Here is a 112,627-nt window from a genome sequence, read left to right as displayed (position 1 = left end):
ATCAGTCGGCGCGTTTTGAAGCGGCCCTGGTCGGGTTCGAGCAGCGTTATCCGGACCTGGAACTGGAATGCCTGATTGCCGAGTGCGATGACCTGATCGAACTGGTGCAGCGCGGTCGCGCTCATCTGGCTTTCGCCGAGAAGCAGGGCAGTTACCCGGCGGATCTGGTCGCCGCGACCGTGGCCGAGCGTACCGATATCGCTTTGTTCGTCAGCCGCGAGCATCCGCTGACGCGCCTGGAACAGGTCGACCAGGCGAGCCTGGAACAGCATCGCGAACTGCGCCTGGCAACCATCGTCAATCCGTACGACAGTCGTGCGAAGGGCCGGGTGTGGTCGGCGCCGAGTTACCTGATGTTGATGGAGATGGCGGAAATGGGCTTCGGCTGGGCGCCGTTGCCGCGCTGGCTGGTGGCGCGCTTCGGTAATGGCTCTCTGGTGGAACTGACGGTGCGCGGCTGGCCTCGGCCGGTGTATGTCGATGCGTTGTGGTCGCGGATCCATCCGCCGGGGCCGGCCGGGAGCTGGCTCTTGAGCAAGATGCTGGAATAGCAGCCCCTCAGCCCTCTCTCTCGGAAATGGCTAGGGCAAGGGCATTTCCAGCGTCTTGAGCCGCCCTTCGATAAACCGCCGCTCCGGCTCCTGCCGCGTCAATGCCAGCGCGCGCCGATACGCCGCCCGCGCCTCCGCCACCCGCCCCAACTGCCGACAGAACTCCGCCCGCGCCGAATGCGCCAGGTGGTAGTCCTGCAACTCGCCGCGCTGCAGAATCCCCTCGATCAGCGTCAACCCGGCCAACGCCCCATCACGCTTGGCCACGGCCACCGCCCGGTTCAACTCGATCACCGGCGACGGCACCGCGCGCAGCAGCACGTCATACAGGCCGACGATCTGCTGCCAATCCGTTTCTGCCGCCGTCGGCGCTTCGGCATGCACGGCGGCAATCGCCGCTTGCAGGCAATACGGGCCGAAGCGTCCTGTGGTCAGCGCTTTTTCCACCAGATCGCAGCCTTCGGCAATCAGCTCGGCACTCCACAATCCGCGATCCTGATCATCCAGCAGAATCAGCTCACCATCGGGCGTCGAGCGCGCCGACCGCCGCGATTCATGCAGCAGCATCAGCGCCAGCAACCCCATGACTTCCGGATCCGGCAACAACTCGAGCAACAACCGCCCGAGACGAATCGCCTCGCGGGTCAGGTCTTCGCGGGTCAGCTGAGCGCCGCCGGACGCCGAATAACCCTCGTTGAACACCAGGTAAATCACCCGCAGCACGCTGTCGAGGCGCTCGGGCAATTCATCCAGGCTGGGCACCTGATAAGGGATTTTCGCGTCACGGATCTTTGCTTTGGCGCGCACGATGCGCTGGGCAATCGCCGCCGGTGCCGCGAGAAACGCGCGGGCGATCTCTTCGGTGGTCAGGTCGCAGACTTCGCGCAGGGTCAGCGGCACCTGCGCATCCGCCGCTAGCGCCGGGTGACAGCAGGTGAAGATCAGCCGCAAGCGATCGTCTTCCACGTCCTCGGTGCTCCACTCGGTCTGCTCCAGCTCCTGCAGTTGTGCCAGCAACAGCGGCTGCGAAGCCTTGAACCGCGCACGCCGGCGCAGCACGTCGATGGCCTTGAAACGCCCGGTGGACACCAGCCAGGTGCGCGGATTGTCCGGCACGCCATCGCGCTTCCAGCGCTCGACCGCGACGAAGAACGCCTCGTGCATGGCTTCTTCGGCGAGGTCGAAATCGCCGAGCAGGCGGATCAGGGTCGCCAGGATCCGTCGCGAGTCGTCGCGATAGACCTGCGCAACCCGCGCCTGCAGCGCTGCGTCGATCATCGCTCAGACATTCAGCTGGCGCACGGGCCGCACTTCGACGCTGCCGACCCGGGCCGCCGGAATGTAGCCGGCGACCTGGATCGCTTCATTGAGATCGCGCGCGTCGATCAGGTAGAACCCGGCCAGTTGCTCCTTGGTTTCGGCGAACGGGCCGTCGGTGATCGACAGCTTGCCATTGCGCATGCGCACCGTGGTGGCGGTCTGCACCGACTCCAGCGCCTCGGCGGCGACCATTCGGCCGCTGCCCTGGATCGACTCGGCGTAGGCCCAGCACTCGGCGTCTTCCGGGCTGTCGGGCGATGAATGCAGCAAGCGCTCGTCGCTGTAGACCAGGCATAAATACTTCATGGCGTTCTCCTGAATCGGACGGATCAACTATGGCTGAAGATCAGGGTTGCACATCGAACAAGGTCGCGCCGCTCATCGGGTCGAACGGTGCCGACCAGTGCTCGTGAGCGATCTTCCACGTGCCGCCGACCTGGCGGTAACCGGCGCTGCCGCGCATCCAGCAGCTCTGGGTCTCGCCCTGGTCATTGGTGCCGCCGCAGTTGACCAGCCAATGGCCGAAGGCGAGCGGGCCCGCCACTTCGATGGCGACTTCATGGAACTCGAAAATGTGCGGACCTGGGCACATTTCCATGCAGGCCAGCCAATGCGCGCGGTACGCCTCTTTGCCCTTGAATTGCAGGGCCTTGATCGCATCGAAGGCGACAATGTCGTCGGTGTACAGGGCCATGACCTGGTCGACGTTCTTGGTCATCACCGCTTCGCGGTAAGTGTTGATCAGGGCTTGAATTTCCGTCTGGGCGCTCATGCTGTTCTCCGTGGTTTTTGTGATGAAGACACCCTTAGTCGTTCGGCCCTCGGACAGATCGACAGACGAAACAAAAAATTTCCGCAGATCACAAAATCGCTAGAATCCGAGGCTCATCTTTGTAGGAAAAAGGAAATTCCAGTGTCAGCCCAACTCGTGCCGTACGACAGCCTGAACGCCTTGCAGCGTCAGCAGGTCGAGGCGATTGAAATCCATCCGGAGCAGATCAGGTTTTCCGGCGATATCCATGGCGCGCTGCACACGCTGCTGTCCAGGCCCGGCCCCGGCGTGAAGGGTTTTGCGCTGCTCGCCGATCAAGTGCCGGTGGCGTTCCTGCTGCTCAAGCGCCCGCCGGTGTTGCCAGCCTGGGCCGATGAACACAGCGCCACCCTGCACGCCTTGCAGGTCGATCACCGCGCGCAAGGCAAGGGTTACGGCAAGGCCTGCCTGCAAGCGTTGCCCGCTGTGGCGCGTGAGGCGTGGCCAGAGATCAAGGGGCTGGAGCTGTCGGTGGACGCTGATAACGACGCGGCGATCGCGCTGTACGCCCAATACGGTTTCGTCGACAGCGGCGAAGCGTACAAGGGTCGGATTGGCTACGAACGGCGCATGGGCCTGTTTTTCTAAATCATCAAAGGGAAGCACGATGATCGATTCAATCGAAGCACTGGAAGCCATTTACGGTCTGCCGCACGAACGCGCAGTGCGCAAGCAGATCGCTTTTCTCAACGAGGATTATCAGGCGATGGTGCGCGCCTCGCCGCTGGTGGTCGTCAGCTCGGTGGGCGCCGACGGCCTCGACGGTTCGCCGCGCGGCGATACGCCGGGGTTCGTACGGATTATCGACGAGCGCACCCTGGCCTTGCCCGATCGCCCGGGCAATAACCGCATCGATACCCTGCGCAACGTGCTGCACGATCCACGGGTGTCGCTGCTGTTCATCATTCCGGGCATCGGCGAGACGTTGCGGGTCAATGGCACCGCGACCATCAGTGCCGAACCGGCCTTGCTGGAGAGCTTCGCGGTGAATGGCAAACCGGCGAAAAGCGTGTTGCTGGTGAAGGTCGAGGCAGCGTTCTTCCACTGCTCGAAAGCGTTTGTACGTTCCGATGCGTGGAACCCCGAGACCCACCTGCCGCGCTCGGCGCTGCCCTCTGCGGGCGCGTTTCACAAACGCCTGAACGATGGGCAGTTCGATGCCGAGGCCTACGACCGCGAAGCACCGAAGCGGGTAATCGACACCCTCTACTGAACGGGGAATTGCAACACCGCTAGAGCCTGTGGGAGCTGGCTTCCAGCGATGGCGTCGGCACATCAAACCTTGATGTCGACTGACCCACCGCTATCGCTGGCAAGCCAGCTTCCACAGGTTACAAAGTGAGGATCATTTCGTGCCAGGCCATCCCGCCATGGTCCGACTCCGACGGCTTGATGTAGGCAAAGCCAAACCCGGCATACAGCGGGATGTGCTGTTCCTTGCACATCAAATGAATCGTCGCCTTGCTCAGGCCGCGCATGCGCTCGATGAACTCGCCCAGCAAGCGCTTGGCCAGGCCCTGGCCCTGATAATCCGGGTGCACCACCACCGACATGATCACCACGTTGGGCCCCTGTGGATCGTGGCCGATCAGTTCCTTGAACGCCTCGTCGGACATCTGCACGGCAAACGCCGCACCCGAGTTGATGAACCCGGCGACCACACCGTCCACCTCGGCGACGATGAAACCCTCTGGCCAGGTGGCGATGCGCGTGGCGATCTTCTCGCGAGTGGCGGCCTCGTCGCCTTCGTAGGCAACGGTTTCGATGGCGTAGCAGCGGTCCAGGTCGGCGGGGGTGACGTTGCGGATGACGGTGTTCATGGCAGCTCGAAAATCAGCGGAGAAAAGTGCGCAAAGCATAAAGGAATAAGGTGTTCATATCGATCCGCACGGGCGGCGTAAAGCCTGCGTATACGCGCTTTTCTTCGCCTTCGCGGGCGGCTATTTCTCAGGGGTGTCTCTGACCACCCTTGAGGAAAACCGCTTATGAGCAGCGTTGAGATCGGCCTGTTGATGGTGTTGGGCATCAGTACGTTCGGCTTTGTCACCCTGGGCATCGACCTGTTGCGGGCGCGACGGGTTGGCAAGGGCAAGCGCGGTTGAAAGCCTGGGGCGGATGTTTGATCCGCCCCAGGTGTGTCGGCTCAGGATTTGCTGTCGACCGGGACGCAGATTTCCAGCTTGCCGGTGTGCAGCTTCGGGTTGAAATCGGCGCTGTAGCGCTCCAGCTCCGGGGCATTGAGTTCCACGTAGTGGGAGGTCGGCAGCCAGGTCTTGTAGATGTACTGCAGGGTCTGCGGCAACTGCGCCAGCGGCCCTTTATGCTCGAACACCGCGTACTGGCGCGGCAGCACCTCGACCCACTGGTACACATCCTGTGGCAGCTCGTCGAGTTTGCTGATCTCTACGCCGGCGATGTAATCGAAGCCACCCTGGCCGTCGAAATTGCAGCAGACCCCGTAGGTCACTTCGCCTTTTTGCCCGGGGATTCGCCCCAGATGCGGGAGGAATTTTTCCCATAACGCGGGAATGTCCTTGGCGGTGTCCTGGGTAAAGCGACCGCGAAAACCTGCAATCAGCAGGAAGTGTCCATGTTCGAAGCGAGGTTCAGCCACTTCGACGCGTTTTTGCTCATCCATGACTCGACTCCTGGCACAAAAAAAGGGGGTTCGGCTGGGAGTATAGAAGCCAAACCCCATTTGCACTGTTACAGCGCGTGCAGCTGATCGGCGGCGCCGGAACCGACGAACTCGTTATAACCGGATACGATCACGTATACCGCGAAATAGCAGAAGATCGCCGCCGATGCCAGGTAGGAGTAACGCAACAGCTTGTCACCCAGCAGCTTGCCGCCGTGACTCGCGGCGAAGCACAGGCCGGCCGACCACAGCAGCCCGGCGCAGAGGAAACCGCTGAGGAACAGCGCCGAACCGAGCGGGCCGGTGCCACCGGAACGGGCGATCAACGTGCCGCCAACCGCGGCGAACCAGAGCATCGCACTCGGCGAGGACATGGCGAGGAAGATCCCGCGAAAGAACGCCTTGCGATGCGAGTTCTGCCCCACCTGCGCCGTCGCCGCCAACTGCGCCTCGTGGTGAATCGCCGAATAGATCATCTTCGCCGCAAAGTAGATCAGCAGTGCCGAACCACCGATCCACAGCACCCAGCGCACGGTTTCGTACTGCAACAGCACGGTCATCCCGGCCAGCGCCAGCACCGCGTAGATCAGGTCGCCGACGCAGGTGCCGAGGCCCAGCGCAAAACCCTGAAAGTAGCCGCGCTGCATCGCCAGCGTGATCATTGCGATGTTGGCCACGCCGATGTCCAGGCACAGCGAGAGGCTCAGCAAGAAGCCGCTGGTGAATTCCATCTACCGATTTCCTTGGGAAAAATTTGTTTGTACGCAGGCTGGACAGTCTGCCATCACAGCCCTTATCTTCCGCCACAGGTCACCGCAGTGACCAGCGTCGCTCGGACGGTTCCGGGCGCTTACGTTATCCGAGGCAACAATGGCTGAACAAGGTTCGCCGCGCCGCTTTGCGCGCATTGATCGACTCCCCCCCTACGTTTTCAACATCACCGCCGAGCTGAAGATGGCCGCGCGGCGTCGTGGTGAAGACATCATCGACCTGAGCATGGGCAACCCCGACGGGGCCACGCCGCCGCACATCGTCGACAAACTCGTACAGGTTGCCCAACGCGAAGACACCCACGGTTACTCCACGTCCAAGGGCATTCCACGCCTGCGCCGGGCGATTTCCAACTGGTACAAGCAACGCTACGCGGTCGATATCGACCCGGAAAGCGAAGCCATTGTCACCATCGGTTCCAAGGAGGGCCTGGCGCACCTGATGCTGGCGACCCTGGACCAGGGCGACACGGTTCTGGTGCCGAACCCGAGCTACCCGATTCACATCTACGGTGCGGTAATTGCCGGCGCCCAGGTGCGTTCGGTGCCGCTGGTACCGGGCGTGGACTTCTTCGCCGAACTGGAACGGGCCATCCGCGGTTCGATCCCGAAGCCGAAGATGATGATCCTCGGCTTTCCCTCCAACCCGACCGCGCAGTGCGTCGAGTTGGACTTCTTCGAACGGGTGATCGCCCTCGCCAAGCAGTACGACGTACTGGTGGTACATGACCTGGCCTACGCCGACATCGTCTACGACGGCTGGAAAGCCCCGTCGATCATGCAGGTGCCGGGCGCCAAGGACATCGCGGTGGAGTTCTTCACCCTGTCCAAGAGCTACAACATGGCCGGTTGGCGCATCGGGTTCATGGTCGGCAACCCGGAGCTGGTCAGCGCCCTGGCGCGGATCAAGAGCTACCACGACTACGGCACCTTCACCCCGCTGCAGGTGGCCGCGATTGCTGCGCTGGAAGGCGATCAGCAGTGCGTGCGCGACATCGCCGAGCAGTATCGGCAGCGCCGCAACGTGCTGGTCAAGGGCCTGCACGAACTGGGCTGGATGGTCGAGAATCCGAAAGCCTCGATGTACGTCTGGGCGAAGATTCCCGAGGCCTACGCGCACCTCGGCTCGCTGGAGTTCGCCAAGAAACTGCTGGCCGAGGCCAAGGTCTGCGTCTCGCCGGGGGTGGGTTTTGGTGAGTATGGCGATGATCACGTGCGCTTCGCGCTGATCGAAAACCAGGACCGCATTCGTCAAGCGGTGCGCGGCATTCGCGGGATGTTCCGCACCGATGGCCTGGCCCCGAAAACCACTGCCTGACACCTATCCTCCTGTGGGAGCGGGCTTGCTCGCGAAGGCGTCGTTTCAGTCAACATTTTCAGCGACTGACACACCGCTTTCGCGAGCAAGCCCGCTCCCACAGGGGTAATGCATGCATCCTGATATCGTCGGGCACAAAAAAACCGCATCGCTGCGGTTTTTTTGTGCCTTGCGTTCGCGCTTAAACGAACAGCGACAGCAGCAGGATAAAGCCCAGGCCCACCACCGACAGGATGGTTTCCATCGCGGTCCAGGTCTTGAAGGTTTCCGCCACGGTCATGTTGAAGTACTGCTTGACCAGCCAGAAACCGGCGTCATTGACGTGGGACAGGATCAGCGACCCGGCACCGGTCGCCAGCACCAGCAGCTCACGGTTCACGCCCGGAATCATCCCCACCACCGGCACCACGATGCCCGCGCCGGTGATGGTTGCCACGGTGGCCGAACCGGTGGCGATACGGATCACCGCCGCCACCAGCCACGCCAGCAGGATCGGCGAAATCTGCGCACTGACCGCCATGTGACCGATCACGTCGCCCACGCCGCTGGTCACCAGCATCTGCTTGAAGCCACCACCGGCACCGATGATCAGGATGATCGCGGCGGTCGGGGCCAGGCTTGCATCGAGCCACTTGAGCATCTGCTGGGAGCCGATGCCCTGCTTGTGACCGAAGGTGTACAGCGACAGCAGCAATGCCAGCAGCAGCGCCGAGATCGGGTGACCGATCATGTCCATCCAGGTGCGGAAGAAATGCCCGTCCGGCAGTGCCACGTCAGCGAAGGTTTTCAGCAGCATCAGGAACACCGGCAACAGCACGGTGACCAGGGTGATGCTGAAACTCGGCAGGTTCTGCGAGTCGGTTTCACGGGCCAGTTGATCGACCAGTTCCTGATTCGGCGTGCCGGGAATGTGCTTGGCGATGAACGTACCGAAGATCGGACCGGCGATGATCGCGGTCGGCAACGCAACGATCAGACCGTAGAGGATGGTCTTGCCGATGTCGGCACCGAACACCCCGATGGCCAGCAGCGGGCCCGGGTGCGGCGGCACCAGGCCGTGCACCGCGGACAGGCCGGCTAGCAGCGGGATACCGATCTTGATGATCGACACGCCGGTGCGCCGGGCGACGATGAACACCAGCGGAATCAGCAGCACGAAGCCGATTTCGAAGAACAGCGGGATACCCACCAGGAACGCGGCGAACATCATCGCCCACTGCACCTTGTCCTTGCCGAAGGCGCGGATCAGGGTCTGGGCGATCTGATCGGCACCGCCGGATTCGGCCATCATTTTGCCGAGCATGGTGCCCAGCGCGAGGATGATGCCGACAAAACCGAGCACGCCACCGAAGCCGTCCTGGAACGCCTTGATGATGGTGCCGATCGGCATGCCCGAGGTCAGGCCCAGGAACGCCGCGGCGATGGTCAGGGAAATGAACGGGTGAATCTTGAACTTGGTGATCAGGACGATGAGTCCGATCACCGTGACCACTGCATCTAGCAGCAGGTAGGCGTCGTGGGACATGCCAAACATTGGGGGTGTCTCCTGGTTTGTTGTTGTTATTAAAGCGGGTTAATCAGAAGTCGTAAGGACAGCGCTATCTGCATGTGCACACTCATACCGCCTGCTTCAGGCCGTGCGCCAGCCACCAGACGTGGGCCTGGGCGGCGAGTTCTTCGACGCTGTGGATCGAGGCATTGAGGGCCAGCGTCAACGGCTCGCCCTTGGGCGATTCGAGGGTGGCGAACTGACTTTCGATCAGCGTGGCCGGCATGAAATGCCCCGGGCGGTGCGACACACGCTCGGCGGCCACTTCAGGGGTCAGTTCGAGGAATACGAAGCCCAGGCCCGGCAAGGCGCTGCGCAGCACTTCGCGATAACTGTGCTTGAGGGCCGAGCAGGTCAGCACCGGACGCTCGCCGAGCGCATCGACGCGACGCAGCTCGACGCACAGGCTGTCGAGCCAGCCGGCACGGTCGTCGTCATTCAGGGGGATCCCCGCGCTCATCTTTTCGATGTTGGCGGCCGGATGAAAAGTATCGCCTTCAATGGCAGTGGCGCCGCTCAATTGGCACAGGGCCTCGCTGACGCACGTCTTGCCGCAACCGGCAACGCCCATGATGACCAGGGCGGTGATGGAGTGATTCATGTAACACCTCAGCGCGCAGACAGCGCTACCTTTGCTAGCTATGACTCTAGTGCACAGGCAGAAGTTGCCGACGCCTTCTTGTCGTTTTTTTGGGTTGCAGCAGGTTTGTCCCCAACGCCAAAAAGCGAGGATCAGGCAGGACCTCGCTCACGCATTTGCAGCTGCATCAGGACAGCGCTACCTTAGTGCCTTGATTTTTGTTTGGCAAGCCGCCCGATGACCACCCCTAAAAACGATAAAAATACCCGCACCACCGGCCGTCCCACCCTCAATGAAGTTGCCCGCCTGGCCGGGGTCAGCCCGATTACCGCCTCCCGCGCGTTGCGCGGGGTCAGCACCGTCGCCACCGAACTGGTGGAAAAAGTGCAGAAAGCCGCCACCGAACTCAATTACGTGGTCAACCCCGCCGCCCGCGCCCTGGCCTCGGCGCAGAGCCATTCGGTGGTGGTGCTGGTGCCATCGCTGTCCAACCTGCTGTTCATCGACACCCTGGAAGCCATTCACCGCGTGCTGACGCCCAAGGGCTTCGAAGTGCTGATCGGCAACTTCCACTACTCGCGCGATGAAGAAGAAAACCTGCTGCGCAACTACATGGCCTATCAGCCACGCGGGTTTCTGCTGACCGGTTTCGACCGCACCGAAAGTTCGCGGCGGATGATCGAGGCCAGCAACATTCCCTGCGTGTACATGATGGAGCTGGACAGCGCGGCCGGCGTCAATTGCGTGGGTTTCTCCCAGCTCAATGCCGGCGAGACGGCCGCCGAGCACCTGCTGTCGCGCGGACGCCAGCGCCTGGCCTACATCGGCGCGCAGCTCGACCAGCGCACCCTGCTGCGCGGCGAAGGTTTCCGCAAGGCCCTGCAGAAGGCCGGTCGCTACGACCCGGACCTGGAAGTGCTGACCCCGCGCGCCTCGTCGGTGGGCCTGGGCGGCGAGCTGTTCCTGCAACTGCTGGCGGCGCATCCGGACGTCGATGCAATCTTCTTCGGCAACGACGACCTGGCCCAGGGCGCGTTGCTCGAGGCCTTGCGCCACGGCATCAGGATTCCCGAGCAAGTGGCGATCCTGGGTTTCAACGACCTGCCGATGTCCGAGCACATGGTGCCGCGCCTGAGCAGCATCAATACCCCGCGCGAGGCGATTGGTCGGCGTGCGGCGGAGCAGATGCTGACGTTGATGGCGGGCAACACGGTGGCACGACCGGTGGAAGACATGGGCTTCGAACTGAAGATTCGCGAAAGTACCTGACCTCTGAGCTCGCTCCCACAAAGGGATCTGCGCAATGTTCAGCGACCGAGTAGGTCGACAAGAGCCAGCGCGCCCTTCTGCAGCGGCTGGCTCTTGAGCCACACCGCGTGCACTGGCAGCACCAGGCCATTCTCGATGTTGCGGAAATTCAGCCGCTTCAGGCGCCCCGAATCCAGCCGCGACTGCACCACCGACAACGGAAAATTGCCCCAGCCCAATCCCGCCTCGACCATCTCCAGCGCCGTTTCCAGGCTGTCGGTGCGCCAGTGGGATTCGGCCACCAGCGGCCGGGTTTCGCTGATCGGCAAGTCGCGGCTGGCGACGAAAATCTGCCGCACGTGCACCAGGTCTTCGAGAAACAGATCCTGGCCCTGCAACAGCGGACTGTCCGCCGCCAGCGTGGCGATCATCCGTTCGCTGCCGACGAACTGAAAGCGTTCCAGCACGTTCATGCTCAGCCCGGCGAACGCCAGGCACAGGCTGACCCGGCCGTTGTGCAGCATCGCCAGCACATCGTCCTGCGGCGCGGTGAGCACTTCGATGTCGAGCAACGGATGGCGCTCGGCAATCGCCCGGATCGCCGCCATCAAGCGGCGCCGGTCGATGTCCGCCACCACGCCGATCGACAACTTGCTCTCCAGCCCCAGCGACAGCTCCACCGCATGCACCCGCAACTGCTTGAGCTGATCGGCAATCAGCCGCGCATGCGGCACCAGTGTCAGGGCCATAGCCGTCGGTTGCGGTTCGCGGTGGCTGCGGTCAAACAGCGCGTAGCCGAGTTCCGCCTCAAGGTTGCCGATACCCATGCTCACTGCCGACGGGACTTTGCCCAACGCCCGGGCGGCGGCGGAAAACGAACCGCGTTCGATCACGGCGAGGAACAGTTCGATGTTGTCGCTGTTGAAATTCACGTGCGAGACCTATCAATAAACCTGAAAGCTTCTGACTTTTTCTGTCATCGCTATTGAAGCTATCTTTCGCCGCCTCTGCCAGCCCCGCTGGCCCTCTCCTGTCAAAAAAGAGGCAATTGTCATGCAAGGCGTCAAACGCAAACTGGTCTATGTGTCGCTCTACGAAGTGATCGGCATGACCTTCTCCGCCCTCGGACTGGCGCTGCTGTCCGGCACCTCGCCGGGCAGCACCGGGCCGCTGGCGGTGATCATCACCACCATCGCGGTAACCTGGAATTTCATCTACACCTCGCTGTTCGAGCATTGGGAAAGTCGGCAGACGTCGCGCACCCGTACGGTCAAACGACGCATCGCCCACGCGGTCGGCTTTCAGTTGACGCTGATCGTTTTCCTGATCCCGCTGATCGCCTGGTGGATGAACATCAGCCTGGTGCAGGCCTTCCTGCTGGACCTGGCGCTGATCGTGTTCATTCCTTGCTACACGTTCGCGTTCAACTGGCTGTTCGACCGCGTGTTCGGTCTGCCGGCCTCGGCGCTGCCGGATCCGACGCCTGCGGCATGAATCGCTAATTGGTAAGCAGATATTGCAAAAAATCAGCAGTTTTCTGCGCAAAGCCGCCGATATTCACAATCATCGGTTTCCGATAGCAGGCTAAGCTTTTCCATCAATAAAAAATGGATCGGCCCATGACTGCACACGCCCCCGCCGCCGCGCAACGCGACGGCATCGACCCGCTCCGCGCCGCACAGATTTCCGCCCGCATCGATCGCCTGCCCGCGGTCGCGACGATCTGGCGGCTGGTGGCGCTGCTGTCGATCGGTGGTTTCTTCGAACTGTACGACTTGTTCCAGACCGCCTACATCAGCCCCGGGCTGATCCGCGACGGTCTCTTTGCCACCGGCAACCAGGGTGTGTTCGGTTTTTCCGATCAGGCCGCGTTTGCCTCGGCGACCTTCCTCGGTCTGTTTCTCGGCGCCAGCCTGCTCAGTCCACTGGCGGATCGCTTCGGCCGCCGTGCCATTTTCACCTTCGCGCTGGTCTGGTACACGGTGGCCACGGTGCTGATGGGCATCCAGGATTCAGCGCTGGGGATCATCTGCATGCGTTTTCTGGTCGGCATCGGCCTGGGTATCGAACTGGTGACCATCGACGCCTACCTCTCGGAACTGGTGCCCAAACGCATGCGCAGTTCGGCGTTCGCTTTCGCGTTTTTCGTGCAGTTCCTGTCGGTGCCGGCGGTGGCGTTGATGTCGTGGTGGCTGGTGCCGCAGGCGCCATTCGGGGTGTCCGGCTGGCGTTGGGTGGTGCTCGCCAGCGCGGTGTTCGCGCTGTTCATCTGGTGGCTGCGCAAACGGCTGCCGGAGTCGCCGCGCTGGCTGGCCCAGCATGGCCGTTTCGACGAGGCGAACCGGATTCTCGATGGCATCGAGGCACGCTGCGAGAAAGATCACCGTCAACCACTGGACGCGCCAGAAGCCGTTGCGGTGGATGTCGAAGGCAAGGGCCGCTTCGCTGACATCTGGCAGCCGCCCTACCGCCGGCGGGCGCTGATGCTGATCGTGTTCCATGTGTTCCAGGCCATCGGTTTCTTCGGCTTCGGCAACTGGCTGCCGGCGCTGCTGTCGGGCCAGGGGGTCAGCGTCACCCACAGCCTGATGTATGCCTTCATCATCACCCTCGCCTACCCGCTCGGGCCGCTACTGTTCGTCAAATTCGCCAACCGCTTCGAGAACAAATGGCAGATCGTCGGCTCGGCCCTCGGCGCCATGACCTTCGGTACGCTGTTCGCCCTGCAGACCAGCGCTTTCGGCCTGATTTTCTGCGGCGTGATGATCACCTTCTGCAACGCCTGGCTGAGCTTCAGTTATCACTCCTACCAGAGTGAATTGTTCCCGACTAACATCCGCGCCCGGGCGGTGGGGTTCTGCTACTCGTTCAGTCGCTTGTCGACGGTGTTCAGCAGCCTGTTGATCGGGCTGTTCCTCGACCACTTCGGCACGCCGGGCGTGCTCGCGTTCATTGTCAGCAGCATGCTGATCGTGATGCTGACCATCGGCTACTTCGGCCCGCGCACGCGCAACCTGGCGCTGGAAAACATCGCCCATCGCTGACAGCCGGCGGTGATCCGCTGCCGCCACGCGGCAATGGATCACCGCTGTGCCCTGGCGGCGTTGGCTCAAGCCCTTGAAAAACCGCGCATTTGCCAACGGGCACGGTAATTGCTCCGGTACCGCAGTCTGCCTTTACCTACAGGTCAATTCATCATGCTGGTCAGTGCCAAACAACAGCAGATCATCCATCTGCCCAAGCACCTCAATGACGACGCCACCACCACGGCAGCAGCCGGCCTGCAAGGCGGACTGCATGGCGCGATGCTGCAAACCCTGCAGAACCAGGCGCAGGCGCAAACCGCGGACGCCAGCGCCAAGGTGCAGGAATCGGCGACCCAACTGGCCACCCAGCAGGTCAGCGAAGCCACGCGGATCAGCGACAACGTCGACGAAGCGTTCGCCAAGACCCGGGTCAACCTGCAGGCCACCGACACCACGTCGACCAAGAGCAGCGGCACCTCGGCCACCGACGAGTTCAAGGACTACATGAGCAAGTCGCCGCAGCAGCGTCTGCGCGACAGCATCCTCAAGGAGATGGGCATCACCGAGGACGACATCCAGGCCATGCCGCCGGAGAAACAACTGGCCATCGGCAAAGAGATCGCCCAGCGCCTGCAGGACAAGATGCAGCTGGCGCAATCGGAGAAAGACAACGTCAATGACGTCAAGGACAGCGACAAGCTGGCGGACAAGTTTCTCGCCGCGCTGTGAGCTGAAGCTTGCATAAAAACCCAGCGTGGGAGCGAGCCTGCTCGCGAAAGCGCTGGGTCAGTCGGGCGCTACGTTGACCGACCGGCCACTTCGCGAGCAGGCTCGCTCCCACCCCAGGTTGAGTTGTGGCTAGTTCAGTTGCAGCGTCGCATTGAACTGGCTGATCGCATCCACCACATGCCGCGAGCCCTGCTGAATCTCCAGGATCACCTCCCCCGCCTCGTTCGCCAGCTCCACGCCGAGCCCGGTTCGGCTCAGGCTCGACTGCATGCTCGACACCGCGCTCAGCGACAGATCGTGGTTCTTGCGCACCACTTCGACGATCTCCAGGGTCGCCTGGCTGGTCCGCGCCGCCAGGCTGCGCACCTCATCCGCCACCACCGCAAAACCGCGTCCGTGTTCGCCGGCACGCGCCGCCTCGATCGCGGCATTGAGCGCCAGCAGGTTGGTCTGGTCGGCAATCCCGCGGATGGTCTGGACGATGGTGCCGATGATGTCCGACTGCTTGCTCACGGCGTCGATGCTCAGCGCCGCTTCGTTGAGGTCGCGGGAAATGTCCTGAATGATCTGCACCGTCTGCTGCACCACCTGTGAGCCTTTCTGCGCACAGGCGTCGTTTTGTACCGACGTGCTGTGGGCCGATTCCGCAGCGTTCTGCAGAGTATTCATCTGGTGGGTAATGTCGCTGGCGAACTTCACCACTTTGTACAGCCGCCCCTTGGCGTCGAACAGCGGGTTGTAAGAGGCTTCCAGGTAAACGGTCTGCCCGGACTTGTTTTTGCGCTCGAAGCGGTGCGAGTGGTATTCGCCGCGATTGAGCGAGGCCCAGAACGCCTTGTATTGCGCCGACTCGGATTCGGCGCGGTGGCAGAACAGGCTGTGGTGATGGCCGACGATTTCGTTGAGCGAGTACTGCATGGTCTTGAGGAAGTTTTCATTGGCGGTGATCACATTGCCTTCGGGGGTGAACTCGATCACCGCCATCGACCGGCCGATGGCCGCCAACAGGTTTTCTTCTTCGTGCTCTTTATTGATTCGGTCGGTGATATCCGACGCTACTTTGATCACGCTGCGAACCTGCTTGTCCGGGCCATACACCGGCATGTAACTGGCTTCGAGCCAGATCTCCCGGCCGCTCTTGTGCAGGCGCAGAAACGTGCCGCTGATCGGTTCGCCACGGGCCAGGTCGCGCCACAATCTGGCGTATTCCTCGCTGCGGTAGAACGCTTCCTCGCAAAAGATCCGGTGATGTTTGCCACGCACTTCTTCAGCGCTGTAACCCATGGTCTTGCAGAAGTTGTCATTGGCGTCGAGGACGATGCCCTCGGGAGTGAATTCGATCATCGCCATCGAGCGGCTGATCGCCGCCAACCTGGCATTGGCCTGCGTCAAGGCACAACTGAAGCGTTCGATTTCCTGCAGGTCGGCCTTGTGATGTAGGTTGAACATGTGTGTATCACCTTCCGCGCGGTCTTTTGATTTGATGAAAGTTCAGGTCTTTCAGAATCCACCACTACGTTCCATGGAACAGGCACACGCCTTCCTCCACGGGAGGAAGTTGTCAGGTGATAAATGATGGTTAATCGGAGAGTCCATGTCGCGACGCTCTAATCAAGACATCCTTCTCTTGATAGCCCGCGGGCGGGCCAGCCCTAACATGCAGAAGAACTTCCATTTAAATGACGCTCCTTGTTGGTTCAGTGTCCGGTGCCTTTGTTTGCGCACTCTGGCAGCTGTGATCGGCAACTAACCGAGACGTACTTGAGATGGCGGTCGACATAGTTAGTTAGCTGTGAGCATAGCCAGCGCAAAGCCTTGCGCAAGGCCACTAGTCGGCCAGTAATGAGGGTTTTTCGGACGAGAAACGGTTCAGCCCAGGATCGGGGCCAGACATCGGCAGGCGCTGCTTCGGCGGCAATGTGTGCGGTTGACCATCAACCTCATTCCTATCGCCGCCTATGGCAGCGCCTGAGCGGTATCAGAGACTGCTGCTGACTTTGCTCGCCACGTCGCCCGGCAACCAGGCTTTCCACACCTGCGGCTGATCGCGCAGGAACGCTTCGGCCACCTGGCGCGGTGGCTGACGTTTTTCGCTCATCCCGGCCAGGGTCTGGTTCAGCAGGTCGATCGGCAGGTCGACCTGCTCAAAGAACGTCACCAGCTCCGGATACTGCGCCTTGAACGCTGCCGACACGCCGATCGCCAGGCTCGCCGGCATCGAGCGCGTGCCTTTCGGGTGCGGGTTGCTGGCATCGGCCAGGGTCTTCCAGGCTTCGGCATCGAACGGCGGCTCTTCCAGCTTCACCAGTTTGAAACGGCCGAGCAGCGGCGTCGGCGACCAGTAGTAGAACAGCACCGGTTTGCCACGCTTGATCGACGACGCCACCTCGGCATCCAGCGCCGCGCCGGAACCGGTACGGAAGTTGACGAAGCTGTCATTCAGCGCATACGCCTTGAGCTTCTGGCTGTTGACGATTTCCGAGGTCCAACCGGTCGGGCTGTTGAGGAAGCGCCCACGGCTGGGGTCTTCGGGGTCGCGGAACACGTCTTTGTAGCGCGCCAGGTCGGCGACGGATTTCAGCTCCGGCGCCAGTGGCTTGAGGCCGCGCTCGGGGTCGCCCTTGATCACGTACTCCGGCACCCACCAGCCTTCGGTGGCGCCCTTGACCGTGTCCCCGAGGCCGAACACTTTGCCTTCGGCAGCCGCCTTGACCCAGGCCGGACTGCGCCCGGCCCACTCTTCGCCGATCACCTGGATATCATTTCTGGCCAGCGCCGCTTCCAGGCTGACCGTGCTGCCCGGCAGCGTGTCGGTCGGGTAGCCGTAGCCTTTCTCGACAATCAGGCGCAGCACTTCGGTGATGAAGCTGCCGCTTTCCCAGGTGATGTCAGCGAAGTGGATCGGCGCGGTTTTCTCCGCCGCCACGGCGTGACCGGTGAACAGCGTCAGGGCCAGCAGCGAACTGCCGAGCAGGGTTTTGATCGATCTCATGCAGACCTCTTGTCGTGTAGGAATTGGTTGGCGCTGTGGCGGTCGCACAACGCTTGGGAACGGCTCATGTAAACGCTCACCGAACGCTGGGAAATGCCCAGTTCGGCGGCGATCTGCGGGTAGGTCAGGCCGTCGATCCGCGCCAGCAGAAAGGTCGAGCGCACTTTGCCCGGCAGGCGCTGCAGGCTGTGATCCAGGCGCTTGAGGGTCTGGGCCAGGTGCGTCAGTTCTTCGGGGGAAGCGCCGTGATCGCCGTCATGCGCCAGTTGCTGGCGATGCCTGCGCTCCATCGCGGCACGCCGCCAGGCTTGATACAGCAGGCGCTGGGCAATAAGGGTGAGCAAGGCGCGGGGTTCGCGAATCGCGGTCAGCGCCGGTGCCTGAAGCAGTTGCACGAAGGTTTCGGCGGCGATGTCTTCGGCACTGGCCGTCTCGCCGGTAAGGCGGCGCAGGCGTGTGCACAACCAGCGGTAATGCGCGCGGAACAAGGCGTCCACGCAGTGACGATGACATGGGTCGGCGCCGGACATAGGGCCTCCTGAGTGAGGGTCGCTGAATGTCCGGTCGTCCGGTGGCGCGATCCTAGCAAGGCGCCTTATGCATTAATAATATTTAAATTTCATTTTTATATTCGTTTTAGAACTATAAGACATTTGCTGTATCGGGCAGCGTTCGCAGCAGCGGTTATTCAACGCAAGCGGGCATAGCCCGAGTCCTCAGCCTCCTGCTGATAGTCGAGCAGAATCCGATAGTCGCTTTCGCTCGCCGGCAGCACCTGCGGCAATCCGAGGACTCGTGCCACCTGCGGCAATTGCTGCAAGCTTTGATTCATCACCGCGCGCAACTGCGCGACCTGCTCATCGCTGGCATTGGCCTGCGTGATGAAGGGCAGCGTCGGACTCAACGCACTGCGCGTCACCACCCGCAGCGCGCTGACTTCCGCAGGCGCGTAGTGGGCGAGATAGGCGTAGGTCACGCTGTCGATGGCCGCCAGATCGGCGCGTTCCTCGCGCAGCCAGCGCAGGCTCTCGCGATGGCCGCCGCTGAGCGCCACCGAGGCGAAGAACCGGCCGTCCTGATGCAGCGGCGCCAGGCGCTGACGCAGCAGGTTCATACCGCTGTTGGAATCTTCGCTGTTGATGACCGCGCGACTGCCGCGAAAATCCGCGAGGTTTTTGCGCGGATCAGCAGCCCGCGCGAGGATCAGGCTGCAATGCTGGCCGGCGCTGGCGTCGGGCAATTCGTAGCGCGGTCGACCGACGATTCGCACCTGACCACGCAACGCGGTCATCAATGGATAGCCGCAGGTCTGGGTCAGCAGCAGCGCGGGCGAACGCCAGAGTTCAGGCAGCGCCAGACCTTCGCCAGCGAGGCGGCTGTGCCCCAGGAGTTGCAGGATCTGCCCGAGCCAGCGCTCATTGGCTGCGCGGATCGGCTCAGGGGCGATGTACATCAGCAGTTCGGCATACAGTTGGCTCATGCGCGTCCGTCCGGCAGCAGTGATCAATGAAAGGGATGTTGCGGGCTGTCGATGGGCTTGAAGCCATGCTGCCGCCACAACTGCCCATAGCCCTGCACGACGAAGCCACCGCTGCGCGCCTGCCATTGCTCGCGGCGGGCGAAGTACGCCTTGGGCAAGTCGTACCAGGCCAGCGCCGGCAAATCGTGATGGACCAGATGAAAGTTCAGGTTGAGAAACAACCAGCGCCACGGCCAGCCGGCTTCATTGAGCACGGTGCGCTGCTCTGGTCGCGCGTGCGGCCGATGTTCATAGTAGGAGCGGATCATCGCAATCGACAGCGCCGGCACGCTGATCAGCAGCAGGTAATGCCACACCGGCAACACGCTGTAGCGGGCAATGAACAACAACATCAGCAACGTCAGCAGGCCGTGAGTCAGCCACATCAGCCAGGCCTGGCGCTCACCGTTTTGCAGACGCTGCAGCTGTTCACCGGCCAGCGCCAGCAAGGCCAGCGGCGCACCGAACAGAAAGCGCCCGCACACGGTTTTGTTCAGCCAGTGCAGGCTGCGCTCGAACAGCGAACTGCCCTGCCAGCGCGCGGCGCTCAGGTAACGGCTTTCCGGGTCGACGCCGGGCACGGTCAAGTCTTCGTCGCGATGGTGCTGCAGATGGCTGTCGCGGTACAGGGTGTAGGGATACCACACCGCGAATGGCGCGTAGCCGAGGACCTTGTTGAAGCCAATCCAGCGCGTCGGATGGCCGTGCAGCAATTCGTGCTGCACCGACAGCCACAGCACCAGCAGCACAACCAGCAACAGCGTGCTCCAGGCGCGACCGAGCCAGCCGCTGCCCAGGACAATGGCGAACCAGCCGGCGTACACCGCGATCAGCAGCAGCCAGGTCGGCCACTCGGTGCGGGCGGTGAAGCGCTGGCGCAGGGTTTCGATCTGTTGACGATGATGTTCGTCGAAATAATGGGACATGGCGTGGCTCGGAACAGGGATCTGCCTGCTCTGTGCAACGCCGGGGGGAAATCTTGCAGATTATTTTCTGCCGATGACACAGGAGCCCGAGAACCGGGCTCCTGCAGCGAGGTGCTCAATGACCGAAGATGTCGACTTTCTTGGCTTTTTTCTCGTGGCGTTTCTCGATGGCGGTCTTGAGCGGCTTTTTCTTCGCGGCTTTCTTTGAATCCATACCTTTGGACATGATGCGTACTCCACTCACACGGGATGTGTCTCAGGTATACACCTATCGCGCCGCGTGCGTTGTTTTATAATCGCGGGCTTTTGCACCGGCAGTCCGATTCCATGAACGACCTGCGTTACGCCCAACTGGACGCCCTGTCCTGGCCCCTGATGAACAAGTTCTACCGCCGCCATCAATCGTCGATGAAAGCCGTGCGTGATGCGCAGCTGTGGGTGGCGCGCCGCGAAGAGATCGTCGCCGCACTGTGCCTGCGACCGGTGGCGGGCGGACATTGGTTGACCGGGTTGTTGGTCGACCCGGCGTGCCGCGAACAGGGCATCGCCGCGCAACTGATCGCCGCCGCCGTGCAGGATCTGCAGGAACCGGTGTGGCTGTTCTGCCATCCGGATCTGCGCGGCTTCTACGAGCGCCGCGGCTTCAGTTTCGACCCCGCCCTGCCCTATGCCATGGCCGAGCGCCTGAGCCGCTACGCGCGCAGCAAACCGATGATTGCCATGGGCCTGATGCCGGCCCCGCGGGCTTAATCGTCGGCGTTGGGATCGAGATCGGGAAACATCACCTCGGTAAAGCCGAACTTGCTGAAGTCGGTGATCCGCGACGGATACAGCCGGCCGATCAGGTGATCGCATTCATGCTGCACCACCCGCGCGTGGAAGCCCGAGGCCACCCGTACGATCGGCTCGCCCTTGGGATCGAAACCCTCGTAGCGGATCTGCTGATAACGCTCCACCGCGCCGCGCAGGCCGGGCACCGACAGACAGCCTTCGAAGCCTTCTTCCAGCAACGGACTGAGCGGCGTGATCAACGGGTTGATCAGAATCGTCTGCGGCACCGCCTCGGCGTCCGGGTAGCGTTCGCTGTGCTCGAAGCCGAAAATCACCAGTTGCAGGTCGACGCCGATCTGCGGCGCGGCCAGGCCGACACCGCCGACGCTTTCCATGGTCTGGAACATGTCGTCGATCAGTTGCCACAGTTCGGCGCTGTCGAACATCTCGACCGGCACCGGCGGTGCAATGCGCAGCAGGCGCTCGTCACCCATTTTGAGAATTTCACGGATCATGATCAGGCTTCGTCAGTGTTCGGCTTGAGCGAGTGATCGCGGCCAAGTCCGGAAACATGTTGTTTGGGCTGTTCAGCGGTCTCGCCGGGGACTTTCTCGCCCGGATCCTTGCCCTCGCTGGACATGTGTTCGATCACCGCGTTCATTTCCGCGCCGAGCAACAGCACGGCGGAAGAAATGTAGAAATACAGCAGCAGCACGATGATCGCCCCGATGCTGCCATACATGGCGTTGTAGTTGGCGAATGTCTTGACGTAAAAGGCGAAACCCAGCGAGGCGATGATCCATACCACGACCGCCAGCACCGAGCCCGGGGTGATGAAGCGGAACTCCTGCTTGACGTCCGGCATGACGTAGTAGATCAACGCCACGGCGACCATCATCAGGATCACGATCACCGGCCAGCGGGCGATCGTCCACACCGTGACGATGACTTCCTCGAGGCCCACCTGCGCGGCAATCCAGCCCATCACCTGCGGCCCGAGCACCATCAGTGCGGCGGCCACCAGCAACATGCCGGCGATGCCGACGGTGTAGATGACAGAGAGCGGGAAACGCTTCCACACCGGGCGCCCTTCGACCACGTCGTAGGCGGCGTTCATTGCGCTCATCATCAGGCGCACGCCGGCCGACGCGGTGTACAGGGCGATGACGATACCGACCGAGAGCAGGCCACCCTTGGATTGCTGCAACTGATCGATCACCGGGTTGACCTGCTCCAGCGCCTGGGGCGGCAACACCAGCTCCGATTGCAGGCGCAGCCAGGAGAAGAAGTCCGGCAGATGCAGGAAGCCGATCAGGGCAATCAGGAACAGAATGAACGGGAACAGCGAGAACAGCATCTGGTAGGCCAGTGCCGAGGCATAAGTCGACATTTCGTCGTCGACGAATTCGGTGATCGTACGCACCATCACTCGGTGCAGGGGCAGACCTTTCATGTCCGGAAAAATCATTCGCGTCTCCTTTCGCCGCAGAACAGGTTGAAGTCGTGGCGACTCAGGGGCCGTTTGTCTCTGCTCAAAGTAGCCTAGTTGTCGGCGACTTTGAAACACTGGAATGCGTGACTGCAGGTAAACGACATACAAAAACGGCCATCCTTGGATGGCCGCTTCTGTGTTTCGTTCAAGGCTGGATCAAGCCTTGTCGACGCCTTTCTTGATCGCGTCCTTGGCTTTGCCCACGGCTTGCTGGGCCTCGCCTTTTTTCTCCTGCAGCTTGCCCTCGGCTTGCAGCTTGGTGTTGTCGGTAGCCTTGCCGACGCCTTGCTTGACGTTGCCGACTGCTTCGTTGGCCATGCCTTTTACTTTATCGCCTGTGCTACTCATGGTGTTTCTCCTTGGTGCATTAACGGGGAAAAGTCAGTACGTAATGATTGACTGGCCGGGTTTGCGCCAAGTTTCATTTATTTTCAGGGCGATTTCGTCGCTACCGACACGTTGGGCTTTATGTTTGCCGGCCAACCCCCGAGAATGCCCGGTATATGGGCGCGCAGCGCTGAAGATCAGATCCCGCAGGAACGTTATGAAACTCGATAAAAAGCAGGCCATTGCCCGTAGAAACCAGGAACTGGGCGGTGCCGTGCTCGGCGTCAACAACTGCCACTTCGCCGAACTGAACCGCAACCGCAATATCTGGTGGTTCGACCTGCCGGTGTCGCGCCTGGCGGTCGGTCAGTACGAGTGGATTCACCTGTTGATGCACACCCCGGCCACCGATGAGCTGCTGCACCTGAAGGTGCCGACCGTGTTCCTGCGCGAAAAACTCGAAGGCCTGGTGATCCGCAACGAAGGCAAGCGCAAGGCCGCCCTGAGCCTGGAGCTGAGCGCGGACAAGGATTCGTACCTGCAGGACATGCGTCCGGCGGGCACCAACGTCAACTTTGCGCCGTTCCGTCAGTAAGACTTCTACGCTGATCGTTCCCCCGCTACGTGTGGGAATTCCGCCCCGGACGCTCCGCGTCCCGGGATGCGTCAGCACGCAGAGTGTGGGAACGATCATGTTCCACGCCAACAAAAAGCCCCGCATCTGCGGGGCTTTCTGGTTTTACGCGGCGTTCTTCGCCTTGATCTTCTTCAGCTCTTCGTCACGCAGCTCGCGGCGCAGGATCTTGCCGACGTTGGTGGTCGGCAGCGCATCGCGGAACTCCACCGAGCGCGGCACCTTGTAGCCGGTGACGTTGGCGCGCATGTGCTCCATCACCTGCTCCTTGGTCAAGGTCACGCCCGGTTTGGCGACGATGAAAATCTTGATCGCCTCGCCCGACTTCTCGTCCGGCACGCCGATGGCCGCACACTGCAGCACGCCCGGCAGGGTCGCCAGCACGTCTTCCAGCTCATTGGGATACACGTTGAAACCGGAGACCAGGATCATGTCTTTCTTGCGATCGACGATGCGCATGTAGCCGTCCGGCTGGATCAGCGCGATATCACCGGTTTTCAGCCAGCCTTCGCTGTCGAGCATTTCGTCGGTGGCTTCCTGGCGCTGCCAGTAGCCCTTCATCACCTGCGGGCCCTTGACGCACAGTTCGCCGATTTCACCCAGCGGCTGCTCGACGCCGGCATCGTCAATGACTTTGCACAAGGTCGACGGCACCGGAATGCCGATGGTGCCAACCTGGATGTTCTGAATCGGGTTGACCGTGGCCACCGGACTGGTTTCGGTCATGCCGTAACCTTCGCAGATGGCGCAGCCGGTCACCGCTTTCCAGCGCTCGGCCGCCGCCAGCTGCAGGGCCATGCCACCGGACAGGGTGACTTTCAGCGCCGAGAAATCCAGCTTGCGGAACCCTTCGTTGTTGCACAGGGCGACGAACAGGGTGTTGAGACCGACGAAGCCGCTGAACTTCCACTTCGACAGTTCCTTGACCATCGCCGGCAGGTCGCGCGGGTTGCTGATGAGGATGTTGTGGTTGCCGATCAGCATCATCGCCATGCAATGAAAGGTGAAGGCATAGATGTGGTACAGCGGCAGCGGCGTGATCAGAATCTCGCAACCTTCATTGAGGTTGGAGCCCATCAGCGCCTTGCATTGCAGCATGTTGGCGACGAGGTTGCGGTGCGTGAGCATCGCCCCCTTGGCCACGCCGGTGGTGCCGCCGGTGTATTGCAGCACCGCGACATCGCCGCTGTGCGGGTTGGCTTCGGCCACAGGCTGGCCCTGGCCCTTGCTCAGCACGTCGTTGAACTTGACGGCCTTGGGCAGGTGATAGGCCGGCACCATCTTCTTCACGTACTTGATGACGCTGTTGATCAGCAGGCGCTTGAGCGGCGGCAACAGGTCGGCGACCTCGGTGACGATGACATGCTTGACGCCGGTTTTCGGCACCACCGCTTCAGCCAGGTGCGCCATGTTCGCCAGGCAGACCAGGGCCTTGGCACCGGAGTCGTTGAATTGGTGTTCCATTTCCCGCGCGGTGTACAGCGGGTTGGTGTTGACCACGATCAGCCCGGCGCGAATGGCACCGAAGACGGCGACCGGGTACTGCAACACGTTGGGCAGTTGCACGGCGATTCGATCACCGGGCTGCAAATCGGTATGCTGTTGCAGATAAGCGGCAAAGGCACCGGACAGTTCGTACAGTTCACCGTAGGTGATGGTCTTGCCCAGGTTGCTGAACGCCGGTTTGTCGGCGAAGCGTTGGCAGGATTGCTTCAACACTGCCTGAATATTCGGGTACTCGTCTGGATTGATGTCGGCAGCAATACCAGCGGGGTACTTATCCTTCCAAAAGTCTTCGATCATGGAAGCCCACTCCTCAGCAACGCGAATTCAGCACCGCATTTGATGCGATTATTATTGGTGTTTGTTTATTGGTGAGTCTGGCTTTTTACAAGGCCGAGAAGTCACAAAGCGCGCCGAGAGTAGCAGCTTTGCCAAGGGTCGACTAGAGCCAAAAGCGGCCCCTACAGTCACTTCCATGACTCAAGAACTGCTGGCAGTCATTTTAGAGCAAAAATCCTATAATCCTCGAAAGTCCCGATTTTCCGGGCCTTCAACGCAAAAGATCGCCGCCTTCGCCAGCGCTTGCAGGCTAATAAGCTCTGCAGGCGATGGCGAAGGCGGCGATCTTTTCGCTTTTGCCTGTTCAGGCGATATCGCGCAATTCCCGCCGCAGAATCTTGCCGACAGGCGTCATCGGCAATGACTCACGCAGAACGATGTGCTTCGGCACTTTGTAGGCGGTGAAATTCTCTTTGCAGTAGGCCTTGAGCTCTTCCAGGCTGACCCCGGTCTCGCGCGCCACCACAAACAGTTTCACCGCCTCGCCGGAACGCTCGTCCGGCACGCCGATCACCGCGCAGTTGGCGACTTTCGGGTGAGCCATCACCACGTCTTCGATCTCGTTGGGGTACACGTTGAACCCGGAGACGATGATCATGTCTTTCTTGCGGTCGACGATGCGCACGAAGCCGTCCGGATCGATCACCGCGATGTCGCCGGACTTGAACCAGCCGTCGGCATCCAGCACCTCGGCGGTGGCCTCGGGTTTGTGCCAGTAACCCTTCATGATCTGCGGGCCCTTGATGCACAGCTCGCCGCGCTCGCCCGGCGGCTGCTCGACGCCGTCATCGTTGATGACTTTCAGTTGCGTGCCCGGCACCGGCAGGCCGACCGTGCCGATCCGCGACAGCTCGCCATAAGGGTTGGTGCAGGCCACCGGCGAGGTTTCGGTCAGGCCGTAGCCCTCGGTGATGCGGCAACCGGTGAGTTGCTCCCAGCGCTCGGCCGTCGCCTTGACCAGGGCGGTGCCACCGGAGTTGGTGAGCTTCAGGGTGGAGAAATCCAGGGTCTTGAAGTCCGGGTGGTCCATCAGCGCGACGAACAGCGTGTTGAGCCCCAGCAGCGCCGAGAAGCGCCAGTTTTTCAGTTCCTTGATGAAGCCGCCGATGTCCCGCGGGTTGGTAATCAGCACGTTGTGATTGCCGGACACCATCATGCACATGCAATTCGCGGTGAAGGCATAGATGTGGTACAGCGGCAGTGGCGCGATCATCACCTCCTGGCCCTCGCGCAACAACGGCTGGCCATCGCTGCCGAACTGGCCGAGACAGGCGCGCACCTGCTGCATGTTCGCCACCAGGTTGCCGTGGGTGAGCATCGCGCCCTTGGCCAGGCCGGTGGTGCCGCCGGTGTATTGCAGCACCGCGATATCGTCGAGGCCGGCTTTCAGCGGCTTGATGCCCAGGCCCCGGCCCAGGCGCAACGCGCTTTTGAAGGAGATCGCCTGGGGCAGCGAATAGGCCGGCACCATTTTCTTCACTTTGCTGACCAGGGTATTGACCAGCCAGCCCTTGGCGGTAGGCATCAGGTCGCCCATCTTCGCTTCGATCAGGTACTGCAGGTCGGTATCGGCCAGCACTTCCTGGACTTTCTGCCCGAACAGGTTCAGGTACACCAGCGCCCGGGCCCCGGAATCCTTGAACTGGTGGCGCATTTCCCGCGCGGTATACAACGGGTTGGTGTTGACCACGATCAGTCCGGCGCGCAGCGCGCCGAACACGGCAATCGGGTAATGCAGGACGTTGGGCATCTGCACCGCAATGCGATCCCCCGGCACCAGATCGGTGTGGGCTTGCAGATAACCGGCGAAAGCGGCGCTGTAACGCTCCAGCTCAGCGTAGGTCAGGGTCACGCCCATGTTGCTGAACGCCGGGCGGTCAGCGAATTTCTTGCAGGAACGCTCGAACACCTCGATCACCGACTTGAACTCGTTCACGTCGATGTCCAGGGGTACGCCCGCCGGGCGTTTGTCATTCCAGAAATCAGGTTGCATTGTTCTTGTCCTCTTTACCTGAGCCGATCCGGGGCCGCTTTTCGGTCATTTGTGTCTGATCCTTCAGAGGGCCGAATGCGAAAAGCGGAGCTTCACGGACACTAGCAGCTATGGTCAATCAGGCAAATATGGCCGGCATCGTCATTGATCGTGTGAATCTTCCTGCCGTGGCGTGGGCTGATCGGACACGCTATAAGATGCAACGTCCATGAGCCCATGCAGCAAAAGGAAGCGCCATGATCCACGACACCTTCTGGCTGGACGCGAGTGACCGCAGCCGCCTGTTCGTCAACCAGTGGTTGCCCGGCACGCCGATGAAAGCGGTGATTCTGCTGGCGCACGGCATGGCCGAGCACAGCGGCCGCTACGCGCGACTGGCACAGACCCTGTGCGAGCAAGGCTATGGCGTGTATGCCCCGGACTTGCGTGGGCATGGCCGCACCGCGGAAAACGGCACCCTCGGGCATTTCGCCGATGACGATGGCTGGTGCAAGGTGGTCGGTGATCTGGCCAGCCTCAACCAGCGCATCGGCCAGCGTCATCCGAACGTGCCGATCGTGCTGCTCGGGCACAGCATGGGCAGCTACCTGGCCCAGGCCTATCTGCTGCATCACAGCGCCAGCCTGCACGGCGCGATCCTCAGCGGTTCGAACTTCCAGCCGATCGCCCTGTATCGCGCGGCACGCCAGATCGCCCGCCTGGAAAAACTGCGCCAGGGCGGCAAGGGTCGCAGCGCCCTGATCGAATGGCTGTCGTTCGGCTCGTTCAACAACACATTCAAACCGGTGCGCACGCCATTCGACTGGCTTAGCCGCGATCCGGCGGAAGTCGACAAGTACGTCGCCGATCCGCTGTGCGGCTTTCGCTGCACCAATCAACTGTGGATCGACCTGCTCGGCGGCTTGCAGCAAATCAGCAAAGCGTCCAATCTCGCCCAGATCGATCCGGGCCTGCCGTTGCTGGTGATCGGCGGCGAATGTGATCCGGTGAGTGAGAGCAAGCGTCTGACTGATCTGGCCAACGCCTTGCGCGCCGGCGGCAGCCAGAACCTGCAACTGAAGATCTACCCGCAGGCGCGGCACGAATTGTTCAACGAGAGCAACCGCGACGAAGTGAGCGCCGATGTGCTGGCCTGGATCGACCAGGCCCTGAGCCACCGCCGGCCTCACCGCAGCGAATAACTTTTCATGGATCGATGTGATCCAGCACAGGAATCGAAACCGATGACCCAGGTTACCAACATCCCTTACGAAGCCCTCGAAGTGGGCCAGACCGCCAGCTACAGCAAGACCGTCGAAGAGCGCGACATCCAACTGTTCGCGGCAATGTCCGGCGACCACAACCCGGTGCACCTGGACGCCGAGTTCGCCGCCGCCAGCATGTTCAAGGAGCGCATCGCCCACGGCATGTTCAGTGGCGCGCTGATCAGCGCGGCGGTTGCCTGCGAGTTGCCTGGACCGGGCACCATCTACATCGGTCAGCAGATGAGCTTCCAGAAACCGGTGAAGATCGGCGACACCCTGACAGTGCGCCTGGAAATCCTCGAGAAACTGCCGAAATTCCGCGTGCGCATTGCCACCCGCGTGTTCAACCAGCGTGATGAGCTGGTGGTGGACGGCGAGGCGGAAATCCTCGCGCCACGCAAGCAGCAGACCGTCACCCTGCCGACTTTGCCGGCGATCAGCATCGGCTGATTGAAACGCTCGCCGCCTTCGGCAGTTCCCGCCGGGAAACATATTCCAAGGCAGGCGCTGGCCAAGGCTGCGGGCTTTTGGCTTTTCCTTCGCCCATAAAAAAACGCCAGACTCGCTGGCGTTTTTTGTAACCGGCGAACGCTTACGAACGCGCGCGCGCCTGGTTACGCAGGGCTTTGACCTGGTCGTGGTTGCGTTGTACGCCGTGGTACTGACGCTCAACCAGGTCACGAATGCCGACCAGATTGTGCTTGTTGATTTTCTCGAGGGCTTCGCGATACGCCTTCAGGGCGTGGTCTTCACCGCGCTCGGCTTCGTTGAGCACAGCTTCTTCGTCCTTGCCGGTGAACATGGCTTTGACGTCGACCCAGCGACGGTGCAGGTCACCGCTGACGCTGGTCGAGGTTTCCGGATCACCACCCAGCTTACGCACTTCAGCCTGCAGTTCAGCGGCGGCAGTTGCGCAATCGGCAGAACGGGTCACGAACAGAGTCTTGAGTTCCGGATGCTTGATGTCTTCAGCGCAAGTCTTGAACCCTTCCTGGCCGTCCTTGCAGGTTTCGATCAGGTCGTTGAGTACAGAGATGGCTTCTTTATTAACGTCGGTCATTTTTCAATTCCTTGCGGTCGGTTGAAGATGCAAGGGTTATTGCAGTGTGCGTGCCAGCTTTCAAAAGAAAATTAAATTCTTATTTTTCAATAACTTAAATATCTTTGAACTATCTGTATCACGGTTATTTGCATGATCTGTCATTTGGCCTGCATGCAGAATGCCTGTATTTTCCAGAATGATTTCACACCAGACGAACCCGCAATGAATCCCGAAAAGCTCGAACTGCTGATCACCCGCGAGATGCCCTTCGGCAAATACAAAGGGCGGATCATCGCCGACCTCCCTGGGCCCTACCTGAACTGGTTCGCCCGCGAAGGTTTTCCCCACGGTGAACTCGGTGGCCTGCTGGCACTGATGCACGAAATCGATCACAACGGCCTGTCGGATCTGCTGGAACCGCTGCGCGCCAAACACGGCAAACCCGCCCCACGCCACTGACGGCCACCCTGATTCGAGTCGACCATGCCCGACAACACCCGCCGCGCCCGTGACGAAGCCTTCTGGCAAACCTTCGCCGACCGTTACGACCTGCAACCTGGCCCCGTCAACCTGGAAAACGGCTATTTCGGGCGCATGTCGCGCACTGTGGTCGAGGAGTACCAGCGCAATATCGAGCTGATCAACAACAGCAACTCGGTGTACGTGCGCCAGCGTTTCGAACAGGACGACTGCCCCGAGATCCGCGCGCAACTGGCCGAACTGATCGGCGTGCGCGCGCAAAGTGTCGCCTTCACCCACAACGCCACCGCCGGCCTGCAAGCACTGATCCGCAACTACAACCGCCTGCAGCCCGGCGACCAGGTGCTGATCAGTGACCTGGAATACGACACCGTCAAAGGCGCCATGCGCTGGCTGGCCCGGGCCCGCGGAGTCGAAGTGATCGAGATCGAACACCTCCACCCGGCGAGTTTCGACAGCCTGCTGGCGAGCTACCGCGAGGTGTTCGTACGCCATCCCCGGCTCAAGCTGATGGCCCTGACCCACGTCACCCATCGCAGCGGCCTGGTGATGCCGGTGCAGGCGATTGCCGCGCTGGCCAAGGAACATGACGTCGACATCATCCTCGACGGTGCGCATGCGCTGGGCCAGCTCGAATTCGACCTGGAGGCGCTGGGCATCACCTTCGCCGCCTACAACCTGCACAAATGGATCGGCTCGCCGCTGACCTTGGGCTTCCTCTACATCGCCCCGCAGCGCCTGGCCGACATCGACCCGGACATGGGCGAGATGCATTTCGCCCACAACGACATCCGCTCGCGCACGCCGTACAGCACGCCGAACATTCCGGCGCTGATGACCCTGCCACTGGTGTTCGAGGAACACCGCGCACTGGGTGGTGCGGCGGCCAAGGGCGCGCGGCTGAATTACCTGCGCAACCTGTGGGTCAGCGCAGTGCGCAATCTGCCGGGCATCGAGGTGCTGACCCCGGACGACCCGCGCCTGTATTGCGGCATTACCGCCATGCGCTTCAGCCGCCATGCCGACCAGCAGGCACTGGTCGAGCGCCTGCTCGGCGAATACAACCTGTTCACCGTGGTGCGCAGTGGCATGGCCAGCGGGCCTTGCATCCGCATCACGCCGGGGCTGACCACCACGGCGCAGGAGATGCAGCGGCTGGTCGATGCCTTGCACGCGCTGCGCTGAGCCGCCTACACGGTGTACTTGTCGAAATCCTCGGGGCGGATCTGCGACGACACCGCAAAGGTGTCGATGCCGATCGTCAGCTGGCCGAAAAAACCGTCCTCGGCAGATTCCCGGCCGACCGGCCACACGCTCAGGGTAGACGCCTCGCCGCCCATGGTCGCGTAGTAGCAGTCGGCAGCGTTGTCCAGCGGCGTCGCGGTGCGCCCGCGATAGGCCCTGGTATTGAGTACCGCGCGCGAAATGGCCTCGGGAAAGTACAGCTGGCCAACCCAGGCCACGTTGCGCTCTTCGAGGTACTCGTCGCCGGCGACGATCCGCACCGCGACATGAATGTGCAAGGCGCGCCCGGCATAGAACCCCGGATAAATGCTGGTGAAGCGCACCCGGCCCTGGTGGTCGCTGAACTGCGCGCCGCGCAGATAGGTGTCGTCGTCGGTACGCGGGATCGAGCCGATGGCGCCGGCATCCACCGGCTGGTCCGGATTGATCCGGCTCCAGCCGGAGTAGACGCCGCGCGCGTTGCAATGCCAGATATCCACCAGCGCCCCGCTGACCGGCTCACCGGTCATGGCATCGACGATGGTCAGGCGCAGCAGCAACGGCAGGCCCTCGGCGCCTTCGCTGATATTGCGCCGCAGCAGTTTCGGATTGCGGAAATACGGCCCGGCGAATTGCTCGGGGGCCAGTTGATAGACCGGCGCAGGGGCAGACGGGTAATCCATGTCGGGTTCTCTCTTCCATAAGAAAACCGCAGGTTAGCGCCGCCCGCAGCGACCGGTGCGGTAACTATGTATCGCCAGATAACCGCCGCGATTCCGTCCCGGCGCCGGTGCTGCCTACGCCCTGTTGCCCGTGCCGTCTATCAACGCGCGATGGTCGCCGCGGGGCACCCGCGCGCGCCTGTGCCGCGGCACTTTTTCCAGGCAAAAAAAAACGGTGCACCGACCAAGCGCACCGTAAAGCCGTAGAACACACAACGAAGTGTCAGGTAACAATCATTTGCCCAGGATCAGTCGAGCAGCGCCAACGCCTCGGCGGTGCATTCCTGGATACGCGCCCAGTCGCCGTTCTTGATCCACTCCGGATCGAGCATCCAGCTACCGCCGACGCACATGACGTTTTTCAGCGCCATGTAGCTCTTGATGTTGGCCGGGCCGACGCCGCCGGTCGGGCAGAATTTCACTTCACCGAACGGGCCGCCAAGGGCCTTGATCGCCGCCACACCGCCGCTGACTTCCGCCGGGAACAGCTTGAAGCGGCGATAGCCCAGGCCATAGCCTTCCATGATCCCGGAAGCATTGCTGATCCCCGGCAACAGTGGGATCGGGCTGTCGACGCTGGCTTCGAGCAGGTCACGGGTGATGCCTGGGGTGACGATGAACTGCGAGCCGGCCGCTTCGGCAGCGGCAAGCATGTTGCGGTCGAGCACGGTGCCGGCACCGGTCACCAGTTCCGGGCGCTGTTCGCGCAGGATCTGGATCGCCTTGAGGCCGAACTGCGAGCGCAGGGTCACTTCCAGCGCGGTCAGGCCACCGGCGGCCAGGGCGTCGGCCAATGGCAGCACGTCCTGTTCGCGGGCGATGGTGATCACCGGCAGGATCCGCGCCTTGGCGCAGAGGCTGTCGATCAGGGCAACTTTGTCCGCCATGGAAACGGTCGGGGATGGGGTTGTCATAGCGGCTGTTCCTTGGCTCATGGGCACCAGTAAATCTCTAACGTGGGTTGCAGAAACGCGCGCACCGGCATGCGGGCGACGTCGTCGACGGCCAATGCGGCGTTCAGGGTGGTCAGTTTCGACTGACCGGAAATCGACAGAATCTTGTGCCGCGCCGAAGCCAGCAGGGCACGGCTCATGGTCAGCCGCTGCCGTGGCACACTCGGTGCCAGCATCGGCCAGCAACGGCGCGTACCGTCGGCCTGCAGCGCTTGACTCAGGTTCGGGCTGTCGGGGAACAGCGATGCGGTGTGACCGTCATCGCCCATGCCCAGCACCAGCACGTCGATCGGTGGCAGTTCGGCAAGCAACCGGTCGGCGTGTTCGGCCGCCTGCTCGACGTTCGCCGCGGCGCTGTACAGGCTGAGGAACTGCGCCTTCGCCGCCGGGCCTTTGAGCAGGTACTGCTTGAGCAGACCGGCATTGCTGTCCGCGTGCTCGACCGGCACCCAGCGCTCATCGGCCAGGGTCACGACGACCTTCGACCAGTCCAGTTCCTGCTTGGCCAGGTGCTGGAAAAACGCCACCGGGCTGCGCCCGCCGGACACCACCAGCACCGCGTTGCCGCGTGCGGCGATGGCTTCGCTCAGTTGCTTGGCCACGTTCAGCGCCAGGCCTTCGGCAAGCAACACCGGGCTCTTGAATTCGTGGGCATTCACGCCCGCGGGCAGTTGCACATCAGATATCGCCATACCACGACCTCCCGTCCCGCGTGATCAAGGCAATGGAGCTCATCGGCCCCCACGACCCGGCCGCATACGGCTTGGGCGCGTCACCGGACTTCTTCCACCCGGCGATTAGCTGGTCACACCATTTCCACGCGGCTTCGATTTCATCTTTACGGACAAACAGGTTCTGATTGCCGTTCATCACTTCCAGCAACAGACGCTCGTACGCATCGGGGATGCGTGCGCTGCGCCAGGTGTCGGAAAAATTCAGTTGCAACGGACCGCTGCGCAGTTGCATGCCCTTGTCCAGGCCCTGCTCCTTGGTCATCACGCGCAAGGAAATGCCTTCGTCCGGTTGCAGGCGGATGATCAGTTTGTTGCTGATCTGCAGGCGTTGTTCCGGCGCAAAGATGTAGTGCGACGGCTCCTTGAAGTGAATGACGATCTGCGACAGCTTCTGCGGCATGCGCTTGCCGGTGCGCAGGTAGAACGGCACGCCGGCCCAGCGCCAGTTGCGGATGTCGGCACGCAGGGCAACGAAGGTTTCGGTGTCGCTCTGGGTGTTGGAATTCGGTTCTTCGAGGTAGCCCGGTACGGACTTGCCTTCGCTGTGCCCGGCGATGTACTGCCCACGCACCACTTGCGTGGTCAGGCCTTCCGGGCTGATCGGCGCCAGGGCCTTGAGCACTTTTACCTTTTCGTCACGGATGCTGTCGGCGGACAGGTCGGCCGGCGGGTCCATGGCAATCAGGCAGAGCAACTGCAGCAAATGGTTCTGGATCATGTCGCGCAGTTGGCCGGCCTTGTCAAAATAGCCCCAGCGGCCTTCGATGCCGACCTTCTCGGCCACGGTGATTTCCACGTGGGAGATGTAGTTCTGGTTCCACTGGGTTTCGAACAGGCTGTTGGCGAAACGCAGGGCGATCAGGTTCTGCACCGTCTCTTTGCCCAGGTAGTGGTCGATGCGGTAGGTGCGGTTCTCCGGGAAGAACTGCGCCACGGCGTCGTTGACCTTGCGCGAGGATTCCAGATCGGAGCCGATCGGTTTCTCGAGAACGACACGGGTGTTTTCCGCCAGGCCGACGTTCGCCAGGTTCTCGCAGATGGCCCCGTACACCGCCGCCGGAGTGGCGAAGTAGGCAATCATGCGTTGGCTGGTGCCGGCGACTTCGGCCAGCGCCACGTAATCTTCGGCCTTGAGGAAGTCGACGTGCAGGTAGCTCAGGCGCGCCAGGAAGCGCTCGGCCACGGCCTCATCCAGCTCCTTGCCCACGTAGCGGCGCAGCTCGGCGGCAATGAATGCCAGGTGCTGCTGCTCGGTGCCGGCTTCACGGGCCAGCGCGATGACACGCGTGTCCTCATGCAGCAGGCCGGCGCCATCGAGGTGATAAAGGGCAGGAAACAGCTTGCGCAGGGCCAGATCGCCCAACGCGCCGAACAAGGCAAAGGTGCACGGTTCAACCGTAATCGAAGGCATGATGTTTGTTCTTTTATCAAGTTAAGCTACAAATACCTTTTTTCAAGGCATCACTCAAGGGAAAATGTAGTAATAACCACAACATTTTCGCAAAATAAAGATTCCGAGTGGTGGTCGGTCGGAGCCATCAGTAGGATAGGCCACCGTCACGGGCCACATCAAAGGCCCAATTTGCATAGCCGCGCGCTTATCGGCGCCGGTGAATCTAGGAAATCCATATGGACCGCGTGCGAAATTTACTGGAACAGATCCAGAGTCGCCTTGAAGAGCTGAACAAGGCCGAACGCAAAGTCGCCGAAGTGATCCTGCTCAACCCGCAGCAGGCCACCCGCTTCAGCATCGCCGCCCTCGCCCAGGCGGCAAAGGTCAGTGAACCGACGGTCAACCGTTTCTGCCGTTCGTTCGGCGTCAGCGGCTATCCCGAACTCAAGCTGCAACTGGCGCAGAGCCTGGCCAGCGGCGCGGCGTACGTCAGTCGTGCGGTGGAAGCCGACGACAATCCCGAGGCGTACACGCAGAAGATTTTCGGCAGCGCCATCGCCTCGCTGGACAGCGCCTGCCAGGCGCTCGACCCGAACCTGATCAGCCGCGCTGTCGACCTGTTGATCCAGGCCCGGCAGATCCACTTCTTCGGCCTCGGCGCCTCGGCCCCGGTGGCGCTGGATGCGCAGCACAAGTTCTTCCGCTTCAACCTCGCCGTGACTGCGCACGCCGATGTGCTGATGCAGCGGATGATTGCTTCGGTGGCGCACACCGGCGAACTGTTCGTGATCATTTCCTACACCGGGCGTACCCGCGAACTGGTGGAAGTGGCGCGCATCGCCCGCGAAAACGGCGCTTCGGTGCTCGGCCTGACCGCCGAAAACTCGCCACTGGCCAAGGCCAGCACGCTGAGCCTGAATATTCCGTTGCCGGAAGACACCGACATCTACATGCCGATGACCTCGCGGATCATTCAACTGACGGTGCTGGACGTGCTGGCGACCGGCATGACCCTGCGCCGTGGCGTCGACTTCCAGCCGCATCTGCGCAAGATCAAAGAGAGCCTGAATGCCAGCCGGTATCCGGTTGGAGATGAGTTCAACTAAGGCCTGATAGATTTTTATTGGATGAGCCGGCCTCATCGCTGGCAAGCCAGCTCCCACAGTGTCCGCGCCGAACATTTAACTCGCGAACACCCATAAAACCTGTGGGAGCTGGCTTGCCAGCGATAGGGCCAGCAGCCACAACACACAACTAAGCCCCCGCCCACGCCTGCAGACTCAAATGCGCCTTCTCCCCCGGCGCCAGATGCAGGCTGCCGGTGCCGCCCGCCGCCGCTTCGACACAGACAAATTCGTTCACTTCATCCCAACTCACCCCGAGCAACGGCCGCGACCCCGGATGCCAGACCACCGTGTCGGCACTCTCGCCGGTGTCGATGCTCAGCTCGCGCTGCCAGGCGTGATCCTTGATCTGCAATTCGCCGTCGTGCTGGAACACGCGCTGGCAGCCGCCATCGACCCGCAACTCGCCTTCCTGCTGGCAGGCTTCCCGGTTCAACTGGTCGTAACCCTGCGCGCCTTCGAGCCCAGACAGCGCTGTCTCACTGATGTCGCCAATACGCCAGTAAGCGTGCAAAGCCTGGCTCAACTGGCACGGCATGTCGTCCTGGTGTTCGGTGCTCAGGCGCAACTCCATGCGTTCGCCCAGGTGGGCGTGCAGGTCCGCTTGCCAGTCACACAGCTGCAATTGCCAGTGCAGGCGCACGCCATCGTCGGCCGTGCTGCTGTCGAGCAGTTTCCAGTCGAGCAGACGCGCCCAGCCATGGGAGGGCCAGGCGTTTTCGCTCGGATGCCGGCCGTACCACGGCCAACACACCGGCACGCCACCACGGATCGCTCCGACGTGGGGCCACTTCGCCGCACACCACAACCACGGCTTCTGCCCACGCGGCTGGAAATGCAGCAATTGCGCGCCCTGCCGACTGAACACCGCCTGGCACAGCGGATGATCGATCACCAGCACATCGCGCATCTGATAGCGCTCCCAGGCGAACACCGGTCGCTCGCGCAGGGATTTGAAAAAGCGTTGCAGCGGATGCTCATGCATGGGCCACGGTTCCGAATTCAGCTGTCACGGGGTTGCCGCCCCTCAAAAAAAAGCGGACAGCCTAGGAGCGTTCTCGATTGTTTTTCCCACCGCGGCGGGTAAAACAACTGAGAACGCCCCCTCGCTGTCCGCAAATATGCGCACATAGAGAGGAGCTTATCGCAGACGCGTTAGAACGTAGACTGAATTTTCAGGCCAGCGACCAAAGCGTTGTCCACTTGATCCACGCCACCCGGGTGGGTGATGTATTGCAGGTTGGGACGTACGGTCAACCAGTTGGTGACGTGGAAGCCGTAGTTGATCTCGTAGTTGTATTCGGTTTCACGCACCGGCGAGAACACCGGATTGTCGTAGTCCGAAACCCCGTTGGAAGCGTTCAGCAGTTCGGCGTTTTTCTTCACGTCGTCGTTGACGTGAATACGCGCCGCACCGATGCCGACGTCATCTTTAGGACGCGCGTCGAACGGGCCCTTGTAGACAAACATCACCGACTGGTAGTTGTCGATGAAGTTGGTGTCCTTGTCGTGGAACGTGGCGTTGGCCGCAATGTTCAGACCGCGCGAGGCATCGCCGTTGTGGCTGGTGAGTTGCTGTTGCGCGACGAACCAGTAACCGTGTTTGCTGCTGTGGGTCTTGTACGCGTCGCCAGTGGTCGCCGCGTCGAAACCGTTGACGTCTTCACGTACGTCGTCGGCATCAGCCGTGCTCTTGTAGTAACCGACGCGGTATTCGCCCGGCAGGCTGTTGACCTTCGGCGACCAGACCAGCTCGACTGGCAAAACAGTACCTTTGGTGCCGCTGCCGCTGAGCTTGAAGCCGTTGCCGTGTTCCAGCTGCGACGGGTTCTGGTTGTACGCACCGATCTGCGCGTAGAGCTCGTCGTTGATGTTGTACTTCACACGGATCGCGGCCTGGCTGACCGGCCAGTTGTACCAGATGTTGGTCGCCCAGTTACCCACTTGCGAGCCACAGAACGCCAGGTTCTGGAAATCGCACGGGAAGGTGTTGAAGTCTTCGCCTTCACCGAAGTAACCGGCCTTGACGTCGAGCTTGTTGTCGAAGAACTGGTGCTGAATCCACAACTGGGTCAGACGCACCATGTGGCCACGACCGTAGACTTCCTGCGAGGAACTCAGGGTGCCGGCACGCGGATCGCCGACGCGATCGTTGGAAATGTTGTAGCCGTTACGGTTGGTCAGCTGGATCTTGGCCTGGGTGTTGTCCCAGCCCCAGAGTTTCTGCAGGTCCAGGGCCACGCCCAGACCGAACTGGTCGGCGTAACGCGCAGTCTTGTCGTCGTTGTAGCCGCCGTGCAGGTTGCCACCTGCTTCCCCAACGTAGTCGGCCTTGATGTCGATGCCTTGCTCGATCAGCTTGGTCCGCTCGCCACCCCAGTCGCCCGTCATCCATTTGGAATCGGAGCTGAAGGCATCCGCCGCCATCGCATTGCCGGCCAGCACCAATGCCGCCGCAGCTGACACTTGGCAGATCAACCGGGCATTGACGTGTTTCTTTTTCATCCCTACATCCTCGTCTTTATTGTTATTAACTGTTTTTTTCCAACGCGGTTTACATAAAGTGCGATGGATTACAGGCAATCCACCGCGTGCTCCCCTGTGGAATCCAGCTCCCACATGACTGCATTCCAACCTTGATTGGCTTACCGGCCTTTGAATTGCGCGACGTTGGCAGACCGCGCTTCGGCTTGCACCTGGCCCGCAACGCCCAGGCGCTCGCCGGTCTTGGCATCGAACAACAACACTTTCGACGGATCGAACTGCAAGGTCAGGGTCTCGCCTACCTGCGGCGCCACGTCCGGCGCCAGACGGCAGCAGACCTTGGTGTCGTTGAGGTTGACGAACACCAGGGTGTCCGGACCGGTCGGCTCGGTGACCTGCACTTCGGCCTTGATGCTCGGCAGGCCATTGCCCTCGCCGCTGCCCAGGGCAATCTGTTCCGGGCGCAGGCCGAGGATCACTTCGCGATCTTCGAGACCGGCGTCCTGCATGCCCATCGGCAATTCGCAACGCGCCTGGCCGCTGTCGAGCAGCGCCAGCAGGCGGCCGTCCTTGCGTTGCAGGCGCAGCGGGATGAAGTTCATCGGTGGCGAGCCGATGAAGCTCGCCACGAACAGGTTGGCCGGGTCGTTGTAGATTTCTTTCGGCGTTCCGAACTGCTGGATGATGCCGTCCTTCATCACCGCCACTTTGTCGCCCAGGGTCATCGCTTCGATCTGGTCGTGGGTCACGTAGACCGTGGTGGTTTTCAGACGCTGGTGCATCAGTTTCATTTCCGTGCGCATCTCCACGCGCAGCTTGGCGTCGAGGTTGGACAGCGGTTCGTCGAACAGATAGATCTTCGGCCGCCGCGCCAGGGCACGGCCCATCGCCACGCGCTGTTGCTGACCACCGGAGAGCTGGCCCGGCTTGCGATTGAGCAGGTGCTCGATCTGCAGCAGTTTGGCGACGCGGGCGACTTCCTCGTCGATGGCAGCCTGGCTCATCTTGCGGATCTTCAGGCCGAACTCGATGTTCTCGCGCACGCTCATGGTCGGGTACAGCGCGTAGGACTGGAACACCATGGCGATGTCGCGATCCTTCGGGCTCATGCCGCTGACGTCCTGGTCGCCGATCATGATCGCGCCACCGGTGATGGTCTCGAGGCCGGCGATGCAGTTCATCAGGGTCGACTTGCCGCAGCCCGACGGGCCGACGAGGATCAGGAACTCACCGTCCTTGATCGACAGTTCGATGTTCTTCAGGGTGTCCGGCAGGCCGGCACCGTAGGTCTTGTTGACGTTGCGAAGTTCGAGCGTAGCCATGATTACCCCTTGACTGCGCCGGCTGTCAGCCCGCGCACGAAATACTTGCCTGCGACCACATAGACCAGCAGGGTCGGCAGCCCGGCGATCATCGCCGCTGCCATGTCCACGTTGTATTCCTTGGCCCCGGTACTGGTGTTGACCAGGTTGTTCAGCGCCACGGTGATGGGTTGCGAATCACCGCTGGAGAACACCACGCCGAACAGGAAGTCGTTCCAGATCTGGGTGAACTGCCAGATCAGGCAGACCATGATGATCGGCGTCGACATCGGCAGAATGATGCGGCGGAAAATCGTGAAGAACCCCGCACCGTCCAGGCGCGCGGCCTTCACCAGCGCATCGGGAATGCTCACGTAGTAGTTGCGGAAGAACAGCGTGGTGAACGCCAGGCCGTAGACCACGTGGACAAACACCAGGCCGGTGGTGGTGCTGGCCAGGCCCATCTTGCCGAGAGTGAACGAGGCCGGCAGCAGCACGGTCTGGAACGGCAGGAAGCAGCCGAACAGCAGCAGGCCGAAGAACAGCTGCGAACCGCGGAAGCGCCACATCGACAGCACGTAACCGTTGAGCGCACCGATGGCGGTGGAGATCAGCACCGCTGGCACGGTGATCTTGATCGAGTTCCAGAAATAACCGTCGACAGTGGCCCAGGCCTTGACCCAGCCGATGCCGCTGACCACGGTCGGCCAGCTCAGCAGGTTGCCGGTGCTGATGTCTTCCGGGGTCTTGAAGCTGGTCAGCAACATCACCACCAGCGGCACCAGGTACAGCAGGACCGCGAGGATCAGCACCGCGTAGATCGCGATGCGACTCAGGCTGATGGCGGGTTTGGCAGCGAGACTAGTCATGACGCTTGGTCCTCAGCTCGGAGTACAGGTAAGGCACGATGATCGCGAGAATCGCACCGAGCATCAGAATCGCACTGGCCGAGCCCATGCCCATCTGGCCGCGACTGAAGGTGAAGGAATACATGAACATCGCGGGCAGGTCGGAGGAGTAACCCGGACCGCCGGCGGTCATGGCGGCGACCAGGTCGAAGCTCTTGATCGCGATGTGGGCGAGGATCATCACCGCACTGAAGAACACCGGACGCAGGCTCGGCAGCACCACTTTCCAGTAGATGGTCGGCATGCTTGCGCCGTCGATCTGCGCGGCGCGGATGATCGACTGATCGACACCCCGCAGGCCGGCGAGGAACATCGCCATGATGAAGCCCGAGGCTTGCCACACGGCCGCGATCACCAGGCAGTAGACGACGCGGTCCGGGTCGATCAGCCAGTCCAGGCGGAAGCCTTCCCAGCCCCAGTCACGCAGCAATTTGTCCAGGCCCATGCCCGGGTTGAGCAGCCATTTCCACGCGGTACCGGTGACGATCATCGAGAGCGCCATCGGGTACAGGTAAATGGTGCGAATGAAACCTTCGCGACGGATGCGCTGGTCGAGGAACACCGCCAGCAGTACGCCGATCACCAGGGTAATGCCGATGAACATGCCGCCGAACAGCGCCAGGTTCTTGCTCGCCACCCACCAGCGGTCGTTGTCGAACAGCCGCGCGTATTGCGCCAGGCCGGCCCACTTGTAGGTCGGCAGGAACGTCGAGGTGGTGAACGACAGGACGAACGTCCACAGGATATAGCCATAGAAGCCCACCAGGACGATGAACATGCTCGGAGCCAGTACCAGTTTCGGTAGCCAGCGTTGCAGTGCATCGAACGGCGAGGCCTTGCTGAACACAGCAACAGAACTCATGGGGAAATCCATAAAAGAAGAGAAGAGCAGCTGCGAGCTGCGAGCTGCAAGACAAACAGAGCAGCGCTCTTATCTTGCAGCTCGTCGCTTGTAGCTCGTCGCTATCGCCTATTTGGCCGACTGAATCGCCGCGCCAAGTTTCTTCGCCGCGTCGGCCGGGTCGGCTTTCGGGTCGTTGATGTAGTTGGTCACTACGTCAAAGAACGCGCCCTGCACCGCCAGCGTGGTGGCCATGTTGTGCGCCATGCTCGGCTGCAGGCCACCGGACTTGGCGTCTGCCAGGAAGTCCTTGGCGGCGGTCTGGGCGCAGGAGTCGAAACCGTACTTGCCCATGTCGGCGAGCATGTCGTTACGCACCGGGATCGAGCCCTTGTTGATGCTGAAGACTTTCTGGAAGTTTTCACCCAGCACGACCTTGGCGATGTCCTGCTGACCGGCCGCAGTGCCTGCGTCTTTCTGCTTGAACACCGCCAGCGAGTCGATGTTGTAGGTGAACGCCTTGTCGGTGCCCGGGAACGCTACGCACTCGTAGTCCTTGCCGGCGACTTTCTTGGCGGCGGTCCATTCGGACTTGGCCCAGTCACCCATGATCTGCATGCCGGCCTTGCCGTTGATGACCTTGGCCGCTTCCAGGTTCCAGTCCTGGCCCTTGCCGTCGACGTCCATGTAGGTCGCGACCTTCTTCAGCTCGGTCAGCGCCTTGACCATGTCCGGGCCGGTCAGCGCGGCGTTGTCGAGGTCAACCAGGGCTTTCTTGTAGCCATCGACACCCATCACCGAGAGCACCACCGCTTCGAACACGGTGCTGTCCTGCCAAGGCTGGCCACCGTGGGCGAGCGGGATGAAACCGGCAGCCTTGAGCTTGTCACCGGCGGCGTAGAATTCTTCGAGGGTGGTCGGGTTCTTGGTGATACCGGCTTTCTTGAACACTTCCGGGTTGATCCACAGCCAGTTCACCCGGTGAATGTTCACCGGCACGGCCACGTAGTCACCCTCGTACTTGACGGTATCGGAGACTTTCTTGTCGAGCAGACTGTCCCACTTCTCCTGCTTCGCAACGTCCTTCAGGACGTCGGTGTCGAGCAGGCCGGTGGAGGCCCATTCCTGGATGTCCGGGCCCTTGATCTGGGCCACGCCTGGCGGGTTGCCGGCAACGGCGCGGCTTTTCAGCACGGTCATGGCAGTCGCACCGCCACCGCCGGCGACAGCGCCGTCTTTCCAGGTAAAGCCGTCTTTTTCGACTTGCGCCTTGAGGACATCGACGGCGGCTTTTTCGCCACCAGACGTCCACCAATGCACAACTTCCACCGAACCTTTGGAGTCGGCAGCGGAAACACTCAGGGGCAGCACAGCGAGCGGGAACAGGGAGGCGACAGAAATGACAGTAGCGAGGCGAGAAATCGCATTCATCTGAGATGTACCTTTCTTGTTGTTATGCATGCAAGTCTGGTGCTTGCGCTGCACGGGAGTTTAAACAGGACGTTTGCCTTCGCAGGTAACGAAGGGACGCGCGAATGTCACCACATGGTTACACAGGAACGCCGCAAGACAGCCGTGCCAAAGCAGTCGCCATGCTCGGCGACAAGGGTAGTCGAGGGATCAGCACGGCTTGCCAGGCGTGATAGAGATCCGGTTTGCCCGCCCAGATATCGGCGCTCGGGCGATTGTGCGGGTCGAGTTCGTGGTGCCAGCTGCCGTCGCAGCGATCGATGAAATGCACGTCGCAGAATTCCCAGAACAGCCGGTACCAGGCTTCGTATCCGGCCTCGCCGGTACGCTTGAGCAAGGCGCTGGCGGCGGCGCTGGCTTCCGCGTGGGTCCAGTGCAGACGATGGCGCACCACCGCCTGGTTGTCCCAGTCGAGGGTGTAGACGATGCCCGGGGCGCCATCGACGTCCCAGCCGTGGCGGCAGTTTTGCTCGAAGAGTTTTTGCGCATCGGCGGCCAGCCAGCCCGGCGTCAGCATGCCGGCCTGGACCCGCGCTGCCTCGAGGTGCAGCAGCAGCCGTGCCCATTCGAAACCGTGGCCCGGGGTGGTGCCGTAGGGGCGGAACCCGTCGGCAGGGTTGTCGCGGTTGTAGTCGCGCAGCGGTTGCCAGTCGCGGTCGAAGTGCTCGATCACCAGATAACCGTTGGCGGCAGCGTGACCGTGGATCACCCGCTCGACGATACGCTGGGCGCGCACCAGCCAGCGCGGATCGTCAGTGACGTCGGCGAGGGCGAGGAACGCTTCGGTGGCGTGCATGTTGCTGTTGGCGCCGCGATAGGCTTCCTCTTCACGCCAGTCGCGATTGAAGGATTCGCGCATGGCGCCCTCTTCCTCGCTCCAGAAGTAAGTGTCGATGATGTCGATGGCGTCATCGAGCAACGCCTGCGCACCGGGACGCTGGGCGACGACCGCCGAGCTGGCCGCGAGCGCGACGAAGGCATGCAGGTAGGCGTTCTTGCCGGTGTTGCCATCGCGGTGCTCGGCGGTGGCGAACCAGCCGCCGTGCAGCGCATCGCGCAACGGCCCGCGCAAGGCCTGGACACCGTGGTCGACCAGTTCGGCGAACCCCGGCAAGCCCTGGATGTGGGCCATGGCGAAGCTGTGGGTCATGCGCGCGGTGTTCATGGTTTCGGCTTGTGCGCCAGCCTGGAGTCGACCGCGCTCGTCGAGGTTGGCGAAGCCCTCGGGCAGGCGCGAGGCCTTGGCGAACGCCAGCAGGCGCAGGCCTTCGGCGGCAAGCCACTGCTGATGGGCTGGGGCGTTCAGCCAACTGCTGAAGCCGGGATTGAACTGGTCCATGGGTGGCCTTTTTTGTTGTTATGACTGCGGGCAGTCTAAACAACGGGCCGGGGCGGTCTTGTAACGAAGGGGGCGGGTTTTGTCACTGAGCCGTGACATTTGCGGTGAATGGAACCCTGTCTTCGCGAGCAGGCTCGCTCCCACAAGGTGATCGCCTTTCAACCGAAGGAATGCGCTCGAATGTGGGAGCGAGCCTGCTCGCGAAGAACCCTGACGCGGTCTGACTAATCAACACTGCGCGGCAGTTGCAAGGTCACCCGCAAGCCACCCTCGCGCAGATTCTGCAAGGTCACCTCACCGCCATGGCTGTGGGCGATGTTGCGCGCGATCCCCAGGCCCAGGCCATAACCCTGCTGTTGCCCGGCGAGACGAAAGTGCGGCTCGAACACCTGCTCCAGCCGCTGCTCCGGCACGCCAGGACCTTCATCGTCGACGTGCAGGACAAACGCGCTCTCATCGTCGTCGATGTGCAGATGGGCGTTCCAACCGTACTTCAGCGCGTTGTCGATCAGGTTGCCGATGCAGCGCTTGAGCGCCAGCGGCTTGCCCGGATACGCCGCCAGCGCCCGCCCCTGCTGGGTCACGCGGCCATTGCCGTTCGGCGCCAGATAGGGTTCCACCAGGCAATCGAGCACATGGTTGAGATCCACCGGCTCGATGTTCTCGTGGATGTCGGTGTCCTTCACGCATTGCAACGCGCCTTTGACCAGCAGCTCCAGCTCATCCAGATCGCGGCCGAACTTGGTTTGCAGTTGTTCGTCCTCAAGCAGTTCGACACGCAGGCGCAAACGGGTGATCGGTGTCCGCAGGTCATGCGAAATCGCGCTGAACAACTGGCTGCGCTCAGTCAGGTAGCGGCTGATGCGTTCGCGCATGGTGTTGAACGCGCGGCCCACTTCGACCACTTCACTGCCGCCGCCCTCGGCCACTGGCTCGACATCGGCCCCCAGCGACAGATCCCGCGCCGCCCGCGCCAGACGCTTGAGCGGCCGGCTCTGCCAGTGCACCAGCAGGCCGATGAACAGCAGCAGAAAGCCGCTGGTGAGGACGATGAACCACACCTGCTGCGCCGGCAGGCCCTGCTCTTCCAGGCTGGTGTAAGGCTCGGGCAGCAGCGAGGCGATGTACAGCCATTCGCCCGGAGCCATCTGAATCTGGGTGACCAGAACCGGCGGGTTCACCGGTTCCAGCGTCAGCGCGTAATGCGCCCAGGAGCGCGGCAGTTCGTCGAGCTTGAGCCCGGCATTGAAAATCCGCAGATCTTCGGGGCTGACGAAGGTCACCGAAATATCGGTGTCATGCCCCAGCGACTGGCGCAGCACTTCATCCACGGCCTTCATCACCGCCGCTTTGCGCGGCGTCACCGGCAGCACTTCCATGCCCAGCGGCTTGTCGTTGAGGGTCACCACGAAACGGGTGCCGCCCATGCTGCGCAACTGATCGAGCACCAGCGGCCGGTAAGCCACCGGCAGCGACCGGAAGTAGCTGACGCTGGCGGTCATCGAATGCGCCAGGCTGCGGGCGCTGGTGACCAGGCCTTCGAGCTGGGTGGCGCGCAGTTGCGAAACCCAGATCACGCTCGACAGCGTCTGCGCGAACAGCACCGCAAGCAACGTCAGCAGCAGCATGCGCCCGAGCAGCGAACGCGGCATCGGCACCTTGCCGGCGAGGTTGCGCAGCGCCTCAGTGACCATTGCCGGCAACCACATTGGCTGCCAACTGATAGCCGCTGCCGCGCACGGTGCGAATCAGCCGAGGCGGCTTGTCAGTATCGCGCAGACGCTGGCGCAGGCGGCTGACGGCCATGTCGACAATGCGATCGAGGGGCATCAGTTCACGGCCCCGGGTGGCGTTGCCGATGGTGTCGCGGTCGAGGATTTCCTGCGGATGATCGAGGAACAGCTTGAGCAGGGCGAAGTCGGCGCCGGAGAGAATCACTTCCTCGCCGTCGGTGTGGAACAGCCGGTGGCTGACCATGTCCAGGCGCCATTCATCGAAGGCCAGCACTTCGCTGCCGCTGCGTTCCTGAGCGAATTGCGCGCGGCGCAGCAGGGCCTTGATGCGTGCCTGCAACTCGCGCGGGCTGAACGGTTTACCGAGGTAATCGTCGGCGCCCAGCTCCAGACCGATCACCCGGTCGGCTTCGTCGGAACTGGCGGTGAGCATGATGATCGGCACCTGTGCCTGACGCGGATGCTGGCGCACCCAGCGGCACAGGCTGAAGCCGTCTTCGTCGGGCAGCATCACATCAAGAATCACCAGATCGCTCGGCGCGTCGTTCAGCGCCTGGCGGAAACTGGCGCCGTCGGCCGTGGCCCGTACCTGAAAACCCGCACGGGTCAGGTAGGTCTGCAGCAACTCGCGTATCTCCTGGTCGTCATCGACCAACAAAATCGACTTGTTGACTGAGCTCACTTCGAAGGCATCCTTGTTGTTGGAATTGGGGCGGATTATGCCTGATGAACCTTGGATATTTGTTGTCTGTTCTGGCCCCATCGCTGGCAAGCCAGCTCCCACAAGGACTTATACACATCCTGAGGATGTCCTCGATCCTGTGGGAGCTGGCTTGCCAGCGATGAAGGCGACTCGGTCTCAAGCCTGTTCGAGCGCCACACCGGCACCCACCAGCCCGGAATACGGCGCCGTCACCAGCCACACCGGGATGCCCTTGAAGTAATCGCTCATGCAGCCCTTGTCGGCGAAGCTGCGGGCGAAACCGCTTTCGAGGAAGAAGTCGGCAAAACGCGGAATCACGCCGCCCACGATGTAAACGCCACCACGACCACCGGTGGTCAGCACGTTGTTACCGGCCACGCGGCCGAGCCAGCAGCAGAACTGCTCGAGCACTTCCAGGGCAATCGGATCACCGGCCAGACCGGCCGCCGTGATTGCTTCCGGGGTGTCGAGTTGCGGCTCATGGCCGTCCACCGCGCAGATCGCCCGGTACACGCGCGGCAAGCCGCCACCGCTCAACGCGGTTTCGGCGCTGACATGACCGATTTCGTTGTGGATGTGCTGCCACAGCTGGGTCTCCCGGGGGCTGCTCAGCGGCAGGTCAACGTGACCGCCCTCCCCCGGCAACGCCGCAAAACGCCCGGCGCCCAGGTCGAGCAGCGTGCCGACGCCCAGGCCCGTGCCCGGGCCGATCACCACCGCCGGGCGCAACGGCTCCGGCGTGCCTTCGCAGACCACGCGGAATTCGCCGGGCTGCAAACGGGTCATGCCCAGGGCCATCGCCGAGAAGTCGTTGACCAGCAGCAACTGCTCGACCTGCAACGCCTGACAGAACGCCGTGCGGCTCAGGCGCCAGTGATTGTTGGTGAACTTGAATTCATCGCCACTGACGGGACCGGCCACTGACAGGCACACCGAGCCGATGTCCCCCGGCGCCAGGCCAAGCCCGCCCAGGTAGAGGCGAATCGCTTCTTCCGGGCTGGCGTGGTCGGCCGTGGCCAGCACCTGAATCGACTGCAGTTGCTGGTTTTGCCACAACGCGAAACGTGCGTTGGTGCCTCCGATGTCACCGACCAAAGCCAGTTTCAATTAAGCGTCTCCAGGGCAGAAGTGAAGGCGCTGGCGCCCTGCTCTGCCGAGCTGAAGGCCATGCGCATGAAACCGAACAGCTCGCGGCCGCTGCCGATGTTGTTGCCCAACAGGCCTTTGGCGGGTTCGCGCGCTGCAAATTCGGCGGCGTCGACCTTGAGTTGCAAAGTGCCGTTGACGCCATCGACGCGGATGATATCGCCCTCTTGCACGCGCGCCAAAGCGCCGCCGACATAAGCCTCGGGACTGACGTGAATGGCCGCCGGGATTTTCCCCGACGCACCGGACATGCGCCCGTCCGTCACCAGCGCCACTTTGAAGCCGCGATCCTGCAGCACGCCGAGGAACGGGGTCATCTTGTGCAACTCCGGCATGCCGTTGGAACGCGGGCCCTGGAAGCGCATCACGGCGACGAAATCCTTCTCCAGCAGACCGGCCTTGAACGCGTCGGCCAAATCCTGCTGATCCTGAAAGACCATGGCCGGTGCTTCGACGATCTGGTTTTCCACGGCCACGGCGGAGACTTTCATCACGCCACGGCCGAGGTTGCCTTCCATCACCCGCAAACCGCCCTCTGGCGAGAACGCGCGCGCCACCGGGCGCAGGATGTTTTCGTCGAGACTGTCGGTCGGCCCTTCGCGCCAGACCAGCTCGCCGTTATCCAGGAACGGTTCCTGGGTGTAGCGGCTCAGGCCGTGGCCGAGCACGGTGTTGACGTCTTCGTGGAGCAGGCCGGCTTCGAGCAGCTCGCGGATCAGGAACGACATGCCGCCGGCGGCCTGGAAGTGGTTGATGTCGGCCTTGCCGTTCGGATAGACGTGGCTGAGGGTTGGCACGACTTCGGAGAGGTCGGCCATGTCCTGCCAGGTCAGCTGGATGCCTGCCGCCATGGCGATGGCCGGCATGTGCAGGGTGTGGTTGGTCGAGCCGCCGGTGGCGTGCAGCGCGACGATCGAGTTGACCAGCGCCTTCTCGTCGACGATTTCGCCGATCGGCAGGAAGCTGCCATTCTGTTTGGTCAGGCGCGTGACCTGATGCGCGGCTTCGCGGGTCAGGGCATCGCGCAGCGGCGTGTTCGGGTTGACGAAAGACGCGCCCGGCAAGTGCAGGCCCATGACTTCCATCAGCAACTGGTTGGTGTTGGCGGTGCCGTAGAAGGTGCAGGTACCCGGGCTGTGGTAGGACTTCATCTCCGATTCCAGCAGCTCTTCGCGGGTGGCCTTGCCTTCGGCGTACTTCTGCCGCACGTCGGCTTTTTCCTTGTTGGAAATCCCCGAGACCATCGGCCCGCCCGGGACGAAAATCGTCGGCAAGTGACCGAAGCGCAGCGCGCCCATCATCAACCCCGGCACGATCTTGTCGCAGATACCAAGCATCAGCGCGCCGTCGAACATGTTGTGCGACAACGCCACAGCCGTGGACATGGCGATCACTTCGCGGCTCGGCAGGCTCAGCTCCATGCCAGGCTCGCCCTGGGTCACGCCGTCGCACATGGCCGGGGTGCCGCCGGCGAACTGGCCGACCGAGCCGATTTCGCGCAGGGCCTGCTTGATCTGTTGCGGAAACACTTCGTACGGCTGGTGCGCCGAGAGCATGTCGTTATACGAAGAAACAATGGCGATGTTCGCCGAGTTCATCATCCGCAGGCTGTGCTTGTCTTCGCTGCCGCACCCGGCCACGCCGTGGGCGAAGTTGGCGCATTGCAGCTTGCCGCGCATCGGGCCGTCGGTGGCGGCGCCGCGAATCAGTGCAAGGTAAGCCTGACGCGTGGCGCGGCTGCGGGCGATAAGCCGTTCGGTGACCTCAAGGACGCGGGGATGCATGTGTAGAACTCCAGGCTAACGGATGTGGCGACCTGATTGTCTATGCTGATCAAACGCCGCTGTGGTTGGAATGACAGCCGGCTTTTTTGACCATTCGGACCAGTTGATTCAGGTCACTCGTTGTAGATAAAACAAAATATTGCCACTAAAAAGGCTTGTTTTCTATTTTTATGCGAATAATCTTGTAATTCCAACAACAAAACGACGGCGGCGCTGTTCAATGACTCTTCGAATCGCAATCAATGGTTTTGGCCGCATCGGCCGTAATGTCCTGCGTGCACTGTATACCCAAGGCTATCGACAGGATTTGCAGATCGTCGCCATCAACGATCTGGGCGACAGCGCGATCAACGCCCATCTGCTCAAATACGACACCGTTCACGGCACATTCGACGCCGAAGTTGCGCATGACAACGAGAGCCTGACCGTCAACGGCGACCGCATTGCGGTCAGTGCCATCCGCAACCCGGCCGACCTGCCGTGGGCTGCGGAAAAAATCGATGTGGTGTTCGAATGCACCGGCCTGTTCACCGACCGCGCCAAAGCCGCCGCGCATATTACTGCCGGCGCCCGCAAAGTCATCATCTCGGCCCCGGCCAAGGGCGCCGACGCCACCGTCGTCTACGGCGTCAACCACGACATCCTGCGCCAGTCGCACCAGATCATCTCCAACGCTTCGTGCACCACCAACTGCCTGGCCCCGGTGGCGCAGGTGCTGCATCGCGAACTGGGCATCGAGAACGGCTTGATGACCACCATCCATGCCTACACCAACGACCAGAACCTGACCGACGTCTATCACACCGACCCGTACCGCGCGCGCTCCGCCACGCAGAACATGATCCCGAGCAAGACCGGCGCCGCCGAAGCCGTGGGCCTGGTGCTGCCGGAACTGGCGGGCAAACTGACCGGCATGGCCGTGCGCGTACCGGTGATCAATGTGTCGCTGGTCGATCTGACCATACAACTCAAGCGCGAAGCCTCGGCCGACGAAGTCAACGCCCTGCTCAAGGCTGCCAGCCAGCATTCGAAAATCCTTGGCTACAACGCCCTGCCGCTGGTTTCCAGCGACTTCAACCACAACCCGCTGTCGTCGATCTTCGACGCCAACCACACCAAATCCAGCGGCAAGCTGTTGAAGGTACTGGCCTGGTACGACAACGAATGGGGCTTCTCCAACCGCATGCTGGATAACTGCCTGGCGCTGTGCAACGCAGAATAATCCCCTCCTCCCATGTGGGAGCGGACTTGCTCGAAGGCGTCGTGTCAGGCAATTGATGTATCGACTGACCCACCGCATTGGCGAGCAAGCCCGCTCCCACAGGTTTTTGATTTCAGTCTGAAATCAACACTTGACCACTCGACTAGATGATAAGCATTATCATTCGCTCGAAATGGATCAGGTTCCCCCGTGAGTCAATCGCGCTTCAATCATGTCTTCCTCTCTCAGCGCACGTCCCTGCTGCGCACAATCGAGCGGATGGTCAATAACCACAGCACCGCCGAAGACCTGTTGCAGGAAACCTACCTGCGCGTCACGCGGGCGCTGAGCGAACGCGCCATCGATCACCTTGAACCCTTCGTGTTCCAGACCGCGCGCAACCTGGCGCTGGATCATCTGCGGGCGCGCAGGATTCACTCGCGGACCATGCTCGACGACGTACCGCAGGATGTCGTGCACAGCGTGGCCGCCCCCGCCAGCAGCGCCGAAGACGCCGCCCACGCCGAACAGATGCTGGAGCGCTTGAACGTCAGCCTGAGCCAACTCAGCCACCGCCAGCAGCAGATTTTCATCCTCAGCCGTCTGCACGGAAACAGCTATCAGGAAATCGCCGACGAACTGAATGTTTCCCTCAGCACCGTGCAGAAAGAACTGAAGCTGATCATGACCCTCTGCATCGGCGTCGCCGAACGCCTGAATGGCGACTGAGGTCGCAGGCCTTGTCCGAGTGCCAGGATCGCCTGCACGGATCATCGGGCTTTGTTACCCTTGCCCGACTTTTACGCTTCACTGAAAAAACAGCCGTGCGCAGACACTGCCGAGGAAACACCGTGACGGACACCCACCGCTCGCCTTCGCCGGATTCGGTGCAGGACGCTGCAAACGCAATGGACCAGGCACTCGACTGGCTCATCGTGCTCGGCAGCCCGGACGAGGAGCAGACCCGGCAGTTTCATGCCTGGCTGGCGGCCGATCCGTTGAACGCCGAGGCGTTCGCCAAGGCGCAGGCGATCTGGGATGGCCCGCAAGTCGCCCAGTGCGCGCAAAACCTGGCGGCACAACCGGCGAAAGTCACCGTTATCAAGCGTTTGCGTGCGCATTGGAAACCGCTGGCCAGCGCTGCGGTGCTGCTGCTCGGTCTGTTCAGTTTCAGTAATCTGCCGATGCGCATTCAGGCCGATCATCTGACGGTGGTCGGCGAGCGCCAGCGCCTCCAACTGGAGGACGGCTCGAAAGTCCTGCTCAATACCAACTCGGCATTTTCCAGCACCATCAACGATCAAACACGGGTCGCGCGGTTGTATCAGGGCGAGGCGTTTTTCGAGATTGCCGGCGGCCGCAGCCAGCCCTTGGAAATCGACGCCGGTCCGGTTCGCGCCAGCGTGCGCGATACCGCGTTCGCCGTGCGTTATCTCGATGGCGTGGCGCAGGTCAACGTACAGCGTGGCGATGTCGATCTGCAGACAACGCACAACGACGCTCGCGTACGTTTGACGGCTGGCGAAAGTATTCGGATCGGCCCCAACGGTTTCGACCGTCCAGCCCGACTCGACGCCAACACCGATCTGGCCTGGGTCCAGGGCCGGCTGGTGTTCGAAAACTGCCCGCTGAGCCAGGTCCTGGCCGAGCTGCGCCGCTACTACCCTGGCTGGATCATCAACACCAACGAACAGCTGGCCGACGTCGCCGTCACCGGCAATTACCGCCTCGACCAGCCGCTGGACGTGGTGCGTTCCCTGGCTCACATCACTTCGGCGCGCCTGCAGGAATTCCCCGCGCTGGTAATCCTGAACTGAATGAGAATTATTTTTACTCGATAGCGAAAGCTCGTTCGTCTCGTTATAGCCAATGCAATTGATTCGCATCTCGCCGAATCAATCAGCACCTATAAAGATTCGTGCGACACGGAGCGCTATCGATGTCCTCACGCCTTACCCGCCAGACCTCCACCCCTTCCCGCGTACTGTCGCTGCTGACCGCCGCGATCCTGATGGCCGGCACCGCGCCGCTGATGGCCGCCACCGAACAGCCGGCGCGCAACATGGGCGACTACTCCTTCGCCATTGCCCAGCAGCCACTGGTGTCGGCGCTCAATGCGTTCACCGGCGTCACGGGCTGGCAGGTCGGTTTGCCGGCGCAACTGGGTGAAGGTGTGTCGTCGCCGGGCGTGCGCGGTTCGCTGCCACCGGAAAAGGCCCTGGAGCGCTTGTTGGTGGGGACCAACCTGAGCTTCCGCAAACTCGGCAACAACAACGTCGTGCTGGAAAAACGCAGCACCGGCGGCGCCCTCAACCTCGACCAGGTGACCATCAGCGCCACGCGCCAGGAGCAGTCGGTGAACAGCGTGCCGGCCACGGTCAGCGTGCAGACCCGCGAACAACTCGAGCGCAACAACGTCAACTCGATCAAGGACCTGGTGCGCTACGAACCGGGCGTTTCGGTGGGCGGTGCCGGCCAGCGTGCCGGCCTGACCGGCTACAACATTCGCGGCATCGACGGCGACCGCGTGCTGACCCAGGTCGACGGCGTGCAAGTACCCGACAGCTTCTTCAACGGCCCTTACGCCCAGACCAACCGCAACTACGTCGACCCGGAAATCGTCAAGCGCGTGGAAATCCTCCGCGGCCCGGCGTCGGTGCTCTACGGCAGCAACGCCATTGGCGGCGCGGTCAGCTACTACACCCTCGATCCGGACGACATCATCAAGCCCGGCAAGGACGTCGGCGCGCGGCTGAAAACCGGCTACAGCTCGGCCGATGACAGCTGGCTGACCTCCGGCACCGTCGCCGGCCGCAGCGGCGACTTCGACGGTCTGCTGCACCTGAGCCAGCGCAACGGCCATGAAACCGAATCCTATGGCGAGACCGGTGGCACCGGCCTGCAACGCACCGAGGCCAACCCCGAGGACGTGCGCACCACCAACGTCCTCGCCAAACTCGGCTGGAACTACGCCGACGACGCACGCCTGGGCCTGACCTACGAGCATTACAAGGACGACCGCGACACCCGCCAGCTCAGCGCCGTCGGCGGCCCGTTCAACGCCGGACGCGGTTTCGGTTTCTACAAGTCGCGCAGCGGCAATGACACCGTGACCCGCGAGCGCTTCGGCCTCGAGCACAGCTTCGGCCTCGACAGCGCCCTCGCCGACCACATCAAGTGGTCGCTGAACTACCAGATCGCCAAGACCGACCAGCGCACCGAGGAAATCTACGCGCCATCGCGCACCGTGCTGCGCGAGCGCGACACCAACTACAAGGATCGCCAGTGGGTGTTCGATGCCCAGGCCGACAAGGCCTTCGCCATCGCCGCCACCGATCACGTCGTCACCTACGGCACTACCATCAAGCAGGACAAGGTCACCGGCCTGCGCACCGGCAGCGGCACGTGCCTGACCGTCGCCGGTGCCTGCCGGGTGATCGGCGCACCGAGCGCTGCCGACACCCTGACCCCAGCCAGTGACTTCCCCGATCCGACCATCAACAGCTACAGCCTGTTTGCCCAGGACCAGATCAGCTGGGGCAACTGGACCTTCCTGCCAGGCGCGCGCTACGACTACACCCAGCTCAAGCCGCACCTGACCGACGAGTTCCTGGCCACCGCCGACCAGAGCGGCAATGGCACGGTGAGCGACAAGACCAAGACCTGGCATCGCCTGTCGCCGAAGTTCGGCACCACGTACAGCTTCAATGACCATTACACCTGGTACGGCCAGTACGCCGAAGGTTTCCGTACGCCGACCGCCAAGGCGCTCTACGGTCGCTTCGAAAACCTCGCCGGCGGCTATCAGGTGGCGCCCAACCCGGATCTCGAGCCGGAAAAGAGCAAGAGCTATGAAACCGGCCTGCGTGGCAACTTCAATGCGGGCAGTTTCGACGTCGCCGTGTTCTACAACAAATACCGCGATTTCATCGACGAAAACGCCATCACCCCGGGCTACACCGAGACCACGTTCCAGAGCAACAACATCAAGCACGCCACCATCAAGGGCGTGGAGCTCAAAGGTCGCCTGAACCTCGACACCTTCGGTGCGCCAAGCGGCCTCTATACCCAGGGCTCGCTGGCCTATCTGTATGGCCGCAACGATGACAGCGGCCAGCCGCTCAACAGCGTCAACCCGCTGACCGGCGTGTTCGGCCTCGGCTACGACCAGGACAACTACGGCGCCCTGCTGAGCTGGACACTGGTCAAGCGCAAGGACCGCGTCGACAGCACCAGCTTCAAGACCCCGGACGGCACCAGCACCCAGTTCAAGACCCCCGGTTACGGCGTGCTCGACCTGGCCGGCTTCTACAAGGTCAGCGACGACGTGACCGTCAACGCCGGCCTCTACAACCTGACCGACAAGAAGTACTGGCAGTGGGATGACGTACGCGGTTACGACAGCGTCGGCGAAGCCTCGGTGACGCAACCGGCCAACCTCGATCGCCTGACCCAGCCGGGTCGCAACTTCGCGATCAATCTGGTCTGGGACATCTGATCGGTCCGACCTCGCGGCGAGCATTCAACGCCATGTCGCGAGGTTTTTTTACTGTCCGGCGCACGCCCGTTCGTCTCGTTATCAAGTGCCTCTTTTATCAAGGACATCCCATGACCCCTGCGGAAAAAACCCTGCGTTCACAACGCCTGAACCAGATCACCCACGAGCCGCACAGCAAGCTCGATGCGCTGGTCAAGGCCCACGCGCCGTTCGAGACCCGCGCCAACTTCGCGCGCTTCGTGGTTGCGCAATACCTGTTCCAGTCAGAGTTGGTAGACCTGTACAACGACGCCGAGCTGGGCGCCATCGTCGCGGATCTGCCGGCCCGTTGCCGCGCTGAGGCGGCCAAGGCCGACCTGGCGGATCTGCACACCGAGATTCCGGCACCGGTGGCTGGCGCGCTGAAAAACCCGAGCAAGGCCCGCGCCCTTGGCTGGATCTTCGTCTCCGAAGGCTCCAAGCTCGGTGCCGCGTTCCTGATCAAGCGCGCCGTGGCGCTGGAGCTGAGCGAAACCTTCGGCGCCCGTCATCTCGCCGAGCCGCAAGGCGGCCGCGCCGAAGGCTGGAAACGTTTCGTCAAGACCCTCGACGCGCTGCCGTTCAGCGCAGAAGAAGAAGCCGAGATCGAGCAAGGCGCCATCGACGCGTTCAACCGCTTCACCGTGCTGCTGGAACAGGCTTACGCGAGCGAAGCCGAACCGGCCTGACACAACACCTGTTCCTTGTGGGAGCGAGCCTGCTCGCGACGGCGGCAGCACATTCAAGATCAATGTGCCTGATCCACCGCTTTCGCGAGCAGGCTCGCTCCCACATTGGAACTGCAACAACCTGTAAGATCTCCCTTCCGCTTCAGAAGCCATCGCGTAGCCCATGCCGCAACCAGCCTCCTCCAAACTCGCCCGCGTGCTGTTCGGCCTGCTGGCCTATGTCAGCCTGGGCATTGGCCTGGTCGCGATTGTCGTGCCGGGCCTGCCGACCACCGAGTTCATCCTCCTTGCCGCCTGGGCCGCAACCCGCAGTTCACCGCGCCTGAGCGCCTGGCTGGAAAACCATCGGCTGTTCGGGCCGATCCTCAGCAACTGGCGCAACGGCAAGATCATCGCGCGCAAGGCCAAGATCAGCGCCACCGTGAGCATGCTGCTCTGCGCGACGCTGATGCTGGTGATGCTCGACCACGGCTGGCCGGTGTATCTGGCGATGGCCGGCATGGGCCTGGGTAACCTGTGGATCTGGTCGCGACCGGAGACGCTGCGCGATCCCTGCTGACTGCAACCTGCCTGCAACAGCACAGAAACATCCCTGTAATTCACCCCGTTTGCGGCACATTTTCCTGCGCAAACGTTTAGCCATGACCGTTCGTCGGCAGGCGCCTCATGCGCACTCGCCTGACGCCGATGTGCATTGCATGGCGCTGAATGGATTTGGCGAACCGGGCAACTTCCGCCCCATAGCCAATAGCTCATCCATTCACGAGAACGCCCCATGTTCGACTCCCTTTCCATTCGCCTGAAAATCGTGCTGCTCTCCGGCCTGTGCCTGCTCGGCGTGGTCGCGCTGATCGTCGGCATGAACATTTACCAGACCGACCAGAACGACGAACTGGTCAGCGCCTCCAGCAGCAAGATGCTCACCGCCAGTGTGCAGAACCTGTTGCAGGCCAAAGCGGCCGAGCAGGCAGTGCGCGTGCAGAGGACCTTCGGCGAAAGCCTGACGGTGATCACCGCCCTGGCCGACCAGATCAAGGACCTGCGGGTGATGGCCGCCAAGCGCTCGCTGGACGCCGGCGCCCTGCGCGAAGAACTGAACCTGAGCCTGAAAACCGCCTTCGAGCGCAACGACAAGGTCCTGGGCATCTGGCTCGCCTTCGAACCCAACGGCCTCGACGGCAAGGACAGCGAATTCGCCAACGACGCCGCGCGCCAGTCCAACGAAGCCGGACGCTTCGCCTCGTACTGGAGCCGCGCGGCCGGCTCGGCGCTGAACACGATCATGGTCGAAGAGGACATGACCAAGACCACCCTCAGCGTCAGCGGTACGCCGTACAACAGTTGGTACACCTGCCCGCGCGACAACAAGCGTACCTGCCTGCTCGACCCGTACGCCGACACCGTGGGCGGCAAGGAAATGCTCATGACCACGATTTCCGTGCCGCTGCTTGTCGACGGCAAGGCCATCGGTGTGGTCGGCGTCGACATTGCCCTCGACGCCCTGCAAGCGGCGGCCGTCGATTCCCAGCGCAACCTGTTCAACAATGCCGGGCACATGCTGATCGTCTCCGGCAGCGGCGTGCTCGCGGCTGACAGCGCCGACGCCACCCGGGTCGGCAAAAAGATCAGCGACACCCTCGGCGCCGAAGGCCAGGACGTGTTGCAACTGCTGGTCAGCGGCACGCCGAAAATCCTCGAACAGGGCGACCTGATCCGTGCGGTGTACCCGGTCGATCCGATCGGCAACTCCCGCGCCTGGGGGGTGGTGATCGACCTGCCGAAACAGGTGCTGCTGGCCGACTCGGTGAAGTTGCAGGCGGTCCTCGACGATGCCCAGGAAACCGGCCTGCTCACCGCCCTGCTGGTGGCGGTGGTGGCCGGTCTGGTCGGCCTGGTGCTGATCTGGCTGACCGCGTCCGGCGTCACCCGGCCGATCAACAGCGTCGCCGAAATGCTGAAGAACATCGCCAGCGGCGAAGGCGACCTGACCCAGCGCCTGAACTACAGCAAGCAGGATGAACTGGGCGAACTGGTGAACTGGTTCAACCGTTTCCTCGACAAGCTGCAACCGACCATCGCGCAGATCAAGCAAAGCATCAGCGAGGCCCGAGGCACCGCCGACCAGTCTTCGGAAATCGCCCGGCAGACCAGTGAAGGCATGCAGGTGCAGTTCCGCGAAATCGACCAGGTCGCCACCGCCTCCAATGAAATGAGCGCCACCGCCCACGACGTCGCCAACAGCGCTTCGAACGCGGCCAGCGCCGCCAAGGGTGCCGATCAGTCGGCCAAGGACGGCATGGCGATCATCGAGCGCAGCACGCGCGACATCAATCAACTGGCCGATGAAGTCAGCAAGGCGGTGACCGAAGTCGAGGATCTGGCGGTCAACAGCGAGCAGATCGGCTCGGTGCTGGAGGTCATCCGCAGCATCGCCGAGCAGACCAACCTGCTGGCCCTCAACGCCGCCATCGAGGCGGCCCGTGCGGGCGAAAGCGGTCGCGGTTTCGCCGTGGTGGCCGACGAAGTGCGCAACCTGGCCAAGCGCACCCAGGATTCGGTGGAGGAAATCCGCCTGGTGATCGAACGCATCCAGACCGGCACCCGTGGCGTGGTGGCGACCATGCATTCGAGTCAGACCCAGGCCCACAACAACGCCGGGCAAATCCGTCAGGCCGTGGATGCGCTGGGCAAGATCAGCGACGCGGTAACCGTCATCAGCGACATGAATCTGCAGATCGCCAGCGCCGCCGAACAACAGAGCGCCGTGGCCGAAGAGGTCAACCGCAACGTCTCGGCGATTCGTACCGTCACCGAGACGCTGACCGAGCAGGCCACTGAGTCGGCGGCGATCAGCAGCCAGCTCAATGCCCTGGCCAGCCAGCAGATGAAGTTGATGGATCAGTTCCGCGTCTGAAATCAGCAAAGCCCCTGTGGGAGCTAGCTCGCCAGCGATGACGGTGAATCAGTCAATGCATGAGTGACTGACACAGCGCCATCGCTGGCAAGCCAGCTCCTACAGATGTTGATCTGTCCGGGGATTTCATCTGACGCGATGATCTTTTGCACTATCATCGCCCTCTCTCCCGGAGGGCCTTCGATGACTGATTTACTCACGTCCATTCAAGCCGCACTCGGCTTGGCGCACACGCCGATTCCGTTCACCGCCGATGGCGCCCTGCCTTCGGCTTTCGCCGTCACTGAGCTCGCCTGCGCCAGCATTGGCGCGGCCGGCCAAGCCGTCAGCGAATTGCTCGAGCAGCAGACCGGTCAATTGCCCGCCGTTGCAGTAGACCGCCGCCTGGCCTCGTTGTGGTTCGCCTCTTCGATCCGCCCCATCGGTTGGCAAGTCCCGCCGCTGTGGGATCCGGTGGCCGGTGACTATGCCACCCGGGATGGCTGGATCCGCCTGCACACCAACGCCCCGCATCACCGCGCGGCGGCCGAAAGCGTGCTCGGCGCCTGTGCCGACCGCGCGGCGATGGCAACGCAGGTCGCGCAATGGACCGGCAGCGAGCTGGAACAAGCGGTGGTCGACGCCAAGGGCTGTGCCGCCGAGATGCGCAGTTGGCAGCAGTGGCAACTGCACCCACAAGGCCTGGCGGTGAATGCCGAGCCACTGGTGCAGTTTGGCCAAGACCCGGACGCCCATCCGCGAGCGTGGCCAGGCTCGGTGGCGCAGCCACTGGCCGGGCTGAAAGTGCTGGATCTGACCCGCGTGCTGGCCGGCCCCACCGCCAGCCGCTTTCTTGCCGGCCTCGGTGCCAATGTGTTGCGCATCGACCCGCCGAGCTGGAACGAGCCCGGCGTGGTCCCGGAAGTGACCCTCGGCAAACGCTGTGCGCGGCTGGATCTGCAGCAAGCGCAGGATCGCGCCGTGTTCGAGAGCCTGCTCAAGGACGCCGACATTCTCCTTCACGGCTACCGCGCCGATGCCCTGGAACGCCTCGGTTTCGCCAGCGAGCGCCGCCGGCAACTGGCGCCGGGGCTGATCGACGTCTGCCTCAATGCCTACGGCTGGAGTGGCCCGTGGCAACACCGTCGCGGCTTCGACAGCCTGGTGCAGATGAGCAGCGGCATCGCCGAGGCCGGACAGCGCTGGAAGCACGCCGATAAACCGACGCCCTTGCCGGTGCAGGCGCTGGATCATGCAACCGGGTACCTGATGGCAGCGAGTGCGATCAAACTGCTCAGCGAGCGCCTGCGCAGTGGCCGGGGAGGCTCGGCGCGGCTGTCACTGGCGCGGACCGCGAAGCTGCTGATTGAGCACGGACCCGGGACAAGTGAGGCGTTGCGCACCGAAGATCAACAGGATCAGGACCGGCGAGTGGAGCAGACCCCATGGGGGCCGGCGCATCGTCTGCAAGTGCCGCTGCGGATTGCCGGGACACCGCTGCAGTGGGCGTTGCCAGCGACCGAGCTGGGATCGCATAGCCCGCAGTGGCGCTAAAAGCCCCTCACCCGAACCCTCCCGGAGAGAGACGGGGCTGATCGGGAGTGCTCGCGCATTGCGCCGACCCGAGCGTGCTGCGGTGAATTCACAATCGATCGGCTGCTCAGCTCGCTGCATGACACCAGATACTGGGATCGGCCCCCTCTCCCTCATAGGGTGGCTGATACGCCAGGGTCAACCTCACAGTGAGAGCAAGCCGCTGTACAAACCATATGCCGCCAGCCCGGCGCCGATAACCACGCAGGTGAAAATGCCCTTTTCCACGGTGGTGAACAGCGGCTCGCCCTGTTCACGCTTGGCCTTGGCGAACAGGATCACCCCCGGTGCATACAGCAGCGCCGAGAGCAGCAGGTATTTCACCCCGCCGGCGTACAGCAGCCATACCGCGTAACACAGGGCGATGCCGCCGATCAGCAGATCCTTGCTGCGCTCGGCGGACGCGTGTTCGTAGGTTTCGCCGCGTCCGCTGAGCAGCACCGCGTACGCCGCCGACCACAGGTACGGCACCAGAATCATCGACGATGCCAGGTAGATCAGGCTCGTGTAGGTGCCGGCGGAAAACAGCGTGATCAGCAGGAAAATCTGGATCATCACGTTGGTCAGCCACAACGCATTGACCGGCACGTGATTGGCGTTCTCCTTTTTCAGAAACGCCGGCATGGTGTTGTCCCTGGCCGTGGCGAAGAGGATTTCGGCACAGAGCAACGCCCACGACAGCAACGCACCGAGCAACGAGATTGCCAGGCCGATGCTGATCAGCAAGGCGCCCCACGGCCCGACGATATGTTCCAACACCGCCGCCAGCGACGGGTTCTGCAGCTTGGCCAGTTCCGGCTGGGTCATGATGCCCAGCGACAGCACATTGACCAGAACCAGCAGTGCCAGCACGCCGATAAAACCGATCACGGTAGCCCGGCCGACGTCACTGCGTTTCTCCGCCCGCGCCGAGTACACGCTGGCGCCTTCGATGCCGATGAACACGAACACGGTGACCAGCATCATGTTGCGCACCTGCTCCATCACCCCGCCGAAGTTGGGGTTGCTGCGGCCCCAGATGTCGCGGGTGAAGATTTCAGCCTTGAACGCCACGGCGGCGATGACGATGAACATGACCAGCGGCACGACCTTGGCCACGGTGGTCAATTGGTTGATCAGCGCCGCCTCCTTGATCCCGCGCATCACCAGAAAATGCACCGACCACAACAGCACCGAGGCGCAGCCGATGGCGATCGGCGTGTTGCCCTGGCCGAACACCGGGAAGAAGTAACCGAGGGTACTGAACAGCAGCACGAAATAGCCGACGTTGCCCAGCCACGCACTGATCCAGTACCCCCAGGCCGAAGAGAACCCCATGTAGTCACCGAAACCGGCCTTGGCGTAGGCGTAGACCCCGGAATCCAGTTCCGGCTTGCGGTTGGCCAGGGTCTGAAACACGAACGCCAGGGTCAGCATGCCGATGGCCGTGATGCCCCAGCCGATCAGGATCGCTCCGGCGTCGGCGCGGGCCGCCATGTTCTGCGGCAGGGAGAAAATCCCGCCGCCAATCATCGAGCCCACCACCAGGGCGATCAACGCGCCAAGGCGCAGCTTTTGCGTCGGTTGCGACATTTCAGTCTCCCTTGAAATCGTGGCGAGGTTGTATTTGTAACAACTATCAACTAAGCGGCTAATCGCCCGGTAATAGCAACAAACATTCCCTTATATATAGCGGTTGACGCTAACGCCTAGCACGCTAAGACAGTTTTGTGCGCAAATCCTAATAAATCAATTCTGTACTGAAAACAGATGGCGAAAATTTGCCAAACGCTGAAAAGGAACTAGCGTGTTAATTCGAAAGTAATAGGATCGATTCCCAACCATATCGGCAAAAGGCCTCTAGGACGGGCCTTTTCAAACAGTAGCGTTATGCCTTCATTCATTTCATAAGTCATTCATTAACAATGGAATGTGACCATGCACTGATCTAAGTCAGCTGTTTGAATAGCCAACAGATCTACGCTGTGAACTCTTCTCTCCTGCAATGGAGTCATGCAATGTCTGAAGCTCCCGGAAAACTACGACTAGGTGCGCTGGTTGCCTTGGTAGTCGGTTCAATGATCGGTGGCGGGATATTCTCTTTGCCACAAAACATGGCCGCCAGTGCCGACGTCGGCGCAGTGCTGATCGGTTGGGCCATTACCGCTGTCGGCATGCTCACCCTCGCTTTTGTCTTCCAGACCCTGGCCAACCGCAAGCCTGACCTCGACGGCGGTGTCTACGCCTACGCCAAGGCCGGTTTCGGCGACTACATGGGTTTCTCGTCCGCCTGGGGTTACTGGATCAGTGCCTGGCTGGGCAACGTTGGTTACTTCGTCCTGCTCTTCAGCACCCTCGGCTACTTCTTTCCGGTTTTCGGCGAAGGCAACACGGTCGCCGCAGTGATCGGCGCCTCGCTGCTGCTGTGGGCCGTGCACTTCCTGGTGCTGCGCGGGATCAAGGAAGCGGCGTTCATCAACCTGGTAACCACGGTGGCCAAGGTCGTGCCGCTGCTGCTGTTCGTGCTGATCGCGCTCTTCGCCTTCAAACTGGAGATCTTCACCGCTGACATCTGGGGCGTGAAAAACCCTGATCTGGGCAGCGTGATGAACCAGGTGCGCAACATGATGCTGGTCACCGTGTGGGTGTTCATCGGCATCGAGGGCGCGAGCATTTTCTCGGCGCGGGCGGAGAAGCGCTCCGACGTCGGCAAAGCCACCGTCATCGGCTTCATCACCGTGCTGCTGTTCCTGGTGCTGGTCAACGTGCTGTCGCTGGGCATCATGACCCAGCCGGAACTGGCCAAGCTGCAGAACCCGTCGATGGCCGCCGTGCTCGAGCACGTGGTCGGTCACTGGGGCGCGGTGCTGATCAGCGTCGGTCTGATCATCTCGCTGCTGGGGGCCCTGCTGTCGTGGGTGCTGCTGTGCGCGGAGATCATGTTCGCCGCCGCCAAGGACCACACCATGCCGGAGTTCCTGCGCCGCGAGAACGCCAACCACGTACCGGTCAACGCCCTGTGGCTGACCAACGCGATGGTCCAGCTGTTTCTGATCATCACGCTGTTTTCGGCCAGCACTTACCTGTCGCTGATCTACCTCGCCACCTCGATGATTCTGGTGCCGTACCTGTGGTCGGCGGCCTACGCCCTGCTGCTGGCGGTGCGTGGCGAAACCTACGAAGGCTTCGCGGCCGAGCGTCGCAAGGATCTGATCATCGGCGGCATCGCCCTGGTCTACGCGATCTGGCTGCTGTACGCCGGCGGCGTGAAGTACCTGCTGCTCTCGGCCCTGCTCTACGCCCCCGGCGCGATCCTGTTCGCCAAGGCCAAGCTCGAACTCAAACAAGCGGTTTTCACCAACGTCGAGAAGCTGATTTTCGCCGCAGTGGTCATCGGTGCCCTGGTGGCAGCCTACGGCCTCTACGACGGCTTCCTGACTCTGTAACACCTGATTGATTCGTTATCTGGAGGATCTGAAATGACCACGGAAAAAGTTAAGTACGGCGTCCATTCCGAAGCCGGCAAACTGCGCAAAGTCATGGTTTGCTCCCCAGGTCTGGCCCATCAGCGGCTGACCCCGAACAACTGCGATGAACTGCTCTTCGACGACGTGCTGTGGGTCGCCCAGGCCAAGCGCGACCACTTCGACTTCGTCACCAAAATGCGCGAACGCGGCATCGACGTGCTGGAAATGCACAACCTGCTGACCGACATCGTCGCCATCCCCGAGGCCCTGGACTGGATTCTCGAGCGCAAGGTCACCGCCGACTCGGTGGGCCTGGGCCTGATCAGCGAAGTGAAAGCCTGGCTGAAAAGCCTCGAGCCACGGCACATCGCCGAATACCTGATCGGCGGCGTCTCCGCCGATGACCTGCCGGACAGCTTCGGCGGCAAGACCATCCAGATGTTCCGCGATTTCCTCGGCCACTCCAGCTTCATTCTGCCGCCGCTGCCGAACACCCAGTTTACCCGTGACACCACCTGCTGGATCTACGGCGGCGTCACGCTCAACCCGATGTACTGGCCGGCCCGGCGTCAGGAAACCCTGCTGACCACTGCCATCTACAAATTCCACCCGCAATTCACCAACGCCGATTTCGAGATCTGGTACGGCGACCCGGACAAGGACCACGGCAGCTCGACCCTCGAAGGTGGCGACGTCATGCCGATCGGCAACGGGGTCGTCCTCATCGGCATGGGCGAACGCTCATCGCGTCAGGCCATCGGCCAACTGGCGCTGAACCTGTTCAAGAACAAGGCGGTGGAAAAAGTCATCGTCGCCGGCCTGCCGAAATCCCGCGCGGCGATGCACCTGGACACCGTGTTCAGCTTCTGCGACCGCGACCTGGTGACGATTTTCCCGGAAGTGGTGAACCAGATCGTTGCCTTCACCCTGCGCCCGGACGAAAGCAAACAGGGCGGCATCGACATCCGCCGCGAAGAAGGCAGCTTCCTCGACACCGTGGCCAAAGCCCTCAACCTACCGAAACTGCGCGTGGTGGAAACCGGCGGCAACAGCTTCGCCGCCGAACGCGAGCAATGGGATGACGGCAACAACGTGGTGGCCGTGGAGCCTGGCGTGGTCATCGGCTACGACCGCAACACCTACACCAACACCCTGCTGCGCAAGGCGGGCGTGGAGGTCATCACCATCAGCGCCGGCGAACTCGGTCGCGGCCGTGGCGGCGGCCACTGCATGACCTGCCCGATCATTCGCGACCCAATCGATTACTAACGACCATCTCCCCGGCCGCACCCATCCCGTAGCGGCCGGGCCGATTACCGAATCTAAGGAGAATCATCATGGCGTTCAACATCCACAACCGTAACCTGCTCAGCCTGGAACACCACACCCCTCGTGAGCTGCGTTACCTGCTCGACCTGTCGCGCGACCTGAAACGCGCCAAGTACACCGGCACCGAGCAACAGCACCTCAAGGGCAACAACATTGCCCTGATCTTCGAAAAAACCTCGACCCGTACCCGCTGCGCGTTCGAAGTCGCCGCCTACGACCAGGGCGCCAACGTCACCTACATCGACCCGAACTCCTCGCAGATCGGTCACAAGGAAAGCATGAAGGATACGGCCCGCGTGCTGGGGCGCATGTACGACGCCATCGAGTACCGTGGCTTCAAGCAGGAAATCGTCGAGGAACTGGCGAAATTCGCCGGTGTGCCGGTGTTCAACGGCCTGACCGATGAATACCACCCGACGCAAATGATCGCCGACGTCCTGACCATGCGTGAGCACGCCGACAAGCCGATCCACGAGATCAGCTACGCCTACCTTGGCGACGCGCGCAACAACATGGGCAACTCGCTGCTGCTGGTTGGCGCCAAGCTCGGCATGGACGTGCGTATCTGCGCGCCGAAAGCGCTGTGGCCGCATGAGGACCTGGTGGATCGCTGCAAGAAATACGCGGAAGAATCCGGCGCCCGCCTGACCCTCACCGAAGACCCGAAAGCCGCCGTCAAAGGCGTCGACTTCATTCACACCGACGTCTGGGTGTCGATGGGTGAACCGGTGGAAGCATGGGCCGAGCGTATCCAGCAGCTGCTGCCGTACCAGGTCAACGCCGAGCTGATGAAGGCCACCGGCAACCCGCGGACCAAGTTCATGCACTGCCTGCCGGCGTTCCACAACAGCGACACCAAGGTCGGCAAACAGATCGCCGAGCAGTATCCGCACCTGGCCAACGGCATCGAGGTTACCGATGACGTGTTCGAGTCGCCGGCCTGCATCGCCTTCGAGCAAGCGGAAAACCGCATGCACACGATCAAGGCGATCCTGGTCTCGACCCTGGCTGATCTGTAATCGGAATAGCTCCCACTGAAGGAACCGGCTCGCTCCCACAGGGGATCCGGTTCCGACAGGGAGACCGAGTCGTTTGCCTCTCCTCTGATTAGAAGGACATGCACCATGCGTATCGTCGTAGCTCTGGGCGGTAACGCCCTGCTCCGCCGTGGCGAGCCGATGACCGCTGACAACCAGCGCGCCAATATCCGCATCGCTACCGAGCAGATCGCCAAGATCCATCCCGGCAACCAGCTGGTCATCGCCCACGGCAATGGCCCGCAAGTCGGCCTGCTGTCGCTGCAGGCGGCGGCCTACACCTCCGTCACCCCTTACCCGCTGGACGTGCTCGGTGCCGAAACCGAAGGCATGATCGGCTACATCATCGAACAGGAACTGGGCAACCTGCTGGACTTCGAGGTGCCGTTCGCCACCCTGCTGACCCAGGTCGAAGTCGACGCCAACGACCCCGCCTTCAAGAACCCGACCAAACCCATCGGCCCGGTCTACGACAAGGCCGAGGCGGAAAAACTCGCGGCCGAAAAAGGCTGGGCGATTGCCGCCGACGGCGACAAGTTCCGCCGTGTGGTGGCCAGTCCGCGGCCAAAACGCATCTTCGAAATCCGCCCGATCAAGTGGCTGCTGGACAAGGGCAGCATCGTCATTTGCGCCGGCGGCGGCGGCATCCCGACGATGTACGACGAGCAGCGCAACCTCAAGGGCATCGAGGCGGTGATCGACAAGGACCTGTGCTCGGCGCTGCTCGCCGAACAACTGGAAGCCGACCTGCTGGTGATCGCCACCGACGTCAACGCGGCCTTCATCGACTACGGCAAGCCGTCGCAGAAAGCCATCGCCGACGCGCACCCGGACGAACTCGAACGCCTCGGGTTCGCCGCAGGCTCCATGGGGCCGAAGGTGCAGGCAGCCTGCGAATTTGCCCGCCATACTGGCAAGGTCGCGGTGATCGGTTCGCTGGCGGACATCGAAGCGATCGTCCAGGGCACAGCCGGGACTCGCGTCAGTACCGCGAAACCCGGTATCAGCTATCGATAATCGGAAACTCCTGGGGCAGGCCCGAGGTCTGCCCTACTCCCATGCCTTGAAAGGAGAGCACCATGGCCCAGTTCGAACCCGGTCATTTGCACATCGAGCGACACGCCTTGAACAAGGACGATGTCAGCTACGACCTGTGCCTGGACTATGCAGTTTTTCAAGACCCGAGCGAAGGCAAAGGCATGCAGTTCACCCTGCACGGCAACATTCAGGGCAAGGACATGAAAGAGACGTTCTTCCTGCCCAAGGACCAGGCCTACAACTTCGCCAGCAACGTGACCAAGATTGCCGAGAAATACGGCATTCCCAAGACCCACAGCAGCATCGGCTCGCAGCACAGGCATTACGACCTGATGTTCGAGGATGTGCGGGTGCAGTTGAATATGAAATCCGGAGATCCGGTCAAACCCGAGCACCTCGAATAACCCGAACTCACCAGATTCCCCCTGTGGGAACGAGCTTGCTCGCGAAAGCGTTCTGTCAGCCCATCTCTTCATTGCTGATACACCGCCTTCGCGAGCAAGCTCACTCCCACAGGGGGATGCATCCCGCAAAAGAACGCGTCCGGTTTCACCATTTCCCCGCCCCGAGGCATACTTGCCCGCCTCCGCCCTGCAGAACACTGAACCGCCCCATGCGTATCCACGTCAGCTTCATCGACCGCGTCGGCATCACCCAGGAAGTCCTGGCTATCCTCGGTGGGCGCAATCTCAACCTGGATGCGGTGGAGATGGTCCCGCCGAACGTCTACATCGATGCGCCGACCCTCAGCCCGCAGGTGCTCGAGGAACTGAAAGACGCTCTGTTTCGCGTGCGCGGTGTGGAAGCGGTGACCGTGGTCGACATTCTTCCCGGCCAGCGTCGGCACTTGCAGCTCGATGCCCTGCTCGCGGCGATGACCGACCCGGTGCTCGCCCTCGACAGCGCTGGCAAGGTGCTGCTGGCCAACCCGGCGCTGATCGCCCTGTACGGTCGCGAACCGGCGGGCGAGAGTGTCGCGCAACTGTTCAATGATCCCGGCCTGCTGGAAACCCTGCTCGAACACGGTTTTCGCCTGCCACTGCGGGAAATCACCGTCAATGGCCAGACCCTGCTGCTCGATGCCACGCCCATCACCGACGCCGGCGCGCTGCTGACCCTGTATCAACCCAACCGCATCGGTGAACAGCTGTCGGCCCTGCACCACGACCACGCCGAAGGCTTCGATGCGCTGCTCGGCGAATCGCCGCCGATCCGCACCCTCAAGGCGCGCGCGCAGCGGGTCGCGGCCCTGGATGCCCCGCTGCTGATCCAGGGCGAAACCGGCACCGGCAAGGAACTGGTGGCCCGTGCCTGCCACGCCATCAGTGCCCGGCACAGCGCGCCGTTTCTCGCCCTGAACTGCGCAGCGCTGCCGGAGAACCTCGCCGAAAGCGAACTGTTCGGCTACGCCCCCGGCGCCTTCACCGGCGCCCAGCGCGGCGGCAAGCCGGGGCTGATGGAACTGGCCAACCAGGGCACGGTGTTTCTCGACGAGATCGGCGAGATGTCGCCGTACTTGCAGGCCAAGCTGCTGCGTTTCCTCAACGACGGCAGCTTTCGCCGGGTCGGTGGCGACCGCGAGGTCAAGGTCAACGTGCGCATCCTCAGCGCCACCCACCGCGACCTGGAAAAAATGGTCAGCGAAGGACTGTTCCGCGAAGACCTGTTCTACCGTCTCAATGTGCTCAATGTCGAAGTCCCGCCGCTGCGCGAACGCGGCCAGGACATCCTGTTGCTGGCGCGCTATTTCATGCAGCAGGCCTGCGCGCAGATCCAGCGCCCGGTCTGCCGTCTCGCCCCAGGCACCTATCCGGCGCTGCTCGGCAATCGCTGGCCGGGCAACGTGCGGCAATTGCAGAACGTGATCTTCCGCGCCGCCGCGATCTGCGAAAGCAGCCTGGTCGACATCGGCGACCTCGACATCGCCGGCACCTCGGTGGCGCGCCAGACCGACACCGACGTCGACAGCCTTGAACAAGCCGTCGAGTCCTTCGAGAAATCGCTGCTGGAAAAGCTCTACACCAGCTATCCCTCGACTCGCCAACTGGCGAGCCGCCTGCAGACCTCGCACACGGCCATCGCCCATCGCCTGCGCAAATACGGCATCCCGAGCAAGTCCTGAATTCATCGCAAATCCCTGTGGGAGCTGGCTTGCCAGCGATGACGTCGGCACAGGCACCATTGATGGTGACTGATCTACCGCTATCGCTGGCAAGCCAGCTCCCACAAGGTCAAGTGGCAGATGCGAAATCCGTTCAAAACCGACCTGCACCTGTACTGAAAGCGCTACAGCGGAACGATATCGATACGCCCTCCCTCAGCCACCGCCGTGCAAGGCTTTGATCCGCTTCAGCTTTTCTCTGCACTTCGATCTGTAGCGATTTCGCTACACACGCCTGATCCCCGCCTTCTCGAAAAACATCTAACTCATTGTTTTACAACGATAAATTCAAGATGGCCGCGTTCTTGCTAAGTAACCGTTCATAAAATCAGGGCATTACCGCCCCCAGCCTTCCCCTGCGTCCAACAGACGCGTCTGGCCCCCTTAGGAGTTTTCATGAGCGAGTTGCGTTTTACTGAAGATCACGAATGGCTGCGCACCGAAGCTGACGGCAGCGTTACTGTCGGCATCACCGCTTTCGCGCAGAACGCCCTGGGCGACGTGGTGTTCGTGCAACTGCCGGAGTTGCAGGCCTACGACAAAGGCGCCGAAGCCGCCACCGTGGAATCGGTGAAAGCCGCCAGCGGCGTGTACATGCCCCTCGACGGCGAAGTGCTGGCCACCAATCCAGCGCTGGAAGACAGCCCGGAACTGGTCAACGAAGATCCGCTGGGCGAAGGCTGGTTCTTCCGCTTCAAGCCGGCCGACGCATCGGCCGTTGCCAAACTGCTGGACCAGGACGCCTACGACCGCCTGATCAAAGCCCAAGCCGAAGCCTGAGGAAAACCACCATGACTCAAGTCAACCTTGGCACCGCCAACGAATTCATCGCCCGTCACATCGGCCCGCGCGCCGGTGACGAGCAAGCCATGCTCAACAGCCTCGGCTTCGATTCGCTCGAAGCGCTGAGCGCCAGCGTTATCCCGGAAAGCATCAAGGGCACCAGCGTGCTCGGTCTGGACGACGGCCTCAGCGAAGCCGACGCCCTGGCGATGATCAAATCCATCGCCGGCAAGAACCAGCTGTTCAAGACCTATATCGGTCAGGGCTACTACAACTGCCACACGCCGTCGCCGATCCTGCGCAACCTCCTGGAAAACCCGGCCTGGTACACCGCCTACACCCCTTACCAGCCGGAAATTTCCCAGGGCCGTCTCGAAGCGCTGCTGAACTTCCAGACCCTGATCAGCGACCTCACCGGCCTGCCGATCGCCAACGCCTCGCTGCTCGACGAAGCCACCGCCGCTGCCGAAGCCATGACCTTCTGCAAACGCCTGAGCAAGAACAAGGGCAGCCACCAGTTCTTCGCCTCGATCCACAGCCACCCGCAGACCCTCGACGTGCTGCGCACCCGTGCCGAGCCGCTGGGCATCGAGGTGGTTGTCGGCGACGAGCGTGAACTGAGCGATGTGACGCCGTTCTTCGGCGCGCTGCTGCAATACCCGGCGAGCAACGGTGACCTGTTCGACTATCGCGAACTGACCGAACGCTTCCACGCCGCCAATGCCCTGGTGGCCGTGGCCGCCGACCTGCTGGCCCTGACCCTGCTGACCCCGCCGGGCGAGTTCGGTGCCGACGTGGCTATTGGCAGCGCGCAACGCTTCGGCGTGCCGCTGGGCTTCGGTGGCCCGCACGCGGCTTACTTCTCGACTAAAGATGCATTCAAGCGCGACATGCCGGGCCGCCTGGTCGGTGTGTCGGTCGACCGCTTCGGCAAACCGGCGCTGCGTCTGGCGATGCAGACCCGCGAGCAACACATCCGTCGCGAGAAAGCCACGTCGAACATCTGCACCGCGCAAGTACTGCTGGCCAACATCGCCAGCATGTACGCCGTGTACCACGGCCCGAAAGGCCTGACCCAGATCGCCAACCGCGTGCATCACCTGACCGCGATCCTGGCCAAGGGCCTGAGCGCGCTGGGCCTGAACGTCGAGCAAGCGAACTTCTTCGACACCCTGACCCTGGCCACCGGCGCGCGCACCGCCGCGTTGCACGACAAGGCGCACGCCCAACAGATCAACCTGCGTGTGGTCGATGCCCAGCGTCTGGGCCTGTCGGTGGACGAAACCACCACCCAGGCCGACATCGAAACCCTGTGGGCCCTGTTCGCCGACGGCCAGGCGCTGCCGGACTTCGCCGCACTGGCCGCTTCGGTGCAGAGCGCCCTCCCGGCGGCGCTGGTGCGGCAGTCGCCGATCCTCAGCCACCCGGTGTTCAACCGCTATCACTCGGAAACCGAGTTGATGCGCTACCTGCGCAAACTGGCGGACAAGGACCTGGCACTGGATCGCACCATGATCCCGCTGGGCTCGTGCACCATGAAACTCAACGCCGCCAGCGAAATGATCCCGGTGACCTGGGCCGAATTCGGCGCCCTGCACCCGTTCGCCCCGGCCGCACAGAGCGCCGGTTACCAGCAACTGACCGATGAACTGGAAGCGATGCTCTGCGCCGCCACCGGTTACGACTCGATCTCGCTGCAACCGAACGCCGGCTCGCAAGGCGAATACGCCGGCCTGCTGGCCATCCGTGCCTATCACCAGAGCCGTGGCGACGACCGTCGCGACATCTGCCTGATCCCGTCGTCGGCCCACGGCACCAACCCGGCAACCGCACAGATGGCCGGTATGCGTGTGGTCGTGACCGCGTGCGATGCCCGCGGCAACGTCGACATCGAAGACCTGCGGGCCAAAGCCATCGAGCACCGCGAGCACCTCGCCGCGCTGATGATCACCTACCCGTCGACCCACGGCGTGTTCGAAGAAGGCATCCGCGAAATCTGCGCGATCATTCATGACAACGGCGGCCAGGTGTACATCGACGGCGCGAACATGAACGCCATGGTCGGCCTCTGCGCCCCGGGCAAGTTCGGCGGCGACGTATCGCACCTGAACCTGCACAAGACCTTCTGCATCCCGCACGGCGGTGGCGGCCCGGGCGTCGGCCCGATCGGCGTCAAGTCGCACCTCGCGCCGTTCCTGCCGGGCCACGCCCAGATGGCACGCAAGGAAGGCGCGGTCTGCGCGGCACCGTTCGGCAGCGCAAGCATTCTGCCGATCACCTGGATGTACATTCGCATGATGGGTGGCGCCGGCCTGAAACGCGCTTCGCAACTGGCGATCCTCAACGCCAACTACATTTCCCGTCGCCTCGAAGAGCACTACCCCGTGCTGTACACCGGCAGCAACGGGCTGGTGGCGCACGAATGCATCCTCGACCTGCGTCCGCTGAAAGACAGCAGCGGCATCAGCGTCGATGACGTCGCCAAGCGCCTGATCGACTTCGGCTTCCATGCCCCGACCATGTCGTTCCCGGTGGCCGGCACGCTGATGATCGAGCCGACCGAAAGCGAATCCAAGGAAGAACTGGATCGCTTCTGCGACGCCATGATCCGCATCCGCGAGGAAATTCGCGCAGTGGAAAACGGCACCCTGGACAAGGACGACAACCCGCTGAAGAACGCCCCGCACACCGCGGCGGAGCTGGTCGGCGAGTGGACCCACCCGTACAGCCGCGAGCAGGCGGTGTATCCGGTGGCGTCGTTGGTCGAAGGCAAGTACTGGCCGCCGGTCGGTCGCGTCGACAACGTGTTCGGCGACCGCAACCTGGTCTGCGCCTGCCCGTCGATCGAAAGCTATGCTTGAAGAAAGCAGCTGCAAGCGTTGAGCTACAAGCTGCCAGTTAAAGCTGACCTGCTTTAACTGGCGGCCTGGGCTTGCTGCATGCACTGCGGCGCGAACACGAGCTGCAAGGAAAAGCCGATTCACCTTCCTTGCAGCTTGCCGCTCGAAGCTCACCACTGCTCCGTAGGAGCCCTCATGTCGTTAAGCGTATTCGACCTGTTCAAGATTGGCATCGGCCCCTCCAGCTCCCACACCGTCGGCCCGATGCGTGCCGCCGCGCGCTTCGTCGAAGGCCTGCGCCGGGAAAACCTGCTGGCAGCGACCCGCAGCGTCAGGGTCGAGTTGTATGGATCCCTCGGCGCCACCGGCAAGGGTCACGGCAGCGACAAAGCCGTGCTGCTCGGCCTGGAAGGTGAACACCCGGACACCGTCGACACCGAAACCGTCGCCGCACGTCTGCAGGAGATTCGCGGCAATGGCCGGCTGAACCTGCTCGGTGAACACAGCATTGCGTTCAACGAAAAAGAACACCTGGCGATGATCCGCAAACCGTTGGCCTATCACCCCAACGGCATGATCTTTCGCGCCTTCGATGCGGCGGGATTGCAGATCCGCAGTCGCGAGTATTACTCGGTCGGCGGTGGTTTCGTCGTCGACGAAGACGCCGCTGGCGCCGACCGCATCGTCGAGGACGCCACACCGCTGACCTTCCCGTTCAAAAGTGCCAAGGACCTGCTCGGTCATTGCGCCACCTATGGCCTGTCGATCAGCCAGGTGATGCTGACCAATGAAAGCGCCTGGCGCCCGGAGGCGGAAACCCGCGCCGGCCTGTTGAAAATCTGGCAAGTGATGCAGGACTGCGTGGCCGCCGGCTGCCGCAACGAAGGCATCCTGCCGGGCGGCCTGAAGGTCAAGCGCCGCGCCGCAGCGTTGCATCGGCAACTGTGCAAGAACCCGGAGTCGGCGCTGCGCGATCCGTTGTCGGTGCTCGACTGGGTCAACCTCTACGCCCTCGCCGTCAACGAAGAAAACGCCAACGGCGGGCGCGTGGTCACCGCCCCCACCAATGGCGCGGCCGGGATCATTCCGGCTGTGCTGCATTACTACATGCGTTTCATCCCCGGGGCGAACGACGACGGCGTGGTGCGCTTCCTGCTGACCGCGGCGGCCATCGGCATTCTGTACAAGGAAAACGCCTCGATCTCCGGAGCCGAAGTCGGCTGCCAGGGCGAAGTCGGCGTGGCCTGTTCGATGGCGGCCGGCGCTTTGTGCGAAGTGCTCGGTGGCAGCGTGCAGCAAGTGGAAAACGCTGCGGAAATCGGTATGGAACACAACCTCGGCCTGACCTGCGACCCGATTGGCGGCCTGGTCCAGGTGCCCTGCATCGAGCGCAATGCCATGGGCTCGGTCAAAGCCATCAACGCGGTACGCATGGCCATGCGTGGCGACGGGCAACACTTCGTCTCCCTCGACAAGGTCATCCGCACCATGCGCCAGACCGGCGCCGACATGAAAAGCAAATACAAGGAGACCGCCCGCGGCGGTCTGGCGGTCAACATCATCGAATGCTAATTAGCCCCTCTCCCTCCGGGAGAGGGTGGGTGTGAATCAAGGAGTCACGCATGTCCACCGAACAACTGTCGAAAACCCCGCTGCACGCTCTGCACCTCGAACTCGGCGCCCGCATGGTGCCGTTCGCCGGCTATGACATGCCGGTGCAATACCCGCTGGGCGTGATGAAGGAACACCAGCACACCCGCGAGCAGGCGGGACTGTTCGATGTCTCGCACATGGGCCAGATTCGCCTGACCGGCGCCAACGCCGCCAAGGCCCTGGAAACCCTGGTGCCGGTGGACATCATCGACCTGCCGGTGGGCATGCAGCGCTACGCGATGTTCACCAACGCCACCGGCGGCATTCTCGATGACCTGATGGTCGCCAACCTCGGCAACGATGAACTGTTCCTGGTGGTCAACGCCGCGTGCAAGGATCAGGACCTGGCGCATCTGCAAAAGCACATCGGCGATCAGTGCACCATTTCGGCGCTGTTCGAGGAGCGCGCCCTGCTCGCCCTGCAAGGCCCGGCAGCGGTCAGCGTGCTCGCGCGCCTGGCACCGGAGGTGGCGAAGATGACCTTCATGCAGTTCAACCGCGTGCAATTGCTCGGTGTCGATTGCTTTGTCAGCCGTTCCGGTTACACCGGTGAAGACGGCTTTGAAATCTCGGTGCCGGCGGCCGCCGCGGAAAAACTCGCCCGCGCCCTGCTGGCTGAACCGGAGGTCCAGGCCATCGGTCTCGGCGCCCGCGACTCGCTGCGCCTGGAAGCCGGCCTGTGCCTGTACGGCCACGACATGAACAGCGACACCACGCCGATCGAGGCGAGCCTGCTGTGGGCCATCTCCAAGCCACGTCGCGCCGATGGCACGCGGGCCGGGGGTTTCCCGGGGGCAGAGCAGGTCTTCGCGCAGCAGCACAACGGCGTCGCGCGCAAACGCGTGGGTCTGTTGCCGCAAGAGCGTACGCCGGTGCGTGAGGGCGCCGAAATCGTCAACGAGGCCGGTGAAATCATCGGCAGCGTGTGCAGCGGTGGTTTCGGCCCGACCTTGGGTGGACCGGTGGCGATGGGTTACCTCGACAGCGCCTACGCCGCGCTCGAGACGCCAGTCTGGGCCATCGTTCGTGGGAAAAAGGTGCCAATGCTTGTAAGCAAAATGCCATTTGTTCCACAACGCTACTATCGCGGTTGATCGACTGTTTCTATAAGTAACGCGATTGCGTTATGCGTGCACTAATGTGTAACGCAATCGCCATAAAACAGTGCACTTTTCTAACATTCGTTTCGATTATGAACTTGGCTTATAACGTTCGAAAACAATTGAACAAGCTAATCGTCTAAGCCCGACTAGTGAACTGACTAACTGCCAGCAGACGCAGGAAAACCGGGGCCTTCGCGGGGCTTGTTTTTTCTCCCGTAGTTGGCGTAGAGTTTCTCCACTGTGTTTGCATGGGTCAGCTTGGAATCGTGACCTGGGCAGTAGCCTACAAGTTAGCTACATCCCGTTCGACGTCTTCTTACTCTCCTGCAACCAGCCCCAGTACTCTTTCATGAGGAAGAGACTGTCATCAATTTTTGCGTCAAAGGAAATAAGAAATGTCCACACGTCAGAGCGGTACCGTCAAGTGGTTTAACGACGAGAAAGGTTTTGGTTTTATCACTCCAGAAAGCGGTCCGGATCTGTTCGTGCATTTCCGCGCCATTCAGGGCAACGGCTTCAAGAGCCTGAAAGAAGGCCAGAAAGTGACCTTCGTTGCTGTGCAGGGCCAGAAAGGCATGCAAGCTGATGAAGTCATCGCAGAAGCCTGATCTTCTGTAACGAAAAAGCCCCTGATATTGATATCAGGGGCTTTTTTGTGCGCGCGAATCCGTAAAATGGCGCTTCATTTTGCGACCAGAGGCTGCCATGTCGAAAAACCTGCTCACTCCCCAGGGCGATTTTCCTGCCGTTGGCCTCGGCCGGCGCCTGGCCGCGATGTTCTATGACTTCCTGCTGTGCACCGCCCTGCTGATCGTCACTGGATTCGTCTACAAGTTGATCCAGGCGGCGATCATTGGCGAGGAACGCCTGCGCGCCCTGACCGATGCCGGGAAAATGGATGGCGACCCGTTGTACTCCACGGTGCTGCTGCTGGTGCTGTTCGCGTTCTTCGCCAAGTTCTGGACTCACGGCGGGCAGACACTGGGCATGCAGGTGTGGGGAATTCGCGTTCAGAACGCCGACGGTACGGCGATCAGCCTGTGGCAGGCGCTGCTGCGCTTCATGGTGTCGATCGCTTCGTGGCTGTGCGCAGGGCTTGGGTTCTTCTGGTCGCTGTATGACAAACAGAAGCGCACGTGGCACGACATCTACTCCGATACCCGCGTGGTGCGGATTCCGAAGAAACCCCGCTGATTCGCAGATGCCATAAAACAATGTGGGAGCGAGCCTGCTCGCGAAGGCAGTGAGTCAGTCAATATCCAGTCGACTGATGCACCGCCTTCGCGCGCAGGTTCGCTCCCACAGGTTTGCTAATGCCTTGGCGCTTAAGCGTTACCGGCGAGCTTCATCCGCGCCGCCTGGGTGAAGTCCAGCATGCGCTTGAGCGGACGGATCGCCTGCGGAATCAACGCCGGATCGACAAAGATCTCGTTCGTCCCCTCCTTGAGGCACTTGAGCGTGCGCTCAAGGGTGTTCATGGCCATCCACGGGCAATGGGCGCAACTGCGGCACGCGGCGCCGTTACCGGCGGTTGGCGCCTCGATGAAGACCTTGTCCGGGCACAGCTGCTGCATCTTGTAGAAGATCCCGCGATCGGTGGCGACGATCAGGGTCTTGTTCGGCAGCGACTGCGCGGCAGCGATCAGCTGGCTGGTGGAGCCGACGGCATCCGCCAGTTCGATCACCGAGGTCGGCGACTCCGGGTGCACCAGAATGGCGGCATCCGGGTACAGCGCCTTCATGTCTTCCAGCTGCTTGGATTTGAACTCCTCGTGGACGATGCAGGCACCGTCCCACAGCAGCATGTCGGCGCCGGTCTTGCGCTGAATGTAGGTGCCCAAGTGTTTGTCCGGGCCCCAGATGATGGTCTCGCCGTTGTCCATCAGGCTTTCGACGATTTCCAGGGCGCAACTGGAGGTCACCACCCAGTCGGCCCGGGCCTTGACCGCCGCTGACGTGTTGGCATAGACCACCACGGTGCGTTCCGGGTGCTGATCGCAGAACGCCGAGAACTCATCCACCGGGCAACCCAGATCCAGCGAGCAGGTCGCTTCCAGGGTCGGCATCAGCACGCGTTTTTCCGGATTGAGAATCTTCGCGGTCTCACCCATGAACTTGACCCCGGCCACCACCACGGTCTTGGCCGGATGGGCATTGCCGAAGCGGGCCATTTCCAGAGAATCGGAAACGCAGCCGCCGGTCTCTTCAGCCAGGGCCTGGATGATCGGATCGCAATAGAAGTGGGCAACCAGCACGGCGTCCTGAGCCTTGAGCTCGGCGGCGATGGCGGAACGGTAATAGGCCTCTTCCTCGGCGCTCAGCGGTTTGGGCTGCTTGGCATCGAGGTGGGCTTGAACCAGAAGGCGTTCGGAAATCTGCGTCATGTTCGCAAGACCTGCAGGCGCATTCGCGCGAAAGTCGAGTATACACCCGGCTCCGGACCCATTGAGGGCACCGCCGGGAGAGTGAGTATTATCAGGCACGGACAGCGTTGAAGCTGCGCAAGGCTACAGAATATCCCGTTGATGCAAAAGATGATTCTGATCTGTGTCAGCCGTGGCGTCGCGGAAAGGAGAAATGCCCGAATCGCAGGCAAAAAAAAATCCGGAAATCCTCACTTTCGTGGGCCTTCCAGACTTTTAAAAACAGCAAAAATGGTGGGTCGTGTGGGATTCGAACCTACGACCAATTGGTTAAAAGCCAACTGCTCTACCAACTGAGCTAACGACCCGCTGTGTGGTGGCGCGTATAATACTGATTTTTAAGGACTATTCAACACCTAATTTGAAAAAATTCAAAAATAAGGTGTTGGGTCGCTCACGCCGGCCGCTGCGAAGCCGTCAGCACGCAGTCGGCAGCTGTCGCATTTGCCGCAGGCACGGCCGTTATCGTCGGCCTGATAGCAGGAAACGGTCAGCCCGTAATTGACGCCCAGCTTCACGCCAGCCTCGACAATCTGCGCCTTGCTCAGGTTCTGCAGCGGAGCCTGGATGCGGAAACCGTTGCCCTCCACGCCGGCCTTGGTCGCCAGGTTGGCCATGCGCTCGAACGACTCGATGAACTCGGGACGACAGTCCGGGTAGCCGGAATAATCCACCGCGTTGACACCGATGAAGATGTCACGCGCGCCAAGCACTTCCGCCCAGCCCAGCGCCAGCGACAGAAACACCGTGTTGCGTGCCGGCACGTAGGTCACCGGAATGCCTTCGCCGAGCTCTTCCGGAATATCGATGCTGGTGTCAGTCAGGGCCGAGCCGCCCATGCCATTAAGGTTGAGGCCGATCACCTTGTGCTCGACGACCCCCAGGTCGCGGGCAACGCGCTCAGCGGCGTACAGTTCGGCATGCGAACGCTGGCCGTAATCGAAGCTCATGGTGTAGCAGGCGTAGCCCTCGGCACGGGCCATGGCAACGACGGTGGCCGAGTCCAGGCCACCGGACAGCAGGATCACCGCACGTTTTTCACAAGTGTTCAATTGTTCAGTCATTTCAGCGCCCCGGCTCGTCATTCCATAGATATTTATGCAGCTGCAACTGCAACCGCACTGGCAGGTTGTCCGCCACCACCCAGTCCGCCAGATCCCTGGCATTGAGATCATGATGACTTGGGGAAAACAGCACTTCCCCCGCGCGTCGATCAAGACCGTATTGAATCAGCTTGGATACTGCCCAGTCGTAGTCCTCCCGCGAGCAGATGACAAACTTCACCTGATCGTTGGGGGTCAGCAGTTCGATGTTCTCGTAACGGTTGCGATGGGCTTCTTTGGAGCCCGGGGTCTTCAGGTCGACGACGCGACTGACCCGCGGATCGACCGCCGAGACGTCCAGCGCGCCGCTGGTTTCCAGCGAGACCTCGTAGCCGGCATCGCACAGGCGCTTGAGTAAAGGGATCGCGTTCGGTTGCGCCAACGGCTCACCGCCGGTGACGCAGACGTAGCGCGGACGGTAGCCGGCCACTTGCTCGAGGATATCGTCGAGGGTGCGGATCGTCCCGCCCGTGAACGCATAGGCGCTGTCGCAGTATTGGCAACGCAAAGGGCAACCGGTCAGGCGCACAAAAACCGTGGGCAGCCCGGCAGTCCGCGTTTCCCCCTGCAACGAGTAGAAAACTTCGGTGATTCTCAATGTGTCTTGCATAGTCGCCACGGGCGTAACAGCTAAACAGGCTGTCCGCCTCCGTCAGGCACTCCAGGCAACCCCGCCAACGCGTAGATCACCAGAAGCGTGTTTCAGAAAAAGGGCGTGAATTCTAACGAAAAAACCCGCGACAAGCGCGGGTTTCTTCCAAACGGGATCAAACAGCCTTACATGCGTTGCAAATCACGCTGTGCCAGCTGAGCGGCGGAAGTACCCGGGTACTGGGCCACGACCTGCTGCAGAATGCCTTTGACCTTGTCGGTGTGACCGAGGCGGCGCTCTACGTCAGCCAGCTTGTACAGCGAATCCGGCACTTTGGCGTGCTTGGGATACAGCTGCGAAACCTTGGCGAAAGCCTGACCGGCACCTTGCAGATCGCCTTTGGCCAGGTTCACTTCACCCAACCAGTACTGGGCATTGCCCGCATACTGGCTGTTCGGATACTTGCGCAGGAAAGCGGCAAAAGCCTGGCTGGCCTTGTCGAAATCCTTGGCCTTGATCAGGTCGAAAGCGGCATCGTAATACAGCTTTTCCTTGGCCGGATCACCCGGTTCACTGCTTGCCGCAGGTGCCTGGGCAGCAGCAGCGCCGGCGCCAGCGGCAGCCCCGGCAGCAGCACCGGCGGCACTTGCATCGCCACCGGCAGAAGAATTCTCAGGAGTCGCGGCAGGTGCTACGCCGGATCCTATGCGCCGATCAAGATCCTGGTATCGCTCCAGGGATTCCTGCTTCATGCGCGCAACCTGATTCTGCAGTTCTTCGATCACGCCTTGCTGGCGCGATAGCTGATCCTGCATCTGTTGCAATTGGTTGAACAGCATGCCTTGTGCCGAGGCAGGGGCCGAAGCCGCTCCCCCGGCATAGGCGCCGTTCGTACCGTAACCCGCAGGCGGATAACTGCTCCCGCTATTGTTATAACCGGAGTTGTCATCGACCACAGGAACCGCAGCCCACGCCGCAAGCGGCGCGAGGCTGAGAGCCAGAACAGTTACAGCACGACGGCACGTTCGCATATCGAATTACTTACGCAGTTCGACGCGACGGTTTTGAGCCCAGGACTGCTCGTCGTTGCCGGTAGCAACTGGACGCTCTTCGCCGTAGGAAACCAGTTCCAGCTGAGCTGGGGAAACACCTTGCAGTACCAGGTAGCGCTGAACGGCTTTCGCACGACGCTCGCCCAGTGCCATGTTGTACTCACGAGTACCACGTTCGTCGGTGTTGCCTTCCAGAACAACGCGAGCGCCGTTTGCTTTCAGGTCTTTGGCGTGAACGTCCAGAGCGCGCATGGCTTCTGGCTTCAGGTCCGAGCTGTCGTATTCGAAGTAGAAGGTGGTGATTGCGCGCAGAGCAGCTTCTTCGCTCAGGGAACCGTCAACTGCACCGGTGTTTGCGCCGTAACCAGCGTTTGGATCAACAGCGCCTTCACCGGCGTTGTCGCCGCCTTTGGACGAGCAACCTACAGCTACAGCCATGGCCAGAGCCAGCGCAGCAAATTTACCAAACTTCAGCATTTCCATCGTGAAACTCCTAATGAACCCCAGTGTGTTAAGTAAAACGTAAAGCGCCGCGTCAGTTCAGGTAAGGGGACCAGGACGGTTCTCTGACTTCGCCTTGTGCGGTAGGAAGCGGGAGCCTCACGCGTCCATTAATGGACACGAGCATCAAGACTCCCCGGCCCTGCTGGCGGGTGGCGTAGATTACCATGGTGCCGTTGGGCGCAACAGTAGGCGACTCGTCCAGAGTGCTATCAGTGAGGATTTTTACACTTCCGCGCTGCAAATCCTGGGCCGCCACCTTGAAATTGGTGAATCCGTCCTGGCGATGGATCATCACCAGCGTCTTTTCATCAGCCGAAAGCTTCGGGTTGGCGTTGTAGTTGCCCACGAACGTCACGCGCTCGGCACCACCGCCACCGGCGCTGGTCTTGTAGATCTGCGGCTTGCCGCCACGGTCGGAGGTGAAGTAGATGGTCGAGCCATCCTTGCCCCAGTACGGTTCGGTGTTGATGCCAGGACCCGCGGTCACGCGAGTGATCTGACGCGAACCGAGGTTCATCACGTAGATGTCCGGATTACCGTCCTTGGACAGCACGAACGCCAGGCGATTGCCGTCCGGCGACCAGGCAGGCGCGCCGTTCAGGCCTTCGAAGTTGGTGATCTGCTCGCGGCGACCGGTGTCGATGTTCTGCATGAAGATGCGTGGGCGCTTCTGCTCGAACGACACATAGGCGATACGCTTGCCATCCGGTGCAAAACGCGGCGACAGGATCGGCTCGCGCGATTGCAGCAGAGTCACGGCACGGGCACCGTCATAGTCCGAACGCTGCAGGGTGTAACGCGTGTTCTTCTCGGAGAAACGCTCGGCTGTCACGTACAGCAGGCGAGTCGAGAAGGCACCTTTGATACCGGTGAGCTTTTCGAACGACTGGTCGGAGATGTAGTGCGCCATGTCGCGCAACTGATCGACACCGCCCGATACCGAACCGGTCAGCACTTGCTGCTCGGTCGCGACGTTGAACAGTGCGTAGTTGACCGACAGCTTGCCACCGGCCGGGACGATGCTGCCGACCATGACGTACTGGGCACCCAGGGCCTTGAAGTCACGGAAGATGATTTCGCTGGCCTGGCTCGGCTGACCGATCAGGTTCTGCTTGGGAATCGGCGCGTAGTAGCCCGAGTTCCGCAAATCGTTACCAATGATTTCAGCCATGTCGTCCGGCAGGACGGCACCGCCCTGGAAACCGAACGGTACAACGGCGATCGGAGTAGCCCGATCGCTGCCGCTGGTGACCAGAATGTTCTTTTCATCTGCCATCGCGAAACCTGCAAAGCAGCAGATCACGACCAGCATTCCTCGAAGAAGGTTTCTCACAAGGCTAGATCCTCAGGTGTGAATGTCATCTTGAATGAACGATACGGAGCGAAATCGCTCGGCTTCATTCCCTGCATTTCCGTCAAACGTCCAATATTCTTGACCGCCGCGACTGCCGAAGCATCGAACGGACCGTCGCCACTGGATTTGGCCACGCTGACCGAGGTCACCGTACCGTCCGGCAACATGCCGATTTGCAGCACGACCGTCATGCCCTTGCGTGCCGAAGGTGGACGAGCCCAGCCTTCCGCTGCCCGCGCACGAATCAGGTCATCGAAACTGCCCGCGACTTCGTCACCCTGCTCATCGGCCAAGGCCTGCTGACGCTGCGGCGTGTCGGAAAGCAAATCTGCCAGGGCCTGGGCCTTTTTGTCTTCGGCGGATTTACGTGCCGCTTCCTGCGCTTTCTTCTTCGCAGCATCGGCAGCAGCTTTCTTCTTCGCGTCTTCGGCGACTTTCTTTTTCGCCTCTTCAGCTTCAGCTTTCTTCTTGGCGTCTTCGGCGGCTTTCTTCTTCGCGTCTTCGACGATCTTCTTCTTGGCTTCTTCCGCGGCCGCTTTCTTGGCCTCTTCTTCAGCAGCCTTCTTGGCTTCTTCTTCGGCTTTCTTCTTGGCTATATCAGCCAATTGTTTCTCTTCTGCCTTCTTGGCTTCCGCGGCTTTCTTCGCGTCGTCGGCTTTCTTGGCTTCGTCAGCCTTCTTCGCCTGCTCCGCTTTCTTCGCCTCATCGGCCTGCTTGGCTTCCTCGGCCTTTTGAGCCGCTTCTTCTTTCTTTTGTTCCGCAGCCTTCACCGCTTCCTGCTCGACCTTTTTCTGCTCCATCTGCTCGACTTCGGTCTGGCGCGCGGCGGATTTCTTCGCCTCACCCGCAATCTTCTGATTGGTCTGGGTGGTTGCCTGACTTTTCGATTTCAGCTGGTACAGGGTCGCCTGGACAATCGGCTTGGCCGGCGGCAATTCCGGGGTCAGGGCGAAACTGACGAACAGCATGCCGAATACCAGCACGTGCAAGCCAATCGCCCAGACACTGGGCCAGAAGTAGCTTTCCGAGGCAGACGGCTCTCGCTGTTGCTGCATCAGGGGGCCTCGGTAATCAAGCCAACATTACCGACTCCGGCTTTCTGCAGGCCGCCCATTGCGCCCATGACGGCGCCGTAGTCGACACTCTTGTCGCCGCGAATGAAGACCTGGGTATGCTTGCCGCCTTCGTTGCCGGCGCGAATGATCTTGGTCACCGCGTCGGTCATCTGCGGCAGGGTCATAGCCCTGTCCTGCTGCTTTTCGGTGTCGACTTCGCTGCCAAGGTTCCAGTAGTAGGTCTTGTCAGCCTTGATCGAAATGGTCAGGACCTGGGTGTTGTTGTCCTGCGGCAAGGCTTCGCTGGAAACCTTGGGCAGATCCACTTTCACGCCCTGATTGAGCATCGGAGCCGTCACCATGAAGATGACCAGCAGCACCAGCATCACGTCGATGTAAGGCACTACGTTCATCTCGGCGACCGGCTTGCGCTTGTTTCGGGCTCGAGCGATTAAAGCCATCGGGATTTACCTGCTTAGTCTTCGCTGGTGTGCACTTTGCGGTGCAGGATCGCCTGGAATTCATCGGCGAAGGTGTAGTAGCGGCTCAGCAAGGTTTCGCTGCGGGCAGAGAAACGGTTGTAAGCAATAACGGCCGGGATTGCGGCGAACAGACCGATCGCGGTCGCGATCAGGGCTTCGGCGATGCCGGGTGCCACAGTGGCCAGGGTTGCCTGTTGCGCGCTGGCCAGGCCACGGAAGGAGTTCATGATGCCCCAGACCGTACCGAACAGACCGATGTACGGGCTGACGGAACCCACGGTGGCGAGGAACGGCAGGCTCTGCTCGAGCTTTTCTTCTTCGCGGGAGATGGCCACGCGCATGGCACGAGCCACGCCTTCCATCACCGCTTCAGGATCGACGCCTGGCTGCTGACGCAGACGGGAGAATTCCTTGAAACCGGCACGGAAGATCTGCTCCACGCCCGAGTCCGGATCCGGGTTGCTGCCGGCCTGACGGTACAGCTTGGACAGGTCGATACCCGACCAGAAGCGCTCCTCGAAGCTCTCCAGGGCACGTCGACCGGCGCGCAGCAGATTGCTGCGCTGAAAGATCATGATCCATGAGGTCACCGATGCGGCTACCAGGGTCAACATTACCAACTGCACCACGATGCTGGCATTGCTGACCAGGCTCCACATGGAGGAATGGTCGACGACGTTAGCTTCCACGCTTTATCTCCTGCTTTGAGTGTGTACCCGTGCCGACCGCGTCGGCAAAGGCCGCACGCAGGTCTTCGGGAAGGGCCCGGGGTTTCAAACTGTTAGTGCGCACACAGGCCACCAGAAACTGCCCTTCGCAGAGCAGCACATTATCCGTTGCCCGCCTGACCTGCTGTTTGAAGCGCAGGCTGGCACGGTTCAATTCGATTACATCAGCGCTTACCAGAAGCTCGTCGTCCAGTCGCGCCGGCGCGTGGTAGCGCGCTTCGCTGGAATGCACGACGAACAACAGGTCCTCCCCTGCCAGCGCCGACTGGGCAAAGCCCAGCTCCCGGAGCCGCTCGGTTCGAGCCCGTTCCATAAACTTGAGGTAATTAACGTAATACACGATGCCGCCCGCATCGGTGTCCTCGTAATAAACGCGACAACGATGTGCGAACGGCCCAAGCCCGTTTTGCGCGCGCATACTCTAGTGCTTACTCCTCGGGTTGCCAATCCAGCCAGGCAACTGTTTTTCATTGTTCAAAGGCTTTACCGCAAAAGTACCGTCCTGTGACAGTACAAACGCTGAATAAATCGACAATAAATGTGTATTAATCGTCCACTGCATCGAGAAACTCGTCTACCACGGGCATCTCGCCCATTCGTGACGGAATGTTTAAACCGAAATGCAGATAGGCGTGCCGCGTCACTACCCGCCCGCGCGGCGTGCGCATGATGTAACCCTGCTGGATCAGGTACGGCTCCAGCACATCCTCGATGGTATGACGCTCTTCGCTGATCGCCGCCGCCAGACTGTCGATCCCCACCGGGCCACCGTCGAATTTCTCGATCATGGTCAGCAGCAGGCGCCGGTCCTGGTGATCGAAGCCGTGTTCGTCGACGTCGAGCAGATTCAGCGCCAGATCGGCAACGGCTTTGGTGATATGGCCCTTGGCACGGACTTCGGCGAAATCGCGCACCCGGCGCAACAGACGGTTGGCGATCCGCGGCGTACCGCGCGCGCGCCGGGCAATTTCGAAAGACCCTTCCGGGTCCAGCGGCAGGCCGAGAATCGACGCCGAACGGCTGACAATCGTCGCCAGATCGGCAGTGCTGTAGAACTCCAGGCGCTGGACGATGCCGAAGCGGTCACGCAGCGGGTTGGTCAGCATGCCGGCACGGGTCGTCGCGCCGACCAGGGTGAACGGTGGCAGATCGAGCTTGATCGAGCGCGCTGCCGGCCCCTCGCCGATCATGATGTCGAGCTGGAAATCCTCCATGGCCGGGTACAGCACTTCCTCGACAATCGGCGACAGGCGATGGATTTCGTCGATGAACAGCACGTCGTGCGGCTCGAGATTGGTCAGCAACGCTGCCAGGTCACCGGGTCGCTCAAGCACCGGGCCGGAGGTGCTCTTGATCGATACGCCCATTTCCTGGGCGATGATGTTGGCCAGAGTGGTCTTGCCCAGGCCCGGCGGACCGAAGATCAGCGTGTGGTCGAGCGATTCGTTGCGGCCACGGGCGGCCTGGATGAACAGCTCCATCTGCTCGCGAACGGTCGGCTGGCCGATGTATTCGGCCAGGCTGACAGGGCGAATCGCCCGGTCCTGGACTTCTTCGCGCTCACGCGGACTGTGCGTGGCGGCGATCAGACGATCAGCTTCAATCACTTAAATCATTCCCTTCAGGGCACGGCGGATCATGTCTTCACTGCTCAAGCCTTTCTCCTTGATCGCGGAAATCGCCTTGCTCGCTTCCTGCGGCTTGTAGCCCAGGGAAATCAGCGCGCTGACCGCGTCGGTTTCGGCACTGTTGACCGGCGCCGGGCCGTCGGGCTGGTTCGGCACCAGGGCGAACATGGCCGGCACGGTTTCCCAGGCCTTGAAACGATCCTTGAGTTCGACCAGCAGGCGCTCGGCGGTTTTCTTGCCGACCCCCGGCACCTTGGTCAGCGCCGAGGTGTCCTGGGATTGCACGCAGCGGATCAGTTCGTCGACCTCGAGGCTCGACATCAACGCCAGTGCGAGTTTCGGCCCGACACCATTGAGACGGATCAACTCGCGAAAAAAGTCTCGCTCACGCTTGCCGGCAAAGCCATAGAGTAACTGCGCGTCTTCGCGTACGACCAAATGGGTATGCAAGGTCAGCGGTTCACCGACCGACGGCAGGCGATAAAGGGTGGTCATGGGCACTTCCAGCTCATACCCGAGGCCGTTTACATCGAGAATCAGGTGCGGCGGCTGTTTTTCAGCCAGGGTGCCGCGCAAGCGTCCAATCACGTTTCAGATCCTTGAGCGTTGGCCAGCCGTGGGCTGGCGACTGACGGAAAGCGGTTTTCGGGCCGACGACCCAGGCGCAAAAGCCGCATTCCGCAAAAATGATTGCTGATGCTATCAGAGACGCAGGCGCCCGCCACGACTGCGTGCGGTTCCCAGACCATGCGGCAGCAGGCTGGAGCGGGTGTGCGCGTGACAAATGGCAATGGCCAGGGCATCCGAGGCATCGATCTGCGGTTTGCTGGTGAGCTTGAGCATGTGCATGACCATCATCTGCACCTGCTCTTTATTCGCCGCACCGGTGCCGACCACGGCTTGCTTGACCTGGGTGGCAGTGTACTCGGCAATCTCCAGGCACTCTTCAGCGCCAGCCACAATGGCGGCGCCACGGGCCTGGCCGAGCTTGAGGGCCGAGTCGGCGTTTTTCGCCATGAAGACCTTTTCGATGCCCATGGTCACCGGGCCGTAGGTCTGAATGATTTCACGCACGCCGCGATAGACGATCTGCAGGCGTTCATGCAGCTCGCCGGCGCCGGTGCGGATGCAGCCCGAGGCCACGTAGATGCAACCACCACGTCCGGTATCGCGAACGATCCCGTAACCGGTGATGCGCGAACCGGGGTCGATACCAAGAATTAAAGTCATAACGCCTGCAGATTCGGTAAAAGCACGATTTTCTAACCAACCCATAACAAATGTGGGAGCAAGCCTGCTCGCGAAAGCGGTTTAACGTCAGCAACGATGCTGCCTGAAAATCCGCATTCGCGAGCAGGCTCGCTCCCACATTGAAGCCTAGCCGCTCTCAACCGAGCTGGGCGGCCACGTCTTCCGGGATATCCGCGTTGGAATAAACGTTCTGCACGTCGTCGAGGTCTTCAAGCATATCGATCAGCTTGAGCACCTTCTCCGCACCTTCCAGGTCCAGTTCGGCGCTGGTGGTCGGCTGCATGACGATTTCCGCGTCGTCGCCCTTGAACCCGGCCGCTTCCAGCGCGTTGCGCACCGCGTAGAACCCGGTGAACGAAGTGAACACGTCGATCGAACCGTCTTCGTGAGTGACCACGTCATCGGCATCGGCTTCCAGCGCCGCTTCGGTCAGCGCGTCCTCGTCGACGCCCGGCGCGAAGCTGATCTGACCCTTGCGCTCGAACAGGTACGCTACGGAGCCATCGGTGCCGAGGTTACCGCCGCACTTGCTGAACGCATGGCGCACGGCCGCGGCGGTACGGTTGCGGTTGTCGGTCATGCACTCGACCATCACCGCCACGCCGCCCGGGCCGTAACCTTCGTAGGTCAGCTCTTCGACGTTGTCGGCCTCGGTCGCACCGGCGCCGCGGGCAATCGCGCGATCGATGATGTCGCGGCTCATGTTCGCACCCAGCGCCTTGTCCAGGGCCAGGCGCAGACGCGGGTTGGAACCCGGATCGCCGCCGCCCTGACGGGCCGCGACGGTCAGCTCACGGATCCACTTGGTGAAAATCTTGCCTCTCTTGGCATCCTGACGTTCTTTGCGGTGCTTGATGTTCGCCCACTTGGAATGACCTGCCATAACTCGCTCCGAATTCTCTTTGACTCATTGCCCGCCGCGCACACCGCGCCGGCCGGCAAACAAAAAATCTCGACCTGCCTTCAATCTGTACAGAAAGAAAAAAGGCGCATCCGAAGATGCGCCTTCAGGCCCGTCTTACTCAGCCTTTGGCGTTTCGCGCAAACGAATGTGCAGTTCGCGCAGTGCCTTGGCATCCACCACACCCGGCGCTTGCGTCATCACGTCGGCAGCACTCTGGGTTTTCGGGAAGGCGATCACTTCACGGATCGACTGGGCGCCGGTCATCAGCATCACCAGACGGTCCAGGCCGAAGGCCAGGCCACCGTGCGGCGGCGCACCGTATTTCAGCGCGTCGAGCAGGAAGCCGAACTTCTCTTCCTGTTCCGCTTCATTGATACCCAGCAGACGGAACACCGCTTGCTGCATTTCCTTGCGGTGGATACGGATCGAACCGCCACCCAGCTCGGTGCCGTTGAGCACCATGTCGTAGGCACGGGACAGAGCGCCGGCCGGATTGGCTTCCAGCTCTTCCGGGGAGCACTTCGGTGCGGTGAACGGGTGGTGCAGCGCCGAGAAGCTGCCGTCGTCGTTTTCTTCGAACATCGGGAAGTCGACGACCCACATCGGCGCCCACTTGCAGGTCAGCAGGTCGAGGTCGTGACCGAGCTTGATCCGCAGCGCGCCCAGGGCTTCGCTGACGATCTTGGCCTTGTCGGCGCCGAAGAACACGATGTCGCCATCGACTGCGCCCACGCGATCGAGGATCACGTTCAGCTTGTCTTCCGGAATGTTCTTGACGATCGGCGACTGCAGACCTTCAACACCGGCAGCGCGCTCGTTGACCTTGATGTACGCCAGGCCCTTGGCACCGTAGATGCCGACGAACTTGGTGTAGTCGTCGATCTGCTTGCGCGGCATGCTCGCCCCGCCTGGAACGCGCAGCGCGGCGATACGGCATTTCGGATCGTTGGCCGGACCGCTGAAGACCTTGAATTCGACTTCTTTCAGCTGATCGGCAACGTCGACCAGTTCCAGCGGGTTACGCAGGTCCGGCTTGTCGGAACCGTAACGACGCATGGCTTCTTCGAACGTCATGTGCGGGAATTCGCCGAATTCCAGATCCAGCACTTCCTTGAACAGGTTGCGGATCATGCCTTCGGTCAGGCCCATGATGTCTTTTTCGTCGAGGAAGCTGGTCTCGATGTCGATCTGAGTGAACTCAGGCTGACGGTCGGCACGCAGGTCTTCGTCGCGGAAGCACTTGGCGATCTGGTAGTAACGGTCGAAACCGGCAACCATCAGCAGTTGCTTGAACAGCTGCGGCGATTGCGGCAGGGCGAAGAACGAACCGGCGTGAGTACGGCTCGGCACCAGGTAGTCACGGGCGCCTTCCGGGGTAGCACGGGTCAGGATCGGCGTTTCGACGTCGAGGAAGCCGTTCTCGTCGAGGTAGCGACGGATGCTGGTGGTCATGCGCGAACGCAGACGCAGCTTCTCGGCCATTTCCGGACGACGCAGATCGAGGAAGCGATAGCGCAGGCGGGTTTCTTCGCCGACGTCGGAGTATTCGTTGAGCGGGAACGGCGGGGTTTCCGCTTCGTTCAACACCTGCAGTTCGTAACCCAGCACTTCGATCATGCCCGACGCCATGTTGGCGTTGGTCGCACCGGCCGGACGCAGACGCACCTTGCCGGTGATCTTCACCACGTACTCGCTGCGCACGCGATCGGCGGCGGCGAAGCTCTCGGCGCGATCCGGATCGAAGACTACCTGGGCCAGACCGTCACGATCACGGATATCGAGGAAAATCACCCCGCCGTGGTCGCGACGACGGTGAACCCATCCGCAAAGGGTAATTTCCTGGCCTTCCAGGCTTTCGTTCAGTTGGCCGCAATAATGGCTGCGCATCATGGTAGTGGTTTCGCTTCTCGTAATTCGAAATTCGGTGGAGATCCCGTCGCACTCAAGCAACATGGGAAAACTCGCGCGTGTCGTTCGACCTGGGCCTGAACCCTAGTCAGATTTGTCGCCACCGGCCAGATTCTTCTTCGCGCCGGTCTTGAAATCGGTTTCGTACCAACCGCTGCCGCTGAGGCGAAAGCCCGGCATGGACAGCAATTTCTTGAGCTCAGGCGCCTGGCAGGCAGGGCAGTCGACCAGCGCTGCTTCGCTGATCTTTTGAATGACTTCCAACTGATGACCACAGGAAGCACATTGGTAATCGTACATCGGCATGGAGGTGTCTCGGCGATCAGATTGCTGCCGCATACAGGGACGTGCGGCGAAAGGGCGAGATTATATCCATTAAATGCGGCCTGTGCAGCCGGAAGACTGCACAGGCCGTCCAGTCGTCAATGCGAGCGACCCAAGGTCCGCGGAGAATCCTTCAGGCCGTGCATCACACACACCACCCGCACCAGAGCGCTGAAGTTCTTCACCCCGCCATGGCGCAGGTGCACCTCGCGATCGACCCGCGACAGTAACGTGCCGACCGAACAGCAGTTATCTTCGGCCATGTCGCCAAGGATATTCCAGTAGACCTGCTCCAGGCGCATGCACGTCGCAAAGCCGTTCAGACGCACCGAGCGCGATAACGGCCGGATCAAGCCCATGTCAAATTCACCGAGAAACGGATCGACCGCCATGTCCTGGCGTGCCCCCGTCGCTCTGCCCGCTCGCCTGTCTCCATCTTCCATATCGTTGACACTCCTTTGCCAGCTCTGTGGGTTATCAGGGCAACATCCTGTGCCTTCATTAAAGGCGCAGAGGCAAAGGCATATCCAGATGACTTTATGACCGTCGACGTAGGATAAGCCGACTGGCCAGGGCGGATCCCGGAGCGGTAGCAGCCATCCGCGGCTTCCTACGACAACCTGCCCCTTTTCCCCGCCTACACAGGGAAAGGGGATGATCGCGCACGGACAACCTGCGCCCGTGCGCCAGCCCGGTCAGGCTTCCAGCAACGCGCGCAGCATCCACGCGGTTTTCTCGTGAACCTGCATCCGCTGCGTCAGCAGATCGGCGGTGGGCTCGTCACTGACTTTGTCCAGCAGCGGGAAAATGCCGCGCGCCGTGCGAGTCACCGCCTCCTGCCCCTCGACCAGTTGCTTGATCATGGCTTCGGCGCTGGGTACGCCCTCTTCTTCCTTAATAGAAGACAGCCGCGCATAGGTGGCGTACGCACCCGGCGCGGGGAAGCCGAGGGCGCGGATGCGCTCGGCGATCAGATCCACCGCCAGCGCCAGCTCGTTGTACTGCTCCTCGAACATCAGGTGCAGGGTACGAAACATCGGCCCGGTGACATTCCAGTGGAAGTTGTGGGTTTTCAGATACAGCACATAGGTGTCCGACAGCAGCCGGGACAGTCCGTCAACGATGGATTTGCGGTCTTCTTCACTGATACCGATATCGATTGCCATGCTTACCCCCTAACGGCGATTGAATTCATCCAACTGGTGCAGAACCACTCTAGCAAGGCTGACACCCCTCACGCAGCCCAAAATCGAAGCGATAGAGGCGACACATCGACGGGCACATTGCCACTGGCCGGGCTGATTTGAGTAGCTCAAGGGTTTGCTGTTAAATAGGCAGTGTGTCGCTACGTCCCGTTTTCCGGGGCCGCGCATAGGCTGATGCCGGGTACGTGTCCACCGCCTCTTATTGTTCCGAAGCGAACCGTGCGCCTTCAGCTCTTCCTTGTGAGCCGTCATAACGTGAGTCATTAAAAATGTTGAAAATCGTCCACCTGCTAATGGGCGCCGCAGCGTTGCTGCTGTCGTTCATACCTAGCCTGAAGCCTGAAGCCGTACCTTACCTGCAACAACCCGATGCACTTTACCTGGCCTTTTTCGGCCTGCTGAACCTGATCCTCGCTCCGGTGATTCCTTACTGGAACAAGGGTCCGCGCCAGCATCTGCAAAACCTGGTCAGCGCATTGCTGGTCCTGACCGTCGTCCTGCAAACCCTGACCCTGATCGCCCCGATGCCCGTCATCGCCGGCCAGCCAGCCGTGCTGTTCAGCCTGGTGATCGCCCTGGTCGCCGTGGTCCTGCATCTGGCCGTCAGCTTCTACAAATCGTCACCCGCCGCTGCCACGCAAAGCTACGACATGAGCAACCGCGATACCGGCACCGTCAAGTGGTTCAACACCTCCAAGGGCTTCGGCTTTATCTCCCGGGATTCCGGCGATGATATTTTCGTGCACTTTCGTGCAATCCGTGGCGAAGGCCACCGCGTCCTGGTCGAAGGCCAGCGCGTGGAGTTCTCGGTGATGAACCGTGACAAAGGCCTGCAAGCCGAGGACGTCATCGCCGCCCTGCCGCGTCGCTGATCCCCGCGCCAAAAAAAACCGCGAACAGCCAAGACTGTTCGCGGTTTTTTCATGCCTGGCAAAACCTCAATAGTGCGGCGGTGGCGCCTCTTCCTCGAAGGATCCGAACTGCCCGACCATTTCTTCCTGACGCTTGAGCAGCGCGGCCATCTGCAGTTGCAGGCGCTCGACGACGTTCTGCTGCGCCACCAGCACGTCGTTCAACGCCTGGATGGTGTCATCCTGAAACGCCAGACGGCTTTCCAATTCGGTAACGCGTTGTTCCAGGCTCATGGTTCAGCCCTCCAGAAAGGTGAATTCTTCAGGCAGCACCAGGCGCAGACGCTCGCGAATGGCCGCGACCTGATCCGCCGCATAAGGTGTTGCCGGGTGCTTGCCCCAGACCGGCGCCGGCCAGGCAGCGTCATCACGCTTGCGCACGATGACATGCATGTGCAACTGGCTGACCACGTTACCCAGGGTTGCCACATTCAACTTGTCGGCGTCGAACGAATCCTTGAGCACTTCGGCCAATGCAGTGGTTTCCTGCCACAGTTGCTGCTGATCGGCGACATCCAACTGAAACAACTCACTGATATCGTCGCGACGAGGTACCAGGATGAACCACGGATAGTTGCAGTCATTGGACAGCAACAACCGGCACAGCGGGAAATCACCGATGACCAGCGTGTCCTGTTGAAGTCGTGAATCTAAAGCAAACACTGCGCGCACTCCCGGCTGATCGACATAATTGAGCTTAGCGCCCCCGCACCAACCGCGGCGGGCCAAGCGACAGGCAGGCAGCATACCTGCGATTGCGCCGTCCTTCACGACAGCCGTGACCGCCCGTCGCCCGCGCCGACGCCCCGGCATGGGACATTTATCGCCACCGTGCACCAGCACGGAACCGACATCGGCATCGAACACCGAGCAATGACTGAAAAATCGCAATGCGTTCAAGGTCTCACCAAGCGACAGCTGTATGAATTCACTACAGCCGGTAAATTTTTTTGCACCAAAACCGCACAGTGCGTCTACGCTCAGTGCGGCGGCCATCCGCCAAATACTCACCCACAGGGTGAACCGGTAACGTTTTTGGTTGTCGTGCGCGATCACCCGGCGCGTCAACACCATAGCCATGGCGGCGTCAAGCCCGTACACAAAGGTGCCTGGGCCCCGTGTTTATAAGGTTTTTACAGTGGTTGGCGAGCGTGGAGAAAAATAACCGCAGCGATAATGCGGTTTGTGCACGCTTGTTGCATTCATACCCATATGGACTATAAGCGCACCACTGGAAGTGGTTGCCTTCAGTCCGATAAGAACAGTGGCAGGGTTGCCCGATGGAGATTCAAGTGTTTTGCCAGGGACTCTTTTTTAGCGATGCAAGAGGCTGGAAAACAGCGAGAAAGTTGTCAGTCCGGTTGCATCGGTACTGTGAATTTGCGACATCCACCACGCCAATTGCGACAGCGTCGTAAAGAAGGTGAAAGGTTAGATTCGCAAGTATCGCCAACATTGTCGGCGTGATATAAGTTTGCGCCGACACAAAAAGAAAGAGCCGCCCAGATAATAAAACAGGTGGGACGGCAGTACTCTTCTAAAAACCAAAGGAGCAAATCACGATGCGCGTGATGAAGTGGAGCATGATCGCCCTGGCTGTTGCAGCAGGCACCTCGCAGTTCGCAATGGCGTCCTCCCAGGACGAGTCGAAGGGTTTCCTGGAAGACCAGAGCCTGAAACTGAAGACTCGTATGGAATACATGAACCGCGACTACAAAAACGGCGCGGGCAACATTTCCAACGGTGACGGCACCTTCAAAAGCGGCTATCGCCAGGACACCGGTGTCAGCCAACTGCTGACCTACGAGTCGGGCTTCACTCAAGGCACCGTAGGCTTCGGTCTCGACGCCATGGCAATGGGTTCGGTCAAGCTGGACGGTGGCTCGGGTCGCCGCGGCAACGGCCTGTTTGCAGTCGACAGCGACGGCAACCCGGAAAAATCCCAGGGCAAGATCGGCGGCGCAGTCAAATTCCGCGTATCCGACACCGTCCTGAAATACGGTCAGCAATTCGTTGCCAGCCCGGTCTTCGCCACTGACGACAGCCGTCTGCTGCCAGAAGTCGCTACCGGTACCCTGATCACTTCCAAAGAGATCAAGGGCCTGGAACTGAGCGCTGGTCGCTTCACTTCCCTGAGCAAGCAAACCGGCATGGGCCGCGACAGCATCGGCGGCCTGCCTGATGAAAACGGTTTCGGCGGCAAAGGCCTGACCAACATCAACATCTTCGGTGCCAGCTACGCGTTCACCGACAACTTCACCGCCGCCATCGCCGCATCTGATGCTGATGACTACTTCAAGAAGCAGTACATCAACCTCAACTACACCCTGCCTATCGCCGAAGATCAATCGCTGAACTTCGACTTCAACGGTTATAAAACCGAAGGCGAAAAACGCGGTGACCTGGTTGACGCAATCGGCGACGGCACCACCGGCGTGGATAACAAACTGTGGTCCCTGGCTGCTGCGTACAGCATCGGTGCTCACAAATTCACCATCGCCCACCAGCGCTCCAGCGGCGACAACGCTTACTACTATGGCGTTGACGGCAACAGCACCATCTTCGTTGCCAACTCCATCCAGATCTCCGACTTCGTGGGCCGCGACGAGCGCTCCTGGCAAGCTCGCTACGACCTGAACATGAAGACCTACGGCGTACCTGGCCTGAGCTTCATGACCCGTTACGTGAAGGGTGACAACATCACCACCAACGGTCTGGGCGAAGGTAAGGAAAACGAGTGGAACGCCGAGTCCAAGTACGTGATCCAGGAAGGTCCGGCCAAGGATCTGTCGTTCCGTCTGCGTTACGCCATGTACCGTTCGAACGGCGCGTACAGCGGCTACTCGTCTGACAACAACGACACCCGTCTGATCGTTGAGTACCCACTGAACATCCTCTAATCGGGATAGGCAGCTGAAGTACTGTAGAGCCCTGCTCTAAAAAGAACCGCCCACCTGATTCAGGTGGGCGGTTTTTTTATGCCGCAAGTTTGTTTCGGTACGCAAAAACCAATAATAGCTTGCTACTTATTAGCCAGCGAACATTTACCCCGAACATAAAAAAACCCAAGAGTGCGAACAGCTCTTGGGTTTTGCCATTAATTAACTGACTGCGAAGCCAAGTATCAATGTTGTTACTGTGTGGCGGTTTCCTGAACTACGCGAATCACCCGTTGCGGAAACGGAATATCGATACCGGCAGTTTTTAAACGGTCGCGAGACTGTTCGTTAAACATGAACATCACATCCCAGTAATCTGCGGTTTTAACCCACACCCGCAGGGAAACCGTGATCGAACTGTCGCCCAGCGTCGAAATGACCGCTTGCGGCGCAGGATCCTGCAGGACGCGCTCGTCCTTGGCCAGGTCCAGCAGCACTTGACGGGCCTTTTGCAGATCCGCTTCGTAATCCACACCGACATCGAACACCACCTTGCGGGTTGGCTGACGGTTGGTGTTGGTGATGATGCCGTTGGACAGGTTGCCGTTCGGCACGATGATGGTCTTGTTGTCGCCCGTGCGCAGTACGGTGTGGAAGATCTGGATGCTGTCGACAGTACCCGCCACGCCCTGCGCTTCGATCCAGTCACCGATCCGGAACGGACGGAACAGCAGAATCAGCACGCCACCGGCGAAGTTCGCCAGGCTGCCCTGCAACGCCAGGCCGATGGCCAGGCCAGCCGCACCGATCGCCGCGACGAACGAGGTGGTTTCGACGCCGATCATCGACGCCACGCTGACGATCAACAGCACCTTGAGAATGATGTTGGCCAGGCTGCTGATGAAACCCTGCAGCGCCAGGTCGGCATTGCGCAGCGCCAGCAGGCCGCCGAGCTTCTGCGTGACCTTGTTGATCAGCCACCAGCCGATGGCCAGGGTAATCACCGCCAGCAGCACCCGGCTGCCGTATTCCATGATCATCGGAATCCACGCCTGGGAAGCCTTGACCAGGTTGTCCACCTCTGCGTTCAAATCCATCTTTTTTCTCCTGATTTCCGGCTACCCGGGGTGTAAAAAATCAGCGGCAGAAAGACCGAACCTGTTGAGGCTCAATCGTTTCTGCCGTTGCTTGGGCCTCGGACGCCTTAAACGCCGAGAGGTTCCCGCCTGGAAGGCTCAGTCGCGGAAGTTGTTGAACTGCAGCGGCATGCCGAATTCCTTGCCGCGCAGTGCCGCAATGGCTTCCTGCAGGTCATCGCGTTTCTTGCCGGTGACACGCACCTGCTCGCCCTGGATGGCGGCCTGCACCTTGAGCTTGGCGTCCTTGATGTGCGCGACGATCTTCTTCGCCAGCTCTTTGTCGATGCCTTCCTTGAGGATGGCGTCCTGCTTCATCAGCTTGCCCGAGGCATAAGCGTCTTTGACTTCCAGGCACTGCACGTCGATCTTGCGCTTGGTCAGGGCCAGCTTCAGGATCTCGATCATCGCTTCCAGCTGGAAACCGGCTTCAGCGGTCAGGTTGACGGTCAGGTCCTTCTCCTTGAACTCGAAGCTGCCCTTGCCTTTCAGGTCATAACGACGATCGAGTTCCTTCACGGCGTTCTCGACCGCGTTGGTCAGCTCGTGTTTGTCCAGTTCGGATACCACGTCGAACGACGGCATGTAATCTCTCCAATAAAAAGGCGCGCTCGATCGGGATGGAGCGCGCTTGGCTTGCGGTTAAAATCCGGCTCATTATAACGGGTCTTTTCCCACCGATACGGCGAGCCTTGCATGCCAGTACCTTACCGAGTGAAAAACTGATGTCCACCCCTTGGCACGTTCTCGGCGCCGGCAGCCTCGGCACCCTGTGGGCCACGCGCCTGGCCCGGGCCGGACTGCCGGTACGGCTGATCCTGCGCAATGCCGCGCGCCTGCACGCCTATCAGGCAGCAGGCGGCCTGACCCTGGTCGAACACGGCGAGGCCAGCACCTATGCCATCCCCGGCGAAACCCCGGAGCATCCCGAGCCGATCCGGCGCCTGCTGCTGGCCTGCAAGGCCTACGACGCCCAGGACGCCGTGGCCAGCATCGCCCAGCGGCTGGCGCCGGACGCCGAACTGATCCTGCTGCAGAACGGCCTCGGCAGCCAACAGGCCGTCGCCGCGCAGGTCCCGCAGGCCCGCTGCATCTGCGCGTCCAGCACCGAGGGCGCATTCCGCGACGGCGACTGGCGCGTGGTGTTCGCCGGTCACGGCTACACCTGGCTGGGCGACGCCGGCCATCCGGTGGCGCCGATCTGGCTGGACGATCTGCAGGCGGCAAACATTCCTCATGAATGGAGCCCCGACATCCTCACCCGGCTGTGGCGCAAACTGGCGCTGAACTGCGCGATCAACCCGCTGACCGTGCTCCACGACTGCCGCAATGGTGGCTTGCAGCAACATCACTGCGAAGTCGCCACCCTCTGCGCCGAACTCGCCGAGCTGCTCGAGCGCTGCGGCCAGCCAGCCGCGGCGGACAATCTGCAAGCGGAAGTCGAACGAGTGATCCAGGCCACGGCAGCGAACTTCTCGTCGATGTATCAGGACGTGGCCAACCGCCGCCGCAGTGAAATCAGCTATCTGCTCGGCCATGCCTGTAAAACCGCCGAGCGTCATCAGCTGCACCTGCCGCATCTGCAACAATTGCAACAGCGGCTGATCCGCCATCTGCACAGCCTTGGATTGCCCAGCGACTGAGCAGCGGCTACGCTGGCCACTTGTTCCTCTGCAGCGATAAACCTGATGCCATTGCGCCAGCGCCTCGAAAACCTGCCGGTCGGCCAGAAACTGCTGGCCGCCCTGCTGGTGTTGTTGACCACGGTTCTGCTGGTGGCCAACCTGACGTTCATCAGCGCCGCCTACTACATTTCCCAGGAAAGCATGGCCCCGCAGGCCTTGCAGACCATCGGCCGACTGGTGTCCAACCCGAGCCTGGTGGCCGAGGCCCTGCAGTCGCCGCAAAGCGCCGAGCGCCTGCTCAAGGAACTCAACAGCTATTCGCCATTGCGTGCAGCAGCGCTGTACGACGGCAAAGGCGAGCGCCTGGCGCAGCTGCAACATGGCGACAAACTCAATCTGCCCGAGCATTACCGGCATATCGAAGCCTGGCAACTGACCGAATTTCGCAGCAACCAGTTGATTACCCTGCCCCGCCCAGGCACCGCGCCGGGCCACCTGTTGCTGGTGGCCAGCAGCGAACTGCCGATGGCGTTCTACACCGGCACACTGACCGCAAGCCTGGGCATCCTGATCTTCAGCGTGCTGCTGTGGCTGGTGATTGCCCGGCAGATCAAGCGCTTGATCACCCGGCCGATCCATCAGCTCGAAGAGCTGTCACGCCAGGTGACCCGCGAAGAAAACTATGCCCTGCGCGCCGCGCGCGGCAATCACGACGAAATCGGCAGCCTCGCCGAAGCGTTCAACACCATGCTCTCGCGCATCGAAGCCCGCGAGCAGCAACTCAAGCGCGCCCGCGACGACTCGCAAGCGGCCTACGACCAGGCCCAGGGCCTGGCCGAAGAAACCCGTCACACCAATCGCAAACTGGAACTGGAAGTCCAGGTACGCAGCAAAATCGAGAAGAAGCTCACCGGTTTCCAGAACTACCTCAACAGCATCATCGACTCCATGCCGTCAGCCTTGATCGCGCTCGACGAGCAGCTCTACGTCACCCAGTGGAACCAGGAGGCCAGTGCCCTCTCCGGGACGCGCCTGGACGAAGCGCTGAACCAGCCGATCTTCCTCGCCTTCGAGCCGCTCAAGCCGTTCCTGCCGCAACTCAAGCAGACTGTCGAGCAGCACACCGTGGCGAAAATCGAGCGGGTGACGTGGCTCAAGGACGAAGAACCCAGGCACTACGCCCTGACCTTCTACCCGTTGATGGGCGGTGCCGGGCGCGGCGTGGTGATCCGTATCGACGACATCACCCAGCGTCTGTCCCTGGAAGAGATGATGGTGCAGTCGGAAAAAATGCTCTCGGTCGGCGGCCTCGCCGCCGGCATGGCCCACGAGATCAACAACCCGCTCGGTGCGATCCTGCACAACGTGCAGAACATCCGCCGCCGCCTCTCGCCGGACCTGCCGAAGAACCTCGAAACCGCCGAGCACCTGGGCATCGAACTGGACACCGTGAACCGCTATCTGCAAGGTCGGGAAGTCCCGCAACTGCTCGACGGCATCCAGCAGGCCGGCGCCCGGGCGGCGAAAATCGTCACCCACATGCTCAGCTTCAGCCGCCGCAGCACTCGCCAGATGGCGCCGTGCGACCTGCCGGCGCTGATCGATCAGGCGGTGGAAATCGCCGGCAACGACTTCGATCTGGCGATCGGTTTCGACTTCAAGGGCCAGGCGATCATCCGCCAGTTCGACCCCGCCCTCGGGCCGGTGCCGGGCACCGCCAACGAGCTGGAACAGGTGCTGCTCAACCTGCTGAAAAACGCCGCGCAGGCGATCCACCAACGCGAGGACGACAGCGAACCGGGACGGATCATTCTGCGCACCCGACTCAATCCGCCATGGGCCGAAATCCAGGTCGAAGACAACGGCATCGGCATGAGCGAAAGCGTGCGCAAGCGCACTTTCGAACCGTTCTTCACCACCAAGGAAATCGGTCAGGGCACGGGGCTGGGCCTGTCGGTGTCGTACTTCATCATCACCAATAACCACAAAGGCCAGATGGAAGTGCAGTCGGCGCCGGGCCAAGGCACCTGCTTCACCCTGCGCCTGCCACTGGCGCAACCGGCGCCCATTGCCGCCGAAACCAACCCACTACCGAGGTAAACCATGGGCTTTCGCCTGTCGAAGATCTACACCCGCACCGGCGACACCGGCGAAACCGGTCTCGGCGACGGCCGCCGCGTTCCCAAGGACCATCCGCGCATCGAGGCCATCGGTGAAGTCGATACGCTGAACAGTCAGGTCGGCGTGCTGCTGGCCGGGCTGATCGCCGAGCGTGAGGCCTGCCCGGGACTGAATGAGTTGATCGAGGTTCTGGCGCCCTGCCAGCATCGTTTGTTCGATCTGGGCGGGGAGCTGGCGATGCCGGAATATCAGGCGCTGAACGCGGCGGAAATCGAACGCCTGGAAACGGCGATCGATGTGTGGAACGAGGAGTTGGGGCCGCTGGAGAATTTCATTCTGCCTGGCGGCTCAATGCTGATCGCCCAGGCCCATGTCTGCCGCAGCCTGGCGCGCAGTGCCGAGCGGCGCTGCCAGCATTTGAATGCAATCGAGCCGTTGGCCGGGGTGGGTTTGGCGTATATCAATCGCTTGTCGGATTTGCTGTTTGTCGCGGCGCGGTTGATTGCGCGGCGTCAGGGGGTTGCCGAGATTCTGTGGCAACCGGCGGCGAAGCCTTCATAAATCTGGCGCCTGAATGGACGCCTTCGCGGGCAAGCCCGCTCCCACAGGTGATCGAGTTCCTGCAGTTGCAATGCGCTCAACTGTGAGCGGACTTGCTCGGTCGCCAACGCTGGCAAGCCAGCTCCCACAAGGTTTTGGGTCGTTATCCGCTTTGCGGTGCACCCAATACCTGTGGGAGCTGGCTTGCCAGCGATGAGGCCAGTGGCCTCAGCACATAATCAAGCTTCAGGCCAGAACGCGCGAATCCCCGCCACACCCTGCGCACCAACGCCCCACGCTTTCTCGCGCTCCGCCGGGCCGACCCCGCCGAGCAGAAACACCGGTTTGCTGAAGCCTTCGATCAACGTCGAAGCCTGCTCCCAGCCCAACGGCTGCGCATCCGGGTGGGTCAAGGTTGGCTGTACCGGCGACAGAGTGACGAAATCCACGCCCATCTGCTCGGCCAGTGCCAGCTCTTCAGCGTTATGGCACGAAGCCGCCAACCAGCGCTCCGCCGGCAACGGGCGCCCCGCTGCGGCGTATTTGCGCAGTTGCGCGGCGGTGATGTGCCAACCAGCGGACGGGAAATCGCCGAGCCATTCGAACGGCCCCTTGATCATCAACTGCGCCTTGCCGGCACACAGCCCCACCGCATCCACCGCCAGGTCGCGGTATTTGGGGTCATAGCCGTTCGGCGCGCGCAGCTGGATCAACTTGATCCCGCCGGCAATCGCCTTCTGGATGCCACGCAACAAGGCCGGTGCTTCCAGGTCTTCCGGGGTGATCAGGTATTCGCCGGGCAGGCGCGCCGCTGCAACGATCGGCTGGTTGGCGGCCGGAAACTCGTAGCCGGTCAGTTCCTTGGCGCTGACCCAGGCCAATGGCTGGCCTTCGGCGCCGTGCGGTTCGCCAGTGAAGCTTGATACTTCCCAGACATCCAGCAACACCTGTTTGTCCGGGTAATCGTGGCGGACCTTGATCAGAGGACGGGCAGCGCCGACGCCAATGCCCAGCTCTTCGTGCAGCTCGCGAGCCAGCGCGCTTTCAACGGATTCATCGGCCTCGACCTTGCCGCCGGGAAACTCCCACAGCCCTCCCTGATGCTGGGTGTCGGCACGGCGGGCGATCAGGATCTTGCCACTGTCGTCACGAATGACGGCGGCGGCGACGTGTACGCGTTTCACGGTTTCAATTCCTCCAGTCCGGCCTGTTGCCACGTCTTGAAAGCGGGCCATTGGTAGACGGTTTCAACATAAGCTTCATCGATGGCGGGCAGCTGCACCCGATAGGTACGCAGGCGCACGGCAATCGGCGCGAAGAACGCATCGGCCAGGCTCACCCGGCCAAACAGATACGGCCCAGGCTCGGTGGCCGCAGCGCGGCATTCGGCCCACAGCGCGAGCATGCGCTCGATATCCACCTTCACCTCCGGCGGCACCGGGTTGAGCGGTGCGTCGTGGCTGAGGTTGAACGGCATGTGATTGCGCATGGCGAAAAAGCCGCTGTGCATCTGCGCGCACGCAGAACGGGCCTGGGCACGCGCGTATAGATCGCTCGGCCAGAGCTGTTCGGACGGGAACTGTTCAGCCAGGTATTCGGCAATCGCCAGCGAATCGGCAACGGTGCCGCGAGAGGTTTGCAGCAGCGGCACCTTGGCGGTCGGCGAATGCTTGAGCAGACGCTCGCGGGTGTCGGGTCTGCCGAGTTTGATCAGCTCTTCGCTGTAGGGTGCACTGGTCAGTTCCAGCGCCAGCGCGGCACGCAGTGACCAGGAGGAAAGCAGTTTGTCGCCGATGATCAGGTGCAGGGACATGGTGTGGCGCCTTTTCGTCAGTGGAAAGCTTCAAAACTTGTGGTGACCGGACCGACGCTTTCGCGGGCAGGCCCGCTGCCACAGTGGTTTCCGTCGTACACCGCAGAACCCTGTGGGAGCGGGCTTGCCCGCGAAGAGGCCGGCACATTCAACATTGATGTTGCCTGACACAACGCCATCGCGAGCAGGCTCGCTCCCACATTGGATCGTGTTGTCACAAATCCCCCTGTGGGAGCGAGCCTGCTCGCGAAAGAAGCGACCCGCGCTTGAATCAGGTGCGGTACTCGGCGTTGATCTTCACGTATTCATGCGACAGGTCGGTGGTCCAGATGGTTTCGCTGCAATCGCCGCGACCCAGCTCGATGCGGATGGTGATCTCTTCCTGCTGCATCACCGCCGCGCCTTGCGCTTCAGTGTAGGTGCTCGCGCGCGCACCACGGCTGGCGATGCACACGTCGCCGAGGAACACGTCGATCTTGCTCACGTCCAGGTTCGTTACGCCGGCACGGCCCACGGCAGCGAGGATGCGCCCCCAGTTCGGGTCGGAGGCAAACAGCGCGGTCTTGATCAGCGGCGAGTGCGCCACGGTGTAACCGACGTCCAGGCATTCCTGGTGAGTGCCGCCGCCGTTGACTTCAACGGTGACAAACTTGGTCGCGCCTTCGCCGTCACGCACGATGGCCTGGGCCACGTCCATGCACACCTCGAACACTGCCTGCTTCAGCTTGTTGAACAGCTCGCCTTCGGCGCGGGTGATTTCCGGCAGTGCCGCCTTGCCGGTGGCAATCAGCATGCAGCAGTCGTTGGTCGAGGTGTCGCCGTCGATGGTGATGCGGTTGAACGACTTGTTGGCACCGTCGAGCATCAGGTTGTGCAGCACGTCGCGGGCGACTTTGGCGTCGGTGGCGATGTAACCGAGCATGGTCGCCATGTTCGGGCGAATCATGCCTGCACCTTTGCTGATGCCGGTCACGGTGATGGTCACGCCGTCATGCTCGAACTGGCGACTGGCACCCTTGGGCAGGGTGTCGGTGGTCATGATGCCGGTGGCGGCCGCTTCCCAGTTGTTTTCCGACAGGTCATCCAGTGCGGCCTGCAGCGCGCCTTCGATCTTCTCGACCGGCAGTGGCTCGCCGATCACGCCGGTGGAGTACGGCAGGATCTGGCTGGCATCGACACCGGTCAGCTCGGCCAGTTTGGCGGTGGTGCGCTCGGCAGCCGCCAGACCTGGCTCACCGGTACCGGCGTTGGCATTGCCGGTGTTGGTCAGCAGGTAACGCACGTCGTTCTGCACACGTTTTTTCGCCAGGATCACCGGCGCGGCGCAAAAGGCGTTCAACGTGAACACACCGGCCACGATGGAACCTTCGGCACAGCGCATCACGACCACATCTTTACGCCCCGGGCGCTTGATGCCGGCCGAGGCAATACCGAGTTCAAAACCGGCAACCGGGTGCAACGTTGGCAAAGGACCAAGACCAACAGCCATGAATGCGCTCCTTACTCAATGATGTCAGCACCGCCCACAGTGAAGACGGTGGTGTAAATGGCAAAACGCCGCGACGGCAGGAGCCGGTCGCGGCGCGGGTATTTCAGCGATTGAAACGGGGTTTACTGGATCTGCCCGTGGCAATGCTTGAATTTCTTGCCCGAACCGCAGTAGCACAGTTCGTTGCGGCCCAGCTTCTGCTCGTTGCGCACCGGCGCGGTGGCCAGGGCGACATCGACCTCTTCACCGATGTCCTGCGGTTGCGCTTCCAGGCCAGGGGCCTCGGCGTGTTCGAACTGCATGCGCGCGGCCAGTGCTTCGGCTTCCTGACGCAGGCGTTGCTCTTCCTCGGCCGGGTCTTCGCGGCGCACCTGAACGTGCGACAGCACCCGGATCGAATCGCGCTTGATCGAATCGAGCAGCTCGGAGAACAGCGTGAAGGACTCGCGCTTGTATTCCTGCTTCGGGTTCTTCTGCGCATAACCACGCAGGTGAATACCGTGACGCAGGTGATCCATGGTCGACAGGTGGTCTTTCCACAGGTCGTCGAGCACGCGCAGCACGATCTGCTTCTCGAAGGAGCGCAGCGCCTCGGCACCGGCCTGGTCTTCTTTCTCGTTGTACGCGGCGACCAGCTCGTTCATCAGCTTCTCGCGCAGGGTCTCTTCGTACAGGTGATCGTCTTCGTCGAGCCATTGCTGGATCGGCAGCTTCACGCCGAAATCGCTGGCAATCGACGCTTCCAGACCGGCCACGTCCCACTGCTCGGGCAGCGATTGCGGCGGAATGTGCGCGCTGACGGTGGCGTTGAGCACGTCCTGGCGGAAGTCGGCGATGGTTTCGCCAATGTTGTCCGCGGCCAGCAACGTGTTACGCATGTGATAGATCACTTTACGCTGTTCGTTGTTGACGTCGTCGAACTCGAGCAGTTGCTTGCGGATGTCGAAGTTGCGACCTTCCACCTTGCGCTGCGCCTTCTCGATCGCGTTGGTCACCATGCGGTGCTCGATCGCTTCGCCAGGCTGCATGCCCAGGGCTTTCATGAAGTTCTTCACCCGGTCAGAGGCGAAGATGCGCATCAGGCTGTCTTCCAGCGACAGGTAGAAACGGCTGGAACCGGCGTCGCCCTGACGACCGGCACGGCCACGCAGCTGGTTGTCGATACGACGGGATTCGTGACGCTCGGACGCGATCACCTGCAGACCGCCGGACTCCAGCACTTGCTGGTGACGCTTCTGCCAGTCGGCCTTGATCTGGGCGATCTGCTCGGGGCTCGGGTTTTCCAGCGCCGCGACTTCCACTTCCCAGTTGCCGCCCAGCAGAATGTCGGTACCACGACCGGCCATGTTGGTGGCGATGGTCAGGGCGCCCGGACGACCGGCCTGCGCAATGATCTCGGCTTCTTTTTCGTGGAACTTGGCGTTGAGGACCTTGTGCTCGATGCCTTCCTTGTTGAGCAGGTTGGACACGTGCTCGGAAGTCTCGATGGTCGCGGTACCCACCAGGATCGGACGGCCCTGGGCCATGCCTTCCTTGATGTCGTTGATGATCGCCGCGTATTTCTCTTCGGCGGTCAGGAACACCAGGTCGTTGTAGTCTTTACGCGCCAACGGCTTGTTCGGCGGAATGACCATGACCTGCAGGCCATAGATCTGGTGGAATTCAAACGCTTCAGTGTCCGCGGTACCGGTCATGCCGGACAGCTTGGTGTACAGACGGAAGTAGTTCTGGAACGTAGTCGACGCCAGGGTCTGGCTCTCGGCCTGGATGTTCAGGCCTTCCTTGGCTTCGATGGCCTGGTGCAGGCCTTCGGACAGACGGCGGCCCGGCATGGTACGACCGGTGTGTTCGTCGACCAGTACGACCTGACCGTCCTGGACGATATATTCGACGTTGCGGTGGAACAGCTTGTGCGCACGCAGACCCGAGTAGACGTGGGTCAGCAGGCCCAGGTTATGCGCCGAGTACAGGCTCTCGCCCTCGGCCAGCAGGCCGACGCCGGTGAGCATTTCTTCGATGTACTGGTGACCGGCTTCGTTGAGCTCGACCTGACGGGTCTTCTCGTCAATGGTGTAGTGCCCGGCCTTGGTGACCTGACCTTCGACTTCTTCCACGTGCAGTTCCAGCTGCGGGATCAACTTGTTGATCTCCATGTACAGCTTGGAACTGTCCTCGGCCTGACCGGAGATGATCAGCGGGGTACGCGCTTCGTCGATGAGGATGGAGTCGACTTCGTCGATCACGGCAAAATTGAGTTCGCGCTGGAATTTCTCTTCCATGCTGAACGCCATGTTGTCGCGCAGGTAGTCGAAGCCGAATTCGTTGTTGGTGCCGTAGGTGATGTCGGCAGCATAGGCGGCGCGCTTCTCTTCCGGCGGCTGGAACGGCGTCACGACGCCGACGGTCAGGCCGAGGAATTCATACAGCGGACGCATCCAGTTGGCGTCACGGCGGGCCAGGTAGTCGTTCACGGTTACAACGTGCACGCCCTTGCCGGACAGCGCGTTGAGGTAAACGCCCAGGGTTGCCACGAGGGTCTTGCCCTCACCGGTACGCATTTCGGCAATCATGCCTTCATGCAGGGTCATGCCGCCGATCAACTGAACGTCGAAGTGGCGCATGCCCATGACGCGCTTGCCCGCTTCACGGGCGACCGCGAAGGCTTCAGGCAACAGCTTGTCGAGGGATTCCCCTTTGGCGATACGGGCCTTGAACTCGTTGGTCTTGGCACGCAATTGATCGTCCGAAAGGGCTACCATTTGCTCTTCGAAGGCATTGACGAGCTGCACCGTCTTGAGCATGCGTTTGACTTCACGCTCGTTCTTGCTTCCAAAAAGTTTCTTTAACAAAGGCGCAAACATATCGGCAGGATCTTCCACACTAAAGGGATGGAGGGCGGCCCCGTGAGTCGCCCGTGCAGCCCTCATGGCCGCATGCGAACGAGCATTCTACCCGGAAACGGTGGTGAGGAAAGTGGCGATGTTCCACGATGCTGGCACTGCGCTTTGACGGGGCTCACTTAAAATAGGGGCGTTTTGCTCAACTTCAAGCCGTACAGGGCAGAAGTTAATCGTTGATTTAATGGGCAAAGCGGGGACAAAAGCAATGGGCGAGTGAAACGGGTGCTTTCTGCTACCATGGCGCCTCTGTTACTTCAGGTGTTCGATCATGGCATTTCGCCCTCTCACGGCCAGAGCACCCGCCGTCCTGCTTCGCGAAGCCAAACCGCTGAAGGCCATCCTCGGCCATGCCCAACGCCTGGGCCATTTGCAGCGCCTGCTCGAAAGCCAGCTGCAACCCGCCGCCCGCGAGCATTGCCATGTCGCCTCGTGGCGCGAAGGCAGTCTGCTGCTGATTGTCACCGACGGCCATTGGGCCACCCGCCTGCGCTACCAGCAGAAACGCCTGCAACGACAACTGCAGATGTTCGACGAGTTCAGCAACCTGACGCGCATTCTGTTCAAGGTACAGCCACCCACCGTGCAGCGCGGCGCGACCGGGCACACGATGGACCTGTCGACGAATGCGGCAGCGACCATTCAGTCGACGGCCGAAGGCATCAGTGATCCGGGGCTGCGCGCGGCGCTGGAGCGTCTGGCGGCGCACGCGAAAGACAAGTCTTGATATCCGTCTGACTGTTTATGCATCTCTAAGGTGGGTTATGTATCTCTAATGTGGGAGCGAGCCTGCTCGCGAATAGGGCATGTCAGACGACAAGGTGACTGACGCAGCGCCTTCGCGAGCAGGCTCGCTCCCACATTTCGATCTCCATGCAAACTGATTTAGCGGCGTTTGCTGCCACCGAGCAACGACCCCATCAGCCCGCGCACCAGTTGTTTCCCGAGATTATTGGCGGCCTGGCGCATGGCGGATTTCAACGCCTGCCCTGCTGCCGTCCCCAGAAACTCTCCCGCTCGGTCGGCAAGGCTCGGCTCTTCAGCCGCGGGTTTGCCCGCTGATGCATCCGTTCCTGGCGCCAGATCTTTACGCCCCATAAGGATTTCATAAGCCGATTCACGGTCGATCGGCTTGTCATAGCGCCCCTTGAACGGCGAACCGGCAATCAGCACAGTGCGCTCGGTCTCGGTCAACGGCCCGATCCGCGATTGCGGCGGCGCCACCAGCACGCGCTGAACCATTTCCGGCGTGCCTTTGTCCTGCAAGGTGCCGACCAGCGCTTCGCCAATGCCCAGCTCGGTGAGCACCGTCAGGGTGTCGATCGCCGGATTCGGCCGAAAGCCGTCGGCCACCGCACGCAGGGATTTCTGTTCCTTGGCGGTGAAGGCGCGTAGACCGTGCTGGATGCGCAGGCCCAGCTGCGCCAGCACGTCATCCGGCAAGTCTCCCGGCGACTGGGTGACGAAATACACGCCGACGCCCTTGGAGCGGATCAGCCGCACCACTTGTTCGAGGCGCTCCTGCAACGCCTTGGGTGTGTCGGCGAACAGCAGATGGGCTTCGTCGAAGAACAGCGCCAGCAGCGGTTTGTCGGCATCGCCGCGCTCCGGCAACTGCTCGAACAGCTCTGCCAGCAGCCACAGCAGGAAGGTCGCGTAGACCTTCGGCGCCTCATGCACCAGACGACTGGCATCGAGCAGGTGAATGCGCCCGCGCCCGTCGGCGGCCGGTTGCAGGATGTCTTCGAGTTGCAGCGCCGGCTCGCCGAACAACGCCTCGGCGCCCTGCTGCTCAAGGGTGGCCAGGCGCCGCAACAGCGCCTGGCTGGAACCGGTGGTCATCAACGCCGCGTCGTCGCCAAGCAGTTGCGGGTTGTCCTTGAGGTGATTGAGCAGCGCCTTGAGGTCTTTCAGGTCCAGCAGCAACAGGCCTTCGCGATCCGCCACCTTGAACGCCGCGTACAGCGCCGACTGCTGGCTGTCGCTGAGTTCGAGCAGGCTGCCGATCAGCAGCGGGCCCATTTCGCTCAACGTGGTGCGCAACGGATGACCGGACTGACCGTGGATATCCCACAGGGTGACCGGATAGGCCCGGGCCTGGTAGTCGAGCCACGGCATGCCTGCGATGCGCTCGGCGACCTTGCCCTGCGGGTTGCCGGCGGCACCGAGGCCGCACAGGTCACCCTTGATGTCGGCGGCGAATACCGCGACCCCGGCGTCACTGAAGGCTTCGGCCAGACGCTGCAGGGTGACGGTCTTGCCGGTCCCGGTGGCGCCGGCCACCAGGCCATGGCGGTTGGCCAGGCGCATGGCCTGGGCGATCGGTTGCCCGGCGAGGTCGGCGCCGATTACGAGTTGCGAGGAGTCAGGCATTTGGTCACCCAATGGTTAATCTTTGTCGAGCATGGCCGATAGAGAGGAGTGAGAGAGCAGACCAGAAGTCAGGTCTGACATTTCCCTAAGGAGAGACGGAAATATCAGTGTGCTTTCACCCCTGCCCATTTTGCGTGCCTTTATAAAAGCACGCCCTGGACATTAAGACCTTAGCGGAACCCCAAGCCATGAACAAAAATCTGCGTTTCAGCCATAAAATTTTGCTTGCCGCCGCCCTCATTGTCATTGCCGCCTTCGCCTCGTTCACGCTGTACAACGACTGGTTGCAGCGCAACGCCATTCGCGCGGACCTGGACAATTACCTCAACGAGATGGGTGAGGTCACGGCCGGGAACATCCAGACCTGGCTCAATGGGCGGATTCTTCTTATCGAGAACGCCGCCCAGAACATCGCCATCAACCCGGAGCCGGCCACGGTTGCCACCCTGCTGGAACAGAAAGCCCTGACGTCGACCTTCATGGCGTCCTACCTGGGCGATGCCACCGGTCACTTCACCATCCGCCCGGATGCGAAGATGCCCGACGGTTTCGATCCACGCGTACGCCCCTGGTATAAAGGTGCCGAAAGCAGCAGCACCTCGACCCTGACCGAACCGTACATCGATGCCGCCACCGGCCAGTTGATCATTTCCATCGCCACCGCCGCCAAGAAAGGCAGCCAGAGCGTCGGCGTGGTCGGCGGCGACCTGAGCCTGCAAACCCTGATCGACACCCTCGCCGCCCGCGACTTCGACGGCATGGGCTATGTGTTCCTGGTGAGCGCCGACGGCAAGATCCTGGTCCACCCGGACAAATCCCTGGTGATGAAATCGCTCAAGGAGGCCTATCCGCAGGACACCCCACGCATCAGCAGCGACTTCAGTGAAGTCACCGTCGATGGCAAGACGCGCATCGTCACCTTCACCCCGATCAAGGGCCTGCCGTCGGTGAACTGGTACATCGGGCTGTCGGTGGACAAGGATCAGGCCTTCGCCATGCTCAGCGAATTCCGCACCTCGGCGGTGATAGCAACGGTGATTGCCGTGGCCATCATCCTGTTCCTGCTCGGCATGCTGATCCGCATCCTGATCCAGCCCCTGCACGTCATGACCCGGGCCATGGAAGACATCGCCGACGGCGAAGGCGACCTGACCAAACGCCTGACCATCCAGAGCCAGGATGAATTCGGCGTGCTCGGTACCGCGTTCAACCGTTTCGTAGAGCGTATCCACGGTTCGATCCGCGAAGTGTCCTCGGCCACCGGCCAGGTCAACGAGGTCGCCCTGCGCGTGGTCGCCGCGTCGAACTCGTCGATGTACAACTCCGACCAACAGGCCTCACGCACCAACAGCGTTGCGGCGGCGATCAACCAGCTCGGCGCCGCCGCCCAGGAAATCGCCCGCAATGCCGCCCAGGCCTCGACCCAGGCCAGCGACGCCCGCGGCCTTGCCGAGGACGGCCAGCAAGTGGTGGATCGCAGCATCAAGGCGATGAATCAGCTGTCGAGCATGCTCAGCGCGTCGAGCAGCAACATCGAATCGCTGAACAGCAAGACCGTCAACATCGGGCAGATCCTCGAGGTGATCACCAGCATTTCCCAGCAGACCAACCTGCTCGCGCTCAATGCGGCGATCGAAGCGGCACGGGCCGGTGAAGCCGGGCGCGGGTTTGCCGTGGTGGCCGATGAAGTGCGCAACCTGGCGCACCGCACCCAGGAGTCGGCGCAACAGGTGCAGACCATGATCGAGGAGCTGCAGGTCGGCGCCCGTGAATCGGTCAGCACCATGAGCGACAGCCAGCGCCACAGCCAGGACAGCGTGGACATCGCCAACCTCGCCGGCGAGCGCCTGAACAGCGTGACCCAGCGCATCGGCGAGATCGACGGCATGAACCAGTCGGTGGCCACCGCGACCGAAGAGCAGACTGCCGTGGTCGAGTCGATCAACGTCGACATCACCGAAATCAACACGCTGAACCAGGAAGGCGTGGAAAACCTGCAGGCCACCCTGCGCGCGTGTGCGGACCTGGAACAACAGGCTTCGCGGTTGAAACAGTTGGTCGGCAGCTTCCGCATTTAGTCACACGAGCCTTTCCCCTCGAATCAGTCCCCTCTCCTGCCGACGCTGTGACGTTTGGCCAGGGTGAGGGGCTTTTCCGCCGCCCTCCCGCCGAATCCCGACCGAACATCTATTCTGGATAAGGGTCAACCAAGGGAGATCAACGAGCGGAGGGCCGGTCACCGTGCATATCGCCGACATCACCATGTTCTACGCGCCGGCCAGCGGCGGCGTGCGTACCTATCTGGATGCCAAGCACCGGCGTTTCGGTCTCAAGCCTGGCATTCGCCACAGCTTGCTGATTCCCGGCGCTCACTTGGGCGAACGCGA

105 protein-coding genes, 1 tRNA gene and 4 pseudogenes (2 of these 110 only partly in view) are annotated in these 112,627 nt (G+C 61.6%); 45 read left to right on the top strand and 65 right to left on the bottom strand.

Features of this window, described 5'->3' with window-relative positions:
- Window positions 1-551, top strand: partial view of a LysR family transcriptional regulator gene (locus tag QRN70_RS26940; RefSeq protein WP_285420892.1) — the 3' portion only. 304 nt of this gene lie to the left of the window's left edge; only the last 551 of its 855 coding nucleotides appear in the window; its start codon lies beyond the left edge, outside the window; the stop codon is at window positions 549-551.
- Window positions 552-581: 30 nt separating this feature from the next.
- Here the strand turns inward: QRN70_RS26940 and QRN70_RS26935 are convergent, their stop codons facing one another.
- Genes QRN70_RS26935 through QRN70_RS26925 form a run of 3 tightly spaced genes read right to left on the bottom strand, consistent with a single transcriptional unit; the run spans window position 582 to window position 2,643 of the window.
- Window positions 582-1,829: an RNA polymerase sigma factor gene (locus tag QRN70_RS26935; protein WP_285420891.1), complete on the bottom strand. Its 1,248-nt coding sequence runs from the start codon at window positions 1,827-1,829 to the stop codon at window positions 582-584.
- A gap of 3 nt (window positions 1,830-1,832) precedes the next feature.
- Entirely contained in the window at window positions 1,833-2,177 is a 345-nt protein-coding gene (locus tag QRN70_RS26930; RefSeq protein WP_285420890.1) for a YciI family protein, read from the bottom strand.
- A 40-nt stretch (window positions 2,178-2,217) separates the two neighbouring features.
- Window positions 2,218-2,643, bottom strand: coding sequence for a YybH family protein (locus tag QRN70_RS26925; RefSeq protein WP_285420889.1), 426 nt, complete (start codon window positions 2,641-2,643; stop codon window positions 2,218-2,220).
- A 141-nt stretch (window positions 2,644-2,784) separates the two neighbouring features.
- On the opposite strand from QRN70_RS26925, the gene QRN70_RS26920 reads away from it, so the two are divergent.
- Together QRN70_RS26920 and QRN70_RS26915 are read left to right on the top strand one after the other, a co-directional pair.
- Window positions 2,785-3,270: a GNAT family N-acetyltransferase gene (locus tag QRN70_RS26920; protein WP_285420888.1), complete on the top strand. Its 486-nt coding sequence runs from the start codon at window positions 2,785-2,787 to the stop codon at window positions 3,268-3,270.
- A gap of 19 nt (window positions 3,271-3,289) precedes the next feature.
- Window positions 3,290-3,895, top strand: coding sequence for a pyridoxamine 5'-phosphate oxidase family protein (locus QRN70_RS26915; RefSeq protein WP_285420887.1), 606 nt, complete (start codon window positions 3,290-3,292; stop codon window positions 3,893-3,895).
- Between the two features lie 118 nt (window positions 3,896-4,013).
- Here the strand turns inward: QRN70_RS26915 and QRN70_RS26910 are convergent, their stop codons facing one another.
- The 3 genes from QRN70_RS26910 to QRN70_RS26900 all read right to left on the bottom strand — a co-directional run bounded on the left by QRN70_RS26910 (window position 4,014) and on the right by QRN70_RS26900 (window position 6,051).
- Window positions 4,014-4,502: a GNAT family N-acetyltransferase gene (locus tag QRN70_RS26910; protein ID WP_285420886.1), complete on the bottom strand. Its 489-nt coding sequence runs from the start codon at window positions 4,500-4,502 to the stop codon at window positions 4,014-4,016.
- Between the two features lie 323 nt (window positions 4,503-4,825).
- A complete protein-coding gene (locus QRN70_RS26905) occupies window positions 4,826-5,320 on the bottom strand; it encodes a GyrI-like domain-containing protein (RefSeq protein ID WP_285420885.1) in 495 nt (164 codons plus the stop codon).
- Between the two features lie 68 nt (window positions 5,321-5,388).
- Window positions 5,389-6,051, bottom strand: a complete 663-nt coding sequence (locus tag QRN70_RS26900) for a LysE family translocator (RefSeq protein ID WP_285420884.1) — start codon at window positions 6,049-6,051, stop codon at window positions 5,389-5,391.
- Window positions 6,052-6,190: 139 nt separating this feature from the next.
- On the opposite strand from QRN70_RS26900, the gene alaC reads away from it, so the two are divergent.
- Window positions 6,191-7,408, top strand: coding sequence for an alanine transaminase (alaC, locus tag QRN70_RS26895; RefSeq protein WP_285420883.1), 1,218 nt, complete (start codon window positions 6,191-6,193; stop codon window positions 7,406-7,408).
- Between the two features lie 181 nt (window positions 7,409-7,589).
- Here the strand turns inward: alaC and QRN70_RS26885 are convergent, their stop codons facing one another.
- The gene (locus QRN70_RS26885) at window positions 7,590-8,942 is read right to left on the bottom strand and encodes a GntP family permease (protein ID WP_285420882.1); all 1,353 of its coding nucleotides are present in this window, start codon (window positions 8,940-8,942) and stop codon (window positions 7,590-7,592) included.
- An 82-nt stretch (window positions 8,943-9,024) separates the two neighbouring features.
- Window positions 9,025-9,558, bottom strand: a complete 534-nt coding sequence (locus tag QRN70_RS26880) for a gluconokinase (protein ID WP_285420881.1) — start codon at window positions 9,556-9,558, stop codon at window positions 9,025-9,027.
- A gap of 216 nt (window positions 9,559-9,774) precedes the next feature.
- On the opposite strand from QRN70_RS26880, the gene gntR reads away from it, so the two are divergent.
- Window positions 9,775-10,806: an HTH-type transcriptional regulator GntR gene (gene gntR, locus QRN70_RS26875; protein ID WP_285420880.1), complete on the top strand. Its 1,032-nt coding sequence runs from the start codon at window positions 9,775-9,777 to the stop codon at window positions 10,804-10,806.
- A gap of 38 nt (window positions 10,807-10,844) precedes the next feature.
- Here the strand turns inward: gntR and QRN70_RS26870 are convergent, their stop codons facing one another.
- Entirely contained in the window at window positions 10,845-11,717 is an 873-nt protein-coding gene (locus tag QRN70_RS26870; RefSeq protein WP_285420879.1) for a LysR family transcriptional regulator, read from the bottom strand.
- Between the two features lie 121 nt (window positions 11,718-11,838).
- On the opposite strand from QRN70_RS26870, the gene QRN70_RS26865 reads away from it, so the two are divergent.
- The 3 genes from QRN70_RS26865 (at window position 11,839) to QRN70_RS26855 (ending at window position 14,540) form a co-directional block, all read left to right on the top strand.
- Window positions 11,839-12,279 carry a PACE efflux transporter gene (locus QRN70_RS26865; RefSeq protein ID WP_285420878.1) on the top strand — a complete coding sequence of 147 codons (441 nt, stop codon included), beginning with the start codon at window positions 11,839-11,841 and terminating at the stop codon, window positions 12,277-12,279.
- Between the two features lie 125 nt (window positions 12,280-12,404).
- Window positions 12,405-13,829 (top strand): MFS transporter, encoded by a 1,425-nt coding sequence (locus QRN70_RS26860; protein WP_285420877.1) that lies wholly within the window; start codon window positions 12,405-12,407, stop codon window positions 13,827-13,829.
- A 153-nt stretch (window positions 13,830-13,982) separates the two neighbouring features.
- Window positions 13,983-14,540, top strand: a complete 558-nt coding sequence (locus tag QRN70_RS26855; RefSeq protein ID WP_285420876.1) for a hypothetical protein — start codon at window positions 13,983-13,985, stop codon at window positions 14,538-14,540.
- Between the two features lie 129 nt (window positions 14,541-14,669).
- On the opposite strand, the pseudogene QRN70_RS27925 reads toward QRN70_RS26855, so the two are convergent.
- The 6 genes and pseudogenes from QRN70_RS27925 to QRN70_RS26830 form a co-directional block, all read right to left on the bottom strand.
- A pseudogene (locus tag QRN70_RS27925) lies at window positions 14,670-15,101 on the bottom strand (methyl-accepting chemotaxis protein); the annotation flags it as partial.
- Between the two features lie 111 nt (window positions 15,102-15,212).
- Window positions 15,213-15,989 (bottom strand): annotated as a pseudogene (locus tag QRN70_RS27920) (PAS domain-containing protein); the annotation flags it as partial.
- 529 nt (window positions 15,990-16,518) lie between these two features.
- Window positions 16,519-17,532 carry an ABC transporter substrate-binding protein gene (locus QRN70_RS26845; protein WP_285420874.1) on the bottom strand — a complete coding sequence of 338 codons (1,014 nt, stop codon included), beginning with the start codon at window positions 17,530-17,532 and terminating at the stop codon, window positions 16,519-16,521.
- The gene (locus QRN70_RS26840) at window positions 17,529-18,062 is read right to left on the bottom strand and encodes a sigma-70 family RNA polymerase sigma factor (protein WP_285420873.1); all 534 of its coding nucleotides are present in this window, start codon (window positions 18,060-18,062) and stop codon (window positions 17,529-17,531) included. Before QRN70_RS26840 ends, QRN70_RS26845 begins: the two co-directional genes overlap by 4 nt.
- Before the next feature lie 158 nt (window positions 18,063-18,220).
- Window positions 18,221-19,012, bottom strand: a complete 792-nt coding sequence (locus QRN70_RS26835) for a phosphate/phosphite/phosphonate ABC transporter substrate-binding protein (protein WP_285420872.1) — start codon at window positions 19,010-19,012, stop codon at window positions 18,221-18,223.
- 23 nt (window positions 19,013-19,035) lie between these two features.
- Entirely contained in the window at window positions 19,036-19,977 is a 942-nt protein-coding gene (locus QRN70_RS26830; protein WP_285420871.1) for a fatty acid desaturase, read from the bottom strand.
- A gap of 327 nt (window positions 19,978-20,304) precedes the next feature.
- Here QRN70_RS26830 and QRN70_RS26825 point away from each other — a divergent pair, with 327 nt between their 5' ends.
- Entirely contained in the window at window positions 20,305-20,727 is a 423-nt protein-coding gene (locus QRN70_RS26825; protein ID WP_285420870.1) for a GNAT family N-acetyltransferase, read from the top strand.
- Here QRN70_RS26825 and def read toward each other — a convergent pair.
- The 3 genes from def to QRN70_RS26810 all read right to left on the bottom strand — a co-directional run bounded on the left by def (window position 20,724) and on the right by QRN70_RS26810 (window position 22,588).
- Entirely contained in the window at window positions 20,724-21,263 is a 540-nt protein-coding gene (gene def, locus QRN70_RS26820; protein ID WP_285420869.1) for a peptide deformylase, read from the bottom strand. The genes QRN70_RS26825 and def overlap by 4 nt on opposite strands.
- A 2-nt stretch (window positions 21,264-21,265) precedes the next feature.
- On the bottom strand, window positions 21,266-22,216 hold the full coding sequence (locus tag QRN70_RS26815; RefSeq protein ID WP_285420868.1) for a YihY/virulence factor BrkB family protein: 951 nt from the start codon (window positions 22,214-22,216) through the stop codon (window positions 21,266-21,268).
- A gap of 180 nt (window positions 22,217-22,396) precedes the next feature.
- Window positions 22,397-22,588 carry a CsbD family protein gene (locus QRN70_RS26810; protein WP_027612573.1) on the bottom strand — a complete coding sequence of 64 codons (192 nt, stop codon included), beginning with the start codon at window positions 22,586-22,588 and terminating at the stop codon, window positions 22,397-22,399.
- Window positions 22,589-22,784: 196 nt separating this feature from the next.
- On the opposite strand from QRN70_RS26810, the gene QRN70_RS26805 reads away from it, so the two are divergent.
- Entirely contained in the window at window positions 22,785-23,162 is a 378-nt protein-coding gene (locus QRN70_RS26805) for a hypothetical protein (RefSeq protein WP_285420867.1), read from the top strand.
- A 144-nt stretch (window positions 23,163-23,306) separates the two neighbouring features.
- Here the strand turns inward: QRN70_RS26805 and fadD1 are convergent, their stop codons facing one another.
- Together fadD1 and fadD2 are read right to left on the bottom strand one after the other, a co-directional pair.
- Complete coding sequence (fadD1, locus tag QRN70_RS26800) at window positions 23,307-25,004, bottom strand: long-chain-fatty-acid--CoA ligase FadD1 (RefSeq protein ID WP_285420866.1); 1,698 nt, start codon at window positions 25,002-25,004, stop codon at window positions 23,307-23,309.
- A 343-nt stretch (window positions 25,005-25,347) separates the two neighbouring features.
- Window positions 25,348-27,036 carry a long-chain-fatty-acid--CoA ligase FadD2 gene (gene fadD2, locus QRN70_RS26795; protein ID WP_285420865.1) on the bottom strand — a complete coding sequence of 563 codons (1,689 nt, stop codon included), beginning with the start codon at window positions 27,034-27,036 and terminating at the stop codon, window positions 25,348-25,350.
- 236 nt (window positions 27,037-27,272) lie between these two features.
- Between fadD2 and QRN70_RS26790 the strand changes: the two genes are divergently transcribed.
- Entirely contained in the window at window positions 27,273-28,217 is a 945-nt protein-coding gene (locus QRN70_RS26790) for an alpha/beta hydrolase (RefSeq protein ID WP_285420864.1), read from the top strand.
- 42 nt (window positions 28,218-28,259) lie between these two features.
- Complete coding sequence (locus QRN70_RS26785) at window positions 28,260-28,730, top strand: MaoC family dehydratase (protein WP_003227420.1); 471 nt, start codon at window positions 28,260-28,262, stop codon at window positions 28,728-28,730.
- Window positions 28,731-28,872: 142 nt separating this feature from the next.
- On the opposite strand, the gene QRN70_RS26780 is transcribed toward QRN70_RS26785, so the two are convergent.
- The gene (locus tag QRN70_RS26780; protein ID WP_285420863.1) at window positions 28,873-29,340 is read right to left on the bottom strand and encodes a ferritin-like domain-containing protein; all 468 of its coding nucleotides are present in this window, start codon (window positions 29,338-29,340) and stop codon (window positions 28,873-28,875) included.
- A 204-nt stretch (window positions 29,341-29,544) separates the two neighbouring features.
- Between QRN70_RS26780 and QRN70_RS26775 the strand changes: the two genes are divergently transcribed.
- Window positions 29,545-29,781, top strand: a complete 237-nt coding sequence (locus tag QRN70_RS26775; RefSeq protein WP_025112833.1) for a DUF3820 family protein — start codon at window positions 29,545-29,547, stop codon at window positions 29,779-29,781.
- Between the two features lie 24 nt (window positions 29,782-29,805).
- A complete protein-coding gene (locus QRN70_RS26770) occupies window positions 29,806-30,987 on the top strand; it encodes an aminotransferase class V-fold PLP-dependent enzyme (RefSeq protein WP_285420862.1) in 1,182 nt (393 codons plus the stop codon).
- Between the two features lie 5 nt (window positions 30,988-30,992).
- On the opposite strand, the gene QRN70_RS26765 is transcribed toward QRN70_RS26770, so the two are convergent.
- The 4 genes from QRN70_RS26765 to zwf all read right to left on the bottom strand — a co-directional run bounded on the left by QRN70_RS26765 (window position 30,993) and on the right by zwf (window position 34,846).
- The gene (locus tag QRN70_RS26765) at window positions 30,993-31,709 is read right to left on the bottom strand and encodes an intradiol ring-cleavage dioxygenase (RefSeq protein WP_285420861.1); all 717 of its coding nucleotides are present in this window, start codon (window positions 31,707-31,709) and stop codon (window positions 30,993-30,995) included.
- A gap of 287 nt (window positions 31,710-31,996) precedes the next feature.
- The gene (locus tag QRN70_RS26760; protein WP_007969324.1) at window positions 31,997-32,662 is read right to left on the bottom strand and encodes a bifunctional 4-hydroxy-2-oxoglutarate aldolase/2-dehydro-3-deoxy-phosphogluconate aldolase; all 666 of its coding nucleotides are present in this window, start codon (window positions 32,660-32,662) and stop codon (window positions 31,997-31,999) included.
- 17 nt (window positions 32,663-32,679) lie between these two features.
- On the bottom strand, window positions 32,680-33,393 hold the full coding sequence (gene pgl / locus QRN70_RS26755; RefSeq protein ID WP_285420860.1) for a 6-phosphogluconolactonase: 714 nt from the start codon (window positions 33,391-33,393) through the stop codon (window positions 32,680-32,682).
- Complete coding sequence (zwf, locus tag QRN70_RS26750; protein WP_285420859.1) at window positions 33,380-34,846, bottom strand: glucose-6-phosphate dehydrogenase; 1,467 nt, start codon at window positions 34,844-34,846, stop codon at window positions 33,380-33,382. Before zwf ends, pgl begins: the two co-directional genes overlap by 14 nt.
- A gap of 227 nt (window positions 34,847-35,073) precedes the next feature.
- Here zwf and QRN70_RS26745 point away from each other — a divergent pair, with 227 nt between their 5' ends.
- The gene (locus QRN70_RS26745) at window positions 35,074-35,934 is read left to right on the top strand and encodes a MurR/RpiR family transcriptional regulator (protein WP_169432688.1); all 861 of its coding nucleotides are present in this window, start codon (window positions 35,074-35,076) and stop codon (window positions 35,932-35,934) included.
- Between the two features lie 148 nt (window positions 35,935-36,082).
- Here QRN70_RS26745 and QRN70_RS26740 read toward each other — a convergent pair whose 3' ends face one another.
- The 11 genes from QRN70_RS26740 to edd form a co-directional block, all read right to left on the bottom strand.
- Window positions 36,083-36,937 carry a D-hexose-6-phosphate mutarotase gene (locus QRN70_RS26740; RefSeq protein ID WP_285420858.1) on the bottom strand — a complete coding sequence of 285 codons (855 nt, stop codon included), beginning with the start codon at window positions 36,935-36,937 and terminating at the stop codon, window positions 36,083-36,085.
- Between the two features lie 170 nt (window positions 36,938-37,107).
- Complete coding sequence (locus tag QRN70_RS26735; RefSeq protein WP_285420857.1) at window positions 37,108-38,457, bottom strand: carbohydrate porin; 1,350 nt, start codon at window positions 38,455-38,457, stop codon at window positions 37,108-37,110.
- 140 nt (window positions 38,458-38,597) lie between these two features.
- Complete coding sequence (locus QRN70_RS26730) at window positions 38,598-39,758, bottom strand: ABC transporter ATP-binding protein (RefSeq protein ID WP_285420856.1); 1,161 nt, start codon at window positions 39,756-39,758, stop codon at window positions 38,598-38,600.
- Between the two features lie 2 nt (window positions 39,759-39,760).
- A complete protein-coding gene (locus tag QRN70_RS26725; RefSeq protein ID WP_285420855.1) occupies window positions 39,761-40,606 on the bottom strand; it encodes a carbohydrate ABC transporter permease in 846 nt (281 codons plus the stop codon).
- Window positions 40,599-41,507, bottom strand: a complete 909-nt coding sequence (locus QRN70_RS26720; RefSeq protein WP_285420854.1) for a carbohydrate ABC transporter permease — start codon at window positions 41,505-41,507, stop codon at window positions 40,599-40,601. Before QRN70_RS26720 ends, QRN70_RS26725 begins: the two co-directional genes overlap by 8 nt.
- Window positions 41,508-41,615: 108 nt before the next feature.
- Window positions 41,616-42,917, bottom strand: coding sequence for an ABC transporter substrate-binding protein (locus tag QRN70_RS26715; protein ID WP_285420853.1), 1,302 nt, complete (start codon window positions 42,915-42,917; stop codon window positions 41,616-41,618).
- A 118-nt stretch (window positions 42,918-43,035) separates the two neighbouring features.
- Window positions 43,036-44,295: a D-mannose isomerase gene (locus QRN70_RS26710; RefSeq protein WP_285420852.1), complete on the bottom strand. Its 1,260-nt coding sequence runs from the start codon at window positions 44,293-44,295 to the stop codon at window positions 43,036-43,038.
- Window positions 44,296-44,519: 224 nt separating this feature from the next.
- A complete protein-coding gene (locus tag QRN70_RS26705; RefSeq protein ID WP_285420851.1) occupies window positions 44,520-45,989 on the bottom strand; it encodes an ATP-binding protein in 1,470 nt (489 codons plus the stop codon).
- Entirely contained in the window at window positions 45,979-46,710 is a 732-nt protein-coding gene (locus QRN70_RS26700) for a response regulator (protein ID WP_285420850.1), read from the bottom strand. The genes QRN70_RS26705 and QRN70_RS26700 overlap by 11 nt, the downstream gene beginning before the upstream one ends.
- 177 nt (window positions 46,711-46,887) lie before the next feature.
- Window positions 46,888-47,838 (bottom strand): glucokinase, encoded by a 951-nt coding sequence (locus QRN70_RS26695; RefSeq protein WP_285420849.1) that lies wholly within the window; start codon window positions 47,836-47,838, stop codon window positions 46,888-46,890.
- Entirely contained in the window at window positions 47,835-49,661 is a 1,827-nt protein-coding gene (gene edd / locus QRN70_RS26690) for a phosphogluconate dehydratase (RefSeq protein WP_285420848.1), read from the bottom strand. The genes QRN70_RS26695 and edd overlap by 4 nt, the downstream gene beginning before the upstream one ends.
- A 220-nt stretch (window positions 49,662-49,881) precedes the next feature.
- Here edd and gap point away from each other — a divergent pair, with 220 nt between their 5' ends.
- The 9 genes and pseudogenes from gap (at window position 49,882) to QRN70_RS26650 (ending at window position 60,514) form a co-directional block, all read left to right on the top strand.
- Window positions 49,882-50,883: a type I glyceraldehyde-3-phosphate dehydrogenase gene (gap, locus tag QRN70_RS26685; protein ID WP_285420847.1), complete on the top strand. Its 1,002-nt coding sequence runs from the start codon at window positions 49,882-49,884 to the stop codon at window positions 50,881-50,883.
- Between the two features lie 189 nt (window positions 50,884-51,072).
- Window positions 51,073-51,591: an RNA polymerase sigma factor gene (locus QRN70_RS26680; protein ID WP_285420846.1), complete on the top strand. Its 519-nt coding sequence runs from the start codon at window positions 51,073-51,075 to the stop codon at window positions 51,589-51,591.
- 122 nt (window positions 51,592-51,713) lie between these two features.
- Window positions 51,714-52,679 carry a FecR family protein gene (locus QRN70_RS26675; protein WP_285420845.1) on the top strand — a complete coding sequence of 322 codons (966 nt, stop codon included), beginning with the start codon at window positions 51,714-51,716 and terminating at the stop codon, window positions 52,677-52,679.
- Window positions 52,680-52,801: 122 nt separating this feature from the next.
- Window positions 52,802-55,360, top strand: a complete 2,559-nt coding sequence (locus QRN70_RS26670) for a TonB-dependent receptor (protein ID WP_285420844.1) — start codon at window positions 52,802-52,804, stop codon at window positions 55,358-55,360.
- Window positions 55,361-55,470: 110 nt separating this feature from the next.
- On the top strand, window positions 55,471-56,067 hold the full coding sequence (locus QRN70_RS26665) for a biliverdin-producing heme oxygenase (RefSeq protein WP_285420843.1): 597 nt from the start codon (window positions 55,471-55,473) through the stop codon (window positions 56,065-56,067).
- Window positions 56,068-56,230: 163 nt separating this feature from the next.
- Complete coding sequence (locus QRN70_RS26660) at window positions 56,231-56,626, top strand: YbaN family protein (RefSeq protein ID WP_285420842.1); 396 nt, start codon at window positions 56,231-56,233, stop codon at window positions 56,624-56,626.
- 216 nt (window positions 56,627-56,842) lie between these two features.
- A pseudogene (locus QRN70_RS27915) lies at window positions 56,843-58,123 on the top strand (methyl-accepting chemotaxis protein); the annotation flags it as partial.
- Between the two features lie 102 nt (window positions 58,124-58,225).
- Complete coding sequence (locus QRN70_RS27910) at window positions 58,226-58,981, top strand: methyl-accepting chemotaxis protein (RefSeq protein ID WP_502941682.1); 756 nt, start codon at window positions 58,226-58,228, stop codon at window positions 58,979-58,981.
- 183 nt (window positions 58,982-59,164) lie between these two features.
- Window positions 59,165-60,514 carry a CoA transferase gene (locus QRN70_RS26650; protein ID WP_285420840.1) on the top strand — a complete coding sequence of 450 codons (1,350 nt, stop codon included), beginning with the start codon at window positions 59,165-59,167 and terminating at the stop codon, window positions 60,512-60,514.
- Between the two features lie 183 nt (window positions 60,515-60,697).
- Here the strand turns inward: QRN70_RS26650 and arcD (QRN70_RS26645) are convergent, their stop codons facing one another.
- The gene (arcD, locus tag QRN70_RS26645) at window positions 60,698-62,125 is read right to left on the bottom strand and encodes an arginine-ornithine antiporter (protein WP_285420839.1); all 1,428 of its coding nucleotides are present in this window, start codon (window positions 62,123-62,125) and stop codon (window positions 60,698-60,700) included.
- A gap of 425 nt (window positions 62,126-62,550) precedes the next feature.
- Here arcD (QRN70_RS26645) and arcD (QRN70_RS26640) point away from each other — a divergent pair, with 425 nt between their 5' ends.
- From arcD (QRN70_RS26640) to QRN70_RS26585, 12 genes are all read left to right on the top strand, one after another.
- Window positions 62,551-63,978: an arginine-ornithine antiporter gene (gene arcD / locus QRN70_RS26640; protein ID WP_285420838.1), complete on the top strand. Its 1,428-nt coding sequence runs from the start codon at window positions 62,551-62,553 to the stop codon at window positions 63,976-63,978.
- Between the two features lie 33 nt (window positions 63,979-64,011).
- Window positions 64,012-65,268 (top strand): arginine deiminase, encoded by a 1,257-nt coding sequence (gene arcA / locus QRN70_RS26635; RefSeq protein ID WP_285420837.1) that lies wholly within the window; start codon window positions 64,012-64,014, stop codon window positions 65,266-65,268.
- 68 nt (window positions 65,269-65,336) lie between these two features.
- Entirely contained in the window at window positions 65,337-66,347 is a 1,011-nt protein-coding gene (locus QRN70_RS26630) for an ornithine carbamoyltransferase (protein WP_285420836.1), read from the top strand.
- A 105-nt stretch (window positions 66,348-66,452) separates the two neighbouring features.
- Window positions 66,453-67,382: a carbamate kinase gene (arcC, locus tag QRN70_RS26625; RefSeq protein ID WP_285420835.1), complete on the top strand. Its 930-nt coding sequence runs from the start codon at window positions 66,453-66,455 to the stop codon at window positions 67,380-67,382.
- Window positions 67,383-67,444: 62 nt separating this feature from the next.
- Complete coding sequence (locus tag QRN70_RS26620) at window positions 67,445-67,807, top strand: DUF5064 family protein (RefSeq protein WP_285420834.1); 363 nt, start codon at window positions 67,445-67,447, stop codon at window positions 67,805-67,807.
- A gap of 209 nt (window positions 67,808-68,016) precedes the next feature.
- Window positions 68,017-69,525, top strand: coding sequence for a transcriptional regulator GcsR (gene gcsR, locus QRN70_RS26615; protein WP_285420833.1), 1,509 nt, complete (start codon window positions 68,017-68,019; stop codon window positions 69,523-69,525).
- A gap of 435 nt (window positions 69,526-69,960) precedes the next feature.
- Entirely contained in the window at window positions 69,961-70,344 is a 384-nt protein-coding gene (gene gcvH / locus QRN70_RS26610) for a glycine cleavage system protein GcvH (RefSeq protein ID WP_285420832.1), read from the top strand.
- An 11-nt stretch (window positions 70,345-70,355) separates the two neighbouring features.
- Window positions 70,356-73,208, top strand: a complete 2,853-nt coding sequence (gene gcvP / locus QRN70_RS26605) for an aminomethyl-transferring glycine dehydrogenase (protein WP_285420831.1) — start codon at window positions 70,356-70,358, stop codon at window positions 73,206-73,208.
- A gap of 174 nt (window positions 73,209-73,382) precedes the next feature.
- Window positions 73,383-74,759 (top strand): L-serine ammonia-lyase, encoded by a 1,377-nt coding sequence (locus QRN70_RS26600; protein ID WP_285420830.1) that lies wholly within the window; start codon window positions 73,383-73,385, stop codon window positions 74,757-74,759.
- Window positions 74,760-74,809: 50 nt separating this feature from the next.
- Window positions 74,810-75,934: a glycine cleavage system aminomethyltransferase GcvT gene (gcvT, locus tag QRN70_RS26595; protein ID WP_285420829.1), complete on the top strand. Its 1,125-nt coding sequence runs from the start codon at window positions 74,810-74,812 to the stop codon at window positions 75,932-75,934.
- A 404-nt stretch (window positions 75,935-76,338) separates the two neighbouring features.
- The gene (locus QRN70_RS26590) at window positions 76,339-76,551 is read left to right on the top strand and encodes a cold-shock protein (RefSeq protein ID WP_007951194.1); all 213 of its coding nucleotides are present in this window, start codon (window positions 76,339-76,341) and stop codon (window positions 76,549-76,551) included.
- Window positions 76,552-76,648: 97 nt separating this feature from the next.
- Window positions 76,649-77,137, top strand: coding sequence for an RDD family protein (locus QRN70_RS26585; RefSeq protein WP_285420828.1), 489 nt, complete (start codon window positions 76,649-76,651; stop codon window positions 77,135-77,137).
- Between the two features lie 131 nt (window positions 77,138-77,268).
- On the opposite strand, the gene nadA is transcribed toward QRN70_RS26585, so the two are convergent.
- From nadA to QRN70_RS26490, 19 genes are all read right to left on the bottom strand, one after another.
- Window positions 77,269-78,327 (bottom strand): quinolinate synthase NadA, encoded by a 1,059-nt coding sequence (nadA, locus tag QRN70_RS26580; RefSeq protein ID WP_285420827.1) that lies wholly within the window; start codon window positions 78,325-78,327, stop codon window positions 77,269-77,271.
- Between the two features lie 271 nt (window positions 78,328-78,598).
- Window positions 78,599-78,674: transfer RNA gene (locus QRN70_RS26575), tRNA-Lys, on the bottom strand.
- A gap of 63 nt (window positions 78,675-78,737) precedes the next feature.
- Window positions 78,738-79,430 carry a 7-cyano-7-deazaguanine synthase QueC gene (gene queC, locus QRN70_RS26570; RefSeq protein ID WP_285420826.1) on the bottom strand — a complete coding sequence of 231 codons (693 nt, stop codon included), beginning with the start codon at window positions 79,428-79,430 and terminating at the stop codon, window positions 78,738-78,740.
- A 1-nt stretch (window position 79,431) separates the two neighbouring features.
- A complete protein-coding gene (gene queE, locus QRN70_RS26565) occupies window positions 79,432-80,079 on the bottom strand; it encodes a 7-carboxy-7-deazaguanine synthase QueE (protein ID WP_285420825.1) in 648 nt (215 codons plus the stop codon).
- Window positions 80,080-80,246: 167 nt separating this feature from the next.
- Window positions 80,247-81,092, bottom strand: coding sequence for a tol-pal system protein YbgF (gene ybgF, locus QRN70_RS26560; RefSeq protein ID WP_285420824.1), 846 nt, complete (start codon window positions 81,090-81,092; stop codon window positions 80,247-80,249).
- A gap of 6 nt (window positions 81,093-81,098) precedes the next feature.
- On the bottom strand, window positions 81,099-81,596 hold the full coding sequence (gene pal / locus QRN70_RS26555) for a peptidoglycan-associated lipoprotein Pal (protein ID WP_003178634.1): 498 nt from the start codon (window positions 81,594-81,596) through the stop codon (window positions 81,099-81,101).
- Window positions 81,597-81,648: 52 nt separating this feature from the next.
- A complete protein-coding gene (gene tolB, locus QRN70_RS26550) occupies window positions 81,649-82,893 on the bottom strand; it encodes a Tol-Pal system beta propeller repeat protein TolB (RefSeq protein WP_502941680.1) in 1,245 nt (414 codons plus the stop codon).
- A gap of 53 nt (window positions 82,894-82,946) precedes the next feature.
- Window positions 82,947-84,026, bottom strand: coding sequence for a cell envelope integrity protein TolA (gene tolA, locus QRN70_RS26545; RefSeq protein ID WP_285420823.1), 1,080 nt, complete (start codon window positions 84,024-84,026; stop codon window positions 82,947-82,949).
- Window positions 84,026-84,478 (bottom strand): protein TolR, encoded by a 453-nt coding sequence (gene tolR, locus QRN70_RS26540; RefSeq protein WP_177327371.1) that lies wholly within the window; start codon window positions 84,476-84,478, stop codon window positions 84,026-84,028. The genes tolA and tolR overlap by 1 nt, the downstream gene beginning before the upstream one ends.
- 23 nt (window positions 84,479-84,501) lie before the next feature.
- The gene (gene tolQ, locus QRN70_RS26535) at window positions 84,502-85,197 is read right to left on the bottom strand and encodes a protein TolQ (RefSeq protein ID WP_285420822.1); all 696 of its coding nucleotides are present in this window, start codon (window positions 85,195-85,197) and stop codon (window positions 84,502-84,504) included.
- Complete coding sequence (ybgC, locus tag QRN70_RS26530) at window positions 85,187-85,654, bottom strand: tol-pal system-associated acyl-CoA thioesterase (protein ID WP_285420821.1); 468 nt, start codon at window positions 85,652-85,654, stop codon at window positions 85,187-85,189. Before ybgC ends, tolQ begins: the two co-directional genes overlap by 11 nt.
- A gap of 127 nt (window positions 85,655-85,781) precedes the next feature.
- Entirely contained in the window at window positions 85,782-86,843 is a 1,062-nt protein-coding gene (gene ruvB / locus QRN70_RS26525; protein ID WP_285420820.1) for a Holliday junction branch migration DNA helicase RuvB, read from the bottom strand.
- Entirely contained in the window at window positions 86,844-87,452 is a 609-nt protein-coding gene (gene ruvA, locus QRN70_RS26520; protein WP_285420819.1) for a Holliday junction branch migration protein RuvA, read from the bottom strand. It abuts the gene before it with no gap.
- 114 nt (window positions 87,453-87,566) lie between these two features.
- On the bottom strand, window positions 87,567-88,094 hold the full coding sequence (gene ruvC, locus QRN70_RS26515) for a crossover junction endodeoxyribonuclease RuvC (protein ID WP_007962095.1): 528 nt from the start codon (window positions 88,092-88,094) through the stop codon (window positions 87,567-87,569).
- A 157-nt stretch (window positions 88,095-88,251) separates the two neighbouring features.
- Window positions 88,252-88,998, bottom strand: coding sequence for a YebC/PmpR family DNA-binding transcriptional regulator (locus tag QRN70_RS26510; RefSeq protein ID WP_285420818.1), 747 nt, complete (start codon window positions 88,996-88,998; stop codon window positions 88,252-88,254).
- 135 nt (window positions 88,999-89,133) lie between these two features.
- Window positions 89,134-90,909, bottom strand: coding sequence for an aspartate--tRNA ligase (gene aspS / locus QRN70_RS26505; RefSeq protein ID WP_285420817.1), 1,776 nt, complete (start codon window positions 90,907-90,909; stop codon window positions 89,134-89,136).
- A 102-nt stretch (window positions 90,910-91,011) separates the two neighbouring features.
- A complete protein-coding gene (locus tag QRN70_RS26500) occupies window positions 91,012-91,233 on the bottom strand; it encodes an FmdB family zinc ribbon protein (protein ID WP_285420816.1) in 222 nt (73 codons plus the stop codon).
- Window positions 91,234-91,349: 116 nt separating this feature from the next.
- Window positions 91,350-91,694, bottom strand: coding sequence for a ribbon-helix-helix domain-containing protein (locus tag QRN70_RS26495; protein ID WP_285420815.1), 345 nt, complete (start codon window positions 91,692-91,694; stop codon window positions 91,350-91,352).
- Window positions 91,695-91,946: 252 nt separating this feature from the next.
- Window positions 91,947-92,417, bottom strand: a complete 471-nt coding sequence (locus QRN70_RS26490) for a Dps family protein (RefSeq protein WP_285420814.1) — start codon at window positions 92,415-92,417, stop codon at window positions 91,947-91,949.
- Window positions 92,418-92,725: 308 nt separating this feature from the next.
- Here QRN70_RS26490 and QRN70_RS26485 point away from each other — a divergent pair, with 308 nt between their 5' ends.
- The gene (locus tag QRN70_RS26485; RefSeq protein WP_285420813.1) at window positions 92,726-93,328 is read left to right on the top strand and encodes a cold-shock protein; all 603 of its coding nucleotides are present in this window, start codon (window positions 92,726-92,728) and stop codon (window positions 93,326-93,328) included.
- Between the two features lie 66 nt (window positions 93,329-93,394).
- Here QRN70_RS26485 and QRN70_RS26480 read toward each other — a convergent pair whose 3' ends face one another.
- Both QRN70_RS26480 and QRN70_RS26475 read right to left on the bottom strand, forming a co-directional pair.
- A complete protein-coding gene (locus QRN70_RS26480; RefSeq protein WP_285420812.1) occupies window positions 93,395-93,601 on the bottom strand; it encodes a SlyX family protein in 207 nt (68 codons plus the stop codon).
- A 3-nt stretch (window positions 93,602-93,604) separates the two neighbouring features.
- Window positions 93,605-94,030 (bottom strand): HIT family protein, encoded by a 426-nt coding sequence (locus tag QRN70_RS26475; protein ID WP_285420998.1) that lies wholly within the window; start codon window positions 94,028-94,030, stop codon window positions 93,605-93,607.
- A gap of 899 nt (window positions 94,031-94,929) precedes the next feature.
- Here QRN70_RS26475 and QRN70_RS26470 point away from each other — a divergent pair.
- Window positions 94,930-96,267 carry an OprD family porin gene (locus tag QRN70_RS26470; protein ID WP_285420811.1) on the top strand — a complete coding sequence of 446 codons (1,338 nt, stop codon included), beginning with the start codon at window positions 94,930-94,932 and terminating at the stop codon, window positions 96,265-96,267.
- A 233-nt stretch (window positions 96,268-96,500) separates the two neighbouring features.
- Here QRN70_RS26470 and QRN70_RS26465 read toward each other — a convergent pair whose 3' ends face one another.
- On the bottom strand, window positions 96,501-97,343 hold the full coding sequence (locus QRN70_RS26465; protein WP_041068538.1) for a mechanosensitive ion channel family protein: 843 nt from the start codon (window positions 97,341-97,343) through the stop codon (window positions 96,501-96,503).
- Window positions 97,344-97,481: 138 nt separating this feature from the next.
- The gene (locus QRN70_RS26460; protein WP_285420810.1) at window positions 97,482-97,967 is read right to left on the bottom strand and encodes a YajQ family cyclic di-GMP-binding protein; all 486 of its coding nucleotides are present in this window, start codon (window positions 97,965-97,967) and stop codon (window positions 97,482-97,484) included.
- Window positions 97,968-98,107: 140 nt separating this feature from the next.
- Here QRN70_RS26460 and QRN70_RS26455 point away from each other — a divergent pair, with 140 nt between their 5' ends.
- Genes QRN70_RS26455 through QRN70_RS26445 form a run of 3 tightly spaced genes read left to right on the top strand, consistent with a single transcriptional unit; the run spans window position 98,108 to window position 101,689 of the window.
- Window positions 98,108-99,025, top strand: coding sequence for a putative 2-dehydropantoate 2-reductase (locus tag QRN70_RS26455; RefSeq protein WP_285420809.1), 918 nt, complete (start codon window positions 98,108-98,110; stop codon window positions 99,023-99,025).
- 45 nt (window positions 99,026-99,070) lie between these two features.
- Window positions 99,071-101,107 carry a sensor histidine kinase gene (locus QRN70_RS26450; RefSeq protein ID WP_285420808.1) on the top strand — a complete coding sequence of 679 codons (2,037 nt, stop codon included), beginning with the start codon at window positions 99,071-99,073 and terminating at the stop codon, window positions 101,105-101,107.
- Between the two features lie 3 nt (window positions 101,108-101,110).
- Complete coding sequence (locus tag QRN70_RS26445; RefSeq protein WP_285420807.1) at window positions 101,111-101,689, top strand: cob(I)yrinic acid a,c-diamide adenosyltransferase; 579 nt, start codon at window positions 101,111-101,113, stop codon at window positions 101,687-101,689.
- A gap of 218 nt (window positions 101,690-101,907) precedes the next feature.
- On the opposite strand, the gene QRN70_RS26440 is transcribed toward QRN70_RS26445, so the two are convergent.
- The 4 genes from QRN70_RS26440 to secA form a co-directional block, all read right to left on the bottom strand.
- On the bottom strand, window positions 101,908-102,852 hold the full coding sequence (locus QRN70_RS26440) for a Nudix family hydrolase (protein ID WP_285420806.1): 945 nt from the start codon (window positions 102,850-102,852) through the stop codon (window positions 101,908-101,910).
- Window positions 102,849-103,481, bottom strand: a complete 633-nt coding sequence (locus tag QRN70_RS26435; protein ID WP_285420805.1) for a glutathione S-transferase family protein — start codon at window positions 103,479-103,481, stop codon at window positions 102,849-102,851. The genes QRN70_RS26440 and QRN70_RS26435 overlap by 4 nt, the downstream gene beginning before the upstream one ends.
- 271 nt (window positions 103,482-103,752) lie before the next feature.
- Entirely contained in the window at window positions 103,753-104,970 is a 1,218-nt protein-coding gene (gene argJ / locus QRN70_RS26430) for a bifunctional glutamate N-acetyltransferase/amino-acid acetyltransferase ArgJ (RefSeq protein ID WP_285420804.1), read from the bottom strand.
- Between the two features lie 122 nt (window positions 104,971-105,092).
- A complete protein-coding gene (gene secA, locus QRN70_RS26425) occupies window positions 105,093-107,831 on the bottom strand; it encodes a preprotein translocase subunit SecA (RefSeq protein WP_285420803.1) in 2,739 nt (912 codons plus the stop codon).
- 307 nt (window positions 107,832-108,138) lie between these two features.
- On the opposite strand from secA, the gene QRN70_RS26420 reads away from it, so the two are divergent.
- A complete protein-coding gene (locus QRN70_RS26420; RefSeq protein ID WP_285420802.1) occupies window positions 108,139-108,594 on the top strand; it encodes a DUF721 domain-containing protein in 456 nt (151 codons plus the stop codon).
- A gap of 158 nt (window positions 108,595-108,752) precedes the next feature.
- On the opposite strand, the gene QRN70_RS26415 is transcribed toward QRN70_RS26420, so the two are convergent.
- Window positions 108,753-110,240, bottom strand: a complete 1,488-nt coding sequence (locus QRN70_RS26415) for a helicase HerA-like domain-containing protein (RefSeq protein ID WP_285420801.1) — start codon at window positions 110,238-110,240, stop codon at window positions 108,753-108,755.
- 188 nt (window positions 110,241-110,428) lie between these two features.
- On the opposite strand from QRN70_RS26415, the pseudogene QRN70_RS27905 reads away from it, so the two are divergent.
- From QRN70_RS27905 to gpgS, 3 genes and pseudogenes are all read left to right on the top strand, one after another.
- Window positions 110,429-111,460 (top strand): annotated as a pseudogene (locus QRN70_RS27905) (HAMP domain-containing protein); the annotation flags it as partial.
- Between the two features lie 93 nt (window positions 111,461-111,553).
- Window positions 111,554-112,318, top strand: a complete 765-nt coding sequence (locus QRN70_RS27900; protein ID WP_502941681.1) for a methyl-accepting chemotaxis protein — start codon at window positions 111,554-111,556, stop codon at window positions 112,316-112,318.
- 163 nt (window positions 112,319-112,481) lie between these two features.
- Window positions 112,482-112,627, top strand: partial view of an N-acetylglucosaminyl phosphatidylglycerol synthase gene (gpgS, locus tag QRN70_RS26405; RefSeq protein WP_285420799.1) — the start only. 967 nt of this gene lie beyond the right edge of the window; the window shows 146 of its 1,113 coding nt (coding positions 1-146); the start codon lies at window positions 112,482-112,484; its stop codon lies off the right edge, out of view.

It is taken from the genome of Pseudomonas sp. efr-133-TYG-5 (assembly GCF_030209175.1).
Classification (GTDB): Bacteria; Pseudomonadota; Gammaproteobacteria; order Pseudomonadales; family Pseudomonadaceae; genus Aquipseudomonas.
Note: the sequence above shows the minus strand (reverse complement) of the source record. Positions and strands in the feature narration are given on the sequence as shown.

What these genes read in the sequence shown, in the direction of transcription:
- QRN70_RS26935 (WP_285420891.1), bottom strand. Translation starts at nt 1,829, where the DNA reads ATGATCGACGCAGCGCTGCAGGCGCGGGTTGCGCAGGTCTATCGCGAC.
- QRN70_RS26930 (WP_285420890.1), bottom strand. Translation starts at nt 2,177, where the DNA reads ATGAAGTATTTATGCCTGGTCTACAGCGACGAGCGCTTGCTGCATTCA.
- QRN70_RS26925 (WP_285420889.1), bottom strand. Translation starts at nt 2,643, where the DNA reads ATGAGCGCCCAGACGGAAATTCAAGCCCTGATCAACACTTACCGCGAA.
- QRN70_RS26915 (WP_285420887.1), top strand. Translation starts at nt 3,290, where the DNA reads ATGATCGATTCAATCGAAGCACTGGAAGCCATTTACGGTCTGCCGCAC.
- QRN70_RS26910 (WP_285420886.1), bottom strand. Translation starts at nt 4,502, where the DNA reads ATGAACACCGTCATCCGCAACGTCACCCCCGCCGACCTGGACCGCTGC.
- QRN70_RS26905 (WP_285420885.1), bottom strand. Translation starts at nt 5,320, where the DNA reads ATGGATGAGCAAAAACGCGTCGAAGTGGCTGAACCTCGCTTCGAACAT.
- QRN70_RS26900 (WP_285420884.1), bottom strand. Translation starts at nt 6,051, where the DNA reads ATGGAATTCACCAGCGGCTTCTTGCTGAGCCTCTCGCTGTGCCTGGAC.
- alaC (WP_285420883.1), top strand. Translation starts at nt 6,191, where the DNA reads ATGGCTGAACAAGGTTCGCCGCGCCGCTTTGCGCGCATTGATCGACTC.
- QRN70_RS26885 (WP_285420882.1), bottom strand. Translation starts at nt 8,942, where the DNA reads ATGTTTGGCATGTCCCACGACGCCTACCTGCTGCTAGATGCAGTGGTC.
- QRN70_RS26880 (WP_285420881.1), bottom strand. Translation starts at nt 9,558, where the DNA reads ATGAATCACTCCATCACCGCCCTGGTCATCATGGGCGTTGCCGGTTGC.
- gntR (WP_285420880.1), top strand. Translation starts at nt 9,775, where the DNA reads ATGACCACCCCTAAAAACGATAAAAATACCCGCACCACCGGCCGTCCC.
- QRN70_RS26865 (WP_285420878.1), top strand. Translation starts at nt 11,839, where the DNA reads ATGCAAGGCGTCAAACGCAAACTGGTCTATGTGTCGCTCTACGAAGTG.
- QRN70_RS26860 (WP_285420877.1), top strand. Translation starts at nt 12,405, where the DNA reads ATGACTGCACACGCCCCCGCCGCCGCGCAACGCGACGGCATCGACCCG.
- QRN70_RS26855 (WP_285420876.1), top strand. Translation starts at nt 13,983, where the DNA reads ATGCTGGTCAGTGCCAAACAACAGCAGATCATCCATCTGCCCAAGCAC.
- QRN70_RS26845 (WP_285420874.1), bottom strand. Translation starts at nt 17,532, where the DNA reads ATGAGATCGATCAAAACCCTGCTCGGCAGTTCGCTGCTGGCCCTGACG.
- QRN70_RS26840 (WP_285420873.1), bottom strand. Translation starts at nt 18,062, where the DNA reads ATGTCCGGCGCCGACCCATGTCATCGTCACTGCGTGGACGCCTTGTTC.
- QRN70_RS26835 (WP_285420872.1), bottom strand. Translation starts at nt 19,012, where the DNA reads ATGAGCCAACTGTATGCCGAACTGCTGATGTACATCGCCCCTGAGCCG.
- QRN70_RS26830 (WP_285420871.1), bottom strand. Translation starts at nt 19,977, where the DNA reads ATGTCCCATTATTTCGACGAACATCATCGTCAACAGATCGAAACCCTG.
- QRN70_RS26825 (WP_285420870.1), top strand. Translation starts at nt 20,305, where the DNA reads ATGAACGACCTGCGTTACGCCCAACTGGACGCCCTGTCCTGGCCCCTG.
- def (WP_285420869.1), bottom strand. Translation starts at nt 21,263, where the DNA reads ATGATCCGTGAAATTCTCAAAATGGGTGACGAGCGCCTGCTGCGCATT.
- QRN70_RS26815 (WP_285420868.1), bottom strand. Translation starts at nt 22,216, where the DNA reads ATGATTTTTCCGGACATGAAAGGTCTGCCCCTGCACCGAGTGATGGTG.
- QRN70_RS26810 (WP_027612573.1), bottom strand. Translation starts at nt 22,588, where the DNA reads ATGAGTAGCACAGGCGATAAAGTAAAAGGCATGGCCAACGAAGCAGTC.
- QRN70_RS26805 (WP_285420867.1), top strand. Translation starts at nt 22,785, where the DNA reads ATGAAACTCGATAAAAAGCAGGCCATTGCCCGTAGAAACCAGGAACTG.
- fadD1 (WP_285420866.1), bottom strand. Translation starts at nt 25,004, where the DNA reads ATGATCGAAGACTTTTGGAAGGATAAGTACCCCGCTGGTATTGCTGCC.
- fadD2 (WP_285420865.1), bottom strand. Translation starts at nt 27,036, where the DNA reads ATGCAACCTGATTTCTGGAATGACAAACGCCCGGCGGGCGTACCCCTG.
- QRN70_RS26790 (WP_285420864.1), top strand. Translation starts at nt 27,273, where the DNA reads ATGATCCACGACACCTTCTGGCTGGACGCGAGTGACCGCAGCCGCCTG.
- QRN70_RS26785 (WP_003227420.1), top strand. Translation starts at nt 28,260, where the DNA reads ATGACCCAGGTTACCAACATCCCTTACGAAGCCCTCGAAGTGGGCCAG.
- QRN70_RS26780 (WP_285420863.1), bottom strand. Translation starts at nt 29,340, where the DNA reads ATGACCGACGTTAATAAAGAAGCCATCTCTGTACTCAACGACCTGATC.
- QRN70_RS26775 (WP_025112833.1), top strand. Translation starts at nt 29,545, where the DNA reads ATGAATCCCGAAAAGCTCGAACTGCTGATCACCCGCGAGATGCCCTTC.
- QRN70_RS26770 (WP_285420862.1), top strand. Translation starts at nt 29,806, where the DNA reads ATGCCCGACAACACCCGCCGCGCCCGTGACGAAGCCTTCTGGCAAACC.
- QRN70_RS26765 (WP_285420861.1), bottom strand. Translation starts at nt 31,709, where the DNA reads ATGGATTACCCGTCTGCCCCTGCGCCGGTCTATCAACTGGCCCCCGAG.
- QRN70_RS26760 (WP_007969324.1), bottom strand. Translation starts at nt 32,662, where the DNA reads ATGACAACCCCATCCCCGACCGTTTCCATGGCGGACAAAGTTGCCCTG.
- pgl (WP_285420860.1), bottom strand. Translation starts at nt 33,393, where the DNA reads ATGGCGATATCTGATGTGCAACTGCCCGCGGGCGTGAATGCCCACGAA.
- zwf (WP_285420859.1), bottom strand. Translation starts at nt 34,846, where the DNA reads ATGCCTTCGATTACGGTTGAACCGTGCACCTTTGCCTTGTTCGGCGCG.
- QRN70_RS26740 (WP_285420858.1), bottom strand. Translation starts at nt 36,937, where the DNA reads ATGCATGAGCATCCGCTGCAACGCTTTTTCAAATCCCTGCGCGAGCGA.
- QRN70_RS26735 (WP_285420857.1), bottom strand. Translation starts at nt 38,457, where the DNA reads ATGAAAAAGAAACACGTCAATGCCCGGTTGATCTGCCAAGTGTCAGCT.
- QRN70_RS26730 (WP_285420856.1), bottom strand. Translation starts at nt 39,758, where the DNA reads ATGGCTACGCTCGAACTTCGCAACGTCAACAAGACCTACGGTGCCGGC.
- QRN70_RS26725 (WP_285420855.1), bottom strand. Translation starts at nt 40,606, where the DNA reads ATGACTAGTCTCGCTGCCAAACCCGCCATCAGCCTGAGTCGCATCGCG.
- QRN70_RS26720 (WP_285420854.1), bottom strand. Translation starts at nt 41,507, where the DNA reads ATGAGTTCTGTTGCTGTGTTCAGCAAGGCCTCGCCGTTCGATGCACTG.
- QRN70_RS26715 (WP_285420853.1), bottom strand. Translation starts at nt 42,917, where the DNA reads ATGAATGCGATTTCTCGCCTCGCTACTGTCATTTCTGTCGCCTCCCTG.
- QRN70_RS26710 (WP_285420852.1), bottom strand. Translation starts at nt 44,295, where the DNA reads ATGGACCAGTTCAATCCCGGCTTCAGCAGTTGGCTGAACGCCCCAGCC.
- QRN70_RS26705 (WP_285420851.1), bottom strand. Translation starts at nt 45,989, where the DNA reads ATGGTCACTGAGGCGCTGCGCAACCTCGCCGGCAAGGTGCCGATGCCG.
- edd (WP_285420848.1), bottom strand. Translation starts at nt 49,661, where the DNA reads ATGCATCCCCGCGTCCTTGAGGTCACCGAACGGCTTATCGCCCGCAGC.
- gap (WP_285420847.1), top strand. Translation starts at nt 49,882, where the DNA reads ATGACTCTTCGAATCGCAATCAATGGTTTTGGCCGCATCGGCCGTAAT.
- QRN70_RS26670 (WP_285420844.1), top strand. Translation starts at nt 52,802, where the DNA reads ATGTCCTCACGCCTTACCCGCCAGACCTCCACCCCTTCCCGCGTACTG.
- QRN70_RS26665 (WP_285420843.1), top strand. Translation starts at nt 55,471, where the DNA reads ATGACCCCTGCGGAAAAAACCCTGCGTTCACAACGCCTGAACCAGATC.
- QRN70_RS26660 (WP_285420842.1), top strand. Translation starts at nt 56,231, where the DNA reads ATGCCGCAACCAGCCTCCTCCAAACTCGCCCGCGTGCTGTTCGGCCTG.
- QRN70_RS27910 (WP_502941682.1), top strand. Translation starts at nt 58,226, where the DNA reads ATGCAGGTGCAGTTCCGCGAAATCGACCAGGTCGCCACCGCCTCCAAT.
- QRN70_RS26650 (WP_285420840.1), top strand. Translation starts at nt 59,165, where the DNA reads ATGACTGATTTACTCACGTCCATTCAAGCCGCACTCGGCTTGGCGCAC.
- arcD (WP_285420839.1), bottom strand. Translation starts at nt 62,125, where the DNA reads ATGTCGCAACCGACGCAAAAGCTGCGCCTTGGCGCGTTGATCGCCCTG.
- arcD (WP_285420838.1), top strand. Translation starts at nt 62,551, where the DNA reads ATGTCTGAAGCTCCCGGAAAACTACGACTAGGTGCGCTGGTTGCCTTG.
- arcA (WP_285420837.1), top strand. Translation starts at nt 64,012, where the DNA reads ATGACCACGGAAAAAGTTAAGTACGGCGTCCATTCCGAAGCCGGCAAA.
- QRN70_RS26630 (WP_285420836.1), top strand. Translation starts at nt 65,337, where the DNA reads ATGGCGTTCAACATCCACAACCGTAACCTGCTCAGCCTGGAACACCAC.
- arcC (WP_285420835.1), top strand. Translation starts at nt 66,453, where the DNA reads ATGCGTATCGTCGTAGCTCTGGGCGGTAACGCCCTGCTCCGCCGTGGC.
- QRN70_RS26620 (WP_285420834.1), top strand. Translation starts at nt 67,445, where the DNA reads ATGGCCCAGTTCGAACCCGGTCATTTGCACATCGAGCGACACGCCTTG.
- gcsR (WP_285420833.1), top strand. Translation starts at nt 68,017, where the DNA reads ATGCGTATCCACGTCAGCTTCATCGACCGCGTCGGCATCACCCAGGAA.
- gcvH (WP_285420832.1), top strand. Translation starts at nt 69,961, where the DNA reads ATGAGCGAGTTGCGTTTTACTGAAGATCACGAATGGCTGCGCACCGAA.
- gcvP (WP_285420831.1), top strand. Translation starts at nt 70,356, where the DNA reads ATGACTCAAGTCAACCTTGGCACCGCCAACGAATTCATCGCCCGTCAC.
- QRN70_RS26600 (WP_285420830.1), top strand. Translation starts at nt 73,383, where the DNA reads ATGTCGTTAAGCGTATTCGACCTGTTCAAGATTGGCATCGGCCCCTCC.
- gcvT (WP_285420829.1), top strand. Translation starts at nt 74,810, where the DNA reads ATGTCCACCGAACAACTGTCGAAAACCCCGCTGCACGCTCTGCACCTC.
- QRN70_RS26590 (WP_007951194.1), top strand. Translation starts at nt 76,339, where the DNA reads ATGTCCACACGTCAGAGCGGTACCGTCAAGTGGTTTAACGACGAGAAA.
- QRN70_RS26585 (WP_285420828.1), top strand. Translation starts at nt 76,649, where the DNA reads ATGTCGAAAAACCTGCTCACTCCCCAGGGCGATTTTCCTGCCGTTGGC.
- nadA (WP_285420827.1), bottom strand. Translation starts at nt 78,327, where the DNA reads ATGACGCAGATTTCCGAACGCCTTCTGGTTCAAGCCCACCTCGATGCC.
- queC (WP_285420826.1), bottom strand. Translation starts at nt 79,430, where the DNA reads ATGACTGAACAATTGAACACTTGTGAAAAACGTGCGGTGATCCTGCTG.
- queE (WP_285420825.1), bottom strand. Translation starts at nt 80,079, where the DNA reads ATGCAAGACACATTGAGAATCACCGAAGTTTTCTACTCGTTGCAGGGG.
- ybgF (WP_285420824.1), bottom strand. Translation starts at nt 81,092, where the DNA reads ATGCGAACGTGCCGTCGTGCTGTAACTGTTCTGGCTCTCAGCCTCGCG.
- pal (WP_003178634.1), bottom strand. Translation starts at nt 81,596, where the DNA reads ATGGAAATGCTGAAGTTTGGTAAATTTGCTGCGCTGGCTCTGGCCATG.
- tolB (WP_502941680.1), bottom strand. Translation starts at nt 82,893, where the DNA reads ATGGCAGATGAAAAGAACATTCTGGTCACCAGCGGCAGCGATCGGGCT.
- tolA (WP_285420823.1), bottom strand. Translation starts at nt 84,026, where the DNA reads ATGCAGCAACAGCGAGAGCCGTCTGCCTCGGAAAGCTACTTCTGGCCC.
- ybgC (WP_285420821.1), bottom strand. Translation starts at nt 85,654, where the DNA reads ATGCGCGCGCAAAACGGGCTTGGGCCGTTCGCACATCGTTGTCGCGTT.
- ruvC (WP_007962095.1), bottom strand. Translation starts at nt 88,094, where the DNA reads ATGACTTTAATTCTTGGTATCGACCCCGGTTCGCGCATCACCGGTTAC.
- QRN70_RS26510 (WP_285420818.1), bottom strand. Translation starts at nt 88,998, where the DNA reads ATGGCAGGTCATTCCAAGTGGGCGAACATCAAGCACCGCAAAGAACGT.
- aspS (WP_285420817.1), bottom strand. Translation starts at nt 90,909, where the DNA reads ATGATGCGCAGCCATTATTGCGGCCAACTGAACGAAAGCCTGGAAGGC.
- QRN70_RS26500 (WP_285420816.1), bottom strand. Translation starts at nt 91,233, where the DNA reads ATGCCGATGTACGATTACCAATGTGCTTCCTGTGGTCATCAGTTGGAA.
- QRN70_RS26495 (WP_285420815.1), bottom strand. Translation starts at nt 91,694, where the DNA reads ATGGAAGATGGAGACAGGCGAGCGGGCAGAGCGACGGGGGCACGCCAG.
- QRN70_RS26490 (WP_285420814.1), bottom strand. Translation starts at nt 92,417, where the DNA reads ATGGCAATCGATATCGGTATCAGTGAAGAAGACCGCAAATCCATCGTT.
- QRN70_RS26485 (WP_285420813.1), top strand. Translation starts at nt 92,726, where the DNA reads ATGTTGAAAATCGTCCACCTGCTAATGGGCGCCGCAGCGTTGCTGCTG.
- QRN70_RS26480 (WP_285420812.1), bottom strand. Translation starts at nt 93,601, where the DNA reads ATGAGCCTGGAACAACGCGTTACCGAATTGGAAAGCCGTCTGGCGTTT.
- QRN70_RS26470 (WP_285420811.1), top strand. Translation starts at nt 94,930, where the DNA reads ATGCGCGTGATGAAGTGGAGCATGATCGCCCTGGCTGTTGCAGCAGGC.
- QRN70_RS26465 (WP_041068538.1), bottom strand. Translation starts at nt 97,343, where the DNA reads ATGGATTTGAACGCAGAGGTGGACAACCTGGTCAAGGCTTCCCAGGCG.
- QRN70_RS26460 (WP_285420810.1), bottom strand. Translation starts at nt 97,967, where the DNA reads ATGCCGTCGTTCGACGTGGTATCCGAACTGGACAAACACGAGCTGACC.
- QRN70_RS26455 (WP_285420809.1), top strand. Translation starts at nt 98,108, where the DNA reads ATGTCCACCCCTTGGCACGTTCTCGGCGCCGGCAGCCTCGGCACCCTG.
- QRN70_RS26450 (WP_285420808.1), top strand. Translation starts at nt 99,071, where the DNA reads ATGCCATTGCGCCAGCGCCTCGAAAACCTGCCGGTCGGCCAGAAACTG.
- QRN70_RS26445 (WP_285420807.1), top strand. Translation starts at nt 101,111, where the DNA reads ATGGGCTTTCGCCTGTCGAAGATCTACACCCGCACCGGCGACACCGGC.
- QRN70_RS26435 (WP_285420805.1), bottom strand. Translation starts at nt 103,481, where the DNA reads ATGTCCCTGCACCTGATCATCGGCGACAAACTGCTTTCCTCCTGGTCA.
- argJ (WP_285420804.1), bottom strand. Translation starts at nt 104,970, where the DNA reads ATGGCTGTTGGTCTTGGTCCTTTGCCAACGTTGCACCCGGTTGCCGGT.
- secA (WP_285420803.1), bottom strand. Translation starts at nt 107,831, where the DNA reads ATGTTTGCGCCTTTGTTAAAGAAACTTTTTGGAAGCAAGAACGAGCGT.
- QRN70_RS26420 (WP_285420802.1), top strand. Translation starts at nt 108,139, where the DNA reads ATGGCATTTCGCCCTCTCACGGCCAGAGCACCCGCCGTCCTGCTTCGC.
- QRN70_RS26415 (WP_285420801.1), bottom strand. Translation starts at nt 110,240, where the DNA reads ATGCCTGACTCCTCGCAACTCGTAATCGGCGCCGACCTCGCCGGGCAA.
- QRN70_RS27900 (WP_502941681.1), top strand. Translation starts at nt 111,554, where the DNA reads ATGTACAACTCCGACCAACAGGCCTCACGCACCAACAGCGTTGCGGCG.